The organism is Streptococcus oralis (assembly GCF_016028255.1).
In the GTDB taxonomy this organism is placed as follows: domain Bacteria; phylum Bacillota; class Bacilli; order Lactobacillales; family Streptococcaceae; genus Streptococcus; species Streptococcus oralis_AC.
The window spans coordinates 401,185-516,061 of record NZ_CP065707.1 but is presented as its reverse complement, the minus strand read 5'-3'; the positions used below and the strand labels follow the sequence as shown (position 1 = coordinate 516,061).

General features: G+C 40.0%; 123 protein-coding genes, 4 tRNA genes, 3 rRNA genes, 1 other RNA gene and 2 pseudogenes (2 of these 133 running past the window's edge). 23 read left to right on the top strand and 110 right to left on the bottom strand.

Going from position 1 to position 114,877, the window contains the following annotated elements; translation table 11 throughout:
• From I6G42_RS02565 to I6G42_RS02535, 8 genes are all read left to right on the top strand, one after another.
• Positions 1-882: the 3' portion of a sensor histidine kinase gene (locus tag I6G42_RS02565; RefSeq protein WP_038804272.1), read on the top strand. It extends 351 nt beyond the left edge of the window; only the last 882 of its 1,233 coding nucleotides appear in the window; its start codon lies off the left edge, out of view; the stop codon is at positions 880-882.
• Positions 883-933: 51 nt separating this feature from the next.
• Positions 934-1,341 carry a hypothetical protein gene (locus tag I6G42_RS02560; protein ID WP_038804273.1) on the top strand — a complete coding sequence of 136 codons (408 nt, stop codon included), beginning with the start codon at positions 934-936 and terminating at the stop codon, positions 1,339-1,341.
• 45 nt (positions 1,342-1,386) lie between these two features.
• Complete coding sequence (locus I6G42_RS02555; protein ID WP_000039320.1) at positions 1,387-2,451, top strand: ankyrin repeat domain-containing protein; 1,065 nt, start codon at positions 1,387-1,389, stop codon at positions 2,449-2,451.
• A 25-nt stretch (positions 2,452-2,476) separates the two neighbouring features.
• On the top strand, positions 2,477-2,878 hold the full coding sequence (locus I6G42_RS10025; protein ID WP_227698168.1) for an ankyrin repeat domain-containing protein: 402 nt from the start codon (positions 2,477-2,479) through the stop codon (positions 2,876-2,878).
• A 65-nt stretch (positions 2,879-2,943) separates the two neighbouring features.
• Positions 2,944-3,549, top strand: coding sequence for an ankyrin repeat domain-containing protein (locus I6G42_RS10020; RefSeq protein WP_232234405.1), 606 nt, complete (start codon positions 2,944-2,946; stop codon positions 3,547-3,549).
• A gap of 24 nt (positions 3,550-3,573) precedes the next feature.
• Positions 3,574-4,164 carry an SMI1/KNR4 family protein gene (locus tag I6G42_RS02545; protein WP_038804274.1) on the top strand — a complete coding sequence of 197 codons (591 nt, stop codon included), beginning with the start codon at positions 3,574-3,576 and terminating at the stop codon, positions 4,162-4,164.
• A 95-nt stretch (positions 4,165-4,259) separates the two neighbouring features.
• Positions 4,260-4,982: a DUF4241 domain-containing protein gene (locus I6G42_RS02540; RefSeq protein WP_038804275.1), complete on the top strand. Its 723-nt coding sequence runs from the start codon at positions 4,260-4,262 to the stop codon at positions 4,980-4,982.
• 12 nt (positions 4,983-4,994) lie between these two features.
• On the top strand, positions 4,995-5,552 hold the full coding sequence (locus I6G42_RS02535) for an SMI1/KNR4 family protein (RefSeq protein ID WP_038804276.1): 558 nt from the start codon (positions 4,995-4,997) through the stop codon (positions 5,550-5,552).
• A gap of 78 nt (positions 5,553-5,630) precedes the next feature.
• Here the strand turns inward: I6G42_RS02535 and I6G42_RS02530 are convergent, their stop codons facing one another.
• The 8 genes from I6G42_RS02530 to I6G42_RS02495 all read right to left on the bottom strand — a co-directional run bounded on the left by I6G42_RS02530 (position 5,631) and on the right by I6G42_RS02495 (position 13,624).
• On the bottom strand, positions 5,631-6,668 hold the full coding sequence (locus I6G42_RS02530; RefSeq protein WP_038804277.1) for an aldose epimerase family protein: 1,038 nt from the start codon (positions 6,666-6,668) through the stop codon (positions 5,631-5,633).
• A gap of 146 nt (positions 6,669-6,814) precedes the next feature.
• Positions 6,815-7,810: a tagatose-bisphosphate aldolase gene (gene lacD, locus I6G42_RS02525; RefSeq protein ID WP_038804366.1), complete on the bottom strand. Its 996-nt coding sequence runs from the start codon at positions 7,808-7,810 to the stop codon at positions 6,815-6,817.
• A 10-nt stretch (positions 7,811-7,820) separates the two neighbouring features.
• The gene (locus I6G42_RS02520) at positions 7,821-8,987 is read right to left on the bottom strand and encodes an SIS domain-containing protein (RefSeq protein WP_038804278.1); all 1,167 of its coding nucleotides are present in this window, start codon (positions 8,985-8,987) and stop codon (positions 7,821-7,823) included.
• 228 nt (positions 8,988-9,215) lie between these two features.
• Positions 9,216-9,620 carry a PTS sugar transporter subunit IIA gene (locus I6G42_RS02515; protein WP_000045703.1) on the bottom strand — a complete coding sequence of 135 codons (405 nt, stop codon included), beginning with the start codon at positions 9,618-9,620 and terminating at the stop codon, positions 9,216-9,218.
• Positions 9,621-9,623: 3 nt separating this feature from the next.
• On the bottom strand, positions 9,624-10,445 hold the full coding sequence (locus I6G42_RS02510; RefSeq protein ID WP_038804279.1) for a PTS system mannose/fructose/sorbose family transporter subunit IID: 822 nt from the start codon (positions 10,443-10,445) through the stop codon (positions 9,624-9,626).
• Positions 10,432-11,337, bottom strand: a complete 906-nt coding sequence (locus I6G42_RS02505) for a PTS mannose/fructose/sorbose/N-acetylgalactosamine transporter subunit IIC (RefSeq protein WP_038804280.1) — start codon at positions 11,335-11,337, stop codon at positions 10,432-10,434. Before I6G42_RS02505 ends, I6G42_RS02510 begins: the two co-directional genes overlap by 14 nt.
• 26 nt (positions 11,338-11,363) lie before the next feature.
• The gene (locus I6G42_RS02500; protein WP_000156968.1) at positions 11,364-11,840 is read right to left on the bottom strand and encodes a PTS sugar transporter subunit IIB; all 477 of its coding nucleotides are present in this window, start codon (positions 11,838-11,840) and stop codon (positions 11,364-11,366) included.
• Positions 11,837-13,624, bottom strand: a complete 1,788-nt coding sequence (locus I6G42_RS02495; protein WP_038804281.1) for a glycoside hydrolase family 35 protein — start codon at positions 13,622-13,624, stop codon at positions 11,837-11,839. Before I6G42_RS02495 ends, I6G42_RS02500 begins: the two co-directional genes overlap by 4 nt.
• Positions 13,625-13,940: 316 nt before the next feature.
• On the opposite strand from I6G42_RS02495, the gene I6G42_RS02490 reads away from it, so the two are divergent.
• A complete protein-coding gene (locus I6G42_RS02490) occupies positions 13,941-14,657 on the top strand; it encodes a GntR family transcriptional regulator (RefSeq protein WP_001007187.1) in 717 nt (238 codons plus the stop codon).
• A 299-nt stretch (positions 14,658-14,956) separates the two neighbouring features.
• On the top strand, positions 14,957-18,952 hold the full coding sequence (gene strH, locus I6G42_RS02485) for an LPXTG-anchored beta-N-acetylhexosaminidase StrH (RefSeq protein WP_038804282.1): 3,996 nt from the start codon (positions 14,957-14,959) through the stop codon (positions 18,950-18,952).
• 54 nt (positions 18,953-19,006) lie between these two features.
• On the opposite strand, the gene purB is transcribed toward strH, so the two are convergent.
• From purB to I6G42_RS02365, 27 genes are all read right to left on the bottom strand, one after another.
• Positions 19,007-20,305 (bottom strand): adenylosuccinate lyase, encoded by a 1,299-nt coding sequence (purB, locus tag I6G42_RS02480; RefSeq protein ID WP_038804283.1) that lies wholly within the window; start codon positions 20,303-20,305, stop codon positions 19,007-19,009.
• Positions 20,306-20,493: 188 nt separating this feature from the next.
• On the bottom strand, positions 20,494-22,221 hold the full coding sequence (locus tag I6G42_RS02475; protein WP_038804284.1) for a serine/threonine-protein kinase: 1,728 nt from the start codon (positions 22,219-22,221) through the stop codon (positions 20,494-20,496).
• 158 nt (positions 22,222-22,379) lie between these two features.
• Positions 22,380-23,129 carry a hypothetical protein gene (locus I6G42_RS02470; protein ID WP_038804285.1) on the bottom strand — a complete coding sequence of 250 codons (750 nt, stop codon included), beginning with the start codon at positions 23,127-23,129 and terminating at the stop codon, positions 22,380-22,382.
• A gap of 6 nt (positions 23,130-23,135) precedes the next feature.
• Positions 23,136-24,227, bottom strand: coding sequence for a 5-(carboxyamino)imidazole ribonucleotide synthase (purK, locus tag I6G42_RS02465; protein WP_038804286.1), 1,092 nt, complete (start codon positions 24,225-24,227; stop codon positions 23,136-23,138).
• Positions 24,214-24,705, bottom strand: coding sequence for a 5-(carboxyamino)imidazole ribonucleotide mutase (purE, locus tag I6G42_RS02460; protein ID WP_038804287.1), 492 nt, complete (start codon positions 24,703-24,705; stop codon positions 24,214-24,216). Before purE ends, purK begins: the two co-directional genes overlap by 14 nt.
• A gap of 27 nt (positions 24,706-24,732) precedes the next feature.
• On the bottom strand, positions 24,733-24,849 hold the full coding sequence (locus I6G42_RS10290) for a phosphoribosylaminoimidazole carboxylase (RefSeq protein ID WP_080641271.1): 117 nt from the start codon (positions 24,847-24,849) through the stop codon (positions 24,733-24,735).
• Positions 24,850-24,943: 94 nt separating this feature from the next.
• Positions 24,944-26,206, bottom strand: coding sequence for a phosphoribosylamine--glycine ligase (gene purD, locus I6G42_RS02455; RefSeq protein WP_038804288.1), 1,263 nt, complete (start codon positions 26,204-26,206; stop codon positions 24,944-24,946).
• A gap of 185 nt (positions 26,207-26,391) precedes the next feature.
• Positions 26,392-27,369, bottom strand: coding sequence for a DUF4435 domain-containing protein (locus I6G42_RS02450; RefSeq protein WP_038804289.1), 978 nt, complete (start codon positions 27,367-27,369; stop codon positions 26,392-26,394).
• A 16-nt stretch (positions 27,370-27,385) separates the two neighbouring features.
• Positions 27,386-28,858, bottom strand: coding sequence for an AAA family ATPase (locus tag I6G42_RS02445; RefSeq protein ID WP_038804290.1), 1,473 nt, complete (start codon positions 28,856-28,858; stop codon positions 27,386-27,388).
• A gap of 116 nt (positions 28,859-28,974) precedes the next feature.
• Positions 28,975-30,522 (bottom strand): bifunctional phosphoribosylaminoimidazolecarboxamide formyltransferase/IMP cyclohydrolase, encoded by a 1,548-nt coding sequence (gene purH, locus I6G42_RS02440; protein ID WP_038804368.1) that lies wholly within the window; start codon positions 30,520-30,522, stop codon positions 28,975-28,977.
• A gap of 200 nt (positions 30,523-30,722) precedes the next feature.
• Positions 30,723-31,268 carry a phosphoribosylglycinamide formyltransferase gene (purN, locus tag I6G42_RS02435; RefSeq protein ID WP_038804291.1) on the bottom strand — a complete coding sequence of 182 codons (546 nt, stop codon included), beginning with the start codon at positions 31,266-31,268 and terminating at the stop codon, positions 30,723-30,725.
• Positions 31,265-32,287, bottom strand: a complete 1,023-nt coding sequence (gene purM / locus I6G42_RS02430) for a phosphoribosylformylglycinamidine cyclo-ligase (protein WP_038804292.1) — start codon at positions 32,285-32,287, stop codon at positions 31,265-31,267. Before purM ends, purN begins: the two co-directional genes overlap by 4 nt.
• 216 nt (positions 32,288-32,503) lie before the next feature.
• On the bottom strand, positions 32,504-33,946 hold the full coding sequence (gene purF / locus I6G42_RS02425) for an amidophosphoribosyltransferase (protein ID WP_038804293.1): 1,443 nt from the start codon (positions 33,944-33,946) through the stop codon (positions 32,504-32,506).
• Between the two features lie 93 nt (positions 33,947-34,039).
• A complete protein-coding gene (locus tag I6G42_RS02420) occupies positions 34,040-37,765 on the bottom strand; it encodes a phosphoribosylformylglycinamidine synthase (RefSeq protein ID WP_038804294.1) in 3,726 nt (1,241 codons plus the stop codon).
• A gap of 56 nt (positions 37,766-37,821) precedes the next feature.
• Positions 37,822-38,529 (bottom strand): phosphoribosylaminoimidazolesuccinocarboxamide synthase, encoded by a 708-nt coding sequence (gene purC / locus I6G42_RS02415; RefSeq protein ID WP_038804295.1) that lies wholly within the window; start codon positions 38,527-38,529, stop codon positions 37,822-37,824.
• A 167-nt stretch (positions 38,530-38,696) separates the two neighbouring features.
• Entirely contained in the window at positions 38,697-40,046 is a 1,350-nt protein-coding gene (gene comB / locus I6G42_RS02410) for a competence pheromone export protein ComB (RefSeq protein ID WP_038804296.1), read from the bottom strand.
• A 12-nt stretch (positions 40,047-40,058) separates the two neighbouring features.
• Entirely contained in the window at positions 40,059-42,212 is a 2,154-nt protein-coding gene (comA, locus tag I6G42_RS02405) for a peptide cleavage/export ABC transporter ComA (protein WP_038804297.1), read from the bottom strand.
• Positions 42,213-42,377: 165 nt separating this feature from the next.
• A complete protein-coding gene (locus tag I6G42_RS10010) occupies positions 42,378-42,572 on the bottom strand; it encodes a hypothetical protein (protein WP_038804298.1) in 195 nt (64 codons plus the stop codon).
• Positions 42,573-42,970: 398 nt separating this feature from the next.
• Positions 42,971-43,150, bottom strand: a complete 180-nt coding sequence (locus I6G42_RS02400) for a hypothetical protein (RefSeq protein WP_038804299.1) — start codon at positions 43,148-43,150, stop codon at positions 42,971-42,973.
• A gap of 80 nt (positions 43,151-43,230) precedes the next feature.
• Positions 43,231-43,443: a hypothetical protein gene (locus tag I6G42_RS10005; RefSeq protein ID WP_038804300.1), complete on the bottom strand. Its 213-nt coding sequence runs from the start codon at positions 43,441-43,443 to the stop codon at positions 43,231-43,233.
• A 38-nt stretch (positions 43,444-43,481) separates the two neighbouring features.
• The gene (locus I6G42_RS02395; protein ID WP_000732133.1) at positions 43,482-43,637 is read right to left on the bottom strand and encodes a hypothetical protein; all 156 of its coding nucleotides are present in this window, start codon (positions 43,635-43,637) and stop codon (positions 43,482-43,484) included.
• Positions 43,638-44,020: 383 nt separating this feature from the next.
• Entirely contained in the window at positions 44,021-44,179 is a 159-nt protein-coding gene (locus I6G42_RS02390; protein WP_038804301.1) for a class IIb bacteriocin, lactobin A/cerein 7B family, read from the bottom strand.
• A 15-nt stretch (positions 44,180-44,194) separates the two neighbouring features.
• The gene (locus I6G42_RS02385; RefSeq protein WP_038804302.1) at positions 44,195-44,338 is read right to left on the bottom strand and encodes a class IIb bacteriocin, lactobin A/cerein 7B family; all 144 of its coding nucleotides are present in this window, start codon (positions 44,336-44,338) and stop codon (positions 44,195-44,197) included.
• Positions 44,339-44,783: 445 nt separating this feature from the next.
• Positions 44,784-45,020: an acyl carrier protein gene (locus I6G42_RS02380; RefSeq protein WP_000136453.1), complete on the bottom strand. Its 237-nt coding sequence runs from the start codon at positions 45,018-45,020 to the stop codon at positions 44,784-44,786.
• Between the two features lie 4 nt (positions 45,021-45,024).
• Entirely contained in the window at positions 45,025-46,017 is a 993-nt protein-coding gene (gene plsX, locus I6G42_RS02375; protein WP_038804303.1) for a phosphate acyltransferase PlsX, read from the bottom strand.
• On the bottom strand, positions 46,014-46,784 hold the full coding sequence (recO, locus tag I6G42_RS02370) for a DNA repair protein RecO (RefSeq protein ID WP_038804304.1): 771 nt from the start codon (positions 46,782-46,784) through the stop codon (positions 46,014-46,016). Before recO ends, plsX begins: the two co-directional genes overlap by 4 nt.
• A complete protein-coding gene (locus I6G42_RS02365) occupies positions 46,781-47,950 on the bottom strand; it encodes a pyridoxal phosphate-dependent aminotransferase (RefSeq protein ID WP_038804305.1) in 1,170 nt (389 codons plus the stop codon). Before I6G42_RS02365 ends, recO begins: the two co-directional genes overlap by 4 nt.
• 148 nt (positions 47,951-48,098) lie before the next feature.
• Here I6G42_RS02365 and I6G42_RS02360 point away from each other — a divergent pair, with 148 nt between their 5' ends.
• Positions 48,099-49,109, top strand: a complete 1,011-nt coding sequence (locus I6G42_RS02360) for a YeiH family protein (protein ID WP_038804306.1) — start codon at positions 48,099-48,101, stop codon at positions 49,107-49,109.
• A 174-nt stretch (positions 49,110-49,283) separates the two neighbouring features.
• Here I6G42_RS02360 and I6G42_RS02355 read toward each other — a convergent pair whose 3' ends face one another.
• The 8 genes from I6G42_RS02355 to tadA form a co-directional block, all read right to left on the bottom strand.
• Complete coding sequence (locus I6G42_RS02355; RefSeq protein ID WP_038804307.1) at positions 49,284-49,721, bottom strand: CoA-binding protein; 438 nt, start codon at positions 49,719-49,721, stop codon at positions 49,284-49,286.
• 119 nt (positions 49,722-49,840) lie between these two features.
• The gene (locus tag I6G42_RS02350; protein WP_038804308.1) at positions 49,841-50,809 is read right to left on the bottom strand and encodes a ribose-phosphate diphosphokinase; all 969 of its coding nucleotides are present in this window, start codon (positions 50,807-50,809) and stop codon (positions 49,841-49,843) included.
• 213 nt (positions 50,810-51,022) lie between these two features.
• Positions 51,023-51,517 carry a beta-class carbonic anhydrase gene (locus I6G42_RS02345; protein ID WP_038804370.1) on the bottom strand — a complete coding sequence of 165 codons (495 nt, stop codon included), beginning with the start codon at positions 51,515-51,517 and terminating at the stop codon, positions 51,023-51,025.
• A gap of 72 nt (positions 51,518-51,589) precedes the next feature.
• A complete protein-coding gene (radA, locus tag I6G42_RS02340) occupies positions 51,590-52,951 on the bottom strand; it encodes a DNA repair protein RadA (protein WP_080641272.1) in 1,362 nt (453 codons plus the stop codon).
• Positions 52,952-52,964: 13 nt separating this feature from the next.
• On the bottom strand, positions 52,965-53,480 hold the full coding sequence (locus tag I6G42_RS02335; protein WP_038804311.1) for a histidine phosphatase family protein: 516 nt from the start codon (positions 53,478-53,480) through the stop codon (positions 52,965-52,967).
• Between the two features lies 1 nt (position 53,481).
• Complete coding sequence (locus I6G42_RS02330) at positions 53,482-53,925, bottom strand: dUTP diphosphatase (RefSeq protein WP_038804312.1); 444 nt, start codon at positions 53,923-53,925, stop codon at positions 53,482-53,484.
• A gap of 55 nt (positions 53,926-53,980) precedes the next feature.
• An RNA gene (ffs, locus tag I6G42_RS02325) (signal recognition particle sRNA small type) lies at positions 53,981-54,079 on the bottom strand.
• Positions 54,080-54,111: 32 nt separating this feature from the next.
• Positions 54,112-54,579: a tRNA adenosine(34) deaminase TadA gene (gene tadA / locus I6G42_RS02320; RefSeq protein ID WP_038804313.1), complete on the bottom strand. Its 468-nt coding sequence runs from the start codon at positions 54,577-54,579 to the stop codon at positions 54,112-54,114.
• 265 nt (positions 54,580-54,844) lie between these two features.
• Here tadA and I6G42_RS02315 point away from each other — a divergent pair, with 265 nt between their 5' ends.
• From I6G42_RS02315 to I6G42_RS02305, 3 genes are all read left to right on the top strand, one after another.
• Entirely contained in the window at positions 54,845-55,390 is a 546-nt protein-coding gene (locus tag I6G42_RS02315) for a hypothetical protein (protein ID WP_125454066.1), read from the top strand.
• A 561-nt stretch (positions 55,391-55,951) separates the two neighbouring features.
• Positions 55,952-56,101: a hypothetical protein gene (locus I6G42_RS02310; RefSeq protein ID WP_173390505.1), complete on the top strand. Its 150-nt coding sequence runs from the start codon at positions 55,952-55,954 to the stop codon at positions 56,099-56,101.
• Between the two features lie 141 nt (positions 56,102-56,242).
• On the top strand, positions 56,243-56,422 hold the full coding sequence (locus I6G42_RS02305; RefSeq protein ID WP_001233347.1) for a hypothetical protein: 180 nt from the start codon (positions 56,243-56,245) through the stop codon (positions 56,420-56,422).
• Between the two features lie 102 nt (positions 56,423-56,524).
• Here I6G42_RS02305 and I6G42_RS02300 read toward each other — a convergent pair whose 3' ends face one another.
• The 42 genes and pseudogenes from I6G42_RS02300 to I6G42_RS02095 all read right to left on the bottom strand — a co-directional run bounded on the left by I6G42_RS02300 (position 56,525) and on the right by I6G42_RS02095 (position 84,292).
• Positions 56,525-57,529 (bottom strand): GH25 family lysozyme, encoded by a 1,005-nt coding sequence (locus tag I6G42_RS02300; protein WP_038804314.1) that lies wholly within the window; start codon positions 57,527-57,529, stop codon positions 56,525-56,527.
• A gap of 9 nt (positions 57,530-57,538) precedes the next feature.
• Positions 57,539-57,817, bottom strand: coding sequence for a phage holin (locus tag I6G42_RS02295; protein WP_038804315.1), 279 nt, complete (start codon positions 57,815-57,817; stop codon positions 57,539-57,541).
• 14 nt (positions 57,818-57,831) lie between these two features.
• Entirely contained in the window at positions 57,832-58,110 is a 279-nt protein-coding gene (locus tag I6G42_RS02290; protein WP_006154951.1) for a DUF7365 family protein, read from the bottom strand.
• Positions 58,111-58,119: 9 nt separating this feature from the next.
• Positions 58,120-58,755 carry a hypothetical protein gene (locus I6G42_RS02285; protein WP_038804316.1) on the bottom strand — a complete coding sequence of 212 codons (636 nt, stop codon included), beginning with the start codon at positions 58,753-58,755 and terminating at the stop codon, positions 58,120-58,122.
• Between the two features lie 2 nt (positions 58,756-58,757).
• Positions 58,758-58,958, bottom strand: a complete 201-nt coding sequence (locus I6G42_RS02280) for a hypothetical protein (RefSeq protein ID WP_038804317.1) — start codon at positions 58,956-58,958, stop codon at positions 58,758-58,760.
• Positions 58,939-63,255: a phage tail spike protein gene (locus I6G42_RS02275; protein WP_080641273.1), complete on the bottom strand. Its 4,317-nt coding sequence runs from the start codon at positions 63,253-63,255 to the stop codon at positions 58,939-58,941. Before I6G42_RS02275 ends, I6G42_RS02280 begins: the two co-directional genes overlap by 20 nt.
• Positions 63,256-63,978: a phage tail protein gene (locus tag I6G42_RS02270; protein WP_038804318.1), complete on the bottom strand. Its 723-nt coding sequence runs from the start codon at positions 63,976-63,978 to the stop codon at positions 63,256-63,258.
• Positions 63,975-66,713, bottom strand: a complete 2,739-nt coding sequence (locus I6G42_RS02265; protein ID WP_038804319.1) for a phage tail tape measure protein — start codon at positions 66,711-66,713, stop codon at positions 63,975-63,977. Before I6G42_RS02265 ends, I6G42_RS02270 begins: the two co-directional genes overlap by 4 nt.
• Before the next feature lie 186 nt (positions 66,714-66,899).
• Complete coding sequence (locus tag I6G42_RS02260) at positions 66,900-67,376, bottom strand: hypothetical protein (protein ID WP_038804320.1); 477 nt, start codon at positions 67,374-67,376, stop codon at positions 66,900-66,902.
• 1 nt (position 67,377) lies between these two features.
• Positions 67,378-68,046: a phage tail protein gene (locus tag I6G42_RS02255; protein ID WP_038804321.1), complete on the bottom strand. Its 669-nt coding sequence runs from the start codon at positions 68,044-68,046 to the stop codon at positions 67,378-67,380.
• A gap of 13 nt (positions 68,047-68,059) precedes the next feature.
• On the bottom strand, positions 68,060-68,404 hold the full coding sequence (locus tag I6G42_RS02250) for an HK97 gp10 family phage protein (RefSeq protein WP_038804322.1): 345 nt from the start codon (positions 68,402-68,404) through the stop codon (positions 68,060-68,062).
• Entirely contained in the window at positions 68,391-68,738 is a 348-nt protein-coding gene (locus I6G42_RS02245) for a hypothetical protein (protein WP_038804323.1), read from the bottom strand. Before I6G42_RS02245 ends, I6G42_RS02250 begins: the two co-directional genes overlap by 14 nt.
• On the bottom strand, positions 68,738-69,043 hold the full coding sequence (locus I6G42_RS02240) for a head-tail adaptor protein (protein ID WP_038804324.1): 306 nt from the start codon (positions 69,041-69,043) through the stop codon (positions 68,738-68,740). Before I6G42_RS02240 ends, I6G42_RS02245 begins: the two co-directional genes overlap by 1 nt.
• Positions 69,040-69,375 (bottom strand): hypothetical protein, encoded by a 336-nt coding sequence (locus tag I6G42_RS02235; protein WP_038804325.1) that lies wholly within the window; start codon positions 69,373-69,375, stop codon positions 69,040-69,042. Before I6G42_RS02235 ends, I6G42_RS02240 begins: the two co-directional genes overlap by 4 nt.
• A gap of 25 nt (positions 69,376-69,400) precedes the next feature.
• The gene (locus I6G42_RS02230) at positions 69,401-70,657 is read right to left on the bottom strand and encodes a phage major capsid protein (protein WP_038804326.1); all 1,257 of its coding nucleotides are present in this window, start codon (positions 70,655-70,657) and stop codon (positions 69,401-69,403) included.
• Between the two features lie 12 nt (positions 70,658-70,669).
• Positions 70,670-71,212, bottom strand: coding sequence for an HK97 family phage prohead protease (locus I6G42_RS02225; RefSeq protein WP_038804327.1), 543 nt, complete (start codon positions 71,210-71,212; stop codon positions 70,670-70,672).
• A 46-nt stretch (positions 71,213-71,258) separates the two neighbouring features.
• Entirely contained in the window at positions 71,259-72,401 is a 1,143-nt protein-coding gene (locus I6G42_RS02220; RefSeq protein WP_152417906.1) for a phage portal protein, read from the bottom strand.
• 8 nt (positions 72,402-72,409) lie between these two features.
• Positions 72,410-74,122: a terminase TerL endonuclease subunit gene (locus tag I6G42_RS02215; RefSeq protein ID WP_152417907.1), complete on the bottom strand. Its 1,713-nt coding sequence runs from the start codon at positions 74,120-74,122 to the stop codon at positions 72,410-72,412.
• Positions 74,115-74,600: a hypothetical protein gene (locus tag I6G42_RS02210; RefSeq protein WP_050562289.1), complete on the bottom strand. Its 486-nt coding sequence runs from the start codon at positions 74,598-74,600 to the stop codon at positions 74,115-74,117. The genes I6G42_RS02215 and I6G42_RS02210 overlap by 8 nt, the downstream gene beginning before the upstream one ends.
• 120 nt (positions 74,601-74,720) lie before the next feature.
• Entirely contained in the window at positions 74,721-75,041 is a 321-nt protein-coding gene (locus tag I6G42_RS02205; RefSeq protein WP_038804328.1) for an HNH endonuclease signature motif containing protein, read from the bottom strand.
• Between the two features lie 264 nt (positions 75,042-75,305).
• The gene (locus I6G42_RS02200) at positions 75,306-75,848 is read right to left on the bottom strand and encodes a site-specific integrase (RefSeq protein ID WP_001028147.1); all 543 of its coding nucleotides are present in this window, start codon (positions 75,846-75,848) and stop codon (positions 75,306-75,308) included.
• A gap of 107 nt (positions 75,849-75,955) precedes the next feature.
• On the bottom strand, positions 75,956-76,420 hold the full coding sequence (locus tag I6G42_RS02195) for a hypothetical protein (protein ID WP_038804329.1): 465 nt from the start codon (positions 76,418-76,420) through the stop codon (positions 75,956-75,958).
• Complete coding sequence (locus tag I6G42_RS02190; RefSeq protein ID WP_038804330.1) at positions 76,402-76,755, bottom strand: helix-turn-helix domain-containing protein; 354 nt, start codon at positions 76,753-76,755, stop codon at positions 76,402-76,404. Before I6G42_RS02190 ends, I6G42_RS02195 begins: the two co-directional genes overlap by 19 nt.
• Complete coding sequence (locus tag I6G42_RS02185) at positions 76,746-76,997, bottom strand: hypothetical protein (RefSeq protein WP_038804331.1); 252 nt, start codon at positions 76,995-76,997, stop codon at positions 76,746-76,748. Before I6G42_RS02185 ends, I6G42_RS02190 begins: the two co-directional genes overlap by 10 nt.
• A complete protein-coding gene (locus tag I6G42_RS02180) occupies positions 76,997-77,257 on the bottom strand; it encodes a DUF1372 family protein (protein ID WP_038804332.1) in 261 nt (86 codons plus the stop codon). The genes I6G42_RS02185 and I6G42_RS02180 overlap by 1 nt, the downstream gene beginning before the upstream one ends.
• Positions 77,258-77,278: 21 nt before the next feature.
• Positions 77,279-77,536 carry a hypothetical protein gene (locus I6G42_RS02175; protein WP_038804333.1) on the bottom strand — a complete coding sequence of 86 codons (258 nt, stop codon included), beginning with the start codon at positions 77,534-77,536 and terminating at the stop codon, positions 77,279-77,281.
• The gene (locus I6G42_RS02170; RefSeq protein WP_038804334.1) at positions 77,536-77,823 is read right to left on the bottom strand and encodes a hypothetical protein; all 288 of its coding nucleotides are present in this window, start codon (positions 77,821-77,823) and stop codon (positions 77,536-77,538) included. Before I6G42_RS02170 ends, I6G42_RS02175 begins: the two co-directional genes overlap by 1 nt.
• A complete protein-coding gene (locus I6G42_RS02165) occupies positions 77,823-78,299 on the bottom strand; it encodes a DUF1642 domain-containing protein (RefSeq protein WP_038804335.1) in 477 nt (158 codons plus the stop codon). Before I6G42_RS02165 ends, I6G42_RS02170 begins: the two co-directional genes overlap by 1 nt.
• On the bottom strand, positions 78,292-78,615 hold the full coding sequence (locus I6G42_RS02160) for a hypothetical protein (RefSeq protein WP_038804336.1): 324 nt from the start codon (positions 78,613-78,615) through the stop codon (positions 78,292-78,294). The genes I6G42_RS02165 and I6G42_RS02160 overlap by 8 nt, the downstream gene beginning before the upstream one ends.
• Positions 78,590-78,904: a hypothetical protein gene (locus I6G42_RS02155; RefSeq protein WP_038804337.1), complete on the bottom strand. Its 315-nt coding sequence runs from the start codon at positions 78,902-78,904 to the stop codon at positions 78,590-78,592. The genes I6G42_RS02160 and I6G42_RS02155 overlap by 26 nt, the downstream gene beginning before the upstream one ends.
• 13 nt (positions 78,905-78,917) lie before the next feature.
• A complete protein-coding gene (gene ssb / locus I6G42_RS02150; protein ID WP_038804338.1) occupies positions 78,918-79,334 on the bottom strand; it encodes a single-stranded DNA-binding protein in 417 nt (138 codons plus the stop codon).
• Positions 79,331-79,648, bottom strand: coding sequence for a 3-dehydroquinate synthase (locus tag I6G42_RS02145; RefSeq protein WP_068981899.1), 318 nt, complete (start codon positions 79,646-79,648; stop codon positions 79,331-79,333). The genes ssb and I6G42_RS02145 overlap by 4 nt, the downstream gene beginning before the upstream one ends.
• 9 nt (positions 79,649-79,657) lie before the next feature.
• The gene (locus tag I6G42_RS02140; protein ID WP_038804339.1) at positions 79,658-79,936 is read right to left on the bottom strand and encodes a hypothetical protein; all 279 of its coding nucleotides are present in this window, start codon (positions 79,934-79,936) and stop codon (positions 79,658-79,660) included.
• Position 79,937: 1 nt separating this feature from the next.
• The gene (locus I6G42_RS02135; RefSeq protein ID WP_038804340.1) at positions 79,938-80,429 is read right to left on the bottom strand and encodes a MazG-like family protein; all 492 of its coding nucleotides are present in this window, start codon (positions 80,427-80,429) and stop codon (positions 79,938-79,940) included.
• A gap of 215 nt (positions 80,430-80,644) precedes the next feature.
• A pseudogene (locus I6G42_RS02130) lies at positions 80,645-81,420 on the bottom strand (DNA methyltransferase).
• A gap of 24 nt (positions 81,421-81,444) precedes the next feature.
• Entirely contained in the window at positions 81,445-81,639 is a 195-nt protein-coding gene (locus tag I6G42_RS02125) for a hypothetical protein (RefSeq protein WP_038804342.1), read from the bottom strand.
• On the bottom strand, positions 81,639-82,511 hold the full coding sequence (locus I6G42_RS02120; RefSeq protein ID WP_038804343.1) for a phage replisome organizer N-terminal domain-containing protein: 873 nt from the start codon (positions 82,509-82,511) through the stop codon (positions 81,639-81,641). The genes I6G42_RS02125 and I6G42_RS02120 overlap by 1 nt, the downstream gene beginning before the upstream one ends.
• Before the next feature lie 20 nt (positions 82,512-82,531).
• Positions 82,532-82,744, bottom strand: coding sequence for a hypothetical protein (locus I6G42_RS02115; RefSeq protein WP_038804344.1), 213 nt, complete (start codon positions 82,742-82,744; stop codon positions 82,532-82,534).
• Positions 82,745-82,825: 81 nt separating this feature from the next.
• Positions 82,826-83,083, bottom strand: a complete 258-nt coding sequence (locus I6G42_RS02110) for a hypothetical protein (protein ID WP_038804345.1) — start codon at positions 83,081-83,083, stop codon at positions 82,826-82,828.
• 13 nt (positions 83,084-83,096) lie between these two features.
• Positions 83,097-83,807, bottom strand: a complete 711-nt coding sequence (locus I6G42_RS02105) for an ORF6C domain-containing protein (RefSeq protein WP_038804346.1) — start codon at positions 83,805-83,807, stop codon at positions 83,097-83,099.
• 142 nt (positions 83,808-83,949) lie between these two features.
• A complete protein-coding gene (locus I6G42_RS02100) occupies positions 83,950-84,153 on the bottom strand; it encodes a transcriptional regulator (protein ID WP_038804347.1) in 204 nt (67 codons plus the stop codon).
• Positions 84,146-84,292 (bottom strand): hypothetical protein, encoded by a 147-nt coding sequence (locus I6G42_RS02095; RefSeq protein WP_173390506.1) that lies wholly within the window; start codon positions 84,290-84,292, stop codon positions 84,146-84,148. The genes I6G42_RS02100 and I6G42_RS02095 overlap by 8 nt, the downstream gene beginning before the upstream one ends.
• 285 nt (positions 84,293-84,577) lie before the next feature.
• On the opposite strand from I6G42_RS02095, the gene I6G42_RS02090 reads away from it, so the two are divergent.
• From I6G42_RS02090 to I6G42_RS02075, 4 genes are all read left to right on the top strand, one after another.
• Complete coding sequence (locus tag I6G42_RS02090) at positions 84,578-84,940, top strand: helix-turn-helix domain-containing protein (RefSeq protein ID WP_038804348.1); 363 nt, start codon at positions 84,578-84,580, stop codon at positions 84,938-84,940.
• A gap of 12 nt (positions 84,941-84,952) precedes the next feature.
• Positions 84,953-85,342, top strand: coding sequence for an ImmA/IrrE family metallo-endopeptidase (locus tag I6G42_RS02085; protein WP_038804349.1), 390 nt, complete (start codon positions 84,953-84,955; stop codon positions 85,340-85,342).
• A 9-nt stretch (positions 85,343-85,351) separates the two neighbouring features.
• Positions 85,352-85,825 (top strand): hypothetical protein, encoded by a 474-nt coding sequence (locus tag I6G42_RS02080; protein ID WP_038804350.1) that lies wholly within the window; start codon positions 85,352-85,354, stop codon positions 85,823-85,825.
• A gap of 173 nt (positions 85,826-85,998) precedes the next feature.
• Complete coding sequence (locus I6G42_RS02075) at positions 85,999-87,147, top strand: tyrosine-type recombinase/integrase (RefSeq protein WP_038804351.1); 1,149 nt, start codon at positions 85,999-86,001, stop codon at positions 87,145-87,147.
• A gap of 242 nt (positions 87,148-87,389) precedes the next feature.
• Here the strand turns inward: I6G42_RS02075 and I6G42_RS02070 are convergent, their stop codons facing one another.
• The 25 genes and pseudogenes from I6G42_RS02070 to I6G42_RS01960 all read right to left on the bottom strand — a co-directional run bounded on the left by I6G42_RS02070 (position 87,390) and on the right by I6G42_RS01960 (position 112,428).
• Complete coding sequence (locus tag I6G42_RS02070) at positions 87,390-88,676, bottom strand: adenylosuccinate synthase (RefSeq protein WP_038804379.1); 1,287 nt, start codon at positions 88,674-88,676, stop codon at positions 87,390-87,392.
• Positions 88,677-88,905: 229 nt separating this feature from the next.
• Positions 88,906-89,142 (bottom strand): sigma(X)-activator ComW, encoded by a 237-nt coding sequence (comW, locus tag I6G42_RS10000; RefSeq protein WP_038804352.1) that lies wholly within the window; start codon positions 89,140-89,142, stop codon positions 88,906-88,908.
• Positions 89,143-89,458: 316 nt separating this feature from the next.
• A pseudogene (tnpA, locus tag I6G42_RS02065) lies at positions 89,459-89,939 on the bottom strand (IS200/IS605 family transposase).
• A gap of 185 nt (positions 89,940-90,124) precedes the next feature.
• Positions 90,125-90,198 (bottom strand) — tRNA-Asn (locus I6G42_RS02060).
• A gap of 5 nt (positions 90,199-90,203) precedes the next feature.
• Positions 90,204-90,319: ribosomal RNA gene (gene rrf, locus I6G42_RS02055) — 5S ribosomal RNA — on the bottom strand.
• 77 nt (positions 90,320-90,396) lie between these two features.
• Positions 90,397-93,300, bottom strand: a 23S ribosomal RNA gene (locus I6G42_RS02050).
• Positions 93,301-93,422: 122 nt separating this feature from the next.
• A tRNA-Ala gene (locus I6G42_RS02045) sits at positions 93,423-93,495 on the bottom strand.
• A gap of 51 nt (positions 93,496-93,546) precedes the next feature.
• Positions 93,547-95,093, bottom strand: a 16S ribosomal RNA gene (locus I6G42_RS02040).
• Together the 16S, 23S and 5S rRNA genes with 3 tRNA genes alongside form the textbook arrangement of a ribosomal RNA operon.
• A gap of 233 nt (positions 95,094-95,326) precedes the next feature.
• A tRNA-Glu gene (locus I6G42_RS02035) sits at positions 95,327-95,398 on the bottom strand.
• Positions 95,399-95,470: 72 nt separating this feature from the next.
• A complete protein-coding gene (locus tag I6G42_RS02030; protein ID WP_197906202.1) occupies positions 95,471-95,944 on the bottom strand; it encodes a sigma-70 family RNA polymerase sigma factor in 474 nt (157 codons plus the stop codon).
• 120 nt (positions 95,945-96,064) lie between these two features.
• A complete protein-coding gene (gene ftsH, locus I6G42_RS02025) occupies positions 96,065-98,023 on the bottom strand; it encodes an ATP-dependent zinc metalloprotease FtsH (RefSeq protein ID WP_038804793.1) in 1,959 nt (652 codons plus the stop codon).
• 15 nt (positions 98,024-98,038) lie between these two features.
• Entirely contained in the window at positions 98,039-98,581 is a 543-nt protein-coding gene (gene hpt, locus I6G42_RS02020; protein ID WP_038804792.1) for a hypoxanthine phosphoribosyltransferase, read from the bottom strand.
• A 4-nt stretch (positions 98,582-98,585) separates the two neighbouring features.
• Positions 98,586-99,863, bottom strand: coding sequence for a tRNA lysidine(34) synthetase TilS (gene tilS, locus I6G42_RS02015; protein WP_038804791.1), 1,278 nt, complete (start codon positions 99,861-99,863; stop codon positions 98,586-98,588).
• Positions 99,860-101,131: a serine hydrolase gene (locus I6G42_RS02010; protein ID WP_038804790.1), complete on the bottom strand. Its 1,272-nt coding sequence runs from the start codon at positions 101,129-101,131 to the stop codon at positions 99,860-99,862. The genes tilS and I6G42_RS02010 overlap by 4 nt, the downstream gene beginning before the upstream one ends.
• On the bottom strand, positions 101,124-101,246 hold the full coding sequence (locus I6G42_RS10090; protein WP_000429342.1) for an SP_0009 family protein: 123 nt from the start codon (positions 101,244-101,246) through the stop codon (positions 101,124-101,126). The genes I6G42_RS02010 and I6G42_RS10090 overlap by 8 nt, the downstream gene beginning before the upstream one ends.
• 4 nt (positions 101,247-101,250) lie before the next feature.
• Positions 101,251-101,619 carry a septum formation initiator family protein gene (locus I6G42_RS02005; RefSeq protein ID WP_038804789.1) on the bottom strand — a complete coding sequence of 123 codons (369 nt, stop codon included), beginning with the start codon at positions 101,617-101,619 and terminating at the stop codon, positions 101,251-101,253.
• Positions 101,612-101,878, bottom strand: a complete 267-nt coding sequence (locus tag I6G42_RS02000; RefSeq protein WP_001234973.1) for an RNA-binding S4 domain-containing protein — start codon at positions 101,876-101,878, stop codon at positions 101,612-101,614. The genes I6G42_RS02005 and I6G42_RS02000 overlap by 8 nt, the downstream gene beginning before the upstream one ends.
• Before the next feature lie 57 nt (positions 101,879-101,935).
• Positions 101,936-105,439 (bottom strand): transcription-repair coupling factor, encoded by a 3,504-nt coding sequence (gene mfd, locus I6G42_RS01995; protein ID WP_038804788.1) that lies wholly within the window; start codon positions 105,437-105,439, stop codon positions 101,936-101,938.
• Positions 105,440-106,009 (bottom strand): aminoacyl-tRNA hydrolase, encoded by a 570-nt coding sequence (gene pth / locus I6G42_RS01990; protein ID WP_038804787.1) that lies wholly within the window; start codon positions 106,007-106,009, stop codon positions 105,440-105,442.
• A gap of 73 nt (positions 106,010-106,082) precedes the next feature.
• Complete coding sequence (ychF, locus tag I6G42_RS01985) at positions 106,083-107,198, bottom strand: redox-regulated ATPase YchF (RefSeq protein ID WP_001218700.1); 1,116 nt, start codon at positions 107,196-107,198, stop codon at positions 106,083-106,085.
• An 84-nt stretch (positions 107,199-107,282) separates the two neighbouring features.
• On the bottom strand, positions 107,283-107,477 hold the full coding sequence (locus tag I6G42_RS01980; protein WP_038804786.1) for a DUF951 domain-containing protein: 195 nt from the start codon (positions 107,475-107,477) through the stop codon (positions 107,283-107,285).
• A gap of 64 nt (positions 107,478-107,541) precedes the next feature.
• A complete protein-coding gene (gene dnaN / locus I6G42_RS01975; RefSeq protein ID WP_000581146.1) occupies positions 107,542-108,678 on the bottom strand; it encodes a DNA polymerase III subunit beta in 1,137 nt (378 codons plus the stop codon).
• 158 nt (positions 108,679-108,836) lie between these two features.
• Positions 108,837-110,198: a chromosomal replication initiator protein DnaA gene (gene dnaA / locus I6G42_RS01970; protein ID WP_038804785.1), complete on the bottom strand. Its 1,362-nt coding sequence runs from the start codon at positions 110,196-110,198 to the stop codon at positions 108,837-108,839.
• A gap of 223 nt (positions 110,199-110,421) precedes the next feature.
• Complete coding sequence (locus I6G42_RS01965; RefSeq protein WP_038804784.1) at positions 110,422-111,180, bottom strand: ParB/RepB/Spo0J family partition protein; 759 nt, start codon at positions 111,178-111,180, stop codon at positions 110,422-110,424.
• A 57-nt stretch (positions 111,181-111,237) separates the two neighbouring features.
• A complete protein-coding gene (locus I6G42_RS01960; RefSeq protein ID WP_038804782.1) occupies positions 111,238-112,428 on the bottom strand; it encodes a S1C family serine protease in 1,191 nt (396 codons plus the stop codon).
• 183 nt (positions 112,429-112,611) lie between these two features.
• On the opposite strand from I6G42_RS01960, the gene rlmH reads away from it, so the two are divergent.
• The 5 genes from rlmH to comE form a co-directional block, all read left to right on the top strand.
• Positions 112,612-113,091 (top strand): 23S rRNA (pseudouridine(1915)-N(3))-methyltransferase RlmH, encoded by a 480-nt coding sequence (rlmH, locus tag I6G42_RS01955; RefSeq protein WP_038804781.1) that lies wholly within the window; start codon positions 112,612-112,614, stop codon positions 113,089-113,091.
• 43 nt (positions 113,092-113,134) lie between these two features.
• Positions 113,135-113,208 (top strand) — tRNA-Arg (locus I6G42_RS01950).
• A gap of 166 nt (positions 113,209-113,374) precedes the next feature.
• Positions 113,375-113,500, top strand: coding sequence for a competence-stimulating peptide ComC (comC, locus tag I6G42_RS01945; RefSeq protein WP_000799680.1), 126 nt, complete (start codon positions 113,375-113,377; stop codon positions 113,498-113,500).
• Between the two features lie 21 nt (positions 113,501-113,521).
• Positions 113,522-114,841, top strand: coding sequence for a competence system sensor histidine kinase ComD (gene comD, locus I6G42_RS01940; protein WP_038804779.1), 1,320 nt, complete (start codon positions 113,522-113,524; stop codon positions 114,839-114,841).
• Positions 114,838-114,877, top strand: the 5' portion of a protein-coding gene (gene comE, locus I6G42_RS01935) for a competence system response regulator transcription factor ComE (protein ID WP_000866081.1). Its footprint extends 713 nt past the window's final position; only the first 40 of its 753 coding nucleotides appear in the window; the start codon lies at positions 114,838-114,840; the stop codon falls past the right edge of the window. The genes comD and comE overlap by 4 nt, the downstream gene beginning before the upstream one ends.

The following is a 114,877-nucleotide window of genomic DNA, read 5'->3' as shown; positions in this document are numbered from 1 at the left end:
TATGGCACGATTACCCGCAACGGGCGCTACTTCACCTACCAGATTAGTCAGACAGCTTCGGGTAAGCTCCTAGTCTTCTTTGAAGCTACCAACTACATTCGCGAACGGGACACCCTCTTTCAAGTCTCTATCTGGTTATCACTGGCTAGCCTATTTCTCCTTGCTCTGCTCTTTACCTTGATTTCTGGGATTGTTATCCGTCCCTTCGTCAAAAACTATGAGAAACAACGGATGTTTATCACTAATGCAGGTCATGAACTCAAAACACCGCTGGCTATCATCTCAGCCAATACCGAGCTTCAGGAACTCATGGAAGGAGAGACCGAGTGGAGCATCAGTACCAAGGAACAGACCGAGCGTCTCAACCACTTGATTGGAAGACTGATCCGACTTGCTCGGCTCGAGGAGCAAGAAGATATCAAACTAGCTCCTCAAAACATCTCCGTCATCGCTGAAAAGGTCGCCTCAGACTTTGCTCCTCTCTTTACCAAAGAGGATAAAAAATTTGAAAGCCTGATTGAAGCAGATATCATAGAAAAAGTTTCTCAGGAGGAATTTTACGAATTACTCAGTATTTTACTCGATAATGCCCGCAAATACTGTGATCCAGCAGGCACCATCCGTCTAGCTCTCAAACGCAAGGCCTATCTCCTACGCAAGCGCACCTGTATCACTGTGTCTAACGACTACAAGGATGGGCAGCCTGCCAATATTAAACGCTTCTTTGACCGCTTTTATCGCGCCGAAACATCACACAATAACCAAACCACCTCTGGGTATGGCATTGGCCTCTCTATGGCTCAACACCTTGTCAGCCTGTTTAGAGGAAAAATCTTTGTCAGCTATAAAAAGCAGGTGATTACCTTTACAGTCTGGTTGTAAACGTGGAGAGTCTGGTCAGAGTTCATCCAATTACAACATAAGGAGAAGCCAATGGAATTTTTAGTAGCTGAGGAGGGGATTCCTCAAAGCATCGGTTGCGAAGGAGCAACGATAGCATATTATGGGAGTGAGATAGAATTTCATTATGAAACCGTGCCACCACGTGGAGATGATATTTTTTCTGCAAAATTGCCTTTGTTAAATATTCAGCTTCCATTTTGGATGTATGGAAGAAATCTCATATTTTTAGATGCCTATTATTTGCTTGCAGAAACAGTAAAGAAAGGGACTTGGAATCCTATAACAAGTATGCTTATCAATATCCATACAGGAAAATATGCCAGCTTAGATCACTGGTACAACAACATTTCGGTCAAGGAAAAAGAAATCGAGTTAAAAAATGACTACGATGGAAGATCTATGATTCTTAAAAATGTTAATGGGCTTAAGTGGGTTTAGAAATATAAAATGCAAATGTTGGTTTTATATTAAAGGAGAAGAACAATGTCCAAAAAAAGAGTGACCTTACCTAAAAATTTTGATGAACTGATTACAGCAGGAGATATTGAAGCTCTTAAAGCCGTATATGATAAATGTGAGCTTACTGCTCATGACGGCAGATACAGCTTAAATACGGCACTTCATTTTGGAGGTGTTCCTGATGAGCTTGTTATCTGGCTGGTGGAACAGGGTTTAGATGTAAATACTCCTGATTATTATGGGCGTACACCATTATATACACATGCCACTTTGGGGAGAGATACTGTAAAACTGCTATATGAATTAGGCGGAGATATACAAAAAACTGATACATATGGGAGTACACCTCTACATACGGCAGCAAGGTTTTTCCGACCTAAGATAGTCAGTTTTTTGATTGAAAAAGGTGCAGATGTTAATCCCAAAACTGTTATGGGACGAACTCCTTTAGCTGAAGCCCTTGCTACTTGTAGGCAGATTAATATTGCACAGGTAGCAGAAATTGCAGAAATGCTCATAAAGGCGGGCGCTGAGGTAACTCCTGATATGGCAGAAAGAGTCGAACTAATCGGAAAGGATTTTGAATTTCACAGAGAAAACTTTAATAAAGATTACTTGACTGAAACAGAAGCAGGGCTTGAGAGACTCTATGCACTGTTTGATGTAAAGCCTGCTCCGAAACGCAAGGTACATGACGGAGTTTCTCCTATTATTGTAGAAGATGGTCCTTGGCAAAAGCAATACGATGAACTTTGGGAGATGTTGATTCCTTCAAGTGGGCCAGCGAAAACTGTACAAGGCGAAGTGATCCGTATAACAGGGCGCGTACAGGATGAGCTCTATAGAAATGGCGGTGTCAACTGGGATAAACACTACCGGAACATGCTTAAAGCCCTGCCAAATCATTTCGCTTCAGGCACACCGCTTTCCGAAGAAGAACTGGAAGAAACTAAGGAACTGATTTCCAGCATCCGTGCAAAAGGCAGTGATGAAGATACTATAATTGAACGTTTGTGTGAACTTTCAGTTCTCTGGGTAAGCTTAAATCCTAATCCGCTTCCTTTAGGGGAAATAAATTATAACAGATGAGTACATAATCTGTAGGAGACTTAAAATGGTCAAATTAAAAGATATAGGAAATTTTAAATCTGTTCCACAAATTGTAAATGATATTATAAATGGAAATACATCGGCATTAGATGAGTATTTTTCAAAGGGATGGGATATTGAAAAGGGTATAAAAATAGGTAAGTATACCACTTTGTCACCTTTAGACATCGCTTTGATTATGGAAGGTTTTGACTCTCTAAAATGGCTGGTGGAAAAGGGCGTCAATCTGAATGTAAAAGGCAATCCAGCATTTCTGCTTGCCGTAAGGTATTGTGACGAAGCTATTATCAGGTATCTGGTAGAACATGGCGCAAAGGTGAACTGTGTAAATGAGGTAAAAACAGAAGCCTTTGAACAGGCTTTATATGGAAAAAATACGAGAACCTGCCTCTTATCCACGAGTTAGGTCATAGGGTAGAAAAATACGGCGGACAGGCATTTCGCAGTGCGGTTTCAGACAAAAATTATGATGTGCTTGATTTCTTTATAAAGAACGGAGTTAATATTAACTACAATGCCCCTGATACGGTCTATCCTTTTAAACCAACTCCGCTATGTGTAGCCGCTAGGTATGTTGATTTGAAAATGTGTCAATATCTTGTGGAAAATGGAGCAGATGTAACAATAACCGAAAAAGGCGGTATGCGTCCATACAGCATCGCACTTGAAAATGGCGATGAAGAGATGGCTGACTATTTTAAGCAGTTAGAGCCTGAAGAATACCACAGTTTACAAAATAAACTGGATGAACTGAAGCCATTTAAACTGCCTAAGGTGGTCATTGATTTTCTTCAAAGCGAGGAATTACATTTTGAACTTAATGACTGTGATTTTAAATGGATAGAGTTTTTTTCTTTAATCAATACTGTTCCGATGAAAAAAGGCAGACAGAAAGTCCTACGTATTTCTAAACAGACGGGAGGTTATGACCATATCTATATTGTATGGAATCCTAAAACAAAGAAGGTAGCTTCCTATGATATAGAGCATGAAGAGTTGAAAGATATGTGCAGTTTTGCGGAATTTGTAAATGATATGCCAGCATATATGCAACAAATTATTGAAGGAGAGCTGTAATTAACAGACTAAAGGGCGGATGGTATGCAGATAAGGAATGAGATAAAAAAGATAGAAGAGTACATTTGCGAAAACTTTGAAGAATGGGATTTGGATGATCCTGTGGAGGAAGAATATCTGGACGATTATCAGGAGATATCCGGCGCTTCTGAGGAAGAAATAGCAGCATTGGAAGAGAAATTTGAGATAACTCTGCCTGATGATGTAAAAGAGCTTTACAACTATAAAAACGGGAGTAACTATCTCAGTATTCTGCCTTGCCTTGTAGATGAAAGAGACATGGCATTTTGCTTGCTGAGCCTGCAGGCAATCGAAAAAACTAAACACTATTTTCAAAACAGAGACACACTCTTGACTGAATTTCCTGAGTATTTTACAGGTGAAGATATTGAAAAAATGAAAGATAGCAGGATAAAACCCTACCTTTTTAATAAAAGATGGATTCCTTTTGCCGAATATTGTGACAGCTGTTTCCTGATGCTGGATTTTGATCCTGACAAAGAAGGAAAAGAAGGTCAGATTCTTTGCTATATTCATGATCCTGATGAAGTTGTGTATGTCGCAGAAAGTCTTAAAGACCTAATCTTTTCGATCATTAGGGAAATAAAAGCATAGAATGAATGCATTTGTAGGAAAAATGATAATGAGTACACAATTCTCTAACTCAGAAAGTACCAACCTAAAATAAAAGATTTAGAAAGGAGCTGTTTATGGAAAAAATACAAACTTCACAAGAGTGGTTACAGAAATACCAAGAAATAAAACACCTGCTCACTTCGTCTATCAATTATGCAGACTATTTTGATAGGAAAGAAATACAGGGTGCAGAAATTTTTGTTTTGGATATGGGGAAAGTGACTTTCCCTAGCGGAGAAATTCTGGTTCGCGATCCTTTGGTCTGGCTCCGTAGAGAGGAAAAGCCCTACTTACAATCTGTTCCCAAAGGAACATATAGAATAAAAACCTTAGTAGCCAAGTTAGAAGAAGATCACTACAGGTATGTAGCAACGAGAATCCAATTTACAGATCAAGTGCCAGTCATCTACTATGAAGCACTGACTGGTGATGAAGATATAGACACTGTTGAAAAAGACTCTTATTTTGGATTTGCAGTTGACGCAGGTCTGGCAACAATAGTGGACGTTGACACCAAGAATGCCTACTGCGATTTTGAAGACAATTGGTATAAAGAAAATCCTGACAAAAATATCTACGATGATTTCTTTGCAGCAGTTTTTGCCCAAAATGCCATAGACAATCCCCTTTATCAACGTGAGGGCGGGGATTGGATTAATTTTAAAATCCCCAACACTGACCTAAGCATTCCGATGATCCAATCAGGTTTTGGAGACGGAGTCTATCCCGTCTACTTTGGCTATGATAAGGATAATCGGCTTTGTGATTTAGTTGTCGAATATATTTACCTAGGATAGAGAGGTGTAACCATGTCACTAGAAAAAGTCTATGATTATTTTCATCATTATGATTCTAAAACCTACCAAGTTGTAGCCTGCATGGGAAATGAACCCTCCGAACAGGATATAGAAGATTTTGAAAAACTGTATCAAATCAGTCTTCCAGACGACTTTAGAGAATTTACCATGTCACCCCTAGGCGGACTCTATATGGAAGTTAGGGAGGAACTGTGGCCAAGAGCCAAAGCATTTGATGTCGCCCCATTTTGGACATTCTGTCGTGGTATTAAGGTTTACGGTATTGCAAATGAGATACCTGATTTTCTAGACATTCGACTGAAGACCAAAGAATTACATGAACTAGGCTTTGTAGATTATATCCCTTTTCTGTCTATCATCGGTGATGGAGATATGATTTTCTGCTTTGATAAAAATAATCACATTGTCGCCTTAGATTGGTATAGTAGTGGAGAGGCTGAAGAGCTTGATAGTGACTTTTCAGATCTTTTGCTCAAGCAAATCCAAGAACTGGAGGAGCGTAAAAACAGAATGTTAGAGAGAATCGAGAAACAGAAAAAAGAAAAATAAGCCATGTACTGACCAAACTGCCTCTAAGGTCAATACAACAGCACGGAACTCAAAAGAGCTAGAAACCAGCTCTTCTTTTTATTTTACAACAAGCTCGTAGCGAGTTTTGCTGGTGAAAGTTTCCCCTGCTTTGAGAATGACTTGGTCTTTGAGGTCGCTGTGAATGGCATCTGGTAAAGCTTGCGCTTCAAGGGCAATACCATTGTGTTGCACCATTGGCTGGCCTCCGATGATGACACTCTCATCCACAAAGTTTGCTGTGTAGACCACAAAGCAAGGGGCCTCTGTCTTGAACAGCAGGAAACGACCTGAGTTTTGGTCATAAAGGAAACCAGCATTGTCATGACCGGCAGGAAGGGCAAATGGGTGATCCAAACCAGATACCAACTGGATTTGCTCATCTTCCTCTTCAAAGATGTCCTTCAACAAAGCTCCATTGTAGATATGTTTCACTACATCACGAGTAGCATCTGGAGTCTTAGCCGGAACTCCGTCTGGAGCGATTGGGTAAATGCCCTCCGTATTTAGTTGGAAGACATGGCGGTCAATTGTCTGCGTGAAATCACCAGACAAGTTGAAGTAGCTGTGATTAGTGGGATTGACAAGCGTATCCTGATCTGTCGTCACCTTATAGCTGACTTCGTAAGCACCAGTTTCTTCCAAATGATAGCTGATCCATATCTTGAGATTACCAGGGAATCCTCCTGTCCCATCTGTACGCTCTGTGTAGAGGGTCAAGCCATGGGCGCTCACCTCTACCAATTCAAACAAGCTTGAATCCCAACCTGTTGAACCACTGTGGTTACAGTTGCTGGCATTGTTGACTTCAAGATTATAGGTCTGGCCATTAAGCTCAAATGTCGCACCTGCAATACGGCCCGCTACAGGACCTACACTTGCTCCATGCTTGGGACTATTGCCTACATAGCTATCAAAATCATCAAAGCCCAAGATAACATTGGCAAAATTTCCAGCCTTGTCAGGTGTGACATAGCGCAAGATGGTCGCACCATAGGTCATGATTTCTAGTTGGTAGCCACTGTCAGTCTCAAAGCGATAGGCCAAGACATCCTTACCCTCATGATTTCCAAATACACGCTCTGTGTATGCTTTCATTTTTGTCTCCTTTAATCCATTTCTCTTAAGTAAACAAACCATAGAAAGTGTATTCACCATCTATGGTTGTAGTTTTTATTTTCAGAATCCTTTGTCACAAAACCTTAAGTATTTTCTTAACAAAAGGGGGTTCTTCTATTCTTGTTTTATGCCTCCACACGTTCAGTCCATGAAGTCGCTGTTGTTTGAAGAACCTTGTTGAGTTCGTCAATGTTCTCAAATCCAGTTGTGCGTAGCCATTCACGAGCTGCTGCTTCACCGTCTTTGATGTAGGCTTCAACTGATCCAGCCCATGTTGCACGTCCACAAAGAACACCATTGAAGTTTGCGCCTGATTCGTGGGCAAAGACAAGCGTTTCTTGGAAGAGTTTAGCTGACACACCTGCACTCAAGTAGATGTATGGCAAATTAGTTGCTTCATCTTGTGCTTTGAAGAAGGCTGCTGCTTCTTCACGAGTATGAACGATTTCACCATCGCCAAAGCCTTCAACGTATTTCACATTGACTGGAACTTCTACTTTCAAGACATCGATGTTAAAGCGTGGGTCTGAGAAGACCTTCATAGCACCAATAACCTTGTGTGGTTTCACTTTTGCGTATTCAGCAGAGCCAGCGTCAGCAATTTTTTCATCGTAAGCAAGGATTTCAAGGAAGAATGGAATGTCTTCCGCCACACACTCAGAGCCGATACGTTCGATGTAGGCTTGTTTTTGTTGGTTGAGTTCGTCAGAGCTGTCTACGTCATAGTAAAGCAAGAACTTAACAGCATCCGCACCTTGTTCTTTGATGCGTTTGGCAGACCAAACATCCAAGCAGTCAGGCAAGCGTTTAGTGCTAGTTGTGTCATAACCTGTTTTCTCATAAGCAAGGAGAAGACCAGCATTTGGTGCAAGGGCTTTTGTAGCTGGGAGACCATACTCAGGGTCAAGAAGCATAGATGAAGCGTATTTTGTCAATTCATCTGCAACCAAGACCTTGAGTTCTTCCATTTGAGCCACAGTTGGTTCCTCTGTTTGGTATTGAGCCATGAGACGTTTCAAAGCACCACGTTGGTCAAAGGCAAGAGCTGAGATAATGCCGTTCTCGTCAGAGAGTTTTTGTAAGCAAGCTACTTTTTTGAGACTTAATTGTAATTTACTCATAGACACTTCCTTATTTTTGATAGTCATGAATGATCACACCTTGTACCACACGGTTTACTGTACCTGTAGGAGACGGTGTATCTGGTTTATTTTCTACCTTGAGTGAAGTCAGTAAGGCAAAGAGTTGGGCATATACGATGTAAGGGAAGACACGGTAAATATCATTCAAGACAACACCACAGCCAAGGGCTACTTCTTTGACATTTTCAAGACCAAAGGCTTGATCACTCAAAAGCACAACACGACGAGCAATCTGATCACCAGCCACTTCACGAACCAAGTCCAAATCGTACTTGCGAGTGTAATCTGTCGTTGTGCCAAAGACCAAAACAACGGTATCTTCGTTGATCAATGATTTTGGACCGTGACGGAAGCCAACGGGGCTTTCATACATGGTCGCCACTTGACCAGCTGTTAGTTCCAAAATCTTGAGCTGAGCTTCATGAGCAAGTCCAAAGAAAGGACCAGCGCCTAGGTAGATAACACGGTTAAAGTCGAGGTCAACCAGCTCTTTAACATCTGCTGCATTTTCTAGAACCTTACGCGCAAGGCTAGTCACAACTTCAAAACGTTGAGCTTTCACAGCAAATTCTGTAGGATCAAAGACCAAGAGAGCTGTTAGCATCATAGACGTAAAGCTAGAAGTCATGGCAAATCCAGCGTCATTGGAAGCGGCTGGTTGCAAGAGCAAAAGATTGCGGTCATCGCCATGGGCTTGAAGCGCCAATTTCCCTTCTGCAGCACATGTAATGGTCACTTGATAGAGGTCGTCAACCAAGGCTTTAGCCAAATCAACAGTCGCCACACTTTCAGGTGAATTCCCACTACGAGCAAAGGAAACAAGGACAGTCGCCACATCTTTTTTCAGATAGGTTTCTGGATTGGCTACGATATCTGTTGTCGCAATGGCGTTGAAATTCCATTTGCGTTCGTCATAGACTTCCTTAAAGTAAGGCACCAAGGTATCTCCCACATAAGCAGAAGTACCAGCACCCGTCAAGATAACCTTGATATAGTCATGTTTATCAGCGATCCCTTGCAGAAAGGCTGCAATTTCTTCCCGTTTTGCTTGATAGGCTTCAAAAGCTTCTTTCCATACGTCCGGTTGTTGGTAGATTTCACGAGTCGTGATTTCTGCACCCAGTTCAAGTAATTCTTCTTTTGTGTAATTTAGCATAGAGTTCCTCTAATCTATTATTGTTTCATTCCTATTGAAAATATGGGAATGGGAGTGACTCCCATTCCCATGTATATTCTATACAAGCTGTTCTAACGATTTTCACGTTGTCACATCGTATTGAATTGAGTTCCAACTAAAATCTTGGGGAAAAAGACCGATTATCGTCGGAGCATCGCTCCATCCTCCTCTCGCCCATTTTCCCTGTGATTTTCACGTTGTCACGTCTTATTCATCTTCGTCATCATCGAAGCCAGCTAACAGGTCGTTGACTTTTACGATGCTTTCTGCAGCACGGCTCTTGTAGTCCGCATCTGCACCTGTAAGGCTCGCATTGATAAATTCAATCACCATTGGAAGATTCATCCCTGCGTAGAGTTCAATGTCGCGACCTTCCATGATCAAACGGCTTACCACGTTACATGGTGTACCACCGAGAAGGTCCGCAAAGACTAGGAAATCATCCAATCCTTCGATAGCAGCTTCAAATTTTGCAGTAAATTCTTCTGGACCATCTTCTGGAAGAAGAGCCACTGCACGAATGTTGTCCTGTGGACCCATGATCATTTCTGTGCTACCTTTAAGTTCTTCACAGAAACGACCATGACTCACCAAAATTAATGATTTACTCATAAATTATGCGCCCATTCCAAGCAAGAATTTACCGATGAATGAAAGACCTACAGCAAGAACGATAATGATACCGATCGCTTTAGTAGAGTTCATACCTTTCTTACCAAGCAACCAGAAGATAAAGGCAGTAAAGATTGCTGGAAGCAAACGTGGGAAGATTGAGTTCAAGATGTCTTGGAAGTCAATCATCTTTTCACCGATTGGCAATTTGTAAGAAATCTCAAAGTTGATCATTGTTGCTACAAGAGCACCCATCATGAAGACACCAAGTACAGATGCAGCGTCAATCAAAGCTGTCAAGGTACTTTGCATGTTGTTGATAAGGTTAACCCCTTCTTTATAGGCAAATTCCAATTGTTTCCAACGGAAGATGTCATAAGCAACTGCAACTGCGATCCAAAGGAAGATACCCCATGGTTGGCCAGCGATCGCCATAGTTGCTGCGATAGATCCCATGATAGCAGGCACAAGTGAACCAAAGATAGTATCTCCAAGAGGAGCGAATGGTCCCATCAAACCTGTCTTGATACCGTTAACGGCGTCTTTTGCACCCACACCATCTTTTTCTTCCATGGCAAGGTCAAAACCAGCGATAATGGTATGGAAGAATGGTGAGGTATTGAAGAATTGAGTATGAACTTTCATCATTTCTTTCAATTCAGGAGTGCCATCCCCATACATTTTACGCAACTGAGGCAAGATCATGTAAAGGTAACCAGAAGCTTGCATACGTTCGTAGTTCCAACCTAATTGGAAAGTAAACAAGCTACGTTTGTTGATTTGATTAAAATCTTCTTTTGTAAGTTTGTAATTAGAATTCGTCATCTTCGATTTCCCCACTTTCTGATGGTGTAGAAGGTGCTGCTACAGCTACTTTTTGGCTATTTTTGAAGTGAAGCACTGCTAGGAAGATACCTACGATAGAGATACCAATCATAGACAATCCTTTGAAGTTGTTAGCAAAGCCAATCTTTTCAGCAACATCAGCAGGAAGAGTACCAAGGATACCCGCAACAGCGCCACCAAGACCTGTTACATATGAGTAAAGAACAGTCAACATAGCTGTCAAACCGAATCCCATTGCAAGGTAGTGAAGGTTACGTTTAACTGGAAGGTAACGAAGCAAGATTGCAAATCCAAGACCTGGAAGCATACGACCTGCAAGTGTCAAACCGTCTGCAACCCATTGGTATTCTTTAACAAGGTCTACTACTGATTGTACGAAAGCACCACCAAAAGCAAGAGCGAAGAATACTGGAAGGGCACGTGAAAGAGCCCATGGAAGCGCACCAAGTAGGTAGTTGCGTTCGATACCTTTGTAGTCAAAGCGTTCGATCGCAGCATCAATACGGTGCGCAAAGAAAGTAGTTGTCATACGTCCAAGAACGTCGAAGTATGTCAAAAGTGCTGCTACTGGTACAGCGATTGTTGTAATCGCAAGATCTGTATCAATACCTTGAGAGATAGAGAATGCTGTTGCAAGAACCGCACCAGAAGTTGCGTCGATACGAGAAGCACCACCGAAGGTACCAACCCCGAGAACGAACAACTGCAAGCTACCACCGATAAACAAACCAGTTGTCACATCTCCCATGATCAAACCAGTAATGAAACCAGCGAATACAGGGGAACCTGCAGATGAAACGATTGTCAACTCATCACAGATTTGATAAGCTGAGTACAAAGTGAGAAGTAAAATTTGCCACCATTGTATCATAACAATGACCTCCTAAAAATTTTTTCCTATTTTAATAAGCTCAAAAAGTCTGAAACTGGATCATTTGGGACCATTTGAGCAGTGAGTTTCACACCTTTTTCTGCTAGTTTGTGGAAATCTTCCACATCCTTGTCTACCACGTTGATAGAACGTGTGATAGAGCGAGTTTCTGGTGTTTGAGACATATTGCCGACGTTGAGTGTTTCAAGCGGAACACCTGCTTCGACCAAACCAAGGAAACGGTCTGGTTTACGTGCAACGATAAAGAGACGTTGGCTATCGTATTTACCAGCAAGGATATTCGCTGCTGCTTTCTCAACTGGCAAGATACTGAGTTTCACACCTGGTGGTGTCGCAAGTTTCAAACCACTCTTTTCAATATCGTTGTTAACGACTTCATCGTCTACAACCATAATGCGCGAAACGTTTAGTTTCCCAGCCCAAAGATTGGCTACTTGACCGTGGATCAAACGTCCATCGATACGGCATCCTACAATTGTCATAAGTTTTCCCCCTTTATGTGTTTTAGTGTAGGTTTACGAGTTAAATGAATCTCTTCTTTATATTCACCTTCAGTTTCAAAGATGATGATGCGGTTAGCACCTTCCTTGAGATAACTATGAGGGATATAAAGTGAGAGGGTCGGGCCGACATTCCAGAAACGTCCTAGGTGACGCCCGTTGACAAAGGCAACTCCCTTACCAAACTCAGACAAGTCTAAGTAGGTATCCTTCGGCTCTTCAACAGTAAAGTCGAAAGCGTAAAAGGCTGGTTGTCCTTCTGTCCATCCTTTTGAAAAATCAATTTTCTCAGGATTATCCAATGGTAGTGGATATTGTTCCCAATTCAGTAAGAAATGTAGATCCTTGCAGACACCTGTACGAATTCCTTTACGCTGCGTATCTGCCAAGAACTTATGTCCGTAGTTGACACGCCCCATATTTTCAATCAGGATGTCAATCTCTGAAAAGCCTTCTCGGTTGCCCTGACAGTAGATATCTTCACCAATCTCTGTCTGGTATTGAGTAGCAATCCATTGACCATCTACAAAAAGTTGAGCTCGGTCACGTCCATCGATGATACGGAGGCGTTCCTCTTCTGCATCCCAACTTGCCTCAGTGCGGTAGAGAAGGTAGCCATAACTTTGACCAAGTTCTTCCATCGCTTTTGGATAGAGGCTTTCAGTAGGACTAGAGAGACTGTCCAGAGTTTCAAACAAGGAAACTTTTTCGACTAGTGGAATGGATTCCATTTCCATGCTTTCCTTATAGAGTGGTTCCAACTGTGGATACTCTGGGAAGTGTGTTGCCATCATCTTCTTGACTGCTAAGTATTTAGCAGTTGGATTTCCTTCTTCATCGAGAAGGGCATCATAATCATAAGATGTAACTTGAGGCAAGTCCAAAGTTCCTCGAGCCGAGCAACCATTCATGAAACCAAAGTTTGTCCCTCCATGGAACATATAAAGGTTAATCGAACCTTGCTCCAAAACCTCTCGAACAGCTTCTGCCAATTCTTTAGGATCCCGTGTGATGATAGGTTCTTTCCAACGGTTGAACCAGCCATCCCAGAATTCCATACACATGAGTGGCCATTTCTTGCCATACTCATCAAAGAATTCCTGCATCTGTGAAAAGTTGTACGGAGCTTTAGAACCGAAGTTTCCTGTCACAAAGAGGTCGTCTTCGATCAAGGTTCCGGCTTTCAGAGTAGCCCTCCATGGACCATCTGAAGTAAAGAGTGGGCAATCAATCCCTCGGTCTTCCATCAATTTCCGAATGGCTCGTAGATAAGACTTATCTTCTCCATAAGAGCCATATTCATTTTCGACTTGCATCATGAGAATGTTTCCGCCATTATCCAACAAGCGAGGTACAAGCCTTGGCAATAATTGGTCATAATAGCGAGCAACAGCCTCTATGTAGGCTGGGTCGGACGAGCGGATTCGCATGTCCTTGGTCAAGAGCCAAGCCGGCAAGCCACCAAATTCCCATTCTGCACAGATAAATGGAGACGGGCGTACAATAGCATAGAGACCCAGATCTTGTGCAATTTGAAGAAATCTCTCCAAATTTCTGGCACCTTCAAAATCAAACTCCCCTTCAACAGGTTCGTGTAAATTCCAAGCCACATAGGTCTCGACTGTATTAAAGCCAAGCGCCTTTAAGTTATAGAGAGAATGATACCAATCCTCTGCTGGAATCCTAAAATAATGAATGGCGCCGGACAAAATCTTGAACGGTTTTTCGTCTAAATAGAAATCGTCCTCAATTTTAAATCTTGTCATGTTATTACCTCTGACGAATTAAGTTTGCGCTTTCATTTATTATAATATTAACTATAATCAAATCTTTTGCATTTGTCAATAGGTTTTAGAAAATTCTTTAAAATTTTTCTATTTTTTTACTTCTTTTTTACCAAAATTATCTAAAAAATAGCATGAAATGAGGGCTTTTGCATGACCTCTGTTTTAATGGCGCTTTTATATATGTGCAAAATAATATTTTTAATGTATTATGTTATTTTTTCATCTAAATGCTACTATTTTCTTTGTGTTTGTGGTAAAATCAAAGAAGGAGAAAGAAAAAAATTGAGGTGCAATTATGGCTATTCCAAAATACCAATATATTAAAGACGAACTCAAGAATAAAATCATCTCAGGTCAATTTGCGAGTGGAGACAAGTTTTATACTGAAGCAGAGTTGATCGCCATGTATGATGTCAGTTCTATCACAGTTGTTCGTGCCTTGAACGACCTTGCCAAAGATGGCTATATTGTCCGCCAACAAGGAAAAGGAACTTTTGTTTCACGCGCTCGTAAGCACAAACTCGTTGAGTTTTCAGATGTGGAAATTTTTGAAACAAAGGACGATAAGGTAACTGTCCTTTCTATCGAACGTGGAAATAAGCTTGAATATTTGGAAAAACTTGGTTTGCGTGGAGACCAGTTCTACTACAAGATCGAACGGACACGTCAAACTAACGGTGTGACCTATATCTACCACACTTCTTATATTCCCGAACAATATATCAATGCCAACTATCCAAATCTTGACTATTATAGTTCTATCTATAAACGTTTCAAATTGGATTACCGCATTCACATGACTGATGAGCATTTTGAGGAAATCAACGAAATCGCATTCCCAACACCCGAGCATGCTGCTTCTACGTTGGGAATTGATACACAATTTCCAACTGTCTTCCAAACAAAGACGACAAAACTTGAGGCCACTGGCCAAGTCCTTGCCTATAGTGAAACTTATAAGCGAGCTGACTACTACAAAATCAAATTCATCTCGTGTGATCGAGGTCATTAAGAAAAAGCTTGAGCCTAGCTCAGGCTTTTTCTATGTTCATTATAGCATGCACCATTTAGTATGAACATATGACGAAGGGTAATTCTTTAATTAGTAGTGCTTTTACTAAAAACAAGTTAAATATTAGCTAGATTTTCCTTGTTTTTAGTTTTTTGACAATTTTTTCCTAAATCTTATGATTTCCTCCATTTATTATAGTTCTTTCATAAAGCCGCTTGACTTTTTATATCTTAGATAATAAAATAAAAACAGTTTTGTGTAAACGCTATCATACAATATAATAACAGGGAGGTTTTATCATGAAACTAGAAAAGAAACAGCGCTTCTCCATTCGTAAGTACGCGATTGGAGCAGCTTCTGTACTCATAGGATTTGCTTTTGGTACCCAAGTCGTGTCTGCTGACAGCGTCACTCCAACACCAGAAAATCCAAGCGCAGCTCAGACTGCTCAAGGAGAATCACAGACAGCTGAGACATCAGTTGAAAGCAAGCTTGAAGAAAGAGTTGAAGCAAAGGGAGCTTCAGCCACAATCGCTCCAACAGTCGAAAAAACTGAATCCCCAGCAGTTGCAGAAAAAATTGACGAGACTCCAGTCATTGAAAAAGCTACTCCTGTTTCAGAAGAAAACTCAGAACCAGTAAAAGCCGACGAAGACAAGAAAAATGAAACCGTCACACCTGCAGTAACCGCTCCGAGCACTGAACGAGCAAGTCAAGTAAATGAAAAACTGGCAAAAAGAAAAATGATCTCAATCGATGCTGGACGCAAGTACTTCTCACCTGAGCAACTCAAGGAAATCATCGACAAAGCTAAACACTACGGCTATACTGACCTCCATCTCTTAGTCGGAAATGATGGCATGCGTTTCATGCTGGACGACATGACAATCAAAGCCAATGGAAAAACCTATGCCAGTGAAGATGTCAAACGTGCTCTCGAAAGCGGAACTGATGCCTACTACAAGGATCCAAACGGCAACCATTTGACAGAGAGTCAAATGACGGATTTGATTAACTATGCCAAAGATAAAGGTATCGGACTAATCCCAACAGTCAACAGCCCTGGCCACATGGATGCGATTTTGCATGCCATGAAAGAACTAGGCATCCAAAAACCAAACTTTACCTACTTTGATAAGGAATCTGCTCGTACCGTTGACCTTGATAACAAAGAAGCAGTTGCATTTACCAAGGCTCTGATTGACAAGTATGCCGCTTACTTCGCTGGCAAATCTGATATTTTTAACATCGGACTGGACGAGTACGCCAATGATGCTACAGATGCTAAAGGCTGGAGCGTTCTTCAAGCTGATAAATACTATCCAAATGAAGGATACCCTGTAGGAGGATATGAAAAATTTATCGCCTACGCTAATGACCTTGCTCACATCGTCAAATCTCACGGCCTCAAACCGATGGCCTTCAACGATGGTATCTACTACAATAGTGATACTAGCTTTGGTACTTTTGACAAAGACATCATCGTTTCAATGTGGACTGGTGGATGGGGCGGATACGACGTCGCTTCTTCTAAACTTCTAGTTGAAAAAGGCCACCAAATCCTTAACACCAACGATGCTTGGTACTATGTTCTAGGACGAAATGCAGATGGTCAAGGCTGGTACAACCTCGACCAAGGACTCAGTGGTATCAAGAACACTCCAATTACTTCTATACCAAAATCTGAAGGAGCAGATATTCCATTCATCGGGGGTATGGTAGCTGCTTGGGCGGACACCCCATCTGCACGCTATTCACCATCACGCCTCTTCAAACTTATGCGTAGCTTCGCAAATGCCAATGCTGAATACTTTGCTGCCGACTATGAGTCTGCTGAGCAAGCCCTTAAAGAAGTACCAACAGACCTTAACCGCTATACTGCAGAAAGTATCGCAGCTGTAAAAGAAGCTGAAAAAACCATTCGCTCACTCGATAGCAACCTCAGCCGTGCCCAACAAGACACCATTGATCAAGCAATCGCGAAACTCCAAGAAGCTGTCAGCAATTTGACCTTCACACCAGAAGCTCAAAAAGAAGAAGACGCGAAACGCGAAGTTGAAAAACTTGCCAAAAACAAGGTAATCTCCATCGATGCTGGACGTAAGTACTTCACGCTCGACCAACTCAAACGCATCGTAGACAAGGCGAGCGAGCTCGGCTACTCTGATGTGCATCTTCTCCTAGGAAATGACGGACTTCGCTTCCTCCTTGATGACATGACCATCACAGCTAACGGAAAAACTTATGCAAGTGACGATGTCAAGAAGGCCATCATCGAAGGAACAAAAGCTTACTACGATGATCCAAACGGAACCACTCTTAGTCAAGCTGAAATCACTGAATTGATCGAGTACGCAAAATCAAAAGGCCTCGGACTCATCCCTGCGATCAACAGCCCTGGCCACATGGATGCCATGCTCGTCGCTATGGAAAAATTGGGTATCCAAAATCCTCAAGCCTACTTTGATAAGGTTTCAAAAACGACCATGGACCTTGAAAACGAAGAAGCTATGAACTTTACAAAAGCCCTCATCGGTAAGTACATGGACTTCTTTGCAGGCAAGACTAAGATCTTTAACTACGGTACAGACGAATACGCCAATGACGCTACCAACGCTCAAGGCTGGTATTATCTGAAATACTACAATCTCTATGGCAAGTTTGCTGAGTACTCTAACACCCTTGCTGCCATGGCCAAAGAAAGAGGCCTTCAACCAATGGCCTTCAACGATGGTTTCTACTACGAGGACAAGGACGATGTTGAGTTTGACAAGGATGTCATCATCTCTTACTGGTCTAAGGGATGGTGGGGTTACAACCTTGCAACGCCTCAGTACCTAGCAAGCAAAGGCTATAAACTCCTCAACACTAACGGAGACTGGTACTACGTGCTAGGTAATCACAAACCAGACGAAGCCTACCCACTATCAAAAGCACTTGAAAACTCTGGCAAAGTACCATTTAACCAGCTTGCATCTACCAAATATCCTGAGGTAGACCTTCCAACCGTCGGAAGCATGCTTGCTATCTGGGCAGACAAACCAAGTGCTGAGTACAAGGAAGAAGAAATCTTTGAACTCATGACTGCCTTTGCAGACCACAACAAAGACTACTTCCGCGCTGACTACAATGCTCTCCGTGAGGAGCTTGCTCAAATCCCTACTAACTTGGAAGGATACAGCAAAGAAAGTCTCGATGCCCTAAATGCAGCTAAAGAAGCTCTCAACTACAACCTCAACCGCAGCAAACAAGCCGAGTTAGACGCTCTCGTAGCCAAGCTCAAAGCAGCCCGCCTAGGCCTCAAACCAGCGGCAACTCACTCAGGAAGCCTCGATGAAAACGAACTAGCTGCCAACGTTGAAACCAAACCGGAACTCATCACAAGAGCAGAAAAGATTCCATTTGAAGTTATCAAGAAGGAAAATCCGAACCTCCCAGCTAAGCAAGAAAAGATTGTCACACCAGGTGTAGAGGGTGAACGCACTCATTACATCTCTGTCCTTACTGAAAATGGTAAACAAACAGAAACCGTTCTAGATAGCCAAGTAACCAAAGAACCTGTGACCCAAGTGGTTGAAATCGGTGCCCCTATTACTCACAAAGGGGATGAAAGTGGTCTTGCTTCAGCTGCCGAAGCGAAACCGAGACTAGATATCCAAGAGGAAGAGATTCCGTTCACTACTGTGACACGTGAAAATCCACTCTTACTCAAAGGGAAGACTCAAGTTGTTACTAAAGGCGCTAACGGTCGTCGCAGTCATTACTACTCTGTCAGCACTACTGCTGACGGTAAGGAAGTGAAAACTCTTGTAGATAGCCTTGTAACCCAAGAAGCAGTGACCCAAGTTATTGAAGTCGGAACCCTTGTAACCCATGTAGGGGACGAACACGGTCTTGCTCCAGCCGCAGAAACAAAACCTAGACTGGACATCCAAGAGGAAGAAATTCCATTTACTACTGTGACACGTGAAAATCCTCAATTACCAAAAGGACAAACACAAGTTGTTACTAAAGGAGCTAACGGCCACCGTACTGCCTTCTACTCTGTAAGTACTACTGCTGATGGAAAAGAAGAAAGAACTCTTGTCAATAGCGTGGTAACACAGGAAGCGGTCACTCAGGTTGTCGAAGTCGGAACTGCCGTTGAGAAAGCTGAGCAAACTGCACCAACTACTGTCAAAGCACATGAAAAACAACTCCCTGCAACAGGCAGCCAAGATTCTGCAGGCTTGGTCGCAGCAGGACTCATGGCGACTCTAGCAGCCTACGGACTGACTAAGAGAAAAGAAGACTAAGATTCTTCTAAGAGAATACGAAAAAGCGAGATTGAATCTCGCTTTTTTTTGTGATTAGTCACCCAGTCCGATACGTTCGAAGATATCATCCACTCGTTTGGTATAGTATGCCGGGTTGAAGATTTCATCGATTTCATCTTGAGTGAGGCGAGAAGTTACCTCTGGATCTGCTTCGAGAAGTGGTTTAAAGTCTACTTGATTGTCCCAAGAGTAGGCTGTTTTCGGTTGAACAAGGTCGTAAGCTTGCTCACGCGTCATACCTTTTTCAATCAAAGTCAACATGGCACGTTGGCTAAAGATCAGACCAAAAGTCGAGTTCATGTTGCGGATCATGTTTTCTGGGAAGACTGTCAAGTTCTTGACGATATTCCCAAAACGGTTGAGCATATAGTCAATCAAAATAGTCGTATCTGGTGTGATAATACGCTCAGCTGATGAGTGAGAAATATCACGTTCGTGCCAAAGAGCAACATTTTCATAAGCTGTCACCATGTGACCACGGATAACACGCGCAAGACCTGTCATATTTTCAGAACCGATAGGGTTGCGTTTGTGAGGCATTGCTGAAGAACCTTTTTGACCTTTGGCAAAGAACTCTTCCACTTCGCGTTGCTCAGACTTTTGCAAACCACGGATTTCAGTCGCCATACGCTCAATTGAAGTCGCGATGCTAGCAAGAACTGCAAAGTACTCAGCGTGAAGGTCACGAGGAAGGACCTGTGTAGAGATTTCTTGGGCACGGATACCAAGCTTGTCGCAGACGTATTTTTCAACGAATGGAGGGATGTTGGCAAAGTTCCCAACCGCACCAGAAATCTTACCAGCTTCCACACCAGCAGCCGCATGCTCGAAACGCTCGATATTGCGCTTCATTTCGCTGTACCAAGTCGCCAATTTTAGACCAAAGGTTGTCGGCTCAGCGTGCACACCATGGGTACGACCCATCATGATGGTGAACTTGTGCTCCTTAGCCTTGTCAGCGATAATATTGAGGAAATTTTCAAGGTCACGACGGATGATGTCGTTGGCTTGTTTGTAGAGGTAACCGTAGGCCGTATCCACCACGTCGGTAGAGGTCAAGCCGTAGTGCACCCACTTACGCTCTTCGCCAAGAGTCTCAGAAACCGCACGTGTGAAGGCCACCACATCGTGGCGAGTCTCCTGCTCGATTTCCAAAATGCGGTCGATGTCAAAGTCCGCCTTCTCGCGAATCAAAGCCACATCTTCCTTAGGGATTTCCCCCAACTCAGCCCATGCCTCGTCAGCCAAGATTTCCACCTCAAGCCAAGCACGGTATTTATTTTCTTCACTCCAAATGTTCGCCATCTCTGGGCGGCTATATCTTTCAATCATGTTTAAGATATTAAGGGCGTTAAGCGGACACAGTCAAAATAGGAGTTTAGACTAAGAAGCGTCAGCTTCTAGGAAAACTATCTTTTTGACCAAATCCGTACCCCGTATTCAGTTTTAAAGGATACGGAGCCCTTATTCCTTTCTATATTTTTAGTTTATTTTGAGCGTTTAAATAACTGTTGAAAATTTTAATTTATTTTCTTAAGACCAAGTACCTTTGCCAAAAGTGAATCAATATCCCAAGAGATACTTAAATCCACAATAATTTCACCATCAATGACTCTAAACTTTTGAATAATATCATCATTAAAATCTAACCACAAACTACGATTTGATTCTATTTTGTTTCTTGCAAAATCTTTAAAATTTTCAAATTGATGTTCATTTGCAAATATAAATCTGATAGTTTCATCATCAAGATAATCATATGACACATCCCACCTGTTTGCAAGCTCTTGGCAAATCAATTTAATATTTTCAGATTGTTTTTTATCGAATGCAGTATCTCTTCTATACAAAAATGACTCTGTCTCATTGCCAGCTACCGCTCTATCCCAATTTATCAAAATATTGTCTTCTAATTCACTCTGTTCAATACCCAGTTCTAATAAAAATATCCTTAACCAAAGTATTGGTGCATCTTCTATGTGGTAAAACAGATTATCATACATCCATTTTTCATCTTCAATTTGTGTTAGAATCTCTTCAGCATGATAATCTAGACATGCTGAAAAATATTTTTTTATTTGTCCATAAATCCTACCTGAAATCATATATATATTGAGAACTGCCTCTAATCTATCATGAAGACCTTTATACTCACTTTCGTTTAGAAATGAAAGTCTTGGCCCCTCTGGATATGCAGTTTCATAAATAAATTTTTTTCGACAAACATCCAAAATTTTATAACCAGCAGCTAAATTTTTTAAATAAGGAGAAACACTAAAACTAATGTTTTTATGATAATTTAACTCATACTGTTTAGTGATATCATCATCTAGCTTAAATTTAGTCGCAAAATAAACATCTTTACTAGCTTGACTTAAAATACTTCCTAGTTCTTCTGGAGATAAATCTTCTGGAGATCCGTCCGTCAAATCACAACTAAGGTAATCTAAGTCTTCAAACAGAGTTTCTCTAGCCTCTTTCAACAAACTTAAAGCACAATTGATACCTATTCTTTTTTCAGCATCTTGCCTTAACATCTTTTTGACTATATTGTCAAGTTCAAATAAAAACGGATACTCATCACTTATTAACCGAGGATTGTCACCGTGAGCGACTCTCTTAGTAAAGCACTCATTAATAATTAGTCCAAATGAATAAATGTCTGCTGCTTGAGTCACATTTTGAGCATTACCTTTAATATATTGTTCAGGAGCCAGATATACTCTGTTATTTAACAAATCATTTTTCTTAGTTAGATTAGAATCCTTAAAATGTGCAATACCAAAATCCGTTAAAACTAAATGTCCGTCATCTGCCGCAACCAATACGTTTTCTGGCTTTAAATCCCGGTGTATAATACCTTTGCTATGAATGTACTTTAAAGCTTCTCCCAGTTCAATGATAATGTTAAAAATCTGCTCATAATCTAATAATTGGGGAATGATCTTTTTTAAATCATTTTCATAGAATGGCATAACACTGTACTGAACTTCTCCACCATCAATCAATAATTCTCCATAAATAGGTTTTATAATATTGTGATGATTTAATTTTTGAACACTTTCAATTTCCTGTTTATATCTTTTAATTCTATCCGTTCTTAAATCTTTAATAACTTTGATAGCATAAAGATTTTGTCCTTTTTCTGCTTTGTATACAGTACCTTCGCCACCTTCTTTTGGATCTTCATCACTAACAGTATAACCAAGATTTAAAAATTCTTTTTGTAATTTTTTTAATTTCACCATTTATTCAAACCCTTATTTTTCAATCCACACAGATGGATAGCGATCTAATGTATTCAAATATGTATACAGCGGTAAATCATAAATTACTGCAATCCTATCCCTTTCGACGAAAATAAAAAATACGTTAATCCATAAAAACTAAATTTATTCAATACTTTCTATTTACTGACAATATAGTCACAAATATGAATATTTTTAGCAACTTCAGGATAGTCTACCCCAAAATACTTTCGATTGATACTACAATATCCTTTGCCATCAACTTTATAAATATACTTACACACTTCTCCTGAAAGTGTTGTAAAGAATAAAGTGATCGTCTCTGGAACGTGATTAAAATTAGGCTTGTTACCTAAGATATGTTGATGTATCTCTTCTTGATGTGCTTTCGAGATTACATATAATCTTTGCTCCGCATTTAATTTTGGTATCAGCTCACCGTCCAAACTTTCCCCAAATAAGATGCGAATATTAAATATAGGTTGATTGTTAACAATTTCAAGAGATAAAATTTTATCTCTTTTATCCTTATTAGAATAAGATTCTTCAAAACTATTAGCTGCTACATACTGTTTGTTATTTTCTGATTTTCTTAGATGAAACCAATATTTATCATCAAAATATACTCTACAGTTTGGCTTGATAAGCTGATAATCATTGCTTAAAATCAACTCTGGTCGATACTTACGTAATTCCTTTTCTTCTTCGAGCGATAATTGTAGATGAACAACAATCAATGAGATTACAATTCCAGCGACACTTCCATAAAAACTCAACCAATCACCTAATTTGGAATTCAAATAATTGGAAAAAGTTCCGATAACAACTGAGAAAAAGGGACCAGATGCCATCACTAGTAACAATAAACATATCAATTGTTTTGTGTTATTTTTAAAATATTTTTTCATATTTCCTTAAAAATCAATCCCTTTCCCAAACTCAACCACACTATCCGGCGTATCACTAAACAAAGTCACGTGTCCCATCTTGCGGTTGTGCTTCGCTTCTATTTTACCATACATGTGGAGGTGGGCGCTTGGATTTTCTGTGACATATGTTTCAGCAGCTTCGACATGTTGGCCGAGAACATTGAGCATGACGGCTGGCGCATGTAATTTAATTTGTGGCAACGGTGCTCCCAGAACGCCCAAAATATGAGTATCGAATTGCGAGAAGTCACAAGCTTCAATTGAATAATGCCCTGAGTTATGTGGGCGAGGGGCAATCTCGTTGACAATAATATCATCAGCCGTCGCAAACATTTCCACGCAGAGAGTTCCAGACAAGTTGAGTTGTTCTGCAATTCGCACTGCCATTATTTTTGCCTTATCTGCTAGACTATCAGAAACGCGAGCTGGCACGATAGTCTTAGACAGAATATTGTTGCGGTGGATATTTTCCTGAACTGGGAAAACTGTCACATCCTTGCCATTTCCTGATATGATGACAGAAATTTCAAGGTCAAAGTTGACGAATTCTTCCAAGACGCAGTCTGCTGAGTCGGCTAGTGCACGGGCTTCTTCCAAGTCTTCTTCTGAGCGAATAACCTTCTGACCATGGCCATCGTAGCCACCAGTCGCAGTCTTGAGGACATAGTTTTTCGATAGGTCAATATCTGCCAAGTCTTGGCTTGAAGTCACAACCTTGTAGGGTGCCACAGTGACTTGTGCCTTGTTTGAGAGGAAGTCCTTTTCAAAAATGCGATTTTGAGAAATGCGAAGCAGATCTGTTCCTTGTGGGAGCTGTCCATCCCTGATAACCGCATCCAGACCGTCAGCGTCGACATTTTCAAACTCATAGGTGAAGACATCGCATCGCTCAGCTAACTGACGGAGGGCATCCACATCGTTATAGGGAGCCACGATGATTTCCGCTACACGAGAGGCCGGGCAATCCGCCGCAGGATCCAGCGCGATAACCTTGTGCCCCATGTAGATAGCAGAAATGGCCATCATCTGACCAAGCTGACCACCACCGATAATTCCTATTGTTTTAGATGAGCTCATTTGTAGACTCCTCTGCGATTTTTCCTTGCTCCTCTGCGAAATCCGCCAAAGCTGTCGCGATAGCCTGATCCTCTACTGACAGGAGACGGAGGGCAAAGAGTGCCGCATTTGTCGCACCTGCTTCACCGATAGCCATTGTCGCCACAGGCACGCCACCCGGCATCTGTACGATAGAGTAGAGCGAGTCCACACCGCTAAGAGCACGCGATTTGACAGGTACACCGATGACAGGAAGGGTTGTTTTGGCTGCGACCATTCCTGGCAAATGGGCTGCGCCGCCCGCACCTGCGATAATGACCTTGATACCACGACTGCGGGCTTCTTCGGCATGCTGAAACATGAGGTCGGGCGTGCGATGGGCAGAGACGACTTTCTTTTCGTAGGCAACACCGAAGCGATCTAAAACTTCAGCTGTTTTTTGCATGGTTGCCCAGTCGGATTTTGAGCCCATGATGATGGAAATTACTGGTTTAGTCATAATTTTTCCTTTTCTTCCTTTCAACAATCACCTTAGGTTGTGAGGGACGGCAGCAGCCACCAAAGGTGTTTCATGCCTAAATCGGAAGCCCAAGGTCTTCCGATTTCCCTGAACGATTGACTTATAATCCAATCGTTCTTTCACAACGGCGGTGATTGCTCTATATTAGCTCGCTAATGCTCGCAAGTCAAACGACCATTATCGTATTTGGCGACTTCGTCGCGTTATTCTTATATCTTTACTTAATAGCCTTGCTTCCGATATCTGTTCGGTAGAAGAGGCCTTCTGTGTTTTGTTGGGCGAGTTCTTTGTAGATGATATCTTGGGTTTCTTTGACGGTGTCTGCTGTGGTGACAAGCATATAGACACGTCCGCCGTTTGATAGCAGTGCTCTGCTATTCTCCGCAAACTTAGCCCCTGCATAGTAAGTGATGATGTCGCCCTCGGTCTTGGTTGGAAGCTTGACACCTTTTTCATAGTCTAGCGGGTAACCCTTGGATGCGACAACCACACCCAGAGTCACACCCTTATCCGTCCACGTGATGTTTGGCTCCTTGCCATCAAGAATATCCGTGATATTTTGTGCAAAGTCAGATGTCAAACGAGGCAAGATGATTTGCGTTTCAGGGTCTCCAAAGCGTGAGTTGAACTCGATGACTTTCGGTCCATCAGCTGTCAAGATAAGCCCCGCGTAAAGCACACCAAGGTAGGGACGCCCTTCTTTGATCATGCCTTCAAGAACCGGCTTGACAATAGTGTCAACAGCTGTGTCAACCACGCTCTGTGGCAAGTGAGGAACTGGCGCATAAGCTCCCATACCGCCCGTGTTAGGGCCCTTGTCGCCATCGTAAGCACGTTTGTGATCCTGAGCCGTCGGCATAATGTAGAACTTGTCCCCATTGACAAAGGCAAAGAGTGAAAACTCTTCCCCGTCAAGGAATTCCTCGATGACCACACGCGCACCAGAATCACCGAATTTATTGTCTAAAAGCATCTCGTGAGCGGCTTCTACTGCTTGCTCAACCGTTTCAGCAACGACAACACCTTTCCCAAGCGCCAATCCATCCGCCTTAACAACGGTTGGAGCGCCTTTCTCTTCGATGTAAGTCTTGGCCTCCTCGAAATCTGAAAATGTGCCATAAGCTGCTGTCGGAACGTCATATTTGACCATGATTTCCTTAGCAAAATCCTTGGACCACTCCAGCTCCGCTGCAGCCCTAGTCGGACCAAAGGCCTTGAGCCCAGCATTGTTAAAATCATCCACGATTCCAGCGGCAAGAGCATCATCCGGCCCAATGAATGTCCAAGCGATACCGTTGACCTTTGCAAACTCAATTAACTTAGAATGTTCGGAAATAGAGATATTTATCAATTCCAGACCATCCAGAGTCATTCCGTCATTTCCAGGAGCTACAAAGACCTTTTCAACGTCTTTTGATTCAAGCAACTTCTTAGCAATCGCATGTTCACGACCACCCGAACCGACAACTAACAGCTTCATCTTTCAACCTCTTTTGCGAATTATTTACTAATATTATATCACAAACGTTCGTTTTAATCTCGTTCCGCTCCGCGTTTTAGACAAAAAAAGGAAAGAAACTGTTTTCTTCCCTTTTGTCTTCTTAATGTCTAAAAATTTACTCAAAGTTTCAACTAATCTTATATAATTTCCACATATAATAAAGACTAGTTGAATATCAAGCAACATTTTCTTTTCAAGTAGTCATTCAAACACTCAGGCGTGTCTGCACAATTAGTAAACACTGTCATTATATTTCTATCATCAATAAAAAATTGTTTTTGCAGAATACCTCCACTTTTATTTTCTACGGATAATATAAACTCTTTTAAAAACCATAACAACTGTTTACCTCTAAAATAATTCTCTATACAGCTACGGTACTCCTCTACATCATTGGCAAAAGTACTGCGTATATATTCTTTTTTATCCATGAAATAAGATAGCTCAGCAGTATAATCTCTACCATTCTTCTCAAGCCCGCTTTCAGATTTCTCCCTTAATTTTTCACCATACTTCCTCTCAAAATAATAGAAACTAATATCTTCAACTGATAATTCTAACTTTTTATACTTAACTTTTAAAATATTATCTGCATTATTTTTCAACCCCAACAAATCAAAGTCTATTTTGACCCCATTTAATTGACAACAAATAGCCCATAGATTCATATCCGTCAGATGTTGAATAAATTCTTTATATCTTTCATTAAAAAAATCTAATACCTTGCCAAACTCTGGATCATCTTCATTTATTCCAAAATGTGTTTTCAGTATTCTCTCGATTGCTGTATGGCTTACGTAAAAGTTCTCAACTGCATATTTTGGAGTCATATATACATCCGAATCTAACCGGTGTTTTTCATAGTCTTTATCTATAAAAAATAATTTATTCTTTAATTTATAACCCTCCTCATGAGTAAATTTATCAACTAATTGCAACACTTTACTCTTACCACCAACCTCATATGCATTGTAATTTTTAGTGAAATTTCGTATTCGACAATCATAATACTGCCTATCTTTTCCTTCATAAAATACAAAATATCTATTAGGGTTAGCCTTAGCATCTCTCGTATACCTTTCCCAAATAACTGAGGATTCTGTCAAACTTTCTAGGTGATTTTCTATTGTTACTGATTTCAAATTATATCCCCCTTATTTAAAAAGGCAGTTCATCATCATTATCGTCATCTAAAAAGAAATATGTAAATTTATTATCTCTATTTTGCGAAGTTTCCTTAATACACTTATCAATCTCTTTCGCATAAGGTAGGAGATTTTTATATATGAATGGAGAATGAGTTACTGTTAATAAAAATTTACACTTACTTGCTTGAGAAATATCATAAATAAATTCCTCTTGCCATGGAACGGATAAAGATAACTCCGGCTCATCAAACAGAATAACAAGTTCTTTTTCATCTTCTAAAAATATCTTGGAAAAGGTTGAAATTAACTGTTTTTCACCCGATGAAAGATTACTTAAATCAATAATATCTTCAACTATTTCTCCATCCTGACTTTTCTTAAAAATAGTCTCCTCGTTACTATCAATCCTCTTGATATCTAACCTTAACGACTGTGGATTATAATAAAATTTTTTCCTAAACAAATATTTATTTACTCTTTGATTAAAATCATTAATCCTACTATCAATATCTGCCAAAGTTCTATAATTTTCAAGAATACTTGAAACAAGATAGTCCAAATATTTATCTTCGTGCAAAACACCTTGACGTATCTTACTTAAAATTATAGATTTAGTTTCATCAGTTATTTTATCACCTAATCTAGACAGAGCGATATCTACTTCTTCAGGATCAAAATTCTCACCAGAAATTTTAATACTTTCCCCATTAGAAAAAGTATTTAGTAAACCACTAGTCATATTATTGTAACTTTCGTTGGTTTCCTTACTAATCTTATTTAATAGTTCTTTTATCCTATGGTCGACATCTTCCATACCAAAATGAATTAATTCTCCACTAAATTTACTATTTAATATCTCTTCTCCAGGAGCAACATTTCTAGGACCTATATTTAATTTACGTAAATCTTCCTCAATTCTTCTATAAGTTGGGAAGTATAAAATTTTATACTTATTTTTTAATTCCTCTATATAGCCTATTAGTTCCATGTACCCTGAAGGATTAATTCTCTCTAAAACCTCAACCATGAGTTCTTGAATAAGAGGTTTGGGATAATTATGCAATAATGAATATTTTTCATATAATTTTCTTAATTCGAAATTAAATATAAAATCTGTCGTAGTCTCTAATTTCAATAGTTCGTTCATCAAATTTTCGTCTTGTTCAATTTCATTAATTAATTCATCAACTATAAATTTCGGATATCGTCCCTTGCGACTTCTGACTACTGAATTTATATGCTTAATATCACTTTTAGTTATTTTTACACTTTTTTTCCCTTCAAATTCAATTTCAAGACTCTCAAAAATATATTTTGATAATCTTTCATAGTTTAAATCAAGCAAATAATATAGCATCGAAAGAATAGTCGTCTTACCAATACCATTTTCTCCAATGTAAATAGTCTTATCATTCTTAAAATTCAACTCAACATCATAATAATTATGAAGATTATTAATTTTAAATTTCTCAATTAAAGGCATGCATATACTCCTTGATAGTTTTATTTATTACAATTATACCAAAAAGCAAGCCTTACGGCTTACTTTTTACAAATGTTATTATAATCAATTTTTGTTTATATTGAAACTTTGTCTTCTTAATGTCTAAAGTGTCTCACGCCTGTAAAGACCATGGTCAAGCCGTATTTATCCGCTGCTTCGATGGACTCTTGGTCACGGACAGATCCACCTGGTTGGATGATGGCTTTGATACCTGCTTTGGCGATTTCTTCCACGTTATCCGCGAATGGGAAGAAGGCATCGGAAGCAAGCACAGCGCCGTCAAGGCGGTCTTTGGCTTGGTCAATCGCAATACGAACAGAGGCCACTCGGTTTGTTTGACCTGGGCCAACGCCAAGTGTCATGTGGTCGTTGGTGATGATGATTCCGTTTGATTTGACGTACTTGATGGCTTTCCAAGCGAACTCAAGAGCTGTCGCTTCTATCTCGGTTGGCTGGCGTTTGGTCACTACTTGCCAGTCAGCTGGGCTTTCCTTGACCACGTCTTGGTTTTGCACAAGAAGTCCACCAACCACGCCTGTGTATTCTGCCTCTACCTCACTGGCATCTTGAGCATCAAATGGCAAGGCAAGGATGCGCAAGTTTTTCTTTTTATTGGTCAAAATGGCTAGCGCTTCATCCGTATAGCTCGGTGCGATGATGATTTCAAGGAAAACGCCGTGCATCTTCTCAGCTGTCGTAGCATCCACCTCACGGTTAAGAACGACAATTCCACCAAAGATAGACACTGGGTCAGACTCATAAGCGTAGTCCCAAGCAGTTTCGATATCATCAGCTTGACCGATACCGCACGGGTTCATGTGTTTCAAAGCCACAACGGTTGGACGATCTTTGAAGTCACGAATAATACGAATGGCCGCATCAGCGTCACGGATATTGTTAAAGGACAATTCCTTACCGTTGAGCTGTTTCGCTGATGCAATTGAGTAGTCTGTCGGCAAAGCTTTCTGGTAGAAATCCGCATCCTGCTGAGGATTTTCCCCATAACGCATTGGTTGCTTAAGGTCATAAGTCAGAGTGAGTTTTTCAGGTTTTTCTTCACCCACTTGAGCTGTGAAGTATTCTGCAATCAAGGCATCATAAGCTGCTGTGTGACGGAAAACCTTAGCTGCCAAACGTTGACGCGTTTCGTAAGTCGTTTCACCATTGGCTGCCAATTCGTCCAAAACCACAGCGTAGTCAGTAGGATCTACCACAACTGTTACGCTGGCATGGTTTTTGGCTGCTGACCGAAGCATAGATGGCCCGCCGATATCGATATTCTCCACCGCATCAGCGTAAGTCACATCTGGTTTGAGAATCGTTTCCTTGAATGGATAAAGATTGACCACTACAAGGTCGATGAGTTCAATCTGATTCTCTTTGGCAGCCTCTAGGTGGCTGTCGAGATCACGACGAGCGAGGAGTCCGCCATGGATATTTGGGTGAAGGGTCTTGACACGACCGTCCATCATCTCTGGAAAACCCGTCACATCATCAATTGCAATGGTCTCCACCCCAGCATTATCAAGGGTAACCTTTGTCCCACCTGTCGAGATGATATCCCAACCAAGTTTTTTAAGTTCTTGGGCAAATTCAACAATGCCCGTTTTGTCTGAGACGCTGATTAAGGCGCGTTTAGTCATATTATTTCCTTTCATTTTCAAACTCTCTACCTAGGCAATTTTCTTTTTATAAAGTATAGGGAGACAATTACCATGACTCCCAAAATTACTGTCAGTAAAAATTTCCCCCAATAAGGAAACTCTGGGAAGAAGAAATTTACCAGTAAACGTAGAACGATTGCCAAGCTAATCAAGGCAAATGTTTCCAACCATTTTTTCATTTATTTGTCCAACAATTCTCTAATAACTTCCGGATACAACTTGTACTCCGCTTCATGAATGCGAGCTTCAAAGCTTTCGATGGTATCATCAGCTAGACGTGGCACACGGACTTGTTTGATAACCTTTCCTGTATCCACACCAGAGTCCACCCAGTGAATGGTGACGCCACTCTCAGCAACACCAGCATTCCAAGCGTCCTCAATCCCATGAGCTCCTGGAAATTCTGGCAGGTAGGCAGGATGAATGTTGATAATTCGGCCCTCATAAGCTGACAATAAGGTTGGCCCAACGATTTTCATGTAGCCGGCGAGGCAAACCAAGTCAATCTGATGTTCTTCCAAGAGTTCGACAAGGGCTGCTTCGTAGTCTGCCTTGTTCTCAAACTCCTTGAGTTCAAAAGCATAGGACAGGACGCCGAGCTTTTCTGCCCGCTCCAACACATAGGCGTCACGATGGTCTGAAAAGACAAACTCCACCGGAAACTCTTCGGCAATCACCTGAAAATTCGAGCCATTACCAGAGGCAAAAACCGCTATTTTTTTCATTTGATGATGACACTTTCGTTTTCTTTCTTGACGATGCGACCAATTTCATAGACTGGTTCATCCAGCGATTCCTTGACACGATCTACATTTTCAGGTCTAACTGCCAACATGAGTCCCACACCCATATTGAAGATTTCAAACATTTCTTCGTGCTTGATTTCACCGTATTTTTCAAGGGCTTTGAAAATCGGAAGCACTGGTACTTTGTCTTCTTCAATTTCCGCAGCTAGGTCATCTGCAAACATACGAGGGACATTTTCGATGAAACCACCTCCTGTGATGTGGGCAATACCGTTGACCAACCCTTCCTTGATGAGTGGCAACACAGCCTTGACATAGATACGAGTCGGCTCAAGCAGAACTTCCTTGAGTTTCTTGCCCTCCAATTCTGGTAAGACTTCCTCACCTGTATAGTCCGCAAAGACACGACGAACGAGTGAGTAACCATTTGAGTGAATACCACTTGAAGCAAGTCCAAGAATCACATCACCTTCAGCTACTTTTGAACCATCTATGATTTGAGATTTTTCAGCTACACCGACTGCAAAACCAGCCAAATCATAGTCATCTGCGCCATACATACCAGGCATTTCAGCCGTTTCCCCACCGATGAGAGCAGCGCCTGCCTGCACACAACCTTCTGCCACACCAGCAACGACTTGTTCTAGTTTAGCTGGTTCATTCTTCCCTGTCGCTACGTAGTCAAGGAAGTAAAGAGGCTCCGCACCTGCAGCGATGATGTCGTTGACACACATTGCCACACAGTCCTGACCGATGGTATCGTGCTTATCGTATTTGATAGCCAGCATGAGCTTGGTTCCGACACCATCAGTCCCTGAGATCAAGACCGGCTCTTTGACACCTGTTTTTGAAAGGTCAAACATGCCACCGAAACCACCTAGAGCTCCCATAACACCTGCACGCTCCGTACGAGCTACATGCTTTTTAATCCGTTCAACAACTTCATAACCCGCTTCAACATCTACACCCGACTGGGCGTACGCATTTTTATTTGCCATTTTATTTTTCCTTTTCTTTGAGAAGATTGCGACGTATTTTTAGATAAACAATTATTTTATCTAAAAATACTAGTCAGGGCTCTAGCTTTGGTCCCATAGGGCAAAGCGTCTACTGACAAATGCTTTAGCTTTTAGTCAGTAGCGAGACGTGGAGCATAAGCATTTTTATTCGTCATTTTGTTCATTCCTTTTCTTTAATGGAGAGTCGTCATCCGCCTATTTGTAAAAACTGGTCTTTTCATCCAAACTGCTACGATAGTCTTCCTCATAGTCGTAGAGAGGAGTTGGGTAGTCGCCGTCAAAGTAAGCGACACAGAGACCACCGTTTGGCGCATCTGTTTCGATGCCGATAGAATCAATCAAACCATCAATCGAAAGATAAGTCAGACTGTCCGCACCAATGATTTGACGAGTTTCCTCGACCGTATGATTGGCCGCAATCAGCTCCTGACGCGTCTGGATATCAATCCCGTAAAAACATGGATAAGCTAGCGCTGGACTGCCAATAGCAACGTGAACTTCAGAAGCCCCCGCTTCTTTCAAGAGCTGAACGATACGGCGAGAGGTTGTCCCGCGAACAATGGAATCATCAATCATCACCACACGTTTGCCTTTGACAACACCCGAAACAGCAGACAGTTTCATCCGTACCCCTTGCTCCCGCAATTCTTGAGTCGGTTGGATAAAGGTACGTTGCGTGTATTGATTCTTGATAAGACCCATTTCATTTGGCAGACCAGATTCTTCTGCAAATCCCATAGCTGCGCTGAGTGAGGAATTTGGCACACCGACCACAATATCCGCTTCGTGCTTGAACTCACGCGCCAATTGAGCCCCCATACGTTTGCGAGCTGTATGGACGTTGACACCATGGATATTAGAGTCAGGACGGGCAAAGTAGATATACTCCATAGAGCAAATCGCCAACTGGGTATCATTCGTATAACTATCGTACTGAATCCCATTGCCATCCACGATTACAATCTCTCCTGGTTTTACATCGCGAATCCACTCGGCACCAATGACTTCAAAAGCACAAGTTTCAGAGGAAACAACAACTGCTCCATTGGCCATTTTCCCGATAGAAAGCGGACGGAAGCCATTAGGGTCAAGGGCCGCAACCAACTTGTCCTCAAATAGCAGGATATAAGCAAAGCCACCTTTGACGAGACTAAGTGCTTCCTTGATTTTACCCATCAAGTTCGGATTGTGACTCCGACGAATGAGGTGAGCCAAGATTTCCGAGTCCGAAGTTGAACTGAAAATAGCGCCACTTTGTTCCAATTCTTTCTTGAGCGATTCGGCATTGGTCAGATTTCCATTGTGAGCAAGTCCAAACTGCATGTCATGAAAACGAAAGAGAAAGGGTTGGATGTTATCCGCAGAAGCTTCCCCTGCAGTCGCATAACGCACATGCCCAATGGCAGCCGTTCCTGTCAGTTTGTCCAATTTGGTAGGATTTTTGAAAACTTCTGATAGAAGCCCCATATCACGATGGCGCTTCAATTTCCCTTGGTCATTGGAGAGGATTCCTGCCCCCTCCTGACCACGGTGCTGAAGACTATGGAGCCCAAAATAGGTCAATTTGGCAGCATCTGGATGTCCCCAGATACCGAAAACACCACATTCTTCATTAAGAGATTTTACTTCGTATGTCATTTTTTATACCTAATTTTTATTTGTGTATCGTCAAGAGCAAGATCTACATGACTTTCACATTACGGATACTATCTATTAGAAAATCTACGATTCTTATTTTCCAGTAAAGTATTTAACCGCCGACGCGAACAGGTGCTGATCTTTATTTCCTGGGATGTTTTGGAAAAGACCGTCTTCATAACGTTCTGAGTGACCCATTTTACCAATGATTTGACCGTTCTTGCTGGTAATTCCTTCGATGGCATTTACAGAACCATTCGGATTGTACTTAGAGTCCATACTTGGTTTGCCGTCAAAGTCAACATATTGGCTAAAGATTTGACCATTGTCACGGAGCTCCGCAAATTCCTCAGCCGTCACGACAAACTTCCCTTCACCGTGCGAAACAGGAATGGCATGAATATCTCCTACTTGCACGCCAGCCAACCATGGTGAGTTGGTATTGGCAATTCGAGTTTCCACCATCTTGGCCACGTGTTGGTTGGCATCATTGTAGAAGAGGGTTGGGCTAGTACTGCTGGCATCTTCAAAGTTTCCGTATGGAAGAAGACCTGATTTTACAAGGGCTTGGAATCCATTACAGATACCGATAATCAAGCCACCACGAGCAATAAAGCTATCAATTGCTGCACGTACTTTTTCATTGAGCAAGATGTTGACGATAAACTTAGCTGAACCATCTGGTTCGTCCGCAGCTGAGAAGCCACCTGCAAAGAAGAGGATATTAGCCTTGCCGATATTGTCAACCATGGTCTCAACTGACTTGACAATAGCTTCTTCATTCAAGGTCACGAATGGCACCAAGTTGACTTCTGCACCTTCTTTTTCGAAAGCTTTTGCTGAGTCATATTCCGAGTTGGTTCCTGGGAAGACTGGGATGTAAACCACTGGTTTTTCAATAGTTTCTTTAGCTTTGATGACTGCGGTAGAAGCGACAGCTGGAACTTCGTCCAATTCTTTAGCTTGGGCAAATTCCGTTGGGTAAACTTCTTCCAGTCTCCCTTGAAAGGCACTGTCAAGTTTCTGTCCATCTAACTTCACACCGTTGACAAGGAGTGTAAAGTCTGCACTTGTTTGTCCAATCTTCTCTACTCCAGCGATTTCTTGAGGAGAGGTGAAGACAAATCCACCCAATTGAGCTGTCAAAGAACTTTCAAGTTCAGACAAGATAACCTCTGCACCGATATGGTTCCCAAAGGTAGCAAGAGCCAAGCTTTCAAGGACACCACCATATTTAACAGCTGATGCAGATGTTACTTTGTGGTCAGCTTGGATGGCTTCAAATTGAGCAAAGTTAGACTTAATCAAGTCAAAATCAATCTCTGCGGAGAGGGCTTGACCTGGAATGTAGTAGATGTTTTCACCAGCAGTCTTGAACTCAGGAGAAAGGACTTTACGGCTATCTGCTGTTGTCACCCCAAAGGCAACCAAGGTTGGTGGTACCGTCAATTCTTCAAAGGTACCAGACATAGAGTCTTTACCACCGATAGATGGCAAGCCAAGCTGAATTTGTGCTTCAATAGAGCCTAGAAGGGCTGCTACTGGCTGACCAAAACGCTCAGCTTGCTTGTCCATCCGCTCAAAATACTCTTGGTAAGAGAAACGAGCCTTAGACCAGTTGGCACCTGCCGCTACTAGACGAGCAGTCGCTTCGATAACTGCATAGGCAGCACCGTGGTATGGAGACCATTCTGCTAGATAAGGGTTAAAGCCTTGCGCCATGACAGACGCAGTATGAGTCACACCGTGTTGAACTGGCAATTTCTGCACAGATGCCTCAGTTGGTGTGAGTTGATAGCGACCACCAAGCGGGTGATTGACAGTTGAACGACCAACTGAACTATCAAAGATGGTCTGCAAGCCTTTTTGACTGGTATGGTTAAGGTCAGATAGAACTGAAAGGGTATCTGCTTCAAGGGTTTCAACACTTGTCTTGCGCTCTTCTGGAAGCTTGACATCCTTGTCCACGACCTTGGCATCGACAACGACACGCACACCATTGGTATCAAGGAAACGACGTTCCAAGTTGACGATGGTTTCACCATTCCAGTGCATGACTAGATTTGGTTTTTCAGTCACTGTCGCGACCACAACAGCATCAATATTTTCTTTATTACATTCTGCAACGAAGGCATCTACGTCCTCAGGACGAACCACGACCGCCATCCGTTCTTGTGATTCAGAGATGGCAATTTCTGTACCGTTCAAACCTTGGTATTTAAGAGGAACCTTGTTGAGGTCGATTTCAAGACCGTCTGCCAATTCACCGATGGCTACACAGACACCACCAGCACCAAAGTCATTGGATTTCTTGATGAGACGAGTGACATCGCCATTACGGAACAGACGTTGAATCTTGCGTTCTTCTATGGCATTTCCTTTTTGAACCTCAGCACCAGCAGTCTCCACAGACTCAACCGTTTGAACTTTAGAAGACCCTGTCGCACCACCGACACCATCACGGCCAGTCTTACCACCAAGAAGAATAATCACATCGCCCGCTTCCGGTTTTTCACGGACAACGTTGCCCTTAGGAGCTGCACCAACAACGGCACCAAGCTCCATGCGTTTGGCTACAAATCCTGGGTGGAAGTATTCACGAACGTAAGTCGTCGCAAGACCAATCTGATTCCCATAAGAAGAATAACCGTGAGCCGCTGTTTTAGAAATGACTTGTTGTGGTAATTTACCAGCGCGAGTTTCTGAAATTGGAGCTGTAATATCGCCAGCACCTGAAATACGCATGGCTTGGTAAACGTATGAGCGACCTGACAATGGGTCACGAATGGCACCACCGATACAAGTAGCCGCTCCACCAAATGGTTCAATTTCCGTTGGGTGGTTGTGAGTTTCGTTTTTGAACATGAGAAGCCATGGTTCTTTGACACCATTGACATCCACTTCAATTTCAACAGAGCAGGCATTGATTTCATCAGACACTTCCATGTCATCCAAACGACCGTTAGCACGCTCATAACGACCAAAAATAGTCGCCATATCCATCAAGGTCTGAGGTTTATCCGTACGTCCCAACTCATCACGCATGGCGATATACTTGTCATAAGTCGCTTGCAATTGTTTTTGGAATTTAGAAGCTGAGAAGTCGATATTCTTCAACTCCGTCTCGAAAGTTGTGTGACGACAGTGGTCAGACCAATAAGTGTCCAAAACCTTGAGCTCTGTTTCTGTCGGCACGCGCCCGATTGACTTGAAGTAGTCTTGGATAAAGAGCAAATCATCCACTTCCATGGCCATCCCTTGCTTGGCCTTGTAGCGAGCAAAGTCTTCTGCCGTATAACTTTCAAAGAAAGTCAATTTTGGAATAGTCTTGTCTGACTCTGAAAATTCCTGCTTGGCAATCCCTGTCGTGATGTCCTTGAAACGAGAATCAACTGGGTTGAGCAAGTAGTTCTTGACCGCTTCCAACTCAGTCGCATCAATATCTTTATTGACCAGATAAAGTTGGGCTGTATTGACCGTCACATCACTCGAACTTCCCAGCAAAAGCAAGGCTTCCTGTGAAGAAGCTGCACGTTGGTCAAACTGCCCTGGCAGGCTTTCAATGGCAAAGAAAGCATAGTTAGCAAGATCCGCTTGCACAGCCGCTTCGTCCAATACATGGTCGGTCACCTGCTCAGAGAAGATGTGTTTCTCTGCAGGCGCAAACAAGTCCTCTGCCAAATCAAAGACATCATAAACTTGCACAATGCGAATACTTTTCAAAGTTGAAAGTCCCAAGTTATGCTGGAGCTCCCTTACCAAACTTTCTGACTTAACTTGAAAATCGGCCTTTTTTTCAACAAAAATACGTTTATCCATCAATTCTTATTCCTTTATTTCAGCTCTTGCAATATTCCCAAACGACTTCTAGGTTGTTATTTCAATCCCTGCAACTTTTCCCAGACAATCTCATAAACATCTGTCAATTCTCCGAGACCTCTACGGAAAACATCTTTGTCCATGTGGTTGCCATCCGCATCCCACAAACGGCAGTTATCTGGTGAAAATTCGTCTGCCAAGATAATCTTACCATCCTTGTCAAAACCGAACTCTAGCTTAAAGTCAATCAATTTAAGCCCAATCTCAGCAAACCAAGCCTTCAAAAGTTCATTGATACGACGGGTTTCTTCTTTCAAGTAAGCAATCTGCTGGTCATCTGCAATCTTTAGGAATTTCACATGCTCATCATTGATAAACGGATCATCCAAATCATCATTTTTATAGTAAAATTCGACAATCGGAGTCTCAAATGCGATACCCTCATCAACGCCAAAACGTTTTGAAAAGGATCCAGCCGTGTAGTTGCGGAGCACAACTTCTAGAGGAATAATCTCAACCTTTTTATTGAGTTGTTCCGTATCCGAAAGTTTCTCCACAAAGTGAGTCGCCACACCAGCAGCATTTAACTTTTCAAAAATAAAAGATGAAATCTGATTATTCAAGACTCCCTTGCCCGCAATCTGCTCCTTCTTGACACCGTTGAAGGCAGTTGCCTGATCCTTGTAAGTTGAAATAATAAGATTTTCATCCTCAGTTGTATAGATATCCTTGGCTTTTCCCGAATAGATCAATTCTTTTGACATTTTAAAGTTCGCCTTTCGTATTTCTTTACTTCATTCTACTACAAAATAACGAAAATAGCAAGAATTTGCGAACGACGGCTAAGATACCTCTTTTTAATATTAAGAAAAACTGTAAAATCAAAACATTTTACAGTTTTAAAAGTATAATATCGCGTTAAAAACAAACATTATTCTCTGTTCAAAAATTGATCTAAGTAATATCGCAGATAACTTTTCTTTCCTGTGATTAGTGTCAAACGTCCTTCTGAACCGTAGCGAAGTTTTTCTGCCTGTTCAGGAGCCAGACTTGTCTCTGCCTCTATTTTAAAGAAATTTCCCTTTTCAGTCTTGGTAGCTGTCGCATCAATATTCGTAATCGCAGAAACAAGAACGAGCTCTTTGTTGGCATCCTTGTTTGTAGTAAAACGGATAGAATCACCTACCTTAAGTCTTGCAACATCTTTTGAACTGAGATAAGCTGTGAGTTTGGTTTTTCTTTCTCGTTCCAAGGCCGGGTAGAGTTGGGCTAGCAGGGTTCCTTCTGCAACCATGGTAGAATCACTGGTCTCAGGATTAAGGTGAAGTACCCCATCCTCGCTTGCTGTAATCTTCCCCTTATCTAGGAGACCTCCTTGGACTTTCTTACCCGACTCCGCTTCTAAAATTTTCTGATCCAAAAGGGTTAATTCCTGACCGACTTTGACTAGGTGCTGGGACTTAAGGGATTCAAGCTGACTATCCAGTCCACTTGCGTAGGCTTGTTGAGCTCCAGATCCCGCATACTGTACACGATAAGTAGCTAAACTAGACTCTAGCTGGGCAATTTGAGCATCCACCTGTGCAATAACTTGCGATTTAGCTTGCGGATCTTCTCCAGCTTGGTTTTTATAGGTCTGGTAAAAAGAGTAGGCTGGATTCTGACTATCCAGTTGATCTCCCTTTTCAATCGCTGACTTAGCTGTTTTGTAATCTCGAATTTTATCCTGTGTTTGTCTGATAAGATTGCCAATCTCGGACTGACTCTGACTTGCTGCCGCATTCTGTGAGGAGATGCTGGCATTTTGCTGAGAAACATTACTCCTCAGACTATTCGCTTGGCTGAGATAGTCTCGAAACATCTCCTGATAACCAAACTTATCTGCCTCTGGAAATTGATCACTCCCCTCTTTCAAACTGGATTGCAAATAACCTAACTGTTTTTTTTGATCCTTAAACATCTCCAACTGATTGGCGTATGCTTCAGCTTGAACAGCTTCCGCCCCTTGCTGGTACTGAACGAGGAGATCCCCCTGCTTGACTAGTTTGTTTTCTTCTAGATAATTGGCCACGATGCGTTGATTGCTAGTCGACTGGATGTTGGCAATAATCCGACTAGGTTCGACAGTTGCTCTGGTAGATAAACTAATCTCCTTCTCTGCAAAAACTGCAAATCCCAGTAAAAACACGAGTAGGAGCGACATAGGTAAAATCACCCGACTGGAAAAATTATGGTAACGACGATTGTAAAACTCCGCACTTTCTAAAAATTCTGGTTGCATCTTCTCCTCTTTCTAGCTATTCACCAAATGGGCGTAAAATCCACCTCGAGCAAGCAAATCAGCATGATTGCCTTCTTCGACAATCTTACCCTGATCCAAGACAACAACCTTCTCTGTCCGCTCAGCGATGGTCAAGCGGTGGGCGATGAAAATCAAGGTCTTGTCTAAAGCCATGAGATTATCCACAATCCGCTTCTCTGTCAAGATATCCAGACTGCTGGTCGCCTCATCCAATATCAAGACAGGCGCATCTGTCAAGAGAGCACGCGCCAGAGCGATTCGTTGCCGTTGCCCACCAGAAATCCCTGCCCCATCCGAAGTTAATTCTGTCTGGTAATTCAGTGGCATCCTCTCGATATCCTCCCGAATCTCGGCCAATTCAACAGCCCGTAAGATATCTTCCTGAGTCGTCCCCTCCTTGGCTCCAAGGAGAAGATTCTCCAAAATCGTTCCGTTAAAGACATAGGGCTGTTGAGGCAGATAGTTGATGTACTGGCGCAGGGCCTTTTTATCAATCTGATTAAGATTGACACCACCCAGACTAATCTCTCCCTGACTTGGATCGTAAAAATTAACCATCATCTTGGCCAAAGTTGTCTTGCCTGATCCTGAAATTCCCACGAAAGCCACTTTAGAATCTTGTGGGATCGTCAAATTGATATCCGACAAGACATCACGACCATAGCCATACTTATAGTGAACTTGTTTAAGGGTCATATCCCCCTTCATCATACTCAAATCTTCTACCGTTTTCTTCTCCTCAAACTCCGAAGCCACTAGATAAACCTCATTTAAGCGATTATTGGCAACCTGCGCTGTCTGAAGTTTGGTTTGTAGGTTGATGATATTTTCCAAAGGATTGGTAAAGTAAACAAGCAGGGTGCTATAGGTAATCAGCTGACCCAAGCTCATCTTGCCATCCATGACAAGAACAGCTCCCATCCAGAGAACAGCAACATTGAGCAGAAGCTGAGCAAGCTTTTTAAGAGCCTTTTGTTGACTTTCTGCTCGACTATAGGTAAAGGATTTTTTCAGATAAGCTACAAATTCCTTGTCAATCTTTTGATAGCGTGAACTTTCACTGGTCAAAGACTTAATGGTCTCAATACCATTGATGTCCTCGATGATAGAAGAAGACAGAACCGCATTGGCTTCCATAGTGTCCCGATTCATCTTTTCAAAAGGCTTCATAAAGGCAAAGATAATCACTGTATAGATGGGAAGCGCAAGTAGACTAATGAAAAAGAGTGTCATATTTTGTGAAAACAAGACAAGCGAAATAATCAGAATCGTCGACACATCCAAAAAGATAGATAAAATGGTCGACGCTAGCGCGTCAATGATACTGTTAGCATCCGTGAAACGAGACACGATTTCCCCTGTCCTGCGTGTCGCAAAAAAGGACATTGGCAGGTGAAAAACATGCTTGATGTAGGATAAAATCACATCAATTGACAGACGTTGCCCCAAAACAAGTAAGAGATACTCCTGCGCGTAGGACAAAATTTGCTGGAGGATATAGACGATGACCAAACCAATAGAGATGATACCCAGCGTCGAACGCATCTGATCTGGCACATAGGTATCAATGATAGACTGCAGATAATAAGAACCCACAATGTTAATCAGGGTTACCAAGAGTGTCGCTAGTACGATATTGGTAATTAAGCCACGCTGTTTGAATAAGATGGGCAAGAAGGATAGGAGCCCCTGTTTTTTCTCCTTATGAGGTTTATAGTCTGGAGATGGCGCCATAAAGAGACTGACCCCTGTCCACTCTTGCGCAAATCGCTCACGGGAAATCTTGGTCAGCTTGACACCAGGATCTGGATCAGCGATATGGATGGTCTTCTTATCCTGACCTGTCACCACATAGTAGTGGAGCAATTTCCCTTCCTTGAGCACATGGGCTACAAAAGGAAAAGTCAAATCAGGCAGATCAAAGAGCGTCATATCCGCCTTGATAGCCCGCGTCTCAAAGCCAAGCTCCTCTGCCACCTTTACAAGCCCCAAAGCAGTCGTCCCATCCATGGTCGTCTTGGCCAACTCTCGTAGATGAGCCAAGGAGTAATAACTACCGTAGTAGCTAAATATCATAGCCAAGGAAGCCACGCCGCAATCCATCTGATCCACCTGAGGACGATAGTGTTTTTTCCCAAATTTCATATCCATCTCCTTTTTTCTAACAATCTCTTAAAAACTTTGTAAGATTATTTTAACCAAACGAAGAAGAAATCGGAAAATTATTTCTGAAAAAACAATATTCATACCTGAACAGCACTTTTTGTCAAAGAAAATAGGCAGAACAAGAGTCCTGCCTAGATCATTCAATTACACAGATTTCTTACCTTTCCCACCTCTTTTATGAATGGTATATAAAACGATAAACGAAAACACAGGGGGTACCAGATAACTACTTTCACTCATTGTCACCTGAAATCCAAGAGTTGCTAGTATCGTAAAGATGAGAATATTCATTAAAAATAGAAAAACAAATACTAAACAATAGCCTAAAACCTTCTTCATTTCTTTTCTCCAACTTTCCTAATTTCTATACCTATTTTATCAAAAAATACATGTAAAACTCCAAATAAACACCTCAACTGGCACTTTTTGCTAAAGAAAATAGGCAGAACAAGTGTCCTACCTACTAAAAATATGGTATAAAAGGAAATTGACTTTTTACTGTCACCCTGGGCAAGCTTGGAACAAATAAATCATTGATAGTAACATTTACGACATCCTATTTATTACTACAATTTCTAATGTCCCTACTATTTCTAAGCCACCTCTGGTATGATCTATTCCTAGTCAGAATAGATAACACCGTTCTAAATTACGATTTTTTTAAACTCCAATGTGATGCATTCTTAAATCTTACCTTACCCATTTTTAGCGCAGAATAATAAGTCATTCTTAATCTCTCACTCTACTTGCTTTTTATTAACCTTATATCCTACATAAAACAACCCCAGCAGAATCGGATAGGTTTCTGGATAAAACAAGGTATTGATCGGATTTTTCAAAATCAAATACGTGGCGATGTAGATAATGAGCGATACGATAAAATACCCCTCAGCAAATCCTAATAAGAATTGTTTCATGGTAGACTCCTATTTACCTGATAAGAAAGGCGGAAAAACTCCGCCATTCACATGCACAAAATCCTTTTGGTTCATATTCTTCATTTATAGTTTAAATTATCTTTTGACAAATCTTTGCAAAAAATACCAAAATAGCTCGAAGCAAGCAAGCCAACTAAAGTCCATTGCCAATCAAAGGATACTAATGAACCTGTACGAATCACATGGAGCGCGAGATTAAGAGCTATTGCCAACAAAGGAACTATAGTGGCTAGTTTAGGTAACAATGTATTGAGATTAAGGTTGTGATTCATAATTGATTTCCTTACATACTTTATCCCAAATTTTTAGCTTAGCGTCTACTTCCTAGATAACGCCCATACATATAAGAAGCTACTCCTAATACACCCCAAGCTATTGCTGTGGAAGTAGTAACAATGAAGCCTCCCTCAGTAACAGATAAGTCTGCTTCTGTCATGATGTCAAATTTTTCATCCAGTTTTTTCATTTTTCTCTCTCCTTTTTAAATAATACTGGCTAATCCAATAGCTACTCCAACCAAAAGCCCTACTATTCCTGAAGCTGATATAATAATTACTGAAAATTCTTCTGAAATCTTCATTTATTTCTCCATTTTTTATTGGTAGTAACTAAAAGATGACTATTCAATAGTATTTGCCACACACTAACAATAGTTCTCTTTAAACCTTGTTTTTGCCTGAATCCAAATAACTCATCATTAAAATAAGGATCGGAATCCATAATTCCGAGCCTACATACTGATCAACTTTAAAGGTAATTACATTTAAATCACCTAGAACGCAGAGTGCTCCAAAACTGATTAAAAGCACGCCTATTAAATTTTTTCGATTTTTCATACCTAATCACTTTTTATCCAAACCTACGCTTTAAATCTTGCCCGATTAATCTACCGCCAAGGAAAATAGTCACTCCAATACCAATAGTAGCTATTGTGATCACGCCTCCATCAGTATTCATCAATTCGTCTTCTGTCAACTCTGTCCAATTATTTAAATTATTCATATTCATTTTATCCTCCTATTATCACATAAAGTATCCCCAAGCAATACCGCCAATAAGTAAGATGCCTCCTACTACCACAGCAGTAACAGAACCCCCATCCACATCCGTCAACTCTTCTTCTGTAAGAGCTACAAAGTTTTGTTCCATTTTGTCAAAATTTGTCATCTTTTTCTCCTTTATTTTTATTTTTTTAGTTTACAGTTTCTAGGCTTTAAACCATTTTAAAAACTAGATTGGATAAATTACTGAAATCTTTTTCCTTCCTGTTCTTATCACTTATCTATTCGAGAAGTGATCTAAAATGAACAGGTAAATTTCATTTATTTTAAATACCATTTGATAAACCATGGCAATAAGATTGGCAAATACATCGTGTAGTCTCCTTCCTTTTTCCTTACCTATCTATTCGAAAAATAATTCGAAAATGAACAACTGTTTCATTTTTATTTTAAAAACCACTTAATGAACCATGGATAAAAACCGGTCACATACATAAACGTTCCTCCTTTTTTCTGTCTCATCTCTATATTCGCAATTTCTACAAAAATGTTTCAAATTTTTCCTTTTTCCTGCAAACAAAAAAACAACATGACTTGCATGTTGTTTTTTGCTATATCTTACCTTTAATAGTTCCGACCACATCTGCCACACTTTGAAGTTGGTCAATTTCCTCATCGCTGATCTCAATACCAAATTCATCTTCTAGCGTTAGGACGAACTCCATCAAGTCTACTGAGTCTGCATCTAGGTCGTCTTTCAAACTCAAAGCCTCCGTCACGACAAAGTCTTCTCCCTGTCGCTCTTGGATAATGGTTACAACACGGTCAAAAATTTCTTTTTCTGTCATCTTTTTATTCTCCTGAAAATTCACGCGCAGTCTGAGCAACTACGTCTGTTTCGAGCATGGTACGAATCTGACGAATCGTACTGTACACAGCCTTGGCATCACTGGAACCATGAGTCTTTACAACTGGCGCCTTGACACCAAACAAGACTGCCCCTCCAACATCTGAATAGTTAAGCTGCTTTTTCAAACCTTTGAGGCTATCTTTGAGAAGTAGAGCACCTAGCTTCGCTCGAAGACCACCACCCGTAATAGCATTTTTAAGTAAGCCCATGATTCCCAAAGCTGTACCTTCGATGGATTTGAGAACAGCGTTTCCCGTGAAACCATCTGTTACGACAACATCCGCAACGCCATTCATCAGATCACGCGCTTCCACGTTTCCGACAAAGTTCAAACTTTCATCAGCTACTAGCAAGTCGTATGTTTCCTTACGAAGCGGATCTCCCTTGCTGCTTTCTGTTCCATTGTTGAGCAAACCAATACGCGGTTTCGAAATCCCACGAACATTTTTCGCATAGAAGGAACCTAGGACAGCGTATTGGTGCAGATGATGGGCTGTATTTTCCGCATTGGCACCGAGATCTAGCATATCAAACCCTTTGCCATCAATGGTCGGCAAGGTAGACATGAGTCCTGGACGATCGATATTTTTGATACGACCCACAATGAAGAATCCTGCAGCCAACAAGGCACCTGTGTTCCCAGCTGAGAGGACAGCGTCTGCTTCCCCCTCTTTGACAGCCTTGGCCGCTAATACCATGCTGGCATTTTTCTTCTTACGAATAGCTTTTGTCGGCTCATCGTCTGAGTCAATTTTCTCATCCGTATGAATAACGCTGACACGCTCTGTCGCTGTTAGATATTGCTTGATCTTGCTTTCATCTCCGTAGAGTTGAATCTCAATATCTGAAAAGTCAGCAAGGGCTTGGTTGACACCCTCAACGATGGCTTGAGGTGCGTAATCGCCCCCCATAGCATCTACTGCAATTTTTTTCATTTGTCTTCCTCTTTTAGTAATTGTCCCCAGTCTGCCAGGGAATCAATGAATTTCTTTGATTTTAGGTGAATTCCAACATACTCTTCGTAGATTTGATCTATAAACTTGCGCAAGTCTTGCTTGATTTCAGGCTTGAGCGAAATGGTCTCCAAGGTCTCAAAATCAATGGCTTGAAATTGATTGAGAAGATAAGGGATATTGGGATTCAGATGGCAACGTCTCTCATCCTCATGATAATGCTCTGGACAGAGGCAGGCTCCATATTTAAAAGAAAAGTCAAAGGCCTGACCAACCCGATGGCAAAAGATACACTCATTAAAATTAAGGCTAATCCCAAATCGGGTCAAGATTTGAATTTCAAAAATATTGGTCAAAACCTGATAATCCAAACCCTCTTCCATCAACTCCAAAGTCTTTTGCAAAAAAGCAAACAAGGGAGCATCCTGCTGGTTATCCTGCAAACTAGCATCTGCAAGAGCAGCAACATAGGTCGCATAAGCCATGACAAAGAGATCACTATTAATCTTAGGAAAGGTCATCACCTCATGGTAGTCCTCGATATAGCTGAGCCCATCATCATTGATTCGTAAGAGAAATCGCGCCAACACCAAGGGCTGAATAACCGGAGCTAGTTTGGACTGACCAGCGTGTTTGACGAAAAACATGCGCTTGCCAGCCTGCTCGGTAAAAATCTTGACTAACTTGTCGTCCTCACGAAAATTACGATTGTAGAGCACCAAGCCTTGACTCGTGATAGACTGAATCATGCTTCTCTCATGTACTCCTCAAGTCGTTTCATGGCTTCTTTGATAGTCTCCATGCTAGCTGCATAAGATAGGCGAACATAGCCTTCTCCGTAGCGTCCAAAGGCGGCACCAGGGATAAAGGCAACAGCCTTCTTCTGAGCAAAATCCTTCAGAAAAGCAAAGGAATCTTGATTGTAGCCAGCAGGAATCTTAGCAAAGATATAGAAGGCACCGTCTGGTTTAATAATCTCAAAACCAAGAGCAGTCATTTTCTCGATAATATAATCACGACGCTGGATGTACTCCTTCTTCATAGGCTCCGCGTCGTTTTTACCCGCCGTCAAAGCTTCTACCGCAGCATGTTGCGCCATAGTATTTGCGGCAGTTACCAAGTACTGGTGACTCTTGATTAACTGAGTCGTAAAGGCTGCAGGAGCAAAGATAAGGCCTAAACGCCAACCTGTCATAGCATGAGACTTAGATAAACCATTGATAATAATAGCCTGGTCTCTCAGCATAGTTCCCAAAGATACATGGGCTTCCCCTGTATAGGTTAATTCTGAGTAAACCTCATCACAGACAACAAAAATCTCGTACTTGCGTAAAACGTCTGCCAAGGCTTCCAACTGCTCCCGACTATAGGTAATTCCTGTCGGATTGGCTGGATAGTTGAGAATAACTGCTTTGAGCTTGTCCCCTTGCTCCAAAATGGCCTTTTCCAACATCTCAGGAGTCAAGACAAAACCATTTTCAGTTGTATCAATCTCGACAATCTCTGCCCCAACTAGATTGACAATCGGCTCATATCCTGGATAGGCAGGAGCTGGCAAGAGCACCTTGTCCCCCTCTTCCAAAATAGCCGTCAAAGTAGCAGATAAAGCCTCTGTCGCCCCAATTGTAACCAAGATTTCATTTTCAGGAGCATAGTCCAGTTGGTACTTTTCCTTAACAAAGTCACTGGCTGCCTGACGTAAAGTCAACAGACCACTCATCCCTGTATAGTAGGATTGGTTCTGGTCAATCGCTCGCTTGGCCGCCTCCTTGACATGGTCTGGCGTTGTAAAATCAGGTTCCCCCAAGGTCAAACGCAAGACCCCAGGAATCTCCGAAATAGCCTGGTCAAACTGACGAATCAAGGAAACTTGAATCTTGTCTAATTGTTTATTAAAGCGCTTGGTTAAGTCCATAGATACCTCCTACTTTCAAAACGTATCTCTATTATACTATAAAAGCCCCCCGACCGCAAAAATACATGATAGAATAACTTTCCACTTTCTATTTTACTTTTCCTGTTTATAGGTCTATAATAGTAACAGATTCTATTTGGAGGTTTTTATGTCATTTCTATCAAAAAATGGAGCAGGCATCTTTGCCTGCCTTCTCATTTCTATCGTATCTTGGTACTTAGGAGGATTCTTCCCTGTGATTGGCGCGCCTGTATTTGCGATTTTCATAGGCATGCTCCTACATCCCTTTCTCTCGTCTTATAAACAACTGGATGCTGGATTGACCTTTAGTTCTAAAAAATTGCTCCAATATGCCGTTGTCTTGCTTGGTTTTGGTCTCAATATCTCGCAAGTCTTCGCAGTCGGACAATCTTCACTCCCTGTCATCCTGTCCACCATCTCAATAGCTCTGATTATTGCCTATTTCTTCCAGCGCTTCTTTGCACTGGATACAAAACTGGCTACCTTGGTTGGAGTAGGTTCTTCTATCTGTGGTGGCTCTGCCATTGCAGCGACAGCGCCCGTTATTGATGCTAAGGAAAAGGAAGTAGCCCAAGCCATTTCCGTTATCTTTTTCTTCAATGTCTTGGCTGCGCTCATCTTTCCAACTCTAGGAACCTGGCTTCATCTATCCAATGAAGGCTTCGCCCTCTTTGCAGGGACTGCGGTCAACGACACTTCCTCTGTAACGGCTGCCGCCAGCGCTTGGGACAGTCTTTACCAAAGCAATACCCTCGAGTCTGCAACCATTGTTAAACTCACACGTACTTTGGCCATTATCCCTATCACGCTCTTTCTATCCTACTGGCAAAGTCGCCAACAAGAAAACAAGCAAAGCCTACAACTGAAAAAAGTCTTCCCACTTTTTATCCTTTACTTTATCCTTGCCTCTCTCCTCACTACACTACTCACCTCTCTAGGTGTGTCCAGTAGTTTCTTTACCCCTCTCAAACAACTCTCTAAATTCCTTATTGTCATGGCCATGAGTGCTATCGGTCTCAAAACCAATCTGGTCGCTATGGTCAAATCCAGTGGAAAATCCATTCTTCTTGGAGCCATCTGCTGGATTGCCATCATCCTCACCAGTCTTGGTATGCAGACCCTTATCGGCATTTTCTAATACTCTTCGAAAATCTCTTCAAACCACGTCAACGTCGCCTTGCCGTAGGTATTGTTACTGACTTCGTCAGTTCTATCCACAACCTCAAAACTGTGTTTTGAGCAGCCTGCAGCTAGTTTGCTCTTTGATTTTCATTGAGTATAACACAAAAGGTAGCCCACCAGCTACCTTTTCTTATACTTCCTCAATCAAGCGTGTATGTTCTCTCTTGATGCAACGATTCATGACGATGTTGTCGCATCCTCCAGCACGCAAGATTTCTTCCGCTTCTAAACTTTCGAGTCCCAGCTGCGCCCAAAAAATCTTTGCATCAGCCTTGAGAAAATCACGCGCCACATCAGGCAAAAACTCACTGCGACGGTAAACATTGACAATATCTACAGGAAAAGGAATCTCTGCTAGACTAGCATAAGCCTTCTCACCCAAGATTTCACCACCTGCCGCCTTGGGATTGACTGGGATGATTTTATAACCCCGAGCCTGCATTTCCTTAGTCACTCGATTGCTAGTTGTTTCTTCACGGTCAGACAAACCCACTACCGCTAACGTTTTACTAGTTGTCAGATACTGACGAATCACACCATCACTTGGATTGATAAATTCTTGACTCATAGAAATCCTCCTTTTTCATCAGTATAGCATATTTTGAAAAGGCTTGCAGATTTTGACTATAAAAATCTCCTAGCAAGAAAAGAAACCTGCTAGGAGAACTATCTATTTCAAGTGAAAGATTAAATCTTTTTCTCAATGCTAAACAAAGGAGAAAGAGGACGTTTTTCGTGGATACGGATAATAGCATCGCCTAGAAGATGAGCAATCGAAATTTGTTCAATCTTATCAATCAAACGCTCTTCTGGTAGGTAGATAGTATCCAAAACAACCAATTTCTTAATAGCTGATTTTTGGATATTGTCCATAGCTGGTCCTGAAAGAACTGGGTGAGTACAGCTTGCGTAAACTTCAACCGCACCTGCTTCAGCAAGAGCATCTGCCGCATGGCAAATGGTTCCAGCTGTATCGATCATATCGTCAATCAAGATACAAGTCTTACCTTCTACCTTACCAATGATGTTCATCACTTCGCTGGTGTTCATCTTGTCTACACTACGACGCTTGTCAATGATCGCAATCGGAGTTTTCAAAAACTCTGCCAATTTACGAGCACGAGTCACCCCGCCATGGTCTGGACTGACAACGACATAGTCAGAGCCAACCATGCCACGACGTTCAAAATAGTCCGCAATCAATGGAGCACCCATCAAGTGATCTACAGGAATATCAAAGAATCCCTGAATCTGTGCAGCATGCAAATCAATCGTTAACAAACGATCTACTCCAGCCACTTCCAGCATGTTTGCAACGAGTTTTGAAGTGATTGGCTCACGCGCTCTTGCTTTTCTATCCTGACGTGCATAGCCATAGTAAGGCATGACAACGTTGACAGATTCTGCACTAGCACGCTTCAAGGCATCTACCATGATCAAAATTTCGAGCAGATTGTCATTTACAGGTGAGCTAGTTGATTGTAGGATAAAGACGTGTTTTCCACGGATTGATTCTTCGATATTGACCTGAATCTCCCCATCTGAAAATTGGCGAACACTTGATTTCCCCAACTCTATCCCAATCTCTTGCGCCACACGCTCTGCCAATTCTCTATTAGAAGAAAGGGCAAACAGCTTTAAATCAGAAAAAGACATGATTTCCTCCGGTATTTATGTATCACTTGTTTTTTACACAACATTTTCCATCTACCATTGTAGCGCTTTTTCCTTTATTTTTCAATCAAAAATAAAACAAGAGCAAACATTTATACCCTTGCTTTATGCTATTTTATATTAGCTATATTGAAACTAAAAACCCTACATTTTAACAATCGATTTTATGCTAGGATGAGATTTTTTGAGACAAAGTTAGTATACTTCTCTCATACTCCCTGTATCCACATCGTAAACAGCACCTGAAATAACCACATCATCAGGAATCAGTGGAGATTCTCGAAGCAACTGCATATCCTCTCTCACACTCTCTTCAACATCCTGGAATGGTAAAAAATCTTTACCAGACACATCAACCCCGAGCTCGTGCTTCAAATGCTCTTGAAAAGACTCATTTTGAAAGGTTTGAGCTCCACAGTCTGTATGATGAAGCACCACAATTTCTCTAGTTCCCATTTGTTGCTGGGAAATCACAAGTGAACGAATCATGTCCTCTGTTACTCGACCACCCGCATTCCGCAAGATATGGGCATCTCCAAGTGCCAGACCCAGAGCTTGCGCGACGTGTAGCCGTGAGTCCATACAGGTCACAATTGCTACTCTTGTTTTCGGCTTAAGTGGCAGATTTAATTTCCCATGAAGGGCAACATAAGCCTGATTGGCTTGCATAAACTGTTCAAAATATGACACGATTTCCCCCTTAAAAATTTGATCATCAAATATTTCTCCTATCTTATCATTTTTAAGAGGATTTGTCACGGATTATGCAAAGACCTTTTTCAAAACTTCCTGAATCGTTGTCACACCAATGATCTCAATTTCTTTGGGTGGAGTGATTCCTGTCAAGGAATTCTTGGGTACATAAATCTTGGTAAAGCCCAGTTTTGCCGCTTCATTGATGCGTTGTTCGATACGATTCACGCGTCGAATTTCTCCGGTCAAGCCCAGTTCACCCACAAAACATTCCTGAGGATTGGTAGGCTTGTCCTTGTAACTAGAGGCAATAGCCACTGCAACGGCTAAGTCAATGGCGGGCTCATCCAATTTGACCCCACCAGCAGATTTGAGATAGGCATCCTGATTTTGCAAGAGAAGCCCTGCTCGTTTTTCCAAAACAGCCATAATCAGACTCGCACGATTGAAGTCAAGACCTGTCGTAGTACGCTTGGCATTCCCAAACATGGTCGGTGTTACCAAAGCCTGGACCTCCGCCAAAATCGGACGGGTCCCTTCCATGGTCACAACGATTGACGAGCCAGTAGCCCCATCCAAACGCTCCTCTAGGAAAACTTGACTCGGATTGAGCACCTCAACCAATCCACCCGACTGCATCTCAAAAATGCCAATCTCATTAGTGGAACCAAAACGGTTTTTGACTGCCCTCAAAATACGGAAGGTATGGTGACGCTCCCCTTCAAAGTAAAGCACTGTATCCACCATATGCTCCAACATACGCGGACCCGCCAAGGTTCCTTCCTTAGTCACATGCCCTACGATAAAAATGGCAATGTTATTAGTCTTAGCCAGTTGCATAAGCTCAGCCGTCACCTCACGCACTTGAGAAACTGACCCCTGCACCCCTGAAATCTCAGGAGACATAATGGTCTGGATAGAGTCGATGATGAGAAAGTCTGGCTGAATTCTTTCTACTTCTGCGCGAACACTCTGCATATTGGTCTCGGCATAGAGATAAAACTCGCTATCGATATCTCCCAAGCGCTCTGCTCGTAACTTAATCTGCTGGGCAGACTCCTCCCCACTGACATAGAGAACCGTACCCACTTGAGACAGCTGGGTTGAAACTTGTAGGAGAAGGGTTGATTTCCCGATTCCTGGATCCCCACCGATAAGGACGAGACTCCCTGGTACCACTCCGCCTCCAAGTACACGGTTGAATTCCTCCATCTCCGTCTTTGTTCGATTGACATTGATCGAAGTCACCTCAGCCAGTTTCATGGGCTTGGTTTTCTCCCCTGTCAAGGATACACGTGCATTCTTAACCTCGGCAACCTCAACCTCTTCTACAAAAGAAGACCAAGACCCACAGTTGGGACAACGTCCCAGATATTTAGGGGAATTATACCCACAATTTTGACATACAAATGTCGCTTTTTTCTTTGCGATAATAAACCTCTTTCTAAATCTCTATCTCACACTCAATCACTTGGCAAAAATCAATCTTCTCATTTGGCACAAATTGACGTATGAGCATGTTGTGAGTTACCACTATCACGGTCTGGTAATCTCGATACTTAGCCATAGATTCTAGAAATCGAGACTTCATCTCCGTAGCTGTCTCATATTGAATAGGGCTATTAGGAAGTAACTCCCCCTTGTTTTCTAAAAACAGACATCTAGCTTTTTCGAAGTTTTCTATGCCTGCTTCATAGACCTGCCATTCGTGTAACATAGGCTCCACTCTCAAAGGAAGTCCAGTAGCACAAGAAACATAAGAAGCCGTTTCTAAAGCTCGCGTTACTGCTGAAGTCACTAGTAGGTTAGCTGATTGTAGCAAGGGATTTTGGCAAAGTTCCTGAGCTTGTTGTCGTCCCTTCTCAGATAAGGGGGCCAAATCCATCCCAAAACCTGTATAAGAACGTTCCTCTAACTCACGGTAATCTGGCTCCCCGTGAGGTACAAAGATGATTTTCATCCTAGTGTCCTGTTGATCCAAAACCACCAGTCCGCACGCCGTCTGCCTCATCTCCGTCTGCGATTAAAAATGGTGCAAAGACAGCCTGAACCACACGTTCCCCAACTTCAAGAACCACTTCCTGATCAGTAATGTTTTTCATCTGCGCAAAAATATGTCCCTCATTTCCAGGATTTCCATAATAATCCCCATCAATAACGCCAACAGAGTTGATCAAGACCAGACCCTTCTTACGAGGATTTGAAGAACGGTCATAGAGATAGAGCACTTCTGTCGGCTGCATGTAAGCCTTGACACCAGTCGGAACGAGAACAATCTCTCCTGGAGCAATCACAGTGCGTTCCGCAACCTTTAAATCATAACCAGCTGCATGAGCTGTCTCACGCTTCGGTAGCAAATTTTCATCTGTAAAAGTAGAAACCAATTCAAAACCACGAATTTTCATAATCTTCTCTTTTCTATTATCATTTATTCTAGGCTATTTTATCTTATTTATTCGAAAAAAGCACGAAAAAAGAGCACACAATTCACACTCGCTTAGGGCTGCTGGATTCCTCCCCTGACCCGCTTCACGCAGAACTGTTGCTCCATTATTTATTATACCACATTCCCCTCTATTTTTAAAGAGAAATTATTTTTTCCGTCGATTTCGGAAAAAGTCCTGCATAATCGCTGCACACTCACTCTCCAAAACTCCCGTTTCGACCTCTACACGATGATTGAGACGCTCATCTGTCAAAATATCGTACAAACTTCCAGCTGCACCAAATTTCTGATTATTAGCCCCGTAGACTACATTTGGAATGCGTGCAAGCCCAATCGCCCCACTACACATAACACAAGGCTCAATGGTCACAAACAACGTACAATCAAGCAGACGCCAACTCTCTTCACTTGCATTCGCATTTTCTATGGCCATGATTTCTGCATGCATAACCGCCCGTTGCAACTCCTCGCGCGCATTATGCCCCCTACCAATGATCTCTCCATCCTTGACAATCACACAACCAATTGGAATTTCATCGTGTTCTAGGGCAATCTCAGCCTCTCTCAAAGCCTCTCTCATAAAAGCTTCTTTTTCTTCAACTGTATAATCCATAGTTTCTCTCTTTTCCTGCTTATCAATTCTATCATTATAGCATGTTTTCATAGACAAAAAAAGAGCTCTATAATATTTACACTGACTAACTTTAGATAGTATTAAATCGCTGGATTGTAGAAATAATGTTTTAAAAAGAGTATAATATTAGCAAAATTGATAGAAAATCAGAAATCATGAACTTAAAATAATGAAGATAACTGACATAGAAAGTTCAAGAGATGAATATACTGAAATTTATACAATAAACAATATGAAAGGGTAAATGATGAAATTAGAGTTATTACTGGATAAACCAAAATTTACCTTAATGTTTCCATATAAAAATCAATTTAATAGAGCAGGGGGACCATTCATGATATCTTTATCTGTTATGATTCTCTGGATTCTAAAGCATCTGATAGCTTATAATACCGATTTTACAGACAAGATTATTATAGCAATCGTACTGATTTATGCTCCACTTCTTCTATGGTTTATGGGGTATTATCTCTTCATAAATGGAGTAAAATTAGAAGTTCATAAAAACAATACTGTTCAGTATTATACCTATAGTAGCAGAGGCCTCAGCGTATTACATTATCAATTTAAACTTCAAGATATCGAACAAATAACCATTAAAAAGCGTCCCTTTAATTGTGCAAAGTTAACCATAAAAATTAGAAATCCTATTTTTTTAGAAGGATATGAGAAAAATCTAAATAAGTTAATAAGTGTCAGTATCATAACAGATAAACTGAAAGCAGATGTTTTTATGCACGAAATGAACCAAATTCAAAATGACAAATCAGGAAACCAAGTTATCAAATAAGCTAATTTACAAAAAATTTAATTTTATCTAACTTATAAATTCTAAAGAAAATAGTTCACTGAAGAGGCTGGGATCAAAAATCCCAACCTCATTTTTGCTTAGTTGTAAACCTATAATTTATTAGTAGATTGAACTGTTTGTTGGTATTTTAGAATTCAAAAAGCTACTTTTACCAAAACTTCTTTTCTCCATTCACAACATTAACCAATTTACTCAAATGTTGAAATCTTACAGATATAGGTTTACCAAATCGAGACTTAGTCTAGAGATTTCTATCCCACTGTTTTTTTCTTTATCTTAAAAAGTCAAGTAGAAGCCTATATAAGACTTAGGAACTAAAAAAGCCACCGAATGCGGTGACTTAATAGGGAGATTATTATGAAAAAGGTAAAATAAAATCTTATTAAATCAATGCTTTTGGAGGGTGTCCCCTCCAACTCCCCGACCTCTGGACAAGGTCTATTTTTTTTGAAAAAATTTAAAAAAACTTCATCAAAACGCTTGACTTTCTCGGTATACCGTGATATAATATAATCAAGATAAGGAAAGGAGGTGAGGAAGTTGAATAAAGAAGATTGGCTTAGGTTACTTGAAAAGGCGATAGACAATATCCCTGAAACGGTTACTGCTATAGCAAGTCTGGTGACTGCAATAACAGTCGCAAGGCAAAACAAAAAGCGTAAACCCGAATCCCGCAAAAGAAAAAGGTAAACGCTAAGAGGTGGGGGCGAAAGCCCCTCACACCTCTATTTTATCAAATGAAAAGAGGAAAAGCAATGGTTAGTGCAATAGCTATTTTTATAATTGTGATCAATGTATATATCTATCTAAAAAATAAAAAGGACAAATAATATGAGAAAAGTTATTCAAGAATTACTTAACAGTTCTATTTCTACATCTGCTATTTCGCAAGGTGCTGGTGTGCCATGGACTACCGTTTCAGACCTTAGAAAAGGAAAAACAAGTATGGACAAAATGGCGCTTCTAACAGCAGAAAAACTTTATGAATTTGCTACAGCTGATAAGCAGTGATTTCGGTCACTGCTTTTATTATTGCAAACAAAAAAACCGCAAGCCTGAGCCTGCGGTTAGTTTAAGAAGAAAAATAGAATCTCCTTTCTTTATTTTAAAAAATTATTTAGTGGTAACAATTAGTCCGTCAGGTAATACATCAAGCGCTGGTTTGTCTGAGCGGCTTCCATCCTCGTTGACGTAGTACCAGCCACCTTCAACTTTAACAAGTTCTTTTGAAGACATTTCGCCGTTCTCTTCTTTGAGATGGTATAGTTTGTCCTTGTATTGAACCCAGCCAGTGACCATTGCTCCTGAAGCATCAAGATAGTACCATTTACCATTCACAAGTACCCAACCAACGGCCATTGCGCCGTTTTCTTTGAGGTAGTACCATTTGCCATCATCCTTCAACCAGCGAGAAGCTATTGAATAACCTCTCTCGTTGAAGTAATACCAGGTACCATCAATCTTTTCCCACTCTTCTTTTGGATAAGAGCCGTCAGGGTATTCATACCACCATCCAGTGTCATTTCTCTTCCATTTTGGCTTAGCTTCTTCATCATCTAGTAAAACAATGTTCTTGTCGTACGGATTTGAAGAGTATTGCCACCAGCGGATACCATCCATGCTAGGAAAATATTCAAAATCAGCTGTACCATCATTCAAACCATACCCGGCAATCCAAAGGCTGTTTGGGAATTTCGCAAGAATCTGCTCATAATAGATATTATTGAGCGTGAATGGCTTGTAGCTGTAATAGATTGGCTCGTAGCCATTTTCTTTGAGGATTTCCATGAAGCGAATACAAGCATCTGTATTTGCCTGTTTATCTCCGCTTGCGTGATCTTCGTAGTCGAGGCACAAGTATTTTACTTTTTGAGGCACATTATCAAGGAAGTAGCGTGCCTCTCGCTCGGCTTCTTCAATATCACCACCAAACCAAGCAAAATGATAGAAACCAACAGGATTTGATTGCTCCGCTTGAGCAGACAAGCAAGGGTTTAGATAATTTGTACTTTCAGAAACTTTGATAATGGTATTCTGTGTACCCATATCCTCCAAAATACCTGTAATATCGTATCCATTGTGGCTAGATACGTCGATGAATAAGTCGTTTTTCTTCATTGTTTTCTCCTAATCTTCACTTGGCTCTTGATAGTCAAGAGCGCGTTTGCTATCAGAGATCCCTGATGTTGTTGGGTCTGGAATGATATTTAGGATATTTACAATCGTCAACCCCACAAGATAAGGGTTCGCAAAGAATTTGCCAAGCAAGTCTAAAATAACTCCCCAGCTAACCAAATCTTCCAGTTTAAGATTGAAATAGGCGAGAATTGGCAAAGCTAGTGCGAATGCCACTCGCAATAAGAATGTTTTATTTTTTAAGTTAAATCGTACTTTCCAGTTAATCATGTTCATTTCTCCTTTTATTGTTTATTTTGAATTAAATTTTTAAGCTCTCTTACGTCTTCACCAAGTGACTTCACTTGCTCAGCTAGTACTAAGATAGCCTTATTCTGTTCATCGTGGTTATCGAGCCGCTTGTTGGCTGATGTCTTGAATTCGTTCAGATTTTCGATATCTTTCTCTAAAATCGTAAGACGATTCTCTTGCTTGGTTGCTTTATCCTTCATCGAAAAATAAAGACCAATCACAGGGATGAGGGTGATGAAGATCTGTACGAGAAATCGTTCATATCCTGGCATACACACCTCCTATTCCTTACCTTCAAATTTCCAAGCGACACCAGTTCCGTTTTGTTCCAAAGTACCATTTGTCACAAATGCGCTGACAGGCTCGCCGTTGTATGTGAATTCCTTGTTAAACTGCACAAGGATGCGCTTGCCTTCACCGTTGACTTCTACGTGTTCAGGGTCTTCAATGGTAATCAGGTCATGTGGTAGGTAAGTCTTACCTACTTCAGCCAGAGGAATCAGCTCAACCAGCTCTTTATAAGTCGTGCCATACTCGATATTCTTGCTCATGACAGAGTTCAAGACAAGAACATGAATGACCTTCTGATTCACCTTCGAATTCTCTTCAGTCTGTTTGACAAGCGCAGAAAGTCGGTCCTGTTCGCTCTTATTGTGTGCAATCTGTTGCTCAGCTTGTTCAAGCTTATTCTGCGCTTGCACAATCGCAGAGCTTGGGTCCAATTCGGATTTGAGAACATCCAGCACCGCTTGAATCAAAACGTCTTCTGGCTCGTTTGTACGGTCACCAGGAAATGACCGTGAGTTAGTGCTGTAGCGATTTCCTTCTGACAATTGAATTTCTACCACTGTCTCAACATTCGATCCAGAATTTCTTAAGTAAGGTCTTGTTGATAGATTATAACCATTGATTGTCATGTCTATTCTCCTTCTGCTGGTTTAGTTTCTTCATCAAGCAGAGCTTCCAGCTCATCCACTCGTGCTTTAAGTCTTTGATTTTCAGCCAATTGTTCTTCCAGCTGAATGCTCAAGATATTATTTGCAATCATCGAATTTGTTGAGGTTGTTGACATTTCACTAATTGTCATTTGTAAGGCTTGGTTAAGCTGTTCTGCGTTCATTTTCTAAGTTCTCCAATCTGTGTGTAAGTTTTTGATTTTCAAGAGCGAGCTCCTGAATAGCTTTAAGTGCGATGTTTGTTAGTCTGAGGTTGTCAAGGTTCAGCGTGTCTCCATTCTCGTAAACAAGCGTAGGGTCTACTGTTTGGACCTCTTGGGCAATCAAACCAATCTTTGTGTGTGCTTGTTGTGGTCTATCCTCTTGTTTCTTCCAATCGTATTCCTTGAACTGAAATTGCTGGATATAATCAAGAGCCTTGTGCTTACATTCAACGATGTTTTCTTTCAGACGTCTGTCCGAGAAATGTTGGTTCACAACCGACCACAGGCTATATGCTGTACTATTATAACTATAGTAGATGTCATTCTCTGAACCACCGAAGCTCAAAGATACATTGTCAGAGTTCCATAGTCCAATAGTACCTGTTGTTTTACCGTTAACACTTCCTTTCCCTGTCTTGAGCCAGCCGATTCCTTTTGCATTGATATAACCTTGTACAGTCATAAGGAACTCATCTGTATCTGTTGCAGTATTTCCAATTGTGAAATCCGAATCTCTGTAGAGAAAAAGCCCATAAGGGACATTTTCCCCACGACCATAAGACCCGATGAACTGGACGCCCAACCCATCTTTAGCATTGTAATCGCGAGGCACGTTAATCTGCAGACCACCATTGACAGCATCAAACGAACCGTAAGAGCCTAGTTGAATTTGGGTATGTCCTGTTAAGGTTCCGCCGTAGATGCTGGCCCCTCTAATGGTCCCACCGTAAATCCTATCACCGCTTAAAATACCCGAACGAACCTGGCTTGCATCAATCGCAACACTCTGCACACGGGTAATAAAGGCCTGCTTAGCAAAAAGCTGACTCAAGTAAGCTTCATTTGCGACAAGCTTATTAAAGAAAGCCTGGTCAACTTTCAACTTTTCAGCCGTGACCGCTTCAGCATCCAAAACAACAGTAGTCACTGAACCAGCTTCAAAATTTACCGTCTTCAGCTTATCAATCATTGCAGACTTGATGACAGCTCTATCAATCAAGGTCTCGCCAGTGATATGGGTCAATTTCCCGTCAAGTCGATTATGACCGTTAGCTCCAAGATTGATTCCTGAAATCAAATCACCTGTGCTGTTGATATTCTGAACAGCCCATGAACCAGCCAGTTGAGTTTGAACCGAGCGAATAGCCTCGTCGGTATCTTCGGGCGCTTCTTTGTAGTCCGTCGCGACAGAACCTCTCTCAAGCTGAACATCTGTCACATAGAGATTGATGGTCTTCCCTTTTTCTCCGTAAAGCATCAAGTTCAGATTCTCGACATCGTCTGATAAAGTAAACGTAAATGTGAAACGCTTGTACTTCGACGTTATTTGTGGGCTTGGAATACTTTGCCACTCTTGCCCAATAATATTTTTGTTTTTGATGTAGTGCAAAGCGACCTTCAAGCCGCTGTTACTATCACCGCCATCTTTTGAAACAAGAAGAGATACACTCACTTTCTCACCTCGAACACCATCAAATGCAAAAGATTGCTGAATTCCAAAAAAATTAGCAACATCTTGAGATTCGTGATAGAAGTGTAGTCCCGGACGATTTCGATTATTAGGATTTTGAGAGTGTTGATAGTTGAAATTCAAACCAAAATTAACAGACTGATATTCAAGCCAGTTTTTTGAACCATTCTTAAATTGACCATTTCTGATATAATTTCGGCCACCTTTTGAAGCCTTTGACACCTCAACCTGAAATAGCTGACTTGTCATAGCCATGCGAGCGACCTTATCCGCAATCCCGTTTTCAGTGTTTCCCAAAATTCGCTCATAGAGCTGACTAGTCTCTCTTACTCGCTGGAAGTCAGCCTGGTTCGCTTTTCCAGAAATCAGTGAGGTGATATCTGCAAATCGTCCATCTACTGCTGTTTTGTATTTGGCAATCTGAGTAGCAATAGAGCCGTTTTGTGGGTTGGTAATAGCTTCGAACCTTCGTTCTAGACCTCTCACATCTTCCTGATAAGCCGATTTACCAACAAAATCACGAGTGACCAACTCACGAACAGCCGTTGCTTGCTTTGCGCTCTCCTCACGAGCATATCGCTGCAAGGCTTCCTGTCGCTGACCGTCTTGTCCGACATAGCTCTCGATTGCTGACATTTTAGCAGACAGACCTTCAGCAGTTTTCTGAAATTCAGACTTGGCAACGACAAGGTCAGTCTTCCAGTCTTCAGGAGCAGGACCTGCATCTATACGAGTAGAACTTCTGGTCAATTCGACTTTACGAAATGCCACATGGCCAATCTCGTTATAGCCCAGAATAATTCGCCAGAAGTCAAAATTATCAGGTTTGGTCAGCGCTGGAATAGTGACCTGATAAGTCTGCCAGCTAGACGTGAGATTGAAATTGCCATATATGATCTCAGGATTGCCAGGTACTGTTCGATTGGCTCTTAAAGAGAACCAAACGCTTGGATTTCCAGAGTAGCAAATTGCTTGAAATGAAAGTGTATAAGTCTCGCCAATCTCCAAATCGAGAAGAGCTGTCGAATTCTTACCTGAAGCTTGACTTCCCTCTTTCGAATGAATTTGCATCTGCTTCCATGTTCTTGTTGTCCCTTTTACATTGTATTCACCATTGATAATTTTCCAGTCGACAGGACTGCCATCCCCTTGGCTATACCGCCAAAGTCCTCTTGAAAAGTCATAGTCTTCAGCATAATTCCGTCCCCCGACCTTCATCTTAGCAAAGGTCTGAGTCAGCCCATCGATGCCTTGCTTAACCTCACTTTTCGTCGCAAATCCGTCCATCTGGCCAGTCATTCGACTAAGAGCTTCTGTGGTCGTTCTACGATATTCTGAAGCTTGATTGACCTCACTTGCGACTGTTCTCTTCAGAGCGTCCAAATCACCCAACAGAGCCGTTTGAGCGCTTGTTGCCTGTCTCTTGAATTCTTCAAGTTTAGCAATCGAATCTAGACCAATCCGCTTCGCTTCCTGAGCGAGTAAGCTGCTTGCGCCAGCATTTCGCAACGCTTCTTCTGCTTTTCGTCTAGCTTCCTGTATAGAAGCATTGTCGAAACTATCAAAGCGCTGATTGATAGTATCAGAGATTTCTCTTTTAACTTCTTCAGCTCTTGCTCTGGCCAGTTCAATACCGTTAGAAATTTCCTGTCTAAGCAATCCAGCCTTATGATCAAAGTCTAAGTCAGCATTTTGAAGAGCCTTTTCAAGGGCGATTTCTTGTGCGGTTCCTGTCACACCAAGGATTGCATCGGCTGCGCTAGATAAACCACCAGAAGCTCTAGAACCACCAGTGCCTGCCTTATCATCGAAAGTCAGAGATATGTACTCTTCTTTCAAGGCATCGAACTCATAAGCAATAGCTTTCTTGAATGAATCGACATTGTGCTTCCGACTCTTAAGGTTGACTGTATCGCCTATGTGGACCACTTGACCATCAAGTTCATAAGCTTCAATCTTGATAGCATCAGAGACCTTGTCAATACCCTCATTTGAGAACTTAGCTTGTGCCCACTTCTTCAACTCTTCAACAGTCTTAGCATTGTTGTTCTCATACTCTTTTTCATTGATATAAGGGTATGAGTTGATAAGAGGACTATCCACAGTCACTCTGATAGTCGTTTCCTTTTCAGCGCCTTCAGGTTTGAAAGTTGATTTGGCATGGATTCTTGTGACAACATTCTGACTGTTTTTGGTTCGTTGGTAATCTTTCAGATTCTTATGCGTTGTAATAACAACACCACGATTCTCCCCACGGCTCTTCTTCACTGTCAGAGCGAAATTATCACGAACCAGCTCGCCTTCCCACGTTCCGACGATACTATGCTTGCCGTCCAGCAATACAGAGTACAAAGTTTCTGTCTCAGTCGTGTTGAAGGTCCTACGGTCCTGGATATCACTGTTAAATGAGAAATCTCCAAGAGCTGTTTTGGTATTTTGTACCATGCGAGAAAGAGCCATACCACAGCTCTGACTAGTCACGCTCACCGGTGTAATAGAACGTTGCATCACATCGTCTGAAATGTGATAGGCTGTGATTTCCAGATGGTCATTGTTCTCAACTGGTTTCTTGATGCGAAATAGCTGCGCTCCTAGCACAGGAGTCGGAGCCTTTATCAGCATATCTTCTTGTATTAACTGATAAATACCAGAGTCAGAAATAGGATACTTCACAGTTAGGGTGAAATCCCCATTCATGGTTTCTTTCACAATCGCTGAAGTTGCTTCATGAAGTGGCTCACCATTCCAACGAACTGTTCTCACATCTTTGTTAAGTAGATAAAGCAATTATGCCCACCCCCAAACTGTCTCAATTTCAAGCGATTGAATACCTGGGCCCAAAACAACTCCAACATTCTTCACTTTCGCTGGATCAACTGTGATAAAATCCCCTGACCATTTCACTGGCTTCCCTGTTGTCGTTTTAAAGCTAGGATTGTCAGGATTATTGACCATCACAAGCGATTCTGAGAGCTTTTCAAGACGAATGACCTGACCAGCGATTGTAAATGAAGTCTCAACAGCGCTCTGACCAACGATTGTGATTTTAGGAAAGGCAAGAGCAGAACCTTGCACAGTCAGAGTCCCACTTCTTGTCAATCTCTGTGTATCGGTGCTTTTGAAATATTTGGTAGGGTGACAAGTGAATTTTACATCCACTGTCCATGCACCAAAATCATCTTTAATAATTTTGAAATCATCCACTTTATAGCACCAATATTTCACGCTTGGCTCTTGTTCATTCTCCAACCAAAATTTTTCACGATTTAACAGAGAAGAAAAGCGGTATAAGTCTTCATCCGTTGGGTTAATCAAGCTGATGTGGTAGCTTTTTTCAATCAACCTACGATGCCTATTTGATTGAACAATTGCACCACTGATCCCATCATGTTCTAAAAGACTAGTTTTTGAGGAGGATACGATGACTTGTGGTCGTGTTTCAACCAGAATCTCACATTTAAATGATGATGTTTTCACTCCGTCGATGGTTAACTCATTAATTTTTGTCATGCGAAACCTCCTCTCAAATTAGTTTTTCTTTGTAGTTCTTCAGCAATACGTGTTCCGACTACGTCAGCTAGTCTATTCAAATCTGCTTCTTCTCGGATGGTCACTCCTGAAAAGTTGACATTGATGCTATTCGATGTGTTCATCGTATTAGCAATACTTTGTCCAATGGCACCAAGAGTTGACTTATTGAGTGGAAGGATTGCTTCTGCACCAGCTTCTCCACCAACCATTGCTCTATTTCCATTCATTCCAAATAAAGTCGGCTTGGTCAAGATACCACCCTTGGCATACCACTCTACGCCAATACTTGGCAATCCGTTACTCAACCAGTCAACTGGGTTAAGAGATCCTGAAATACTAAAGTGTGGTAGAGGGATATGAGGCCATCTAAATTCAAAGTTAAAGAATCCCTTAATAGCTTCAATTGCACTACCTACCGCATCTTTAGCACCATCAATAGCACTTGAAATTATTGATTTGATAGACTCCCAAATATTGCTAGCAGTGGATAAGATACCATTAAAAATTCCTGAAATCGTGCTACTCAAATTATTAAACAAATTTGACCCGGTTGAGACCAGTCCAGACCATAAATTGGAAAGGGTAGAAGTAAAACTCGACCACAGAGACTGAGCCCCTGAAATCAAACTTGAGAAAATATTGGACAAGGCGCTAGTAAAGCTAGACCACAAAGACTGTCCAGTTGAGACTACTGAAGACCAAATTTCAGAAAGCCAAGCAGTGAAATTTGACCACGCTGTAGTAGCAGTCGTGACAATATTAGTCCACAATTCAGAAAGCCAAGCGGCGCAAGCATCCCACGTCGACTGAAGCCATTCGGATATAGCCCCCCAGTTCATGATGGCCTGAATGATGAGTGTAATAACGGCAATAGCAGCAACTATTGCCGCTACGACAATTCCGACAGGCGCACCTATTGCACCTATAGCAATGACTAGCGGTGCTATTGCACCAAGCAGTAGCATTACAGCAGTTGTAACGAGGCCAAGAATCACGATAGTCTGTTGATCAGTTTCATTTAAGCTGGTAAACCAATTGACAGCAGATTCAAGTATGCCCATCAAAGGTTCTAAAGCTGGTATAACAGTCTCAAGTAGTGTACCACCTATCTCACCAAGCCCTTCTTTCGCTTTGTTGGAATAGGTTGTTAGTTTATCAATCGGATCTATTGTCTCATCAAATGTTGTTGCTACAGTTCCTGATGAGTTTTGTGCTGCTTCAGCTAAATCATTAAAGCTAAATGCCCCGCGTTGGATAGCATCTACCATTTTAGGAGCGGCTCTATTTCCGAAAACTTCAGAAGCAATCCTTATCGCTTCTGTCTTACTAGTAGCGTTCTGAATCGCATTGACAGTCTCGTTCAACCCCTCAGTCAATGTCTTTCCATTTTTGGCATAGTTTACTGTAGCCTTTGAAAGTGAAGCTAAAGCTGCAGAAGAGTCAATCCCACTTTTTTCAAATCTACCAATTAATGTAGCCCCCTCTTCAAAAGATAATCCCAGCATCTTAATTTGTGGAGCTCCATCGATTGCTTTTTGGAAGATAGAGTCATAAGATTGACCAGTATCTTGGCCGACCTTTGTTACTGAGTCCAATACTCTCGCTAGATCCTCATTAGATAAACCGTAAGCATCAATTGCTTTCTTGGCATTTATTGCGGAATTTGAAATATCTTCTCCAGTTATTTTCGAATATTTCAATAGATACTCTGCTGCAGATTGCAAAGTATCTCCAGTAAGTCCAAATTGTGTATTTAACTCACCAACTGCGTCAGCAGATTCTTGAAATGTAGCCGATGGTAAGGATGTAGCGATTCCTTTTGCAATTTCCTGAAGTCCTAACAAGGCTTCGCCAGTCAATCCAGTCTTCGTCGTAACAGTATCCATCGCTTCGTCTATTTCAGACCATGCATCTACTGTTTTTTTACCAGCATCAACCATTTTTTGACCTAGTTGTCCTGCCTTTTCAGCAACATTCATCATTACATCAGCCTTTAAATATCCTGTAGCTTCCTTGATGTCTCCTGTTGCAGAACGGCTCGAATCCCCTAGATTCCCCATGGCTTTATCTATCTTTAACACCTCAACTTCTGCTTGCCCAATTTCATTTTGAAGTTGTCGCCATTCCTCTGTTCCGATTTTTTCCTTTCCTAATTCCTCTTGTTTCCGTTTCAGCTCCTGGACCTTATCCTTGGCTAATGAAGATTGTTTACCTAATAACTTCATTTTTTCTTCGGACAACTCTACATTTTTAGGATCTAATTCGAGCTTCTGGTTGACGATATCAAGTTCTTTTGCAACATTGTTGATTTCTTTGTTGAGATTTAAAATAGACTTTGGATTTCCTACATCTTCGATATGTTTTTTGGTTGAATTCATTGCCTGGTCAACAGCCTTCATCTGTGATTCAACTTTAGAAATTTCAAGTTGAAGCTTATTCCACTGTGCTGACCCAACTTCAGATTCTCCCAGTTCCTTTTGTTGCTTTTTGAGTTCAGCAATTTTCATAGCACCAACACGAGCTTGTTCTTGTAAGTTGAGTAACTTACGATTCAGCAAGTCGACATTGTCTGGATCCATCTTCAATTGTCTGTTGATGTTGTTGAAGTCTTTTTTCAAACTAGATAAAGCATTATTGATACCTTTTACAGATCTGTCAAATTCAACAGTATTGGCACCAAATTTGACGTATAAGCCTTCAAATGTTTCAGCCATAGATTTCCTCCTTTCAATTTTAGTCAGACATTACATTTAGTAATTCTGCGTTTGATAAAGTTTTCTTCTCATTTTCATTGATACTCATCTGATGTAGTGTTCCCATCAGATAATTAAAGTGTTGACTTTCTGCCCAAAAAACATCCATCCGATTTTCAAAAATAACCTTATAAATTTTTTCAGAAGTTATGACTTCTGTTGAGGCTTTTTTCTATCTTGAGGAACCTTTGCTCTGCTTCGGTTAAATTCATAGAAGAGGTCTGAGAAGAAACCAATATCAATCAAATCACCAAACCAAGGAGCAAGAGAGGCTGTTTCAGCAGTCAGCTCATTCTGTACAAAGCGACCATTCTCAACCTCACCGTACAGACAAGGGATAACTTCAGTTAGGAAGTTCATGAAATCTGGCTCCATAAGTAATGGCATTAGTTTGACCTTTTCTTCATCAGTTAAAGCAGATAAGCGACCATTTACACCAGTTGCAAGCGCAAGCTGTGTGTAAGCTGTGAGTGCTTTTTGGTTATCATCAAAGAAGTTGCGACCTGTTCGCTGTTCATACATCTTGATAGCTGGTAAAGAGTAAAGAAAGCGCACTGTTTCAGTGTGCTCTCTTTCTTCACCATAACTATCAAACGCTGTGAATGATAGTTCTTTTTTAATCATTTTAGCCTCCTGGCACGATGGCTGTTGTTCCTAAAGCTTCATTGATAAAATCAATCAATTTCGTTGGGGTACTTGAAGCGAACAATTTATCAAATTTAGCACGGACAACACCCTTGTCTGTATCACGCCATACAATTTCTGAAACAGGTTTTTTATCTGAATCTAGAATGAAATTGTTAGGTGACGCAGTACATGGAATTTCGATTTCTTTTGGTGTAGCAGAGTTTTCATCTGTTGTAGCGCTTCCTTTTGGAGCCGATGCTTTCACATTGGTCCAGATGTGGAACTCTTCAACCTCAGAACCAAACTCATCTGTAACCGTTTCAGCATATCCCCAAATGAAATTCGCATTCACACCAGTATCGATGAGCGCTGGAGGAGTTGAAGTTGTCAGCTTTTTCCCCAAATGGTCAATCATGAATTGTTTAGGAATTTGATAAGTCGTAATTGATCCCTCAGTTGATTTCTTACCTTGAAGACGGACGTGCTCCACGTTATCTGCGTAGTATGCTTTTGATTCTTGTGAAGTTTCAAAAGATGTTTTTCGCATTCCTGTAAATGGGTATGGTGTTTTTAGATCGAGTGCGCCAGATTCTGTTTTTGAAATCTTAGCAAAGAATCCCATGGCATTACCATGAGTAACCTCTCGTGTGTCATATTTATAAGTCATTGTGACTCCTTCCTTAATTTGGTCTGATTTTTATTGATTTCATATTATTGAGAAAGATTTCTTTATTTTTGAGATAAGCTGGTCTGATGTGTTCTTGAGGTGCTACAAATCCACCATTTTTTGTTGCGTGGCCATTTTCTAACAAGTGAGCAAGCGACTTCTCTTTCCCGTTGTTATATACTACAGCGATATCTTCAATGGTCTCGTGAGTCCATCCTTTTTCATATACTCCGTTTCTTCTAGGACTTCCGTCTCTAATGTCTCCAGCGGTGCTTTTTCCTGCTTTTTCTATGATTTCTAAAACTTGATTCTGTATATCGATTTTTAATGTATTCACATTAACGCTACCATTTCCCACTTGTGAATACCTCAATTCTGTAGGTTGTAAGTAAGTAATCTGTATCAGGCTGTTTTAGATTCAACTGACTAGGTTCACACATAAAATTAGACAACATCAATTCCTCAATGCTGTCTAGTTTCTTCTTGTGATAGTGACTGATTTGAATAGTCACTTTTCTCATGTGTATTGTGTCATCAGCAGTAATACTGCTACCTGGAGTTAAACGATAGTAAAGAATAACGTTGTCAGGAGAAGTTTTTTCCTCACGTTCCATATAGAACACCTTTGATTTTAAAGTGTTTTTTTCTAGGATTTCTTGAATTTCTTGCCTAGTGAAGAACTTCTTAGCCATTATTTCAACTCTCCTAATTCGATTATCGTGTAGTGGCCATCATCGGATTCAGTTCCAACATTTACCTTGTACTCTTTCCCTTTGTACTTCACGTAGTCTAAGGAATCTGTCACATAGTTAGAACGTATCCGAAATCTTGCTGTCAAAACTTGACCATCTGCCAAAGCTTTATCGAGTCTACGTTGGTAGATCTTTTCTTTTTCAGCTTTGACTTTCTTTTCTACAACTTGTTTTTCAAAAACACCTTTTTCGACCTCTATGCGCTCATCATAACAAAGGATGATTGATACTCTAGATGATTTCATGATTTAACTCCGTAAATAGCTTTTAATTGATAGAGAATATTTGTCAATTCTTCATCAATCCAGCTCATTGTTGTTGAGCTTCCTGTCATCAAGGATTTATCAAATCTCTGAACACACCTCAAATGTAACCAATCTAAAATTGTTTCTTTATCATTCTCTTCAATCTCATTCCATTCTGTCAATTCGCTTTCTTTATCGATGCGATTGATAGGAATGTTGTTTCTCGTTAAATATGAAATACCACTATTTATATAGCTTAAAAGTTGAGTGTCGAAGATTTCTTCTTCGACATCAACTTCAACCATTTCTTTAATTTGGTTAAGGATTGTCATTTTAGACTCCCCTTTCTATTTAAAATCAACCTTTTGTGAATTTTACAGCTGATTTGTACTGACCAAGTCGGCCACCAAGTACGCTAGCAAGTTCGATATGACGACGATTCATCGTTACATCATAATCTTCAAAGCGATCGGCAGAGACATCATCACCAATCATCTTATAAGCCTTGTCAGCAAATGCGATAATTGGGTTGGTTGCATCTTCCATCCAGTCATAGACATATACTTGATAACCAGCAATGACATTCCCTGTTTGTGAAATTGGTGCGAATGGTTGTGGATCAATGTAGCGCTTTTCGCCATCCTTAACCATTTTAAGTTTACGAGCAATAGTTTTTGAAGTTACCAGAATTGGAGTTGTATTGGCAGCAAGTTTATCAATTCCTTTTACAAGGTTTTCTAAAACAGTGCTGTCAAATTCCCCGTCAACATTGATTTCTTGCGTATCAAATAGTTGAGCAAGTGTTTCTTCTGCGATAGATTTAATTTCAGTGATTTTGTCATCATCATCACTATTTTTACCATCGCCAATAACAACAGCACGTTCAACAGCACGGATGAATCCTTGTGCTAATTCATTCATCACATAGTTGAAGTAAGCACCTGTTGTATCCTTCTTCAAGTCAGCATACTCAAAACTGTACTTGATGTAGACAGCAGCAGAGTTGATTGTATAATCGATAAATACAAAAGATTCATCTTTCTTTGTTTTGCCATTCTGATGGCCTTTAGCTTTTGCTTGTTGCGTTTGAAGCGCAACACGTACTGCATAACGAGGATCTTTGGTTACATGGTTCAGGATACCGTCGTAATCATTAAATGCATTTTGGATTGCAATCAATACTGGTTCAGGTAAGATTTTGTTAAGATCAGTTACACCTTTTTCAACCAGATTTGCTTCCCAAACTTTGCGGGCACTGTTTGAGCTTCCTTCGTTATCCATGAGGATTCGAGCGAAATCAAGTGCAGCTTCTTTTGTTTTTAAGTATTCCATTTGTGTCTTGCCTTTCTGTACTTCCTTGATAGATTTAGCAGCTTTGTTGAGTTCTTCTTCAGTCTCTTCAATGTCTGCATCCAAGCTGTCAATCGTTTCTTTGAGGGTATTGGCTTGAGTGACCAAGGCCTCTGCATCAGCTTTCAGCTGTTCAAGGACATCAGCCTCAATGTTTGCTTCTTTCAATTTAGCTTTGATAGTCGCCTTTTTTAATTTAACTTCTGATAGCTCATCAGCAGCTTTTTGACGAGCTTCCAAAAGTTCAACAAGTGATTTTTTCATTATCTATTCCTCCTAGATTTGTGCAAGTTTACTCATGATATCTTGCTTCATGTTCGCCTGAGCGATTCGCTTATCAACCACAGATATATCAAATCCCTTAATATTATCAACGGTTGCTTGAGGATTGGCTGGCACGGTAACGACAGATATTTCAAAGATTTCAACCTCTTTGAAAATCCATCCACCGTAAGGTTGCTTAGCGTCAACTGGCTCATAATCATTAATAAAGAACCCAATGCTCAGACTATCCAGTGCCCCCATCTTCATGAGGTCATAGGTTTTCTTAGCTTCTGGATCGCTTAGGTTGAATGTTGACCGTGTTCGCAGACCTTTTTCATCTACCGACAGCTCATGCTTACCGATGACACGATTTCGGTCGTGATTTAAGCACATAGGGACGACAGCCTTAGTTTTCAGAGTGCTATCAAAACACCCCTTGGCCATCACATCGCCATCTCTGTCTGTATTGCCATAAGTAGAGGCATAAGCCTCAAAATGAAAGTCAGCTGACTCTTCCTCAACTGACTTGACGACAAAGGTTTTTAACTTTTCCATAGCCTACCTCCTTTCTTAAAATTTCTGCCAACCGCCCACCCTATTTTTAATTACTTTCGCTCGGTTCAATACGGACTGCATTTAGATTAGTTTCGAATACTTCTCCACCTTCATAGCCTGGAAGTCCTAGATACGTTTCACGGAATTCATTTGAATTCATCAAACCTGCGTATTTAGATTTAAATCCACCTTCAACTAGATCTTTGAATGAAATCATATCAGCCATATCAAAGAAGACTAAGAGTTTGTTGCCTTGTGTCCGTGCTGTCTTCGTGAAGTATTTCCTGTTAATCTCTTCAGAAAATACACGTTGATATAACTTCATGACGCTAGAATAGTAAGCTCTATATTGCTCTTCAGTGTAGTCACAAGTAAACAATTTTTCATTAATCCCATGAGCATGATAAAGTTGAGATTTCAGAAACTCCATTTCTTCTTTAGAAGCGGTTGAGTAATCTTTGTTTAATTCCATAAACTCTTCACCTTGCTCGAGATAGGCAATGCCACCATTTTCAGCAAGTTCCATCATGGTATCAACTCGATTTTTAGCTTGTTTCTTCAAGTGTTCATCTGCTGCTTTAGTTGGTAGTTTTAAGAATCCTCTCAATTTTGAATTCCCTCTGCCTAACTTTTCAGTTAACGCATCAAGATTGATGTCAATTAATTCTGTAATTTGATTCAGTTGACTTGTCACATTTAATTTCGGATTTTCAAAAACCCAGACATCACCAAGAGGCAACTCAATCTCTACATCATCGATCATAATCTCAACTCTCTCTGCAGTCCATGATATGGTTTTCTTGGCAAGCCAAATTTCAATCAGCTGGCCATTCTCCCAACGTGGAACAACAACTGCAACTCCGTCACGCAACATAGCTCTTGTTACATTTGCCCAAAATACAACTGGTATTTCAAGGGGATTTGGAGAGAAAGATAAAACATTTGCAAGGTCACTATTCTCGTACCACTCCATCTTGTCAACACCGCCTGGATTCCGAGTAATCTTGACATGCTTGAATCTAACTTGTGCAGTATCTGTTGAAATCTTATTGTAGATATTGTCTAAGTAAATCGAATTTCTTCTCCAATAATTTAAATTTCTTTGTAAATAGGTTCTTGTGGATTTTCTATTGCTTGGTCTGAAAATCCTAGCAAAAACCTCTCTTAGATTATTTATATATTTGTTCATTCTTCACCTCAATCAAAGTAATAACTCAAATCTTCCTTGAAATTTTCGTAGCAAATAAAAGCATCTAACTGACTAGCAAATACGTCAATCTTTTCTTTTGCCTTTTCTTTATTTGGAAATACATTGTTATTCGCATCGATCTTGACACGAACATTTGCATGGTTCCAAGTTGCAACAGGGTCATCAAAGATGATTTTTCCCATCTTAGCTTTTTCTTTATAGACCTTGAGGGGATTTGACAAACTTTTAACCGTCTGTGGGATGTCGTGACAGATATCCCCATAGTAGTCATTAAACAAGCGGATAAGCTCTTTAGCATTCCATCTGTCATAACCAACTGCCACAGGTAAAATCCTGTTATCACTCATAAACCGTCTAAGCTCATCGAAGATATAAGCCTGGTCATTGTAATCCAACTCATGAACATGCAACTCTCCGCTTAGCTCCCACTCAGCGTATTTGTCTCTCAGTTCTTTTGGAAGCCCCTCAATCGTATGCCGTGGCATGAATTTCTTATTGAGGTATTGCCGTTCTTCCCCATTCACAACCATGAAGGAGATTGAACAGATATCATTGACATCTGATAAGTCAACACCAAGCACGCAACGAGCGCTGCGCTCATCATCACCGACGAAAAGACTCATATCAAACTTGTCTGACCAGCCTTGACACTCTTCATTGCTGAAGTAAGCTAGATAGTTATTGACTGGAAGATTGAAAGTCTTGGCCATCAACTCAGCTTGTTTGGCTGGGTCATTCTTACTCATCTCAATATCAAGTATGATGGCTTCTTTCTCGGTCGTGATACCAAGTAGAGGCATAGCCTTCTGCCAGACATCAGGATTATGGATTTCAGCCACCTCATCTAGCTTATAGATCCATGGCATGACTGAATCATTTTCAACCTTGCCATCTAAAATATCAATCCATAGCGAATAATACTTATCAAAGAGCTTGTCACGCTTAGTCCCATTGGTAGAAATGTACCAAGTTATCCAGTTTTTACGCTTACGGCTAGAACCATCGTTAACAACCTTGATAAAGTCATCATCATAAGTATGAACCTCATCAAAAATATTGTAATGGGCATTAGTACCGTCAAGGCTTTCATATTCAGATGTCTTGATAGACATAAGACTGTTTGTTGTCTCGTACAAAATACCTTGCTTAGTTGACCTAAGAATGTCAGCCTCACGCATATAGTGCAGTAAACTATCTTCATTGGACAACATTGCCCTTGACGCATTAAAGAGATAGCCAGCCTGTTCACGACTATAAGCCAAAAGCTGAATGTCAGCTCCCCACTCACCGTCGATTATCTGACCAACCTCTCCAATTGCAGAACCAAGCGTAGTCTTTCCAGTACCACGAGGCACAATAATAGGCACCTCATGAATGAGACGCCTTTCTTCAAAATCTTTGTACTCTTCAAGTGTGTCTGGATTAGTCTTGGTAACTTCTGCCATGTGATAGAAGCCCCAAGCCACCTCAAGCCAAACCTTTTGAGGTAAAGCTAGCTTTAACTTACCAGCTCGACCCTTTGTGTTGCTGCACTCTTCCTCGATGAACTCAATCCGCTTGTCAGCTTCCTCTTGTTTGAAGATATATTGTTCTTTAAACCGCTTCACACGAGAGATTGAGAGAAGCACTTCACGACAGACAGGAACTTTACCAGCTTCCACTAACCCAACATACTTATCAAAATATTTCATCTCAACCATAACGAGCCAACTTCTCCTGAATCATTTCTTTGAGACTGTCACCCTGTGGACTTTGCTTCTCGATGGTCATCATGATCTGCATGTTTAGCTTTTGATACTTTTCCATTCCATCAAGCAGATACTTATCAGGTAACTCACCGTCATTAATAACTTTATTGATTTCCAGTTGGAAGTTTTCAATAACTTTTTGATTATGATTGTATTGAGTTTTAAGATTTTTCAAACCGACTGAATCATTATCACTGATTTCAAGCATTTTTTCTTTTGGAATCAGTTTAAAAGTCTTACGAGATAGCTCGACACGTTCCTCTCTTGTATACTTTTGCCGTTGATTTGCAAGCTTTTCTAACTCTTTGAACTGACTTTTTGTGATATTCGACCGAGTTTCTTCAAATATGCCTAGCTTTTTTCGATACCTGGTGAGGGTAGCACGACTTATTCCTAGCTTTTCTAAAACTTCATTGATTTTCAAAATCATGCTCCTTTCTTGTATCAATTTTCGTCATTTTTGGGGGAGAGGTATATAAGAGGATTGACACCGTTATTATTTTGAGTGTGTGAAAATTTAAAATAGGGGGGATCTGATAAAAATAAAAAATCAAAATAAATTAATATTCCGATTTTCTAAATTTAAATTTATTTTACTTTGAAATGTTTTAGTATTGTGACACTCAAGACAAAGTAATTGCAAATTATCTTCGTTGAGAGTAATTGACTCATCTTGATAATTAGTTTCATCAATCTCTATGATATGGTCAACAATACTCTTGCCATGAATTAAACGTCCACACATGTCGCAGCGCATACGCTTTGTAGTTCTGATTTTATTTCTCAGAGTTCTCCAAGGTTTTGAGTTGTAGAATTTAATCTGCCAGATTCTGAACCAGTCAGAGTGTTTAGGATTTTTAAAATAAGCCATCTCTTATATCACTCCTTCAGTTTCCAGATTTTTTCATGATACAAATATATCAGATTCATTTTGTCAATTCTATATCTTTTTTTGACAAGGTTTATTTTTGAGTTTTGAATTTATGTAAAATATCCCCGTCGAATTAGCTATATCTTATATTTTATCCAATTTTGTTTCACACTCTAAAACTAGCACAGACAATGCTTCAGGCCCTCTTCAAAATATAAACTAGAAACTTCCTCGTTATGGATAGTTGAAAAAATCAAAAAAATATTAGAGGCTAAAATTACTCATCTTAGTATCAAGTTCATCTTGCCTCACACAAATATAAATTAGTGTGACTGCTGGACTTGAATGGTTGAATAATGACATCAAGTCTGCAACGTTCTTGTACTTCTTGTAGTAATGATAGCCAAATGTTTTTCGCATCGTGTGAGTTCCGACATTATCGATGCCTAAGTCTTCAGCAGCTCTTTTAAGAAACCAGTATACCGTCTTATAGCTGAGCGCCTTATTCTTTCCAACACGACTCTGAAATAGATACTCATGTAATTCTTTATCTTTGACAAATTCTCTCAATTCATTCTTGAGTGGCCTTGTCATTTTAATGCTCTTATATTTCCCTGTTTTCTGTTCCCTAACTTTAATGTGCCAACCTTGAACATCTTTAACCTTTAGTTTGAGAATATCTCCAACACGAAAACCTGTATTGATTCCCAAAAGAAATAGCATGTAATATTTTTCATTCCAAGATGATAGATAGTCCTTCATGGCTTGAATATCATCCTTATCTCGTAACGGTTCAACAATATTCATAGTTTTGCTCCTTTCACAAAAAATAAAGCACTAAGATTTTCTCAGTGCTTTGGATAGTATCAATCTACCATTTTCTTTTTGTCAATGCTATACTTTTTTTTGACAAGTTACATGAACAATAACTTTGCAAGTGTATCAAGAATGACTTCACGTCTTCTGTAAATCTGCTTGCTATGCCTATACAAGTATCCAGTTTCTCCATTCTCCATGATATGCCAAACTTGAATCCAGTCATATCCAGTATGTTCTCCCCAACGAAGATAGAAGATTTTTTTATCATCTGGTTCTAGATTTTCTAGTAATTGGGAGATAGCATTTTGGAAATTTTCTAATCTTAAAATCATAGGATCGCTTGCATATGCGATCGCTAAATTCTCGGACCTGTTAACGAATGTCCCGCTTCCACTTGAACCTGTATCGTCAATACCAGGAACAGTGAGGTGTTTCACTTCGTACAATCGTTCTAATTCATGCCTACGCTGACCAATAAGTTTATCAATCTTCAGGTATTTATCATCGAGTTCAAACTCGAGATAATCCCTTCGCGCTTTTGTTAAGTTCTTTTTGACCAAACCTTACCTCCCATGTATCTTTTGGATTTAACCCATTTAATAATCTTACCATCGTTATTGTTGTTGAAATAATCTGGCAATCTTGCTGTTGGGCTTTCTTTGTAGACCACTTTTTCGACTACCTGAATCGCAGGCATCATTTCATCATCTATCCACCCAACAAGCCACGCAGGGTTTACATCATAGGTTCTAGCAATCATTTCAATTTGCTTAATGGATGGATATCCACCCCGTTCGTACAAATGAATTGTGTTTTGGGAGACACCTGTTTCCTTTGCCATCTGCCCAACAGAGAGACATAGGTCCTCTCTAAGTTCTTTCAATCTTAGCTGCATCTTACTCTCCATCTCCTAGTATTAGCTTTTATGAATGCCGCTTGCTCTTGCATCTGCTTCCATTCATAATCCATAATGATTTCAAGTTGGTTGTTACAAAGACCTCTTAAAAAATCGTTTTGAACTTCTAACTTTTCTATATCCTTATAGGCCCTTCCGTACAGTTCATCTTCCAGAAATCTAATGCGCTCTGCCATTGCTTCTTGAATGATGATATAAGTTGGTTTCTTGTACTTTGCCATTATAATCTCACCTCATCTCCTATTTTAAGAGATTCATAGTTTGTTTGAGTAACTACGAATATTCCGTAATTTTGCAATGTAACAGTGTACATGTCACCAATCTTCTCCTTTTGTAAGACTCTGCCTTTGATTTCAGCGCCTTGATTATCAGCTTTGTAGATAACCATCGGCTTCTTCTCTTCCAAATCTCGAATCCTGTCCATCTGCCAGATATTTAATCCAGCAGATAGCAGAATCCAGATTACTATGAATCGTTTCATTCTGAGGCCTCCTTACTTGGTTTAAAAAGTTAGTTCTTTCCTTGCTTCACTCATAACGTGAGGATTGTCTGTCGGCAATGTTGCGTAGCGTTTCATTGATACTGCTGCTTCAACAAAAATCATTTCATCAAAAACTAATTGACATAACTCCACCAGACACTCCTCAATATCAAACACCTCGTTATCGTCTTCGCTATCCATCTGCTCTTCATAAAATTCTGCAATTTCACAAGCTTTTCTGTACAATTTACCTGCAAAATCTCTTTTCATTTCTTCCATCACTCCACCTCCTCAAAATAGCTATGAAATTTACTTAAATTGACAATAGCGACCTCTTCAACAAAATGCTTTTCAATGTCAAAGTCTGGGTCATTTTTGCTAAACTCTTTCTTAATAGCTTTTTCAGCCAGCGAAGGTAAAGCAAATATACTTGCTCCATTTCTTAAAGCGAGCGCTTGACCATATTCGTTCACTATTCGATAACCCACATCAAACGGTCTGATTTTCGTTGGGATTTTTATGCGTTTGTTTTCATTTTTTATTGCTTGTTCAATCGTTTGTACCATCACTCCACCTCCTCGACTTCGAAGATAGAACAGCTAAACACTTCACTCAAACCAGACTCTTCAAGCTCTTCTTTTGTAAACTTCTTCTTGTTCACTAGAGAATGAAACATTTTCCCTTCTCCATTTATTGCTAAGAAATGCCCTGTCGGCTTGATTTTTACCGTATATTGTCGTTCTTCCTCGACCTCGTAGCCGTCAAGCCAGGCTCGAGCTACTAAATCAAATGGTCTTTCTTGCATAAACCATTCCCCAACTTCATCGTTCGTGAAATCAAATTCGAATAATTCTGCCACGTCTTTACAAGCTTTTCTAGCTTCCTCAATCCAATCCGCCACAAACTGTGGCACTACGACTTTCTGCGGTTCGTCTAGTTGTTCGATTAGCTCTAAAACAGTTTCCTTATTTATACGTGGTATATTCCATGAAAGTGAATATTGTAAATTATTTATTTTCTCAATCAATTCTTGTTTATTCATCTTCCTTTCCTCCATAAATCAAATAAACTGCAATAACTAACTGAGACATGCCTGGCGAATAGCCAACCCAATCATCAAACTCCTTAGATTTTGGCAACCAATCCTTGGTAGCTCCCAAATCATAGTCTTTAGGTTTTTCATCGGCGAAGATACATTCCATCGCTCCCATAAACGTCATGCCATCTTCTGTCATTTCCCAGAAATAGTCCGCCCGGTCTTTCACTGCTTGTGGTAAATCTTGTTTGGGAGGCTTGGGCTTCCCGTCTTCTACCGACCAGCCGTATACTCCATTAACTTTTTTCTTTAAATCTTCCATTATCTTCCAACTCCTCGCTTTCAATTTTTCTAATATCAATAACGTCTTCAAAATGTTCTCTTAAACACCACTTATTTTTTATACACTCTCTTATAAAAATTGTTTTATAAATACAATGTTCTATATAAGCGATTGGAAATAATAAAGCAATAAATGGTGCACAAACAAGCAAAGACAGATAAATTGCTGCTCTTCCAAATTTTGAATCAGCAATATACTCGTAAAACTCAATAGGCCCTTTTATTTTTCGTAAGTGCCTGATAAAGATAATATAATTTTTTCTTTTCACACTTCACACCTCCCTAAAACGGCAATCCATCATCTGGAATATCCATCGGATCACTTGCTCCAAAACTTGGTGGCATCTGGTTTTCCATGCTTGACTGGTTCGCAGAATTATCCTTCTTTTCAAGCACTTGAAAACTTTCAGCTACCACTTCAGTCACATAGACACGTTGTCCTTGCTGGTTATCATAGCTACGAGTCTGGATGCGACCTGTGATTCCTACAAGAGCACCCTTTTTAAGCCAATTTGCAAAATTTTCAGCTTGCTGGCGCCACATAATGCAACTGATAAAATCAGCTTCACGTTCACCTGCCTGATTTTTAAAATTGCGATTCACTGCCAAACTAAAAGTCGCAACTGCAACATTTGATGGCGTGTATCGCAACTCAGGATCACGAGTCAAGCGACCTACCAAAACAACATTATTGATCATTCTCTATCTCCTTCGATTTCTAAAACGGCATCTTGTATAAAAGTATTGCCAATTTCATAGTGTTTGTATTCCTTAGCTGTCACTTCAAATCTTTCTTCAACTTGCTTATTTCCTGCATATCCTGAAACAACTAGAATATATCTTCTTTTGGTTCTAGTTGGCACCAGTACCGAACTTTTGCCTGTCATGACAGGTATAAATGTTGTATGAGGTTCATCAATGTACTTGTCTACAACCGTCCCGCTCGAAATCTGGTGACATGCCACGAGGAAGGATGCAAATAAAACAGCACATAAGATTTTTAAATATTTCATTCTAAATCCTCACAAGAACAAACTAGCTAACCATATCAAAAATGCACATGTAATGATTTTTGAAATACTGCTTTTTACAGCATATGAATAATCCTCTTCAGATTCTTTTTTGCTGGATAATACAGGCCAGATGAAAGATAGTAGTGCATCCATCCCTAATGCTTGCCAGACTGTAATTTTACCAACTGGAATGATTGTTGTGATAATTTCATTCCATCCGTACTGAACTACAAATGGCGATACAACGATTACAAATACAGAACCTAAAATAATTCCTAATTTTTTCATTTTACAAATCCTCCTCTTTCACAAACACCCCGTCAATCATCTTTCCTTTGCGGTCCTTGATGACTTCATAAGCTTCTTCTAAACAATTTTCAGCTGTAGTTCCATTGCAAAATGAAACCGTACTAATCACGCTATCAAGAAACATCAAGTCTGCTTTGATTAACGGAATTTGTGTTTCATTGTGACAGACATGAGCGTATAGTTTTTGAGCGATGTTCCCTAAACTAGAAACCATCAGCAACAATTCAAGTTCCTGTTGATTGGCTGAAATCTGAGCACCATTCTTAATCTGTTGATCAAGTCCAATCAAAACCACCTGAATGTCTCCAAGCGCATCGTAAATCAGTTCAGATTTATCCTTTGCAATGCCCTCAAACAATTCACCAGACTCTTCCATCAGCTTCAAGAATTGTTTGACAGGATTCGCTTCATGTAGATTTCTATCAACAAACCACTGTTGAACCTTTTCTTCCAAATTCATTTTTGTATTCATCTTATTTTCCCTCCGTTTTCCTAGTAATCAAGTAGTAGCAACCAACTGCTCCGTATTCAATCCTGATGTTCTCACCACTCATGCTTTTCCGAAATTGTGGATGACTGATTGCTGAGTAACTAGCTTGATGTTTCTTTAATTCGTTGATTGCGCTATGTATGTGGCCAAAACTCCCAATGAGTGTCTTGCGGTGACCGTTATAAATGAAGTAGAGTTCAATCATCTTTACTAAACTCCTTGTAAATTTTTTTGAATATTTCTGACACCAATTTTTCAGGTATATTAGATCTCTCGTTGTATGATTTTGAGAAGTTTTTCCACTCGATATCCTGCTTGATAATTTTATTTTTAAGATTAAGTTCAATGTTGCTTCCAAAAATCGTCCGTTTTTGTAAAGGATAATCATAATTATTGTATCTAGCTAGATTTTTGTATGGAATTCTGAATCCAATAATATCCTCAATGTAAGGCCACAGTCTATCAGCAGCAGGATTCTCAATAACCCAAAATTGTGGTCTATATCTTTTTATGATTTCTATTGTGTTGAAAGCTGTTAGCTCGCCATTGACTCTTTTTAAAAATTGCCTGTCATACTGATAATTTATATAGGCTGACTCGTAATCCTGATTTGCCCTGATCGTGAACGGTGAAGGTCTTACTTGTGGAGCAAACAAGCTGTCAGACACATCATTGCGTTTCCAACACGCATTCCCATTTTCCATTGCAGAAGCATTTGACCAACTTTCACATGGTGGACTAGCTATTATAAGATCAGGTTTTGGTAATTTGTCTAACACGTCAAAGAGCCTGTTATCTCCAAATAAACGTTTGTAATCAGCAAGGTCCAGATTTATAAAATGATTGTTCTTGTTTTCTATATCCATTCCGATTGAATAGATTTCAATATTCGCCCCCCCCCCGAACTATTCAGAGAGTTAGCACCCTTGAAGTAAGAACCATTCCCACTATCGAAGAGTGCCCAGACTGTCATTTTCTTTATGATCGATACCTCCAATCATCCCTTCACCTGAATCACATAGAAATTTCCAAATGATCTAAGCGCCTTGCCCACCTGCATTGCAACTGCACGAGAGACAAACCGAATAGCTCCCCTTTCTTCTGAAAACGAGATATCAATTCCAGTCACACCGATTGTGACAGCCCTCAAGTACGGTTTTTCTTCTTTTGTTCCGTGTTTCAAAATGAACATCACTTTATTCCTTTCTCTAGTTTTTCTAGCATTTCTTGTTTCTTCTTCTCAAGGTCCTTTTTGGTCTCGTCACTAGTCTTATTGACATAGTTTGGTTGTGACCATTCAGGAACATTTGATTTCTGATTACCTGGACGTTTGCTGTTTTTGCTTTCTTTGTACGCTCGCTCACGTTCATCGACTGCTGCAATCGTCAAAACTCCATCGTTCTTCCAATTGGTCAAAATCGCTCTGATATAACTAAAGTTCCTTTTACCATTATCAGCAGCAAGACCAATTGCTTTCAAGACAACCTTTGCTTCCATGCCATCTAATGTGATGAACTCTTTCAAGAGTTCAAATTGAGTTCCATCTAACGGAGCGATACGAGATTGATATTCTTCCACGATGAGTGCGACTGGATTTTCATCTATATCTTTCTCTATCTCTGTATCTATCTCTATATCTATATCTATATCTCCGATACACTTTGTTACATCGTTGTTACAATGTAACACCCTTTTGTTTTCACGAGACTTGCGAACCCTTCTGGCGCTTGCGGTTTCACTACCTACCATCTCAGGAACTTGCTCTAAGAAATAAACCCTATCATTTTTTCTAGTCAGCAAGCCCTTACTCTCCAAGAAAATCAAAGTGATTTTAATATCTTCAACATTCTCATCAATGACAAGAGCGATTTCTTCAGCTAGATTGTCAGCGAGTCCATCATAGTAGATGTGCCCGCCATCCTCTAAACTAATCAACATCATTTTGAGATAGATGATAGTGTGCGTATCGCCACCTGCAATCTTACGAAGCAATTTCATTTCTTTAGATTTAAAAAAATCTTGAGCAAGTTGAATCCAGTAGTATCGCTTGTTTTTAACTACCATTGATACCCTCCGTTTCTCTACTAATCCACAAATGTTTCTTTTCGTGTCACGGGATCAATGTCAACACGGCGACCTGTTTTAAAGTCAATAAACCCTTTTTCGATTTGTGGCGCTTGAAATTGAATCTTCTTTTTCGGTCTCATGGCCATTTTAAGCTTGATATTCATAATCAGTGATTCAATCAAGACTACTGAAACTACTGTGCATACTGCGATAATTTGTAAATTTTTCATGTTTTTTTATCCTCTTTTTGTGTTATAATAAAATCAAATAATTTTGCTAAGACCTTGTCCAGAAGCCTTTTAGTAAAGTTATTATAGTTGATTTGAGAGCCATTCCTTAATGGCTCTTTTTGACCATTTTTTGCCAGGTAATTCCTTTGGAAATCCCTTCATGTAACGATAATTATTTGAAAACGTGTCATAGTTGATGCCTAGAAAGTCGCAGGTAGTGCTCACATCCATCAGCTCTGGATAGTGATCACTATCTTTTTCTATCTCAACCAATCTTGTGATTGTGTCCTTGATAATGGATTTAATCCAGTCAGATAGTGAAACTAGAACATTGTCCATCTTCTTCCCCTCTCTACACTTCGTCAAATGAGTTCAATTTCATGATTTTCATCTTAGTGTTTGTGCTTGGCTCCCACGTCATCCAGTAAGCAAGAGCAGCGTCTGCAAATTTTTTCGGTAGCAAGTCATAGCGACTAATGTTGAAGTGGTCTTTAAAGTCAATCTCAGCTTGTCTAAATACCGACTGAGCGAAAATCTTATCAGCGTAAGCTGGACTGTCAATACCACCCAAGCAAGCCACAACCCGAGCCTTGCGCTTCTTCAGTAGCGACTGAGCATAGCTTGGATGAATCGGTTGCTCACTTTTGAGATAGTCAATATCTTCTAGCATGGTCGCCTGTTGCTCACGCAATTTCTTCTGACCAGTAAAAAGAGCGATAAAGGCATCTTCGTCCAAATCCTCACGGATAAATCCGCCCTGCTTGCGAATAGCTGGCAAGACCTCTGATGTCACCCAACGCTTAAACTCTCTGGCTTGAGGAAGCTTACTTGAAAGAATGAGAGAGTAGAGCCCAGATTCGTTGATAATCAACATATCCTGTGTTCCGCCACTAGTAGGGATGCCCTGTTTTAGGGCGTCCTCTTCATCAACGTGAAGAGCAATTGCATTTCTAGCCTTGCTATATCCTAGGATGTCTGCAACATCCTTCCCAACGAACCAAGGCTCGTTATCAATTGTCAAAGTACGGACTTCCTGTCCGTGAAAATTAAAAATTTCGTTCATAATGTTCCTCTTCTTACTTTTCCTAGTGTTAAAATAGTTTCCCAAACATCTAGTCCCTCAAGACTATCGATCATCATCTGACTAAGTTGGTGATTTTTCTTCTGCCAATTCAGTATTATTTTCGCTTGCATGTATGGACCTCTCAGTGATTTCTCCAAGGGTTTTCAATACCCAAAATATCTACGACTTTTTCTTTCACATAATCACTTCCTTTGCCATACTTCAGCAGTTCTGAAATGACCGAAGGTGCGACGAATACTTGTTTTGCCAACTCGGCTTGAGTCATATCTAGCTCAATCAAACGAGTTTTGATTTTAGCCTTGATTATCTTTAGTTCTTTACTCATATTTTTCCTTTCTATATTTCTCTGCTTCTTTTGAAATTTTCAAAAGCATTGAAAGTCCCCCAATTACTCCATTTAGATACCCTCGCCCATAATCTGTCGCTAAGAGTTCCAATAATTCTTTCAGGTCTTCTTCGTTCATCCCTGACCTCCTTTTAAAAAATTATCTAAAAAGTTAGCGAATTTCTTGACATTGATAAATAAATTTATTAAAATCAAAACATAGAGAAAAGACCTACTAAAAAGTAAGGTTCTACCTAGAAAACGGACGCCAATCAGTTTCATTAGGCTTTATTTTTTAGTTGTCTTGTTCGCTAACTCTTTAGCTTACAAAAACTATTGTAGTAAATTTACTAACATTTGTCAACGGTTTTGTAGTAAATTTATTGAATATTTTTTGTCATGCCTTAGAAAGGTTGATGTATCAATGTTTTTCACATTTGAAAAAATAAAAGAATTGGCTGACAAACAAGGTATTTCATTAAATAAACTTGAAGAAAAACTAGGTTTTAGCAGAAATACAATTTATAACATGAAGAAATCCACACCAAATGTTGAACGAGTTTCAATGATTGCTGACTACTTCAACGTGTCCACAGATTATTTACTTGGTCGCACGGATAACCCAGCAATCGCTGGTAGTCATGACTACAAATGGGAAGGTAAGACTCTAAACGTTGAAGAAATGGCATCTAATGTCATGATGTTTGGCGGTCGAGAATTAACAGACGAAAAGAAGAAAATCATCCAGTCTATCATTGAAGGTTATCTCAAAGAAGCTGGTGATTAGAGGTACTGCTTAGTGACCGAAAAAGAAATTATAAGTCATTTTCAGATTCGTATTTTCGATTTTGATGGAGATTTGATGCCTGATGAACTTGGATTTTACGAAAAAGAAACCAATACGGCTTTCTTATCAAGTAAACTTAGTAAAAAAGAGAGGGTTAAGGTCCTACTTCATGAACTAGGACACAAGGACCATACACGCTCAGAGTACCAGAACGCTCGCCTGCGCTGTGAAAACGAAGCTGATAGAAATATGATTCATCATCTCGTAAAAGACGCGATAGAAAGCTTAGACGACCCTAAAGAGTTTGATTACCTCAAATTCATGTCCTACTACGATCTAAAAACCGTGACAAATGAAATCATGGTAAAAGAGGAATATTATAATTTAGCAAATATAATTTAAGGAGATGTTATGAAAAAAGAAAAAGATTATAAACCTTTTTACAAAAAATTTTGGTTTGGGATATTGGTCATTATCTTAGCAATTGGTGGAGTGAATGCCCTTACGAAGCAACAATCTTCTAAAAATAATCAGTTTAAAATGACAAAAAGTTTAGGTGAGGATTTTGCGTTATACTTTAAGGATAATGCTCAAATTTTTGACAACGGAAAAAAAGTTGACTTTATCCCAGGCGGAGATGATAAATTTGTTTCTGTAAGACTTGGGGAAGGTTGGAAATATGAAAGTATTAGTCGAAAAGTTTATATCACAAATGAATTTCTGAAGGCTAAAAACACTCTTTTTGAAAAATGGGCCGAAGAAAAAGATTATAAAATTGATGCACAAAAAGACATTCCTGAGCTACTCGTCTATGTATCTGATAAAGATAAAACTCAAATAGCTAGTGAGCATAAGGGTAAAATGAAAATATTCAACATAAAATAGCAAAAAGCCCCACAATCGCCCTCGCCAAAGTTTGATTGTGAAGCTCACCCTTATAAAAAATCAGCCATTAAAAAGGCCTCTTTTCTATACCCTATTTTACACCATGAAAGGGGTGATGTCAATATTCTCAATGTTTAGACCTTGTCCAGAAGCCGATAAACAAGGAGAATACAATGAAATATAATAAAACAAAATACCCAAATATCTATTACTATGAGACTGCCAAAGGAAAGCGTTACTATGTCAGACGTTCTTTTTTCTTCCGAGGTAAAAAAAGAGAAAAAAGTAAAAGTGGTCTCACAACCCTTCCACAAGCTCGTGCAGCCTTGGTAGAGCTTGAGCAACAAATCCAAGAACAAGAATTAGGTATCAATACTAATCTGACTCTCGATCAGTATTGGGATATCTATTCTGAAAAGAGATTGTCAACAGGGCGCTGGAATGACACTTCCTACTACCTTAATGACAACCTCTATAAAAACCATATTAAACCAAAGTTTGGTTCTGTTCTGCTTAAAAACCTGGATAGAAATGAGTATGAACTCTTTATCGCTGACAAGTTGCAAAACCATACAAGATACACTGTTCAAACCCTCAATTCCAGCTTCATGGCAGTGCTGAATGATGCCGTGAAAAATGGTAATCTGCTCTCAAATCGCTTGAAAGGTGTTTTCATCGGCCAGAGTGATATCCCTGCAGCTAACAAGAAAGTGACTCTCAAAGAGTTCAAGACTTGGATAGCAAAGGCAGAAGAGATTATGCCAAAACAATTCTACGCTCTTACCTATCTGACCATTTTTGGATTGAGAAGAGGAGAAGTCTTTGGATTGCGCCCGATGGACGTCACTCAGAACGACAATGGACGGGCTATACTGCATCTTAGAGATAGTCGAAGCAACCAGACCTTGAAAGGGAAAGGAGGGCTTAAAACGAAGGATTCAGAGCGCTATATCTGCCTAGATGATATCGGAACAGACCTTATCTATTATCTGATAGCTGAAGCTTCTAAAATTAAGCGAAAGTTAGGTATTATCAAGGAACAGCACAAGGATTATATAACTATCAACGAGAAAGGTGGTCTCATCAATCCAAACCAGCTAAATAGAAACTTCAATCTAGTGAATGAAGCAATAGGATTGCATGTAACACCTCACATGATGCGCCACTTCTTCACGACTCAAAGCATTATTGCAGGGGTTCCGTTTGAACAATTAAGCCAGGCGCTAGGCCATACAAAAGTTTATATGACGGATCGGTATAATCAGGTTGAGGACGAATTAGCCGAAGCGACAACAGACCTATTTCTTAGTCATATTCGCTAAAAAAGTCCCCGAAAATTCCCCGACCAAATTCCAAAAACTACCGAAATTTATCGGAAAACGATGTTTAGGAAATTCCCGAAAAGCTTGAAATAAAGCAAAAAAACTCCACCTGATTGGGTGGAGTTAAGGGAGATTATTATGAAAAAGAAAAGTTTAGGATATTTGTTACAACAAGTTAGGAGGTCTTCTTGTAACTGTCTATAGTATACCCGACCTGTCTTAAATAAATCTTAAAAATTTTCTTAAGACCAAACACTTTCTAAAATATTGGTTTGTTCACGACCAGGACCTACTGAGAATGTCGAAATACGAACGCCAACCAATTCACTCACACGACGAACATAGTTACGCGCATTCTCAGGAAGATCTTCCAAATTACGAACTCCTGTGATGTCTTCTGACCACCCTGGCAATTCTTCGTAGATAGGTTTGCAACGTTTCAACTGTTCAAGACTAGCTGGGTAGTGGTCGATACGTTGACCATCGAGATCATAGGCCACACAGATTTTCACAGTATCCAAACCGCTCAAAACATCGATAGAGTTCAATGAAAGATTGGTAATCCCAGATACACGACGGCTGTGACGCATCACAACTGAGTCAAACCAACCCACACGACGTGGACGACCAGTTGTTGTACCGTATTCATGACCTACTTCACGAATGCGATCTCCCACTTCATCAAACAACTCAGTTGGGAAAGGTCCATCTCCTACACGACTTGTGTAGGCTTTACATACACCTACAACCTTGTCAATCTTACTTGGACCAACACCAGACCCAATTGTCACACCACCAGCGACAGGGTTTGAAGAAGTAACAAATGGATAAGTACCTTGGTCAATGTCCAACATGACACCTTGTGCACCTTCAAAAAGCACACGTTTGCCGTTATCAAGTGCATCGTTCAAGATAACGGATGTATCTGTCACATACTGCTTGATTTGTTGGCCATACTCATAGTACTCTTCAAAAATATCATCAATTGAAATAGGGGTACTGTCATACAATTTTTCAAACAAACGATTCTTTTCCGAAAGATTCCGTTCCAAGCGTTCACGGAAAATATCCTTATCCAAAAGATCTGCAATTCGAATCCCTACACGAGCAGCTTTATCCATGTAGGCTGGGCCAATACCCTTGATAGTAGTCCCGATTTTATTGTCGCCCTTAGCTTCTTCTTGCAAACGGTCTAATTCAATATGATATGGCAAAATGACATGTGCACGATCAGAAATACGCAAGTTATCAGTTGTCACACCTTCCTCATGAAGATAGCTCAACTCTTTCACAAGAGATTTCGGGTTCACAACCATCCCATTCCCAATAACTGAAATTTTTTCAGGGAAGAAAATACCTGATGGAATCAAGTGCAACTTAAATTTCTTGCCATCAATCACAATTGTGTGACCAGCATTATCACCACCTTGGTAACGAGCAATCACCTCTGCATTAGCTGAAAGAAAATCTGTAATTTTCCCTTTACCTTCATCGCCCCATTGGGTACCTACAACAACAACTGAAGTCATAATCTTGTCTGAGCCACTAGGCTCTCCCTTTCTCATATACATGGCAGGAGTCTCACCTGCAATTATATCTTACAATTTATTATAAGAAAAAAAGACCATTTTATCAAGAAGAAACACTGGAAAAGATTTGGAATTTCTGTAAATAACAAAATTCAAAACCTTAAAAATTAAACAAAATCCTACAAAATATAAAATCAATACAGATTATTGTTCGTAATATATGTGTTTCTTATTGGATAAGAGTTGTACCACCTTGCAGGAATTTATCTAGATATAGACGATAAGCTGTTTTAAAGTGATATAGTGAAAAGTCCCTATCACTTTTTATTTTAAATCGGATTAAGTAATATAGTAAAAACCGAAGATGAAGTGATTCCCACTCAGCAGAACTCTGACATAAAGAAACATATTCTTGTTCAACTAGTTTCAAAAAGACAAATGCTCGTTCATAAAATTTTTGAAGCATATAAAAAATCCCTTTCTTATTATTAACACTAGTTTAACAGAAAAACGAACTAAAGAAGCTTCAAATCCTATAAAAGAAGAATTTAAAGCTAAACTAACTAAAAATAAAATATAAAGGTAATTATAGATGCCAAAATTAAGTTTTGAATTTTGAGAAGTTTACTTCATTTATAAAATCATAACTACCCGTCTAACGGGTGGTTTGCACCAGGGCTATAAGCCCAAATTACCAGCAAGCGCCTAAAGACGCTGGCTTTCACGTTGTTCAAGCCTCATTGCTCTTGACTCGTCACTTGCCTCTTAAAGAGACTTTGGTACTACTTACCACTATCCCTAAAGGGATCCTCATATTCTTTTACACTTAATTTATCTAGTGCTATATCATGCTTTACTCGTTCTCGAATTTTCATACTCGTGAAGAAATCATCCACTGGATAATTTCTTTAATCTTGAATATATTTCTTAATTGTGGCTTCATTAAGCCCTACTGTGCTCACATAATAACCTTCTGCCCAAAAATGCCGGTTCCCAAACTTGTACTTGAGGTTGGCGTGTTTATCAAACATCATGAGTGCACTTTTGCCTTGGTAGAATACTTACTAACATATGTACATGATCAGGCATCAAGTGACCTTCGATAATTTCAACACCTTTATAACTACATAATCGGTGGAATATTTCTCCCAAACTACTTTGATATTGATTATAGATCACTTTTCGTCTATACTTAGGAGTGAACACAATGTGATATTTACACATCCACTTTGTGTGTGATAAACTATGTGCCTTTTGTGCCATATTTTTCTCCTTTCGCTTTACAATTGGCTTGAACACCTTTATTGTATCGCGTTTGGAGTTTTTTTGGTATAACCTTCGATGCGCACCCGCATAGCGGGTGGTTTATTTGTCTCGCACCTTACGGAGCGAGACGGACTAATAGTCACATAAAGAAAAAGAACACCAATGGTGTTCTTTTTATCTGACTCCGCCAGTAGGACTCGAACCTACGACATCATGATTAACAGTCATGCGCTACTACCAACTGAGCTATGGCGGATAAAAGCTAAGCGACTTCCATATCTCACAGGGGGCAACCCCCAACTACTTCCGGCGTTCTAGGGCTTAACTGCTGTGTTCGGCATGGGTACAGGTGTATCTCCTAGGCTATCGTCACTTAACTCTGAGTAATACCTACTCAAAATTGAATATCTATCAAATAATTAGAAAAACCATACGCTAAGTTTTCTCAGTTACTTTGGATAAGTCCTCGAGCTATTAGTATTAGTCCGCTACATGTGTCACCACACTTCCACTTCTAACCTATCTACCTGATCATCTCTCAGGGCTCTTACTGATATAAAATCATGGGAAATCTCATCTTGAGGTGGGTTTCACACTTAGATGCTTTCAGCGTTTATCCCTTCCCTACATAGCTACCCAGCGATGCCTTTGGCAAGACAACTGGTACACCAGCGGTAAGTCCACTCTGGTCCTCTCGTACTAGGAGCAGATCCTCTCAAATTTCCTACGCCCGCGACGGATAGGGACCGAACTGTCTCACGACGTTCTGAACCCAGCTCGCGTGCCGCTTTAATGGGCGAACAGCCCAACCCTTGGGACCGACTACAGCCCCAGGATGCGACGAGCCGACATCGAGGTGCCAAACCTCCCCGTCGATGTGAACTCTTGGGGGAGATAAGCCTGTTATCCCCAGGGTAGCTTTTATCCGTTGAGCGATGGCCCTTCCATGCGGAACCACCGGATCACTAAGCCCGACTTTCGTCCCTGCTCGAGTTGTAGCTCTCGCAGTCAAGCTCCCTTATACCTTTACACTCTGCGAATGATTTCCAACCATTCTGAGGGAACCTTTGGGCGCCTCCGTTACCTTTTAGGAGGCGACCGCCCCAGTCAAACTGCCCGTCAGACACTGTCTCCGATAGGGATAACCTATCCGGGTTAGAGTGGCCATAACACAAGGGTAGTATCCCAACAACGTCTCCTTCGAAACTGGCGTCCCGATCTCATAGACTCCTACCTATCCTGTACATGTGGTACAGACACTCAATATCAAACTGCAGTAAAGCTCCATGGGGTCTTTCCGTCCTGTCGCGGGTAACCTGCATCTTCACAGGTACTAAAATTTCACCGAGTCTCTCGTTGAGACAGTGCCCAAATCATTACGCCTTTCGTGCGGGTCGGAACTTACCCGACAAGGAATTTCGCTACCTTAGGACCGTTATAGTTACGGCCGCCGTTTACTGGGGCTTCAATTCATACCTTCGCGTTACCGCTAAGCACTCCTCTTAACCTTCCAGCACCGGGCAGGCGTCACCCCCTATACATCATCTTACGATTTAGCAGAGAGCTGTGTTTTTGATAAACAGTTGCTTGGGCCTATTCACTGCGGCTGACGTAAAGTCAGCACCCCTTCTCCCGAAGTTACGGGGTCATTTTGCCGAGTTCCTTAACGAGAGTTCTCTCGCTCACCTGAGGCTACTCGCCTCGACTACCTGTGTCGGTTTGCGGTACGGGTAGAGTATGTTTAAACGCTAGAAGCTTTTCTTGGCAGTGTGACGTCACTAACTTCGCTACTAAACTTCGCTCCCCATCACAGCTCAATGTTATAGATATAAGCATTTGACTCATATCACACCTCACTGCTTAGACAGACACTTCCAATCGTCTGCTTTAGTTAGCCTACTGCGTCCCTCCATCACTACATACTCTAGTACAGGAATATCAACCTGTTGTCCATCGGATACACCTTTCGGTCTCTCCTTAGGTCCCGACTAACCCAGGGCGGACGAGCCTTCCCCTGGAAACCTTAGTCTTACGGTGGACAGGATTCTCACCTGTCTTTCGCTACTCATACCGGCATTCTCACTTCTATGCGTTCCAGCACTCCTCACGGTATACCTTCATCACACATAGAACGCTCTCCTACCATACCTATAAAGGTATCCACAGCTTCGGTAAATTGTTTTAGCCCCGGTACATTTTCGGCGCAGGGTCACTCGACTAGTGAGCTATTACGCACTCTTTGAATGAATAGCTGCTTCTAAGCTAACATCCTAGTTGTCTGTGCAACCCCACATCCTTTTCCACTTAACAATTATTTTGGGACCTTAGCTGGTGGTCTGGGCTGTTTCCCTTTCGACTACGGATCTTAGCACTCGCAGTCTGACTGCCGACCATAATTCTTTGGCATTCGGAGTTTATCTGAGATTGGTAATCCGGGATGGACCCCTCACCCAAACAGTGCTCTACCTCCAAGAATCTCTAATGTCGACGCTAGCCCTAAAGCTATTTCGGAGAGAACCAGCTATCTCCAAGTTCGTTTGGAATTTCTCCGCTACCCACAAGTCATCCAAGCACTTTTCAACGTGCCCTGGTTCGGTCCTCCAGTGCGTCTTACCGCACCTTCAACCTGCTCATGGGTAGGTCACATGGTTTCGGGTCTACGACATGATACTAATGCGCCCTATTCAGACTCGGTTTCCCTGCGGCTCCGTCTCTTCAACTTAACCTCGCATCATATCGTAACTCGCCGGTTCATTCTACAAAAGGCACGCTCTCACCCATTAACGGGCTCGAACTTGTTGTAGGCACACGGTTTCAGGTTCTATTTCACTCCCCTCCCGGGGTGCTTTTCACCTTTCCCTCACGGTACTGGTTCACTATCGGTCACTAGGGAGTATTTAGGGTTGGGAGATGGTCCTCCCAGATTCCGACGGGATTTCTCGTGTCCCGCCGTACTCAGGATACTGCTAGGTACAAAGACTATTTTAAATACGAGGCTGTTACTCTCTTTGGCTGATCTTCCCAAATCATTCTTCTATAATCTTTGAGTCCACATTGCAGTCCTACAACCCCGAAGAGTAAACTCTTCGGTTTGCCCTCCTGCCGTTTCGCTCGCCGCTACTAAGGCAATCGCTTTTGCTTTCTCTTCCTGCAGCTACTTAGATGTTTCAGTTCACTGCGTCTTCCTCCTCACATCCTTAACAGATATGGGTAACAGGTAGTACCTGTTGGGTTCCCCCATTCGGAAATCCCTGGATCATCGCTTACTTACAGCTACCCAAGGCATATCGTCGTTTGTCACGTCCTTCTTCGGCTCCTAGTGCCAAGGCATCCACCGTGCGCCCTTATTAACTTAACCTTATTTTCTGACCTTTCAGTCAGTAACTCTTTTAATACTACAGCGTTTCGGTTTATTTTCTTGTTACTATTTGATATAGATATTCAATTTTCAATGTGCATTACTTGGTGATCTCTCACCAATGGAGCCTAGCGGGATCGAACCGCTGACCTCCTGCGTGCAAAGCAGGCGCTCTCCCAGCTGAGCTAAGGCCCCACAAGACCTCTCAAGACTAAACAAGACCAATGCGCAGTTCCTTATCCTTAGAAAGGAGGTGATCCAGCCGCACCTTCCGATACGGCTACCTTGTTACGACTTCACCCCAATCATCTATCCCACCTTAGGCGGCTGGCTCCTAAAAGGTTACCTCACCGACTTCGGGTGTTACAAACTCTCGTGGTGTGACGGGCGGTGTGTACAAGGCCCGGGAACGTATTCACCGCGGCGTGCTGATCCGCGATTACTAGCGATTCCGACTTCATGTAGGCGAGTTGCAGCCTACAATCCGAACTGAGACTGGCTTTAAGAGATTAGCTTGCCGTCACCGGCTTGCGACTCGTTGTACCAGCCATTGTAGCACGTGTGTAGCCCAGGTCATAAGGGGCATGATGATTTGACGTCATCCCCACCTTCCTCCGGTTTATTACCGGCAGTCTCGCTAGAGTGCCCAACTGAATGATGGCAACTAACAATAGGGGTTGCGCTCGTTGCGGGACTTAACCCAACATCTCACGACACGAGCTGACGACAACCATGCACCACCTGTCACCTCTGTCCCGAAGGAAAGCTCTATCTCTAGAGCGGTCAGAGGGATGTCAAGACCTGGTAAGGTTCTTCGCGTTGCTTCGAATTAAACCACATGCTCCACCGCTTGTGCGGGCCCCCGTCAATTCCTTTGAGTTTCAACCTTGCGGTCGTACTCCCCAGGCGGAGTGCTTAATGCGTTAGCTGCGGCACTAAACCCCGGAAAGGGTCTAACACCTAGCACTCATCGTTTACGGCGTGGACTACCAGGGTATCTAATCCTGTTTGCTCCCCACGCTTTCGAGCCTCAGCGTCAGTTACAAGCCAGAGAGCCGCTTTCGCCACCGGTGTTCCTCCATATATCTACGCATTTCACCGCTACACATGGAATTCCACTCTCCCCTCTTGCACTCAAGTTAAACAGTTTCCAAAGCGTACTATGGTTAAGCCACAGCCTTTAACTTCAGACTTATCTAACCGCCTGCGCTCGCTTTACGCCCAATAAATCCGGACAACGCTCGGGACCTACGTATTACCGCGGCTGCTGGCACGTAGTTAGCCGTCCCTTTCTGGTAAGATACCGTCACAGTGTGAACTTTCCACTCTCACACTCGTTCTTCTCTTACAACAGAGCTTTACGATCCGAAAACCTTCTTCACTCACGCGGCGTTGCTCGGTCAGACTTCCGTCCATTGCCGAAGATTCCCTACTGCTGCCTCCCGTAGGAGTCTGGGCCGTGTCTCAGTCCCAGTGTGGCCGATCACCCTCTCAGGTCGGCTATGTATCGTCGCCTTGGTGAGCCGTTACCCCACCAACTAGCTAATACAACGCAGGTCCATCTGGTAGTGGTGCAATTGCACCTTTCAAACAGTTATCATGCAATAACTGCTATTATGCGGTATTAGCTATCGTTTCCAATAGTTATCCCCCGCTACCAGGCAGGTTACCTACGCGTTACTCACCCGTTCGCAACTCATCCGGAGAAGCAAGCTCCTCCTTCAGCGTTCTACTTGCATGTATTAGGCACGCCGCCAGCGTTCGTCCTGAGCCAGGATCAAACTCTCATTAAAAGTTTGAGTTCTCACTCATTTCTGTCACTGACAGATTTATTGTTTTTTTCATTGTTCAGTACTATAACCTTTGTTATAGTGCCCTGCACATTGGTTCGTCTTGTTCAGTTTTCAAAGGTCTTTGTCACTCAATCTCTCTCAAGCGACAACTATATTAGTATATCACAGCTGTTGACCTATGTCAACACTTTTTTGAAACTTTTTTTACTTTTTTCGTCCCTGCGATACACACATAGTCCGTACGGGATTCGAACCCGTGTTACCGCCGTGAAAAGGCGGTGTCTTAACCCCTTGACCAACGGACCTTGAGCTTTTCAACTCTTTCTATTATACCTACTTTTCAAACTTTGTCAAGGGATTTTTTGCCTATTTTCAGTTTATCTAAAATCACTCAATACCACTCTTAATTCTCCTAGAAGTGCCTTGCGTCCTTTGAAACATTCTCCTCCCATCAGACGTTCTAGTTGTTCTTGTTTTTCTTTCCCCTGACTTGCCTTGTAATTCTTTAGAAGCTCATGAAAGAGATAATAATCATCCAGTCTCAGTCCTTTTTCTCCTAGGCGATGGCTGATTTCACTCACCTCCTCATAAGGCTCTTTGTCGAAACGGCGCTTGTGACTTTCCTGTTTACGGATGTAGTCTAGGATGCGATTGCGGAATTTGGTTTTAAAGCACACATATAATCGGCGACGTTCACCAACTAGTAACTCTGGATGGTGACTGACCAGCTCATACAGGCACATCATCCCCTCCTGGTCCCAGTCCTCTTTCTCCCACAGATGTAAATGGTATTCTTTGCGGCACTTATGGACAATCCCCTTGCTTTCTTCGTATAGTTCTTTCAGATTCATAGACCTCTCCTTTCTGCATTTAGTTTAACAAAATGCGCGAGCCCCTGAGGCTACTTTCTCTATTCTATACTTCTTCCTCCCTCAACAGCACATAAAAAGAGAGACAAGGTCTCTCTGGGGTTATTTTTCTTCACTCATTTTTGATTTTACTTCATCATAAGATAGGGCATGTGATTCCTCTTCTACTGTCTCAGGCATTTTTCCTGTTTCGTAAAGAGATTTAATTTGAGTACTATCCAATGTTTCGTATTTCAACAATGCCTCTGCAATCAGTTTGTGGGTTTCACGATTTGATTGGATAATTTCAGCAGCTTTGTTTCGTGCCTCATTCAATAATGAACGAACTTCCTCATCAATCTCATAGGCTGTTTGTTCTGAAATTGATTTTTGAGGACTTTGTGCACCAAACATAGCATGATTACCTTCATATTGAACTGGGCCAAGTTTTTCACTCATACCGTATTCAGTGACCATTGCACGCGCCATCTGTGTAGCTTGTTCAAAGTCATTTGAAGCTCCTGTCGTTTGGACATTAAAGATAATCTCTTCAGCTACACGACCACCCATCAAACCTGCTAATTGTTCTTTCATGTCTTCTTTAGATAGAAGCATTTGATCTTCTTTAGGAAGTGCAATCATGTATCCGCCTGCACGTCCACGTGGTACGATGGTAACTTTATGAACAACACGGGCATTTGACAGTACTAAACCAACAATGGTATGTCCAGCCTCATGATAAGCAACCAATTCACGTTCTCTTTGTGATACTGTTTTATCTTTCTTAGATGGTCCAGCAATCACTCTGTCCTCTGCCTCATCAATATCTGAAGCATCAATGATTGATTTGTTGCGACGAGCAGCAACTAAGGCTGCTTCGTTTAGAACATTTTCTAAGTCAGCTCCCACAAAACCTGGTGTTTGTTGGGCAACTAGTTTCAAATCAACATCGTCTGCCAGAGGTTTATTTTTAGCGTGAACTTTCAAGATTGCTTCACGACCTTTAACATCAGGGCGACCAACTAAGACTTTTCTATCAAAACGTCCTGGACGGAGAAGAGCTGGATCTAGAACATCTGAACGGTTCGTCGCAGCGATAACAATAATTCCTTCATTACCCTCAAAACCATCCATTTCAATTAAGAGCTGGTTCAGGGTTTGTTCACGTTCATCATTTCCTCCACCGAGACCGACACCACGTTGACGACCAACAGCATCAATTTCATCGATAAAGATGATGGCTGGCGCTGCTTTTTTTGCATCCTCAAAAAGAGAACGAACACGACTTGCACCAACTCCGACAAACATTTCTACAAAGTCAGAACCTGAAATGCTAAAGAATGGAACTCCTGCTTCTCCAGCAACTGCCTTAGCAAGTAAGGTTTTACCTGTCCCGGGAGGCCCCTCCAAAAGAACACCCGCAGGAATACGCGCACCAAGCTTTGTAAATCGTTTTGGATCTTTTAGGAATTCAACAACTTCGACTAATTCTTGTTTTTCTTCCTCGGCACCTGCAACATCTGAGAATCGTACCTTGATATCTTCTTTGTTAGCAGCTTTGGCCTTGCTACGTCCAAAACTCATTGGATTTCTACTATTATTTCCTCCCATATTTCCCATCATAGAGAATAGGAAGAAGAAGAGAATAGCAAATGGCACAACAGAAACAAGGATATTGATCCACATGCCACTTGAACTCTCATGTTTGACTGTAACCTCAGCCTGATGTTCAGAAGCAAGCTTTTGCAATTCTGAAACTGTTGAATCCGACGGAAGAATGGTACTTGAGAATCTTTCTACTTTTGTAGCAGTAGGAGTGAAAAATTGAATCCCTGTTTCTTCTTTACTAGTCTTAGGATTTTTATAAACACCAGACACCTCAATGATGCTACCATTTGGCTGATAGGTCAATTCTTTTACATTGTCGGCTGTAATTTCTTTTACCAATTCTGTATAGTTAATTTTTTCACTTTTTCCAGCAGCATTTCCAGAGTAAAAATACTGGAACCCTGTTACAAGGAAGAAGATAATTAACAAGTATAGAAATGGATTTCTAACTAAACCATTATTTTGTTTTTTCATTAAAGATAGATCTTTCTAATTTGAATAAACTTCCTCTTTCAACACTCCAACATAAGGAAGATTACGATAATTTTCTTTGTAGTCCAAACCATATCCTACTACAAACTCATTTGGAATAGTAAAGCAAGTATAATCCGCTTCAATTTCAACAACACGTCCCTCTGGTTTGTCCAACAAAGTCGCAATTTTAACCGAAGCTGCCTCTCTTGTAATAAACATATCTTTCAAATTCTTCAAAGTTTGACCTGTATCGATGATATCTTCTACAAATAGAATATGTCTTCCCTTGATATCTTGAGTTACGTCTTGCTTGATATTGATCACACCACTACTTGCTGTTCCACCATGGTAGCTAGATACCATCATGAAGTCCATCTCAATATGCGTATCAATATGTTTGACCAATTCAGCCATAAAAGGAATTGATCCTTTCAAAATTCCAACAAGAATTGGATTTTTCCCCTCATATTCTTTTGTTAGTTGCGCACCTAGCTTTTTAGCTGCTTCTGTAATCTCATCATGTGAAACGAGGATTTTTTCAATATCGTGTTCTAACATCTTTTTACCTATCTATTTTTTCTATATAAAGTACAGTGTTCATTATATCATTTTTCGTGTTTTTACTCAAATCACTGATAGCAATTCCCAAAATTGAGACAATTTCTCCAAATTGCTCAATAATAGGGGTTGTTTTTCGTTTTTCAATAGGGATTTTTAAATCTATAAACAAACGTCTCAGTTTCTTTCGATGCCCATTCAGGATAAGAACATCGCCAGGTTTTCGACACCTAATATGTACAGGTGTTTCCCGTGAAACCGTTACTTTTTGAACAGAATCCCCTTCAATAGGGATACCAAAGGAAAATAAATAGCCCATATATCGAACTTGATTTTGATAGTGTAACACAAGTTCATCTTCCTTTTCATCGGCCTGAGGACTGATTTTACAAACTCGAAAATATTGATACTCTTTTATCAATTCATAGCCATTTTTAAGAGAATGACGATACTGACTCTTAGTTGCTAAAATCTGTCGAACTTCGGCAAACTGAGCCTTTGTCAGATTTAAGTCTGGAAATTGATTAAGATAGTTCTGGAGCAAGATTCCTTGAGTTTGTTGAGAGTATGAAAATAGCTCATTCAAATCTTCCACATCAATTTGTTTCGAAAGCTCCGTTATTGTTGCTTGGTAATCTGAAATCTCCCTTCCTAAATCTAAAAGAGCGGATTTAAGACGAGGATTTTCTTTTTCAAGTTCTGGTAAATACCTATTTCGAATACGATTGCGAAAATAGTCATTTTCCTGATTTGTTTGATCTTCAAAATGAACAATTGGTGGAAAATCCTTTTTATGAAAATACAACAAGGGACGGATGATTTCAATTCCATCAACTACTTGACTTTCTTTTATCCCTGTTAAATGACGTAACCGACTCCCTCGAATCAAGCGCATCAAAATCGTTTCAACCTGATCATCTGCATGGTGGGCAGTGACCAAGGCAGTCGCTCCAACCTCTTTCATGATTTTTCTAAAAAAATCATAGCGAAACTCTCGAGCACTCGCTTCTGAAAAGTCTCCTGAAAAACTTGTGATATAAATAGGAAGTTCAGCTGCATCAGCTAACTTCCTTAGTTCATTTTCCTCCCAATCAGACTCACTTCTCTGCTTGTGATTGACATGTGCTAAAATCAACTCAATTCCCAACTCTTTTTGGTAAGTAGACAATAGCTGGAATAAAAACATTGAATCCAGTCCACCAGATAAAGCTAACACGACTTTAGAATGTTTTTTGAAATACTCTTTTCTGAGAAAATGATTTAAAAAATCCTGCTCCCTCATTTTAGAACCTCATAGACATCCTTAGCTATCTTAGCAATGGTGTCATAATCAGAATTTTTAGTGAAAATAGAGAGAACGAAAGGTGAGTCTGTAAAGACAATGGCAGTATCATGTTTGAACTCGTCAGCATCTCCGATTTTGTGAGTTACCTTAACCGAAACACCTTTCGCAATTCGTTGGTTATCAAAATTTGTCTTGCTTAGAGACTCTAGTACAAAGCCATTCTGATTATAAATAGCTTCCATGACCTTTCCAGCCATTTTTGAAGAAATTAATTTATCATTCACATCCCAATCTTCACCCATAATGGTGGACATTTTTTCTTTAAAAGCCCCGTCAGATTGATTGGTCACATAATAACCCAAAATATTATGAGCAACATTGTCAGATTCTTTTGTTACCTTAGTAATTAACTGTTGAAGACTGTATTCTTTGTTATCTTCTTTTTTAGGTAAGCTACCACTACCCTCTGGTTTATAGGAACCGGGAAAGTTATTTACCTCTGGGATATACTTGAAGTTACTGTTCAGCGTATATTCCCCCTGATTTATCTTATCTTGAGCATAATAAAGGTAGGCTAGTTTCAAGATGCTAGCTGCATAGAGTTTGCTGTCTTCATTCACCCCAGCCTCTTTACCTGTACTCAGTTGTTTAACATAAATAGAATAATTTTCATTCTGATAGTTGCCTGTTAAGACTTCTTGAACCTTCTGGATGCGATTGTCTTCTTCTGAGACGAACTCTTTTGATACCCAACCAACTTGATCAATATAAAGAAATTCTTGTCCCTCAGCAAAAAGGGTTCTATCCACTGTTACGCGTTGATAGGGAGAAAGGGATGAAGAAATTTCTTTAGCACCATAAGGACTGTTATAGATGACAAACCCCGGCTCCAACCATACTTGTCTATTTTGAGTTTGAACTTGACTTTGATCATAGACCAAACGTTTATCTGCAACGATAAACTGATGATTGTTTAATTTAAAAACAGGAACACCTTGTCTATTCAAACGCCATTCTACGATTTTAAAGGTGGTTCCAGGAGTCAATTTTCCAGATTCCTTAATCAAATCCTCATTTGCATAGATAGCCGTTTCTCCATAAACCATTGGAGATTCAAGGGGTTCTTTATAGTAGAATCCATAATCAGACTCGGTTAGATAATAAATTTCTTGTGAAGAGTAAGGAAGCTGTTTTTCTGTGCTAACTACTCTTGAAGTTATGATAAAAACAGATAGTAGTGATAACACTACTAAGAACTTACGCATTCTTCCCTTCCCTTTCTTCTTGTAATCGTAATAAATGATTTTTAGTTGCTAATTCTTCTAGTTTTTCATCTGACAAACTTAAAAACTTCTCAACAACTTCTAATAAATTTTCCATGACATTACCTCGGAAGCAAATCAGGAATGGTGTAAATCGCTTCTCGTGTCTTTGAGTAATAGTACTTGGCGCGTGCATATTTTGCTACATAGTCTTCATCTTTCAACTTTGTAGCAAAAGCGGATTCCTTATCCTTTTCATCACTGAGAGTTTGATATTGTTCTTTCAACTCTGTCAATTGCTGACGACGTTGCAGTAACTGATTATAACTTTTGGCCAGATTATAGGTCGGTAAAATAAACAATAAAATCATCAAAATCAAAACCCAACCCATAAAGCGATTTCTCTTTTGTCTTTCCTTCATCAGGTAACGACGACGTTGGTGTTCATTTTGAATAAAAGGATTGTTCATCTGTACAATATTTTTAGACATTTTCTTCTACCCGTGTTTCACTGATAATTTCATACATGCCTGCTGCATCTTCTTTTTTTGTACTATCTTTCATCTCCAGTACTTTTACAAGCAACAACTTATTTCCAAAGCGAATTTCAACTTGGTCATCAACTTTCAAATCCGTTGAACTTTTAGCCAAGATTCCATTTACCTTGATTCTACCTTTATCTGCTACTTCCTTTGCGACTGTACGACGCTTAATAATTCGTGATACTTTTAAATACTTGTCTAATCTCATTTTTATTACCTCAAATTATTATTGTACCATTTTTATCCCTTTTATAGAAGAAAAACGTCAAAGAGAATTAATTTCCTTTGATTCTTTTATCTCTAATAAACTTTCTCCAAAAATCAGCAGACCTTCTAAAATTTCATAATCCTTCTTGTTTCGGACATCAAATACGACTTCCATTAGTCCTCTATTCTCCGCTATAGCTGCTTTTAAGTTTGTTGCAGATAAGGCTTTAAAATAATCTTGAGCCAAGAACAGTCGCTGAGTGATTTTTTCAAATTGAACTGTGATCTTATTCTCTTTTCTTTCCACACGTTCTACAAAGACCTTATCCAAGTATGATTTGACCAAACCAATCTCTAAAAGATAAGCCACTACGTCTGGATATTCTCCAAAGCGGTCCATCAATTCTTCTTGTAATTCTTCATAGTTGACACGGTTGTCAATTTGACGAATTTTCTTGTAAATTTCAATCTTATGTCGTTGGTCAGAAATATAAGTATCAGGAAGATAAGCATCAATCTGTAAAATCAACTCAGCATTCCCTTTGCTTCTTGTATTCCCATTACCGTTACGTTTAGCGATAGCTTCTTCTAATAACTGTGAATACAATTCAAAACCAACAGAATCAATGAAACCTGATTGGGATTTTCCTAGGAGATTTCCTGCTCCACGAATCGAAAGATCTCGCATAGCAATCTTAAATCCTGATCCCAATTCTGTAAACCCTTTGATTGCTTCTAATCTCTTCTCAGAGACTTCACTGATTGATTTTTCTGGGCGATACATAAGATAAGCATAAGCAATACGATTACTACGACCGACTCTTCCTCTTAATTGATACAAGGTTGACAAGCCCATATGGTCTGCATTTTCAATAAATAAGGTATTGGCGTTCGGAATGTCAACTCCTGTTTCAATAATAGTAGTTGTCACCAAAATATCATATTGTCCTTCAATAAAGTCCAATAAAGTGTTTTCCAACTGAATTTCACTCATTTGTCCATGAACATACCCAATCAAAGCCTCTGGAATCAACTCCTGTAATTCTGAAACCTTCTGGTCAATCGTGTCAACTTTGTTGTAAAGATAGTAAACTTGACCTCCACGCTCCATTTCACGCAAGACAGCATCACGAATCACACTATCATTTTTCTCCAATACATAGGTTTGTACTGGATAGCGATTAGTTGGAGGAGTTTCAATAACAGACAAATCTCGGATTCCCAGCATAGACATATGAAGAGTACGAGGAATCGGCGTTGCTGTCAAGGTTAGAACATCTACTTGTTTTTTCAGTTCTTTCAAAGTTTCCTTATGCTTGACACCAAATCGTTGTTCTTCATCAATAATCATCAAGCCCAAATCAGAAAATACAACATCTTTTGATAAAACACGATGCGTTCCAATCAAAATATCAACTTGACCATTTTTCAGTTTTTCAAGTGTCTCTGCCTGCTCTTTTTTACTTCTAAAGCGACTCAACACATCAATATTAACAGCAAAATTTTGGAATCTTTCCTTAAAATTCGTATAGTGCTGTTGCGCTAAAACCGTCGTCGGAACTAGAACGACCACCTGTTTGTGATCATTGACCGCCTTAAAGGCTGCACGCATTGCAACTTCAGTCTTTCCAAAACCAACATCCCCAACTAAAAGTCGATCCATGGGATGAGAATCCTGCATATCTCTCTTAATTTCCTCAATACTACGAAGTTGATCATCCGTTTCAACATAAGGGAAGGCATCATCAAAAGCATGTTGATCATCATCATCAGCTGAGAAAGCAAAACCCTTCAACTGACTACGCTCAGAATACAGTTTGATTAAATCGTCAGCTATATCCTCTACCTGGTTCTTAACTTTTTGCTTAGCCTTTTTAAAATGACCGTCATTTAATTTATTTAGTTTAGGAGGTTTCCCATCACTTGAAACATATTTGGACAGTAACTGAATCTGCTCTACTGGAATGGAGATTTGATCCCCATTTTGGTATTGAACACTGACATAATCACGGTGAATCCCTTTGATTTCAATTGTTTCAATGCCTAGATATTGACCAATTCCATGGATATGGTGAACAACGTAGTCCCCTTTTTCAAGTTCATTATAATCTTTTAATCGCTCCGCATTTGACACATATTGTCTTCTAAAACGACGTTTTAATTTCTTTTGAAAAATCTCATGTTCAGTAATCAGGAGAATTTTTTCATCTACAAAATGAAAACCATGTCTTAGATTACCCTCAATCAAGTTTACAGATTCTTTACATATACTTGACTTATCTCTGGAATCCAATTTGATCTGATATTCCTCTAAAACATCCTCCAATGTTTTACTTCCCATTGAATTGCTAGACTGCAAAATAATAGTGTAGTCCATTTTTTTGTATCGCTCAATTTCTTCTTTAAGAAAAGAAAATTGATTGAAAAATTCCTGCATAGGATATTGATTAAATTGATAAATGTGATCAAACTTGAGATTTCCTAACCCCTTTTGCAGATTGGAGAAAAAGGTAACTAGACTTTGTTTTTTATAGGTTTGCTCTGTATCTGCAAAATACTGCATCTCAGAAAATGATTTACAATTCTGTAACTCTTCTGTAAAGTATTGCGCTAATTCTCTTTCAAAGGTTTCATACTGATTCATCAATTTTTGATAGTCATCAAAGAATACTGGTGTATCTTTTTCAATATAATCAAATACAGTCCATGTTTTATCATAACATAAGGACAAAAACTTTCGACTATCTGAATGTACTTGTTTTTGATGAAAACTTGACAAAATTTCTTCTAAATAGGATTTCAAAATCGGCGATTGAGTCTTCGAAATTTGCTTTTCTAAAGCTGACTGACCTCGTTGATAATCCTTTTCTCTCAAAAGCATATCACTAGCTGGAAAGATGACAAGTTCTGTTTGATTTTCCTTCGATAATTGTGTCTCGACTTCAAAAGTACGAATGCCATCAACTTCATCACCAAAAAACTCGATTCGGAAAGGTTCTAACTGAGACATTTCAAAAATATCTAAAATATCTCCTCGAATACTAAACTTCCCTTGAGTCTGTACTTGAGTAACTTTTCGATAACCGATTTCCTTTAATTTGTGAAGAAGGTCATGTTGGTCATATTCTTTACCGACTGCAATCCTTATAATACTTTCTTTAAATCCAGTTGGAGAAGGTAAAATCAATCGACTTGCTGCGATATTACAAACTAAAATCCCTTTCTTAGATGGATCATTCAAAAAACGCAAGGCCTCAACCCGCGAAATGATTTTTTCTTGTGAAGACATCAAAAACTCTACCATAGGAGAGTCGTCTACCAAGAATGGATAGACAAATTCCTCTCCTAAGAGAGAAAGAAGATCACTGATAATTCGCTCTGCTTCTCCATAAGTTGAAGTCAGTAACACAATCTTATTTTCTTTTTTTAGACTACTTGCAATTGCAAGAGCCTTGGTAGAAGTTGACAGACCTAGTATTAGTTGTCTTTTCTTATCTGTCAGATTTTGATGCCATTTTTCTATCTGATTATTTTCTGAGAATAAATCTAATAAAGTCACCATTTATCCATTATACCTCTGCATTGTTTTCTCAAAGTTTTTCTCTTGTAAATAGTAGTTTACAGCATCGTCAACCTTGTCAATAGACTGTAAAATACCCACATAGTCATCCTGATCAAACTTACTTAAAACATGATGAATAACCGACATGCCTTTTTTAGGTCTTCCAATACCTATTTTAACACGGTTAAATACCTGAGTCCCTATATGTTGAATAATAGACTTGATACCATTATGCCCACCTGCTGAGCCCTTTGCTCTTAAACGAATTTTTCCGACTTCCATGTCAAGGTCGTCGTAAATAACGAGTAAATCTTCAATATCCAAACCATAGTAAGTCAATAAAGCATGAACTGCTTTTCCACTTTCATTCATAAATGTTGTTGGTTTGACGAGATAAATTTTTTCTCCATTGAAGAAAAAAGATGCTAGGTCAGCTTGAAATATCTTGTCATGTGTAAAGGTGACATTTTGTTTTTTAGCTAGTTGGTCAATCAACATAAAGCCAACATTGTGCTTGGTTTCAAAATATTTATCTCCTGGATTTCCTAATCCAACAAGTAATTTGGTCATTTATTTTTCCTTTCAAAAGCCAAAAGGGTTGGAATTTTTTTCCAACCTAATTGACACTATTTATTAAATGTTATTAAACGTTAAAGCGGAATTCCATGATATCGCCATCTTGAACGATATATTCTTTTCCTTCTTCACGCAAGCGCCCAGCTTCTTTTACAGCCTTTTCAGATCCATATTTCACTAGATCCTCATATGACATGGTTACTGCACGAATAAAACCTTTTTCAAAGTCTGAGTGGATAATACCAGCTGCTTGAGGAGCTTTCATACCACGCTTAAAGGTCCAAGCGCGAACTTCTTTTTCACCAGCTGTGAAGTAAGTTCCAAGTCCAAGTAAGTGGTAAGCAGCTCGAGTCAACTTATCAACACCTGATTCTGTCAAGCCAAGTGCTTCAAGAAACTCTTGCTTATCTTCATCATCTAACTCAGAAATTTCTTCCTCAGCACGCGCAGAAATAACTACTACTTCTGCATTTTCTGTCGCTGCAAATTCACGAATTTGTTTAACATAGTCGATAGAATCTGGATCTGAAACGACATCCTCATCCACATTAGCAACATAAAGAACTGGTTTAGTGGTCAAAAGGAAGAGTCCTTTGACTACTTTTTGTTCTTCATCTGTGAATTCAATGGTACGTGCTGATTTTCCATCTTCAAGGACTGGTTTAATTTTTTGAAGGACGTTAAACTCTGCCACAGATTCCTTATCTTTTTGCGTACGTGCCATCTTTTCTACACGCGCATAGCGTTTATTTACTGACTCTAGGTCAGCAAGAATCAACTCTAGGTTAATGGTATCAATATCTGCAAGTGGATCCACAAAGGCATCTTCACGTCCTTGTTCACGCATAACATTTTCGTCGTCAAAAGCACGCACAACATGAACAATCGCATCCACTTCACGAATATTGGCCAAGAATTTATTACCCAACCCTTCTCCTTTTGAAGCTCCTTTAACAATCCCTGCAATATCTGTAAATTCAAAGGTTGTTGGGACTGTCTTTTTAGGTGTAATCATTTCCGTTAGTTTTTGTAGGCGTTCATCTGGAACTTCTACCATCCCAACATTTGGATCGATAGTCGCAAATGGGTAGTTTGCCGCCTCTGCTCCTGCTTTTGTAATTGCATTAAAAAGGGTTGATTTACCAACGTTTGGCAAACCAACGATACCTGCTGTTAAAGCCATATTTTCTCATTCTCCGTTCTCATTTCAATCCCTAACATTATAACACAAAAAGGGAAAACTTGCTAACTCTCTAACTAAGGATTCTTAGTCAATAATCTCATTCATTTTTCGTTCAAAATCATAGCGACTCATCATGACAATGTGGTCGCAATTACTGCATTTGATTTTGATATCTGCCCCTACACGTGTAATTTCCCAACGATTGGCTTTTTTTCCTGTTGACTTGATTGTACAAGCATGTGGCTTTTTCATCTCAACAAAATTTCCAACTTGATACATACTACTCTCCTTTTCTTTTTCGATTATATCATAAAAGAGGCGAGCTAGGCTCAACCTCTTTAACTTAATTTGTACGAACTGGTGTAATGAGCTGCATGAAGTCTTCATCAGTATCTGCTGGAACAAGAGTGAATGGACGAACAGCTGAGATAAAGCTGATAGTTACTTTTTCACTATTTAAAGCCTTGAGAGAATCAATCAAGTAAGTCGGGTTGAAACTAATAGTTAAATCATCCCCAGTAACCTGCTCAGTATCGATTTCTTCGTTTACTTTACCAACTTCAGGAGAATGAACATGGGCGCTAACAACACCACCTTTAATTTCAAGCTTCACAGTACCATTTTGAGTCGCACTTGATAAGAGACGAGCACGTTCCATTGATTGACGCAAGTTGACAACATCAAAAGTAATTGTTGTGTTAAAGTCTGTTGGAATCAAACGATCCGTATCAGGATAGTTTCCTTCTAGGAGACGAGTGTAGAAGCTAATATTTTCGCTTCTAAAGAGGATTTGATTATTTGCAAAGAAAATCTCTACAGTTTCAATATCATCCGTAAATACAGCTGAAAATTCGCGTAGAGAGCGACTAGGAATTACCACATCGAAATCATCGCCATTTTTTTCAAGAGTCAATTTTTTCTGGCTAAGACGATGAGAGTCTGTCGCAACTGTTTTTAGTTCTTTGTGTTGGCTCAATACGAAGTGTACACCTGTTAAGATGGGACGACTTTCTTGCGTACTTGCAGCAAAAGCTGTCTCATTGATAATTTTCTTGAGCAGTTTTGTTTCAAGAACCAAAGGAGTACTTGCTGAAATTTCTTGGATTCGTGGATATTGTTCGCTATCTTTTCCTTTTAAGGTGATTTCTGATTTTCCACTTGTTAAGACAATTTGTTTTTGTTCAATCTCTTTGAAATCAAGCGTTACGTCTGGAAGACTAGATACAACATTGATAAAGAAAGAAGCCTCAAGAAGAATCGAACCTAAGGAAGTAATCAAAAGACCTGCATCTTCATTCTTTTGAGAAATGAAATTTTCAATGGAAATTTGACCATTTGAGCCAATTAAAGTAATCCCTTCATTGGTAACATCAATTTTGATTGTTGATAAAATTGGAATAGCATTTTTGGAGCTAATTGCTCGTTTTGTGGTATTTAGGGCTTGTAGAAATAAATTTTTATTAATTGAAAAATGAATCATGGATTCTCCTTTATTTATTTTTAGTATTAGAAGGATAATAGAAATAATAGAGTGTGTGAATTCTGTGGAAAACTGATTTCTATTTAATGACTTCAAGCTTTTTAGCTTGTTTAAAAAATGTGGATAAAAAAGATAAGAAAGGAAAAGTTATCCACAAGCTACTTAATTTTCTTTTTGATTGCTTCTATTTCTAAACGTAAATTATCGTCTTCGTCAATCAAGGATTTAATTTTAGCATGGGCATGAATAACGGTGGTGTGATCCTTTCCTCCGAATTCTTTTCCGATTTTTGGAAGACTATTATCTGTCAGTTCTCTAGCTAGATACATGGCTACTTGACGCGCCAAAACGATATTCTGAACTCGTCTCGTCCCTTTCATTTCTTTGACACTCACTCCATAAAAATTACCAACTTCAGTTTGGATTTTGTCAATTGGAATGACTAGCAGTTGGCTAACATCTTGTTTGCGAGCTCTGATAGCTTCAGCAGCGATATCAATGGTGATATCCTTAATCTTCTTTACTCTGGCAATTAAAGTGATATCGTTGATTGCTCCTTCAAGTTCTCGAACATTTGAATCGAATTGACCTGCTAGGTATTCTAGTGTATCGCTTTGAAAATTATAGTCCAAATGTTCCGTTTTACTTTGAAGAATGGCAATTCGTGTTTCAAAGTCAGGTGGTGTGATATTTTGAGTCAAGCCCCAGCTAAAGCGCGTGACAAGTCTTTCCTCAAGGCCTTCTAAATGTTTAGGACTTCGGTCACTAGTCAGAACGATTTGTTTTTGATTGCTATGAAGAGCGTTGAAAGTATTGAAAAATTCTTCTTGAGTTGCAACCTTTTTGCCACTGAGAGATTGGATATCATCAATCAGTAAGAGATCAAGACTTCGGTAAGTTTTTTTAAATTTTTCCATTTCCCCGAGCCTCAGATGCTCAAGAAAGTCGTTGATAAAACTTTCAGCAGGAATATACTTAACCCGAGCTTCAGGAATATTTTTTAGAATTTCATTTCCGATAGCATTCAGTAAGTGGGTTTTCCCTAGTCCAGGACCACCATAAATGAAAAGGGGATTATAAGTCAAGGCGAGGTCTTCGGAAACAGCCAGAGCAGCAGACTTAGCCCAGATATTCCCATCTCCTTGAATAAAGTTATCAAAGGTATATTTTTCCTTTAATCCTGTTTCAGAATATGGAATAGCAATATTGGCCTGTGAAGCTACATAATGATTGCTATTTTCAGAATCCATGACATAGGTTGAAGATTCTTCCTCAGGCTTTGTTAAGACAAATTGAGTTTTTATTTCAGTATCATAAACTTCAAAACCAGCAGCCACAATGATATCTTTGAGTTGTTTTTTCCAAACCATTTCCATTTCAGGTCTAGGTAAAAAGATAGTAGCTACATTTCCCTCCACTTTTATGAGTTCAGCAGGTGTGGCATAGAAATCGTACATGGAACGTGTCAATCTTTCTTGAGCCAATTCCAAGATTTGATTCCAAAATTGTTTTTCTTTCACCGATTATCCCCTCCTTTGCTATATTTGATGTAAAAAGGTTTACTGTTAGACTTATTTTACCATAGATGCTAGCATTTTTCCACAATCTGTGGAAAAGAATCCACAATGTTTACACTTTTTATCCACAGGTTGGGGATAAGTGAGGGATTTCCTTGAATTCTTTGGTTTTTTGCTATAAAAAATAGTGGATAAATTTGTGGGTTGAAAAAATAAAAGAACAGCCTTATTTCAGGCTGTTGATAATTCTGTCATATTCTTCTTGGTTTGAAAAAGAAATAATAACCTTTCCAGTATCTTTTTTAGAAAGTTTAATTTCTACATTTAATCCAAGTAGTTTTTTTAATTTATCTTCCTCATCTTTGATGAAAGAATCACTTTTTTTCTGCTTCTTTTGTTTTTTCTCTGTCAGCAGTGTTTCTAACTTTCTCACAGAGATATCTTCGTTTTTGATCAATTGGAAGAAATATTCTTGTTGCTCTTTATCCAAACCAACTAGTGAACGTGCATGAGCTTGAGAAATTTTTCCATTTTCTACTTCAGATAAGATATAATCTGGTAGGGAAAGTAAACGAATAAAATTAGTGATATAAGGTCGAGATTTCCCCATTTTATCCGCTATCTCAGTGTGAGTAAATCCTTTCTCTACTAAAGATTCGTAGGCGCGTGCTTCTTCAACTGGATTCAAGTTTTCTCTCTGTAAATTCTCAATGATAGACTGAATCATCATTTCCTGATCTGAGAGGTGTTTCACAACGGCTGGAATAGAAGTCAGACCAGCCAAGAGAGAAGCCCGATATCGTCTCTCTCCTGCGAGGATTTCATAACCAATTACAGGAGATTGACGAACGATGATGGGTTGGATGACCCCATTTTCTTTGATTGACTGAGCTAATTCTTTTAATTTTTTTACATCAAATTCTTTCCGAGGTTGGTAAGGATTTTTTTGTATGTCCGAGATAGAAATCATTTCAAATTTTTCCATGGTTCTACACTAACATATCTTTTATTATATGTAAAGTTTTCTTTACACTGATGTCAATTAAGATTCTAAATCACTTGTACTTTTATCTAGCTTAACAGTTGTAGTCTCCTCTTTCCCATTTCGATAGTAGGTAATTTTAATGGTGTCTCCGATAGAATGGTTGTAAAGAGCACTCTGTAAATCTGTTGACGAAGAAATATTCTTGTCGTCAACTTTGGTAATAACGTCGTATTTTTCAAGGTGACCAGATGCAGGCATATTACTTTGAACAGATTTTACCACTACACCAGAAGTTACGCTACTTGGAATATTGAGTTTTCTAAGATCACTAGCTCCGATATTAGCTAAATTAACCATTTGAATTCCAAGAGCAGGGCGAGTCACTTTACCGTCACTTTCAAGCTGTTTAATAATATTTTGAGCATCATTTGATGGGATTGCAAAACCAAGACCTTCGACAGAGGTTCCACCATTACTTGCAATTTTACTTGATGTAATACCGATGACTTGTCCTTGAATATTTACCAGTGGACCACCAGAGTTACCAGGGTTAATGGCCGTATCTGTCTGAATAGCTTTTGTAGAAATCGCTTGACCATCTTGAGATTTTAGAGAGACATTTCGATTGAGACTTGAAATGATTCCTTGGGTAACTGTATTGGCATATTCTGATCCTAGAGGACTACCAATTGCGATTGCAGTCTCACCAACATTTAGTTTGCTAGAATCTCCAAATTCTGCTACGGTTGTGACTTTTTCTGAAGAAATTTTTACGACAGCAATATCAGAGAACGTATCAGAACCGACAATTTCACCAGGAACTTTTGTACCGTCTGCTAAACGGATATCAACTTTTGAAGCTCCTTTAATAACGTGGGTATTTGTCACAAGGTAGGCATCTTTCCCATTCTTTTTGTAAATAACACCAGAACCTTCACTTGCTACCTGTTGAGAGTCGGTATCCGTATCTGTCTCGTCATTTCCAAAAACACTATTTTGCCGATTTGCTGAATAAGTGATAACCGACACAACGGCATCTTTTACCTTATTAACGGCCTGAGTTGTTGCATTTTCATTTTTGTAGGAAGTCTGAGTAACAGTGTTTGTAGTGTTATTTGTAGCTTGATTTCCTTGTTTCTGATAAAGCTGCAATGTTACAAAACTTCCCAAGGCTCCACTCAAAAATCCTATCAGAATGATGATAAGAAAGGTAACTCCTTTTTTGTAAAATGTTTGTAAGTGTTTCATAAACGCCTCCGTTTGTTTTTTATTTGATTAAAGTATAAATCTATTAACTTAATTCAAGCTTAAAGGTAAAAGTTTTACACAAGTTGTGGATAACTTACGTTATTCTGTGAATTTACTTGTTTTTCTAGAGTTTTTTTTGTGAATAAGATGTGAAATGAAGTGTGGATATGTTAGAATAGAAGAATGAAAATAAAAATTATAACAGTTGGAAAACTGAAGGAAAAATATCTTAAAGATGGCATTGCTGAATATACTAAACGAATTTCTCGTTTTGCTACTGTAGAAATTATTGAATTAGCCGATGAAAAAACTCCAGATAAGGCAAGTGAGTCAGAAAATCACAAAATATTAGAAATAGAGGGAAATCGAATTCTTTCTAAAATTGGAGAAAGAGATTTTGTAGTTGTGTTAGCAATTGAAGGAAAAATTTTCTCCTCAGAAGAATTCAGTAGACAGCTGGAACAGGCTTCTATAAAGGGATTTTCTACCCTTACATTTATTATTGGTGGAAGTCTGGGACTATCCCCTGCTGTGAAGTATCGAGCGAATCTTTCTGTTAGTTTTGGACGTTTGACCTTGCCACATCAGTTAATGAGATTAGTTCTTGTTGAACAAATTTATCGTGCTTTTACCATTCAGCAGGGATCCCCTTATCATAAATAGAAGATTGACTTACTTCTTGTTTTTTGATAGAATGGTCATGTTAGGTCTCATAGCTCAGCTGGATAGAGCATTCGCCTTCTAAGCGAACGGTCGCAGGTTCGAATCCTGCTGGGATCAGTACATTAAAGAAAAAGCTGGGATTATTTCCCAGCTTTTTTCTTCAAAAGGTGCATTTCAGGTGTAAAAAAGTACAGTTGAGAAGAAATTTTTCTTAAGTGATCTTCATTTTGTATAATAGATTTGTAAGATAACTTACAAGAAAAACAATACAGGAGATTTCATTATGAAAAATACAGTAAAGTTGGAACAATTTAAAGAAGTAACAGAAACAGAATTGCAGGAGATTCGGGGTGGGGAATGGAGAATTCCAGAATTAATACGTAATCTTATTTTTCCAAAAAGAAAATAACTAAAATAAAGGTAAAAAGTAATGAATTTATTTGGATTAGTAATAGCTTTTTTTTATGTTTTTATCATTAGTAAAATTTATGAATGGACTTGTAATGCAACTAAAAAAGAAAAATATATTTATAGTCTTTATGTCTTTTTACTACAATTAATATTAGAAGAAATAATGTATTTGCTAGCCTTAGATGGTTACGGTTTGTCTAAATTTTTATTTCCTTTACTCATATTCGGTTACTTTGTTGGATTTCAGAAGTATGATAAGTCTAAGGGAGTTTTTATAAGCCTATTATTTTCTCTCTTATATCATAGTAGTAATAACTTTATATCGGTAACTTTATCATCTATAACAGGAGATGATATTGCATTAGAATATAATAATTATTTTATTATATTTGTACTTATTTTAACCTATTTGGTTATTAAAATTGTCATATCTTATTTCCATTTGGAGTTTAAATATTTTGACAAAGAATATCTCTATTCTTTTTTGAAAAAAGTGCTATATGCATTTATCTTCTTGCATATCGTCTCTTTTATTTCAGATATCGTGAGTACTATTTCTCATTTAAATAGTTTTGGAAGTATTTTATCAACCATTGTTTTTATTTGCTTGTTATTGATTTTCTTTGCAATGAATTCTTATAAGGTTCAAATTGAAAAAGAGATTGCCCTAAAGCAGAAGAAATTTGAACAAAAGCATTTACAGACTTATACTGATGAAATTGTCAAGTTGTATAATGAAATTCGAGGTTTTCGTCATGACTATGCAGGTATGCTTGTCAGCATGCAAATGGCAATTGACAGTGAAGATTTACAGGAAATTGACAGAGTTTACAATGAAGTATTAGTAAAAGCGAATCAAAAACTGCGTTCAGAAAAATATACTTACTTTGATTTGAACAATTTAGAAGATTCAGCTTTACGTAGTTTGATTGCTCAATCCATTGTTTATGCACGAAATAATGATGTAGAGTTTACATTGGAAGTAAAGGATGTTATTACTAGATTGTCAATGGATTTACTTGATCTTGTTCGCATCATGAGTATTCTCTTAAACAATGCTGTTGAAGGAGCCGCGGATAGTTACTTGAAACAAATGGAAGTTGCAGTCATTAAAATGGATTTTGAGACAGTTATAGTCATCCAGAATTCATGTAAAATCACTATGACGCCTTCAGAGGACTTATTTGCCTTAGGTTTCTCTACCAAGGGAAGAAATAGAGGTTTAGGGCTTAATAATGTCAAAGAGATTCTAGATAAATATGACAACATTATGTTAGAAACAGAGATGGAAGACAACACATTTAGACAAATTATTAGATTTAAGAGGGAATTCGAATGAAAGTATTAATTTTAGAAGATGTTATTGAGCATCAAG

What these genes read in the sequence shown, in the direction of transcription:
- purC (WP_038804295.1), bottom strand. Translation starts at nt 38,529, where the DNA reads ATGTCAAAAGAATTGATCTATTCGGGAAAAGCCAAGGATATCTATACA.
- I6G42_RS02010 (WP_038804790.1), bottom strand. Translation starts at nt 101,131, where the DNA reads ATGCGTAAGTTCTTAGTAGTGTTATCACTACTATCTGTTTTTATCATA.
- ftsH (WP_038804793.1), bottom strand. Translation starts at nt 98,023, where the DNA reads ATGAAAAAACAAAATAATGGTTTAGTTAGAAATCCATTTCTATACTTG.
- I6G42_RS02330 (WP_038804312.1), bottom strand. Translation starts at nt 53,925, where the DNA reads ATGAAAATTCGTGGTTTTGAATTGGTTTCTACTTTTACAGATGAAAAT.
- I6G42_RS02500 (WP_000156968.1), bottom strand. Translation starts at nt 11,840, where the DNA reads ATGACAATTGTAGGATGCCGTATCGATGGACGTTTGATCCACGGTCAA.
- I6G42_RS02420 (WP_038804294.1), bottom strand. Translation starts at nt 37,765, where the DNA reads ATGGATAAACGTATTTTTGTTGAAAAAAAGGCCGATTTTCAAGTTAAG.
- I6G42_RS02385 (WP_038804302.1), bottom strand. Translation starts at nt 44,338, where the DNA reads ATGACAAATTTTGACAAAATGGAACAAAACTTTGTAGCTCTTACAGAA.
- I6G42_RS02080 (WP_038804350.1), top strand. Translation starts at nt 85,352, where the DNA reads ATGAAAAAAGAAAAAGATTATAAACCTTTTTACAAAAAATTTTGGTTT.
- I6G42_RS02285 (WP_038804316.1), bottom strand. Translation starts at nt 58,755, where the DNA reads ATGACAATCAATGGTTATAATCTATCAACAAGACCTTACTTAAGAAAT.
- I6G42_RS02350 (WP_038804308.1), bottom strand. Translation starts at nt 50,809, where the DNA reads ATGTCTTTTTCTGATTTAAAGCTGTTTGCCCTTTCTTCTAATAGAGAA.
- I6G42_RS10010 (WP_038804298.1), bottom strand. Translation starts at nt 42,572, where the DNA reads ATGAAGAAGGTTTTAGGCTATTGTTTAGTATTTGTTTTTCTATTTTTA.
- I6G42_RS02205 (WP_038804328.1), bottom strand. Translation starts at nt 75,041, where the DNA reads ATGGCTTATTTTAAAAATCCTAAACACTCTGACTGGTTCAGAATCTGG.
- I6G42_RS02235 (WP_038804325.1), bottom strand. Translation starts at nt 69,375, where the DNA reads ATGACAATCCTTAACCAAATTAAAGAAATGGTTGAAGTTGATGTCGAA.
- I6G42_RS02490 (WP_001007187.1), top strand. Translation starts at nt 13,941, where the DNA reads ATGGCTATTCCAAAATACCAATATATTAAAGACGAACTCAAGAATAAA.
- I6G42_RS10005 (WP_038804300.1), bottom strand. Translation starts at nt 43,443, where the DNA reads ATGAATCACAACCTTAATCTCAATACATTGTTACCTAAACTAGCCACT.
- I6G42_RS02295 (WP_038804315.1), bottom strand. Translation starts at nt 57,817, where the DNA reads ATGATTAACTGGAAAGTACGATTTAACTTAAAAAATAAAACATTCTTA.
- lacD (WP_038804366.1), bottom strand. Translation starts at nt 7,810, where the DNA reads ATGAGTAAATTACAATTAAGTCTCAAAAAAGTAGCTTGCTTACAAAAA.
- I6G42_RS02200 (WP_001028147.1), bottom strand. Translation starts at nt 75,848, where the DNA reads ATGAATATTGTTGAACCGTTACGAGATAAGGATGATATTCAAGCCATG.
- dnaN (WP_000581146.1), bottom strand. Translation starts at nt 108,678, where the DNA reads ATGATTCATTTTTCAATTAATAAAAATTTATTTCTACAAGCCCTAAAT.
- purE (WP_038804287.1), bottom strand. Translation starts at nt 24,705, where the DNA reads ATGACTAAACCAGTAATTTCCATCATCATGGGCTCAAAATCCGACTGG.
- ychF (WP_001218700.1), bottom strand. Translation starts at nt 107,198, where the DNA reads ATGGCTTTAACAGCAGGTATCGTTGGTTTGCCAAACGTTGGTAAATCA.
- I6G42_RS10090 (WP_000429342.1), bottom strand. Translation starts at nt 101,246, where the DNA reads ATGGAAAATTTATTAGAAGTTGTTGAGAAGTTTTTAAGTTTGTCAGAT.
- I6G42_RS02090 (WP_038804348.1), top strand. Translation starts at nt 84,578, where the DNA reads ATGTTTTTCACATTTGAAAAAATAAAAGAATTGGCTGACAAACAAGGT.
- tilS (WP_038804791.1), bottom strand. Translation starts at nt 99,863, where the DNA reads ATGAGGGAGCAGGATTTTTTAAATCATTTTCTCAGAAAAGAGTATTTC.
- I6G42_RS02225 (WP_038804327.1), bottom strand. Translation starts at nt 71,212, where the DNA reads ATGGAAAAGTTAAAAACCTTTGTCGTCAAGTCAGTTGAGGAAGAGTCA.
- ssb (WP_038804338.1), bottom strand. Translation starts at nt 79,334, where the DNA reads ATGATCAATAATGTTGTTTTGGTAGGTCGCTTGACTCGTGATCCTGAG.
- I6G42_RS02210 (WP_050562289.1), bottom strand. Translation starts at nt 74,600, where the DNA reads ATGATTTTGAAAATCAATGAAGTTTTAGAAAAGCTAGGAATAAGTCGT.
- I6G42_RS02165 (WP_038804335.1), bottom strand. Translation starts at nt 78,299, where the DNA reads ATGAATAAACAAGAATTGATTGAGAAAATAAATAATTTACAATATTCA.
- I6G42_RS02120 (WP_038804343.1), bottom strand. Translation starts at nt 82,511, where the DNA reads ATGGTAGTTAAAAACAAGCGATACTACTGGATTCAACTTGCTCAAGAT.
- comA (WP_038804297.1), bottom strand. Translation starts at nt 42,212, where the DNA reads ATGAAATTTGGGAAAAAACACTATCGTCCTCAGGTGGATCAGATGGAT.
- comD (WP_038804779.1), top strand. Translation starts at nt 113,522, where the DNA reads ATGAATTTATTTGGATTAGTAATAGCTTTTTTTTATGTTTTTATCATT.
- I6G42_RS02445 (WP_038804290.1), bottom strand. Translation starts at nt 28,858, where the DNA reads ATGCCTTTAATTGAGAAATTTAAAATTAATAATCTTCATAATTATTAT.
- I6G42_RS02105 (WP_038804346.1), bottom strand. Translation starts at nt 83,807, where the DNA reads ATGAACGAAATTTTTAATTTTCACGGACAGGAAGTCCGTACTTTGACA.
- purF (WP_038804293.1), bottom strand. Translation starts at nt 33,946, where the DNA reads ATGACATACGAAGTAAAATCTCTTAATGAAGAATGTGGTGTTTTCGGT.
- I6G42_RS02535 (WP_038804276.1), top strand. Translation starts at nt 4,995, where the DNA reads ATGTCACTAGAAAAAGTCTATGATTATTTTCATCATTATGATTCTAAA.
- I6G42_RS02240 (WP_038804324.1), bottom strand. Translation starts at nt 69,043, where the DNA reads ATGAAATCATCTAGAGTATCAATCATCCTTTGTTATGATGAGCGCATA.
- I6G42_RS02400 (WP_038804299.1), bottom strand. Translation starts at nt 43,150, where the DNA reads ATGAAACAATTCTTATTAGGATTTGCTGAGGGGTATTTTATCGTATCG.
- I6G42_RS02175 (WP_038804333.1), bottom strand. Translation starts at nt 77,536, where the DNA reads ATGGAAGAAATGAAAAGAGATTTTGCAGGTAAATTGTACAGAAAAGCT.
- I6G42_RS02305 (WP_001233347.1), top strand. Translation starts at nt 56,243, where the DNA reads ATGAGAAAAGTTATTCAAGAATTACTTAACAGTTCTATTTCTACATCT.
- I6G42_RS02335 (WP_038804311.1), bottom strand. Translation starts at nt 53,480, where the DNA reads ATGAAAATCATCTTTGTACCTCACGGGGAGCCAGATTACCGTGAGTTA.
- I6G42_RS02110 (WP_038804345.1), bottom strand. Translation starts at nt 83,083, where the DNA reads ATGGACAATGTTCTAGTTTCACTATCTGACTGGATTAAATCCATTATC.
- I6G42_RS02555 (WP_000039320.1), top strand. Translation starts at nt 1,387, where the DNA reads ATGTCCAAAAAAAGAGTGACCTTACCTAAAAATTTTGATGAACTGATT.
- purM (WP_038804292.1), bottom strand. Translation starts at nt 32,287, where the DNA reads ATGGCAAATAAAAATGCGTACGCCCAGTCGGGTGTAGATGTTGAAGCG.
- I6G42_RS02180 (WP_038804332.1), bottom strand. Translation starts at nt 77,257, where the DNA reads ATGAAACGATTCATAGTAATCTGGATTCTGCTATCTGCTGGATTAAAT.
- strH (WP_038804282.1), top strand. Translation starts at nt 14,957, where the DNA reads ATGAAACTAGAAAAGAAACAGCGCTTCTCCATTCGTAAGTACGCGATT.
- tadA (WP_038804313.1), bottom strand. Translation starts at nt 54,579, where the DNA reads ATGGATTATACAGTTGAAGAAAAAGAAGCTTTTATGAGAGAGGCTTTG.
- I6G42_RS02395 (WP_000732133.1), bottom strand. Translation starts at nt 43,637, where the DNA reads ATGAAAAAACTGGATGAAAAATTTGACATCATGACAGAAGCAGACTTA.
- I6G42_RS02075 (WP_038804351.1), top strand. Translation starts at nt 85,999, where the DNA reads ATGAAATATAATAAAACAAAATACCCAAATATCTATTACTATGAGACT.
- rlmH (WP_038804781.1), top strand. Translation starts at nt 112,612, where the DNA reads ATGAAAATAAAAATTATAACAGTTGGAAAACTGAAGGAAAAATATCTT.
- I6G42_RS02135 (WP_038804340.1), bottom strand. Translation starts at nt 80,429, where the DNA reads ATGAATACAAAAATGAATTTGGAAGAAAAGGTTCAACAGTGGTTTGTT.
- plsX (WP_038804303.1), bottom strand. Translation starts at nt 46,017, where the DNA reads ATGAAAAAAATTGCAGTAGATGCTATGGGGGGCGATTACGCACCTCAA.
- I6G42_RS02315 (WP_125454066.1), top strand. Translation starts at nt 54,845, where the DNA reads ATGATGAAATTAGAGTTATTACTGGATAAACCAAAATTTACCTTAATG.
- I6G42_RS02475 (WP_038804284.1), bottom strand. Translation starts at nt 22,221, where the DNA reads ATGGTGAAATTAAAAAAATTACAAAAAGAATTTTTAAATCTTGGTTAT.
- I6G42_RS02170 (WP_038804334.1), bottom strand. Translation starts at nt 77,823, where the DNA reads ATGGTACAAACGATTGAACAAGCAATAAAAAATGAAAACAAACGCATA.
- purB (WP_038804283.1), bottom strand. Translation starts at nt 20,305, where the DNA reads ATGATTGAAAGATATAGCCGCCCAGAGATGGCGAACATTTGGAGTGAA.
- purN (WP_038804291.1), bottom strand. Translation starts at nt 31,268, where the DNA reads ATGAAAAAAATAGCGGTTTTTGCCTCTGGTAATGGCTCGAATTTTCAG.
- I6G42_RS02255 (WP_038804321.1), bottom strand. Translation starts at nt 68,046, where the DNA reads ATGACTTATAAATATGACACACGAGAGGTTACTCATGGTAATGCCATG.
- I6G42_RS02495 (WP_038804281.1), bottom strand. Translation starts at nt 13,624, where the DNA reads ATGACAAGATTTAAAATTGAGGACGATTTCTATTTAGACGAAAAACCG.
- I6G42_RS02505 (WP_038804280.1), bottom strand. Translation starts at nt 11,337, where the DNA reads ATGATACAATGGTGGCAAATTTTACTTCTCACTTTGTACTCAGCTTAT.
- purK (WP_038804286.1), bottom strand. Translation starts at nt 24,227, where the DNA reads ATGAGCTCATCTAAAACAATAGGAATTATCGGTGGTGGTCAGCTTGGT.
- I6G42_RS02140 (WP_038804339.1), bottom strand. Translation starts at nt 79,936, where the DNA reads ATGAAAAAATTAGGAATTATTTTAGGTTCTGTATTTGTAATCGTTGTA.
- I6G42_RS10025 (WP_227698168.1), top strand. Translation starts at nt 2,477, where the DNA reads ATGGTCAAATTAAAAGATATAGGAAATTTTAAATCTGTTCCACAAATT.
- I6G42_RS01965 (WP_038804784.1), bottom strand. Translation starts at nt 111,180, where the DNA reads ATGGAAAAATTTGAAATGATTTCTATCTCGGACATACAAAAAAATCCT.
- I6G42_RS02360 (WP_038804306.1), top strand. Translation starts at nt 48,099, where the DNA reads ATGTCATTTCTATCAAAAAATGGAGCAGGCATCTTTGCCTGCCTTCTC.
- I6G42_RS01980 (WP_038804786.1), bottom strand. Translation starts at nt 107,477, where the DNA reads ATGTATCAAGTTGGAAATTTTGTTGAGATGAAAAAGCCACATGCTTGT.
- hpt (WP_038804792.1), bottom strand. Translation starts at nt 98,581, where the DNA reads ATGTTAGAACACGATATTGAAAAAATCCTCGTTTCACATGATGAGATT.
- I6G42_RS02540 (WP_038804275.1), top strand. Translation starts at nt 4,260, where the DNA reads ATGGAAAAAATACAAACTTCACAAGAGTGGTTACAGAAATACCAAGAA.
- pth (WP_038804787.1), bottom strand. Translation starts at nt 106,009, where the DNA reads ATGACCAAATTACTTGTTGGATTAGGAAATCCAGGAGATAAATATTTT.
- I6G42_RS02070 (WP_038804379.1), bottom strand. Translation starts at nt 88,676, where the DNA reads ATGACTTCAGTTGTTGTTGTAGGTACCCAATGGGGCGATGAAGGTAAA.
- I6G42_RS02190 (WP_038804330.1), bottom strand. Translation starts at nt 76,755, where the DNA reads ATGCAGCTAAGATTGAAAGAACTTAGAGAGGACCTATGTCTCTCTGTT.
- comW (WP_038804352.1), bottom strand. Translation starts at nt 89,142, where the DNA reads ATGCTTCAAAAATTTTATGAACGAGCATTTGTCTTTTTGAAACTAGTT.
- I6G42_RS02300 (WP_038804314.1), bottom strand. Translation starts at nt 57,529, where the DNA reads ATGAAGAAAAACGACTTATTCATCGACGTATCTAGCCACAATGGATAC.
- I6G42_RS02510 (WP_038804279.1), bottom strand. Translation starts at nt 10,445, where the DNA reads ATGACGAATTCTAATTACAAACTTACAAAAGAAGATTTTAATCAAATC.
- I6G42_RS02390 (WP_038804301.1), bottom strand. Translation starts at nt 44,179, where the DNA reads ATGAATATGAATAATTTAAATAATTGGACAGAGTTGACAGAAGACGAA.
- I6G42_RS02355 (WP_038804307.1), bottom strand. Translation starts at nt 49,721, where the DNA reads ATGAGTCAAGAATTTATCAATCCAAGTGATGGTGTGATTCGTCAGTAT.
- I6G42_RS02230 (WP_038804326.1), bottom strand. Translation starts at nt 70,657, where the DNA reads ATGAAAAAATCACTTGTTGAACTTTTGGAAGCTCGTCAAAAAGCTGCT.
- I6G42_RS02000 (WP_001234973.1), bottom strand. Translation starts at nt 101,878, where the DNA reads ATGAGATTAGACAAGTATTTAAAAGTATCACGAATTATTAAGCGTCGT.
- I6G42_RS02545 (WP_038804274.1), top strand. Translation starts at nt 3,574, where the DNA reads ATGCAGATAAGGAATGAGATAAAAAAGATAGAAGAGTACATTTGCGAA.
- I6G42_RS02030 (WP_197906202.1), bottom strand. Translation starts at nt 95,944, where the DNA reads ATGAATCTGAAAGAACTATACGAAGAAAGCAAGGGGATTGTCCATAAG.
- I6G42_RS02280 (WP_038804317.1), bottom strand. Translation starts at nt 58,958, where the DNA reads ATGAACGCAGAACAGCTTAACCAAGCCTTACAAATGACAATTAGTGAA.
- I6G42_RS02380 (WP_000136453.1), bottom strand. Translation starts at nt 45,020, where the DNA reads ATGACAGAAAAAGAAATTTTTGACCGTGTTGTAACCATTATCCAAGAG.
- I6G42_RS02145 (WP_068981899.1), bottom strand. Translation starts at nt 79,648, where the DNA reads ATGAAATATTTAAAAATCTTATGTGCTGTTTTATTTGCATCCTTCCTC.
- recO (WP_038804304.1), bottom strand. Translation starts at nt 46,784, where the DNA reads ATGATTCAGTCTATCACGAGTCAAGGCTTGGTGCTCTACAATCGTAAT.
- comC (WP_000799680.1), top strand. Translation starts at nt 113,375, where the DNA reads ATGAAAAATACAGTAAAGTTGGAACAATTTAAAGAAGTAACAGAAACA.
- I6G42_RS02560 (WP_038804273.1), top strand. Translation starts at nt 934, where the DNA reads ATGGAATTTTTAGTAGCTGAGGAGGGGATTCCTCAAAGCATCGGTTGC.
- I6G42_RS02290 (WP_006154951.1), bottom strand. Translation starts at nt 58,110, where the DNA reads ATGCCAGGATATGAACGATTTCTCGTACAGATCTTCATCACCCTCATC.
- I6G42_RS02530 (WP_038804277.1), bottom strand. Translation starts at nt 6,668, where the DNA reads ATGAAAGCATACACAGAGCGTGTATTTGGAAATCATGAGGGTAAGGAT.
- I6G42_RS02185 (WP_038804331.1), bottom strand. Translation starts at nt 76,997, where the DNA reads ATGGCAAAGTACAAGAAACCAACTTATATCATCATTCAAGAAGCAATG.
- purH (WP_038804368.1), bottom strand. Translation starts at nt 30,522, where the DNA reads ATGACTAAACGCGCCTTAATCAGCGTCTCAGACAAAACGGGCATTGTT.
- I6G42_RS02265 (WP_038804319.1), bottom strand. Translation starts at nt 66,713, where the DNA reads ATGGCTGAAACATTTGAAGGCTTATACGTCAAATTTGGTGCCAATACT.
- I6G42_RS02115 (WP_038804344.1), bottom strand. Translation starts at nt 82,744, where the DNA reads ATGAAAAATTTACAAATTATCGCAGTATGCACAGTAGTTTCAGTAGTC.
- I6G42_RS02270 (WP_038804318.1), bottom strand. Translation starts at nt 63,978, where the DNA reads ATGACAAAAATTAATGAGTTAACCATCGACGGAGTGAAAACATCATCA.
- I6G42_RS02125 (WP_038804342.1), bottom strand. Translation starts at nt 81,639, where the DNA reads ATGTTCATTTTGAAACACGGAACAAAAGAAGAAAAACCGTACTTGAGG.
- mfd (WP_038804788.1), bottom strand. Translation starts at nt 105,439, where the DNA reads ATGGTGACTTTATTAGATTTATTCTCAGAAAATAATCAGATAGAAAAA.
- I6G42_RS02515 (WP_000045703.1), bottom strand. Translation starts at nt 9,620, where the DNA reads ATGAGTAAATCATTAATTTTGGTGAGTCATGGTCGTTTCTGTGAAGAA.
- I6G42_RS02215 (WP_152417907.1), bottom strand. Translation starts at nt 74,122, where the DNA reads ATGGTTGAGATGAAATATTTTGATAAGTATGTTGGGTTAGTGGAAGCT.
- I6G42_RS02005 (WP_038804789.1), bottom strand. Translation starts at nt 101,619, where the DNA reads ATGTCTAAAAATATTGTACAGATGAACAATCCTTTTATTCAAAATGAA.
- comB (WP_038804296.1), bottom strand. Translation starts at nt 40,046, where the DNA reads ATGCAACCAGAATTTTTAGAAAGTGCGGAGTTTTACAATCGTCGTTAC.
- I6G42_RS01960 (WP_038804782.1), bottom strand. Translation starts at nt 112,428, where the DNA reads ATGAAACACTTACAAACATTTTACAAAAAAGGAGTTACCTTTCTTATC.
- I6G42_RS02245 (WP_038804323.1), bottom strand. Translation starts at nt 68,738, where the DNA reads ATGGCTAAGAAGTTCTTCACTAGGCAAGAAATTCAAGAAATCCTAGAA.
- I6G42_RS02100 (WP_038804347.1), bottom strand. Translation starts at nt 84,153, where the DNA reads ATGAGTAAAGAACTAAAGATAATCAAGGCTAAAATCAAAACTCGTTTG.
- I6G42_RS02470 (WP_038804285.1), bottom strand. Translation starts at nt 23,129, where the DNA reads ATGAAAAAATATTTTAAAAATAACACAAAACAATTGATATGTTTATTG.
- purD (WP_038804288.1), bottom strand. Translation starts at nt 26,206, where the DNA reads ATGAAGCTGTTAGTTGTCGGTTCGGGTGGTCGTGAACATGCGATTGCT.
- I6G42_RS02095 (WP_173390506.1), bottom strand. Translation starts at nt 84,292, where the DNA reads ATGAACGAAGAAGACCTGAAAGAATTATTGGAACTCTTAGCGACAGAT.
- I6G42_RS02260 (WP_038804320.1), bottom strand. Translation starts at nt 67,376, where the DNA reads ATGATTAAAAAAGAACTATCATTCACAGCGTTTGATAGTTATGGTGAA.
- I6G42_RS02160 (WP_038804336.1), bottom strand. Translation starts at nt 78,615, where the DNA reads ATGGAAGATTTAAAGAAAAAAGTTAATGGAGTATACGGCTGGTCGGTA.
- I6G42_RS02520 (WP_038804278.1), bottom strand. Translation starts at nt 8,987, where the DNA reads ATGCTAAATTACACAAAAGAAGAATTACTTGAACTGGGTGCAGAAATC.
- I6G42_RS02220 (WP_152417906.1), bottom strand. Translation starts at nt 72,401, where the DNA reads ATGAACAAATATATAAATAATCTAAGAGAGGTTTTTGCTAGGATTTTC.
- I6G42_RS02365 (WP_038804305.1), bottom strand. Translation starts at nt 47,950, where the DNA reads ATGGACTTAACCAAGCGCTTTAATAAACAATTAGACAAGATTCAAGTT.